The organism is Polyangium sp. 15x6 (assembly GCF_029960785.1).
In the GTDB taxonomy this organism is placed as follows: Bacteria; Myxococcota_A; Polyangia; order Polyangiales; family Polyangiaceae; genus Polyangium.
The window spans coordinates 1-96,036 of sequence record NZ_JASBQE010000045.1; the positions used below are offsets into that span (position 1 = coordinate 1).

Genomic DNA, 96,036 nt, shown 5'->3' on the forward strand with positions numbered 1-96,036 from the left:
CTTCGCTCCGCAGTACGCCGACGTCGACCTCCACATCTCGCCCTGCTTCGGGGTTTGTCCACGGGACATGCCCCCCGCCTTACACCATCGCGCGATGGTTTGGTAGAGAAAAACACCAGCCATCTAGGCGGCCCTCGGGCCTGCTTCCGTTTCTTCGCCAAAGATACGCGGCGCTCGATCCACACGTAGCCGCGCGAGATGTAGCCAGAAGGCCCGGATCCGCGCGCCGTTCTCCGGTGCGGAAAACGAGGGGACGGCGTGGCCCTCGGCGCGTGCTCGACGCTCGGCGCGCGTGCTCGGCGCGGCGCAGCCCTCGGGGCGCGCTCGACGTTCGGCGCACGCGTTCCGCCTTCCATTACCGAACAAATCGCGCCCGAGCAGTTCCACGCCCGCGATTTTGAGTTTTCCCCGCGCGCGCTCGGCACGATTTCGCGAGGTTTACACGTGCTCGGCGCGTAGCCGAGGGACGGCGCAGCCCTCGCCACGAACGGCGCAGCCCTCGGGGCGTGCTCGACGCTCGGTGCGGTCGTGCTCGATGGCGCAGCCCTCGGGGCGCTCGGCGCGGCCGTGCTCGACGGCGCACGCTTGGCACGCTCCAGGGCCAGCGCGAACGCCGGATCACTCTCGACCTCGCGCGGAAGGGATGGAGCGCGCTCGGCCTTTAGCGCAGCAATCGCCGATCGAAGCGCGCCCTTTGCAACGTCCTTCACGGCGTCTCGCCTGCTTCGGTCCTTCAGGAGGAGCCCGGCCACGATTGCGCCGCCCGCTAGAACCAGGCTCGGAACGATGCGCGCGCCCCGCTGCTTCGATTTCAGATCAAGCGCCATCGAGACAGCCTATCGGCCCATTTCCAGGGGGCGCAAGGCGCAAGGGGGCGCGGCGCGATGAAATGTACTCCGCGCGGAGTACATCCCCCGGCGCAGCCCTCGGGCGCCTCGGGGGACGTATACGGCGCAGCCCTCGCGGGGGGGCGCGTCATAGCGTCCGGAGAGGGGCGAAAAGGTACTCTACGCGCGAGCGGTACTCTACGTAGAGTACCTGAAGCGCGAATCGCCCTACTCTGCAATGATTCCGGAAGGTTCCCGTCACTTCGGCGAGAGTCAAGGGCTCCCCCTCAATTGGTACTCTACGGACACCGGACGGGCGGCCGTACCGTGAGTTATTACACCCCTCCGGAGCGAGTTATTACAGTAAGAGCGCTCGTCACTGACGCGGCGCAGCGCTACGGATCGCGAGGGCCCTCGGCACGGTCGCATGTGCGGCGCGTTCACGCGCCGCGTGTCAATGGGAGAAAGGGAGTCAAGGGGCGAAAGGGGGCGCTTACGTGTGACGTGTGATCTGTGGTCCGTGTGATCCCCTCACACACCCACGCGATCACACATCACACGGGGTGCCACGCTCGGCGCTGCGGATCGGGCTTGCGCGCTCGGCGCGGTCGACGGCGCAGCCCTCGGGGCGCTCGGCCCGGTCGTGATCGACGGCGCAGCCCTCGAAACACGCCGCGCGAATAGCTCCACGCCTATCGTGTCGAAATCGCGGTACTGAAGCCTAAATCTTCACTCCCTAGAAACGTCACCTTCCCGCCGAGTTCGTGCGCAAGCGTTCCAAGATCAAGCGGTACCAGTGCCAGCGCATAAAGAAGAGCTTGCACTGCGTCGTAGCCCCAAATGGCCCTTGATGCGACGCGTTTCCCTGGTCCCAAAATCTCGACCAGAACAGACCAGTTCTGGTTTTCGCCGATGACCGGAGCGTGGATTCGGACAAGAACCCGGCGCCCCCCACGTTTGCCATGCGGCGTAAACCGCAATGACCGTTCCGCGAACACGCTTGTGTCACTCATATAGATCACTGCACCGTCGATAGCATTTGGAGAGGTTTTCGTTCGCTCTTCTCCAGCAGCGCTCCCGCCGTTGTCCTTGCTTGACAGGGATCTTGTGACACTTGCGGTTCTCTTCGGACCATGCCCTATCACACTCGCGCTTGCATATCGACGATGGGCCCTCATAGGCGATGTTTTTCGGCGCGACTGCGGGACGCGCAATTGTAGGTGATTCTGGCGGAACACTGGCCACCCCTGACGCAATGCCAAGCGAGCCGTATAAAAGCAATGCTCCTAGCCCCAAAATCAACTTTGCCATGATCGGCCTCCATGCCGCACATGCCCTCCCGCGGCATGTGTACGCTACAGGACGGAACTACGACACGTCCAGAAAGTGACAATCGGCGCGGCCCTCGCGCCGCCTGTCTTGGTCGTGACGCTCGGCGCAGCCCTCGGGGCACTCGCGACGCTCGGCGCAACCCTCGGGGCGCTCGGCCCGGTCGTGCTCGACGGCGCAGCCCTCGGGGCGCTCGGCCCGGTCGTGCTCGACGGCGCCCCCTCGGGGTCACGTTCTGGTTTGATGCGGTTGGTAGGCCCATCTCCCACAAATCGACCCGGCCGGCGCTAACAACCACCTCCCGACCGAGCATGTAGAGAGTGGAGACGGCGAACCTCGCCGCTCGCGATGCGCTCGCATGGGGGCCCGTCGTGAGGGGGACGTCGGCCGTCTCTCCCATCCCGGCCGAACGGTGGTCCTCCTGGTCGAAAAGGCGCCTCCGTTTGGCTCGGGTGGGCTTTGTCGCCGATCCGAGGTGGTTGCGCCGCAAATGGTCACCTCTGCTTGCGCGCTGAGTGCGGCGCAATCACCTCGGGCCGGTGACACCACACGACCGATGGAGGGAGCATGGATGCCGCGCTCGATGGCGATCAAGAGGACGTTCCGACGACGCATGTGAAGGAGCGGGCGAGCCCGGACCAAGAAGAGGATCCGGTGAGTGTTCCCGCCGTGCTGACCGACGAGCAGCGCGATCGGACGCTCGTGTGTCTGGACGCCTATCTCCGCCAGCGCACGCCGCAAAAGGCGGCGGATCTGCTTGGATTCCCGATGAAATACATCATGGGCGTCTGCCGTCGGGAAATAAGGCCGTCTGTCGAGTTTGCCGCCCGCGTGGCGAAATGCAGCGGCATCGAGCTGGCGGCCATCCTCACGGGCCGATGACGTTACGAAACGTGTAAGCGTGCGTTCGTGTTGCCGATGCGCACCTACTCGTCCGATCAGGTATTATGTGAGGAACCATCCACAATCAGCAAAATCGACCGGCCCCGTCGGTACGTTCTCCCTCGTGGTAGACATATAGCCAGCGTGACCAGTCTCGCGCACGTCTCCCCCGATCCCCCCTCCGGTTCCCGTCCGCGCCTCGCCGCGCTCGCGGCGCTCCGTCCCGTCATCTTCGCATGGACGGGCCGCTGGGTGAGCTCCCCGGCCGATCGCGACGACATCACGCAGGACGTCTTGTGGGAGGCCGCGACATGCCGCACGGGCGCGGACATCCCGGACGACGAGCTGCGCCCCTGGCTGTTCGTCATCACGGCGCGGCTGGCCTGCAAGTACCTACGTCGCGAGAAGCGCCACGCCTCGGGCGGGGACGTCTCCCCCGAGGAGATCGTGTCCCCCAACGTCTCGCCCGAAATTGCGGCCGAGCGCGCGGAGTTCCTTCGGTTCCTACAGGACGCGCTTGCCAAGCTGACCCCGCGGCAACGCGCCGCCTTTATTGGTTACGACATCGAAGAAAAGTCACACGAGACAATCGCTCGATCGCTCGGCATTTCGGTGACCTCGGCGCGGAATGCTGCCTGCGAAGCGCGGATGCGGCTCTACGCGGCGCTGTGCGAGCGCGACCGCGACAGGCGCGGTGTCCTTCCGCTGCTGCTTCTCTTCCTTTCCGACCGTTGGTGGCGCGGATCGTCGGGCGGGGAATCGTCCGAGGGGTCGTCCGGGCGGCGGCTGTTCCCTTGGCTCCCGTGGTCGCCGGACAAGATTGTCGGGACGGTTTGGGCGCCATTGGTGGGCGTGCTCGTCGGAGGGGCGGCCGTTGCGGCGTGGTTGCTCCCGTCGGACGATGCGCCGCGCGTTCGCCACCTTCACCTCGCGCCGTACGTGCTGGTCATCTTCCGCGATCACACACAAGAGCCCGTCGCCTCCATCGAGCCCCCTCCGCCGGCCCCCGCTCCGGACCCGGATCCGGCTCCCGTCCGCCGTGCTCCTCCGGCCCCCGCACCTTCGCCGACCTTGACGCCCGAGGCAGAAGAGGCGCTCGACAGGCTTTTCCGCGGGGTGAAGACCTACGACCCCAAAGAGGGGCAATAGCCGAGAGTTCCGCGCGTTATCGTCCCGGGGTTCGTCCTTCACGAACCCCTTGCTGCTTTTGCTCGGTTTGTCTAGAGTTTCGTCATGCGGACGGGCTGCGTCGCGATCGTCGCGTTCCTCGGGGTCCTCGGGCTTGCTGCGCCCTCGTCGGCGGACGACGCGCCCCCGGTTCACGAACTGGATCCCGAGGCGATCCGAGCCGCCGCGGAGGAAGCCCGGTTCGGAGAGTACGTGCAGCGAGGCGACCGGGCGCGGGCCTCCGGACGGATGGCGGATGCGGTGCTCGCCTATTCGGAAGCATTGAACATCCGGCCGGATCCGTTGATCGCCGGCCGGCTCGGGATCGTGCTCGTCGAGCTGGGAAAGCCTGCACGGGCGGCCCATCTGCTCCATGATGCCGTCAACCGTGATTGGCGTGCGAGGCCGGTAGAGCGCGAGCAGTTCAAGACCGCTTACGACGCGGCGCGGGCTGTGGTCTGCATGCTGGACGTCACGATCTCGCATGTGCCGGAACGGACTACGCTCGATGGCGACCCGATCAATCCGAAGCATCGCACGGGATTTTTTATATTCGCCATGCCCGGCGAGCACGAGATCCGCGCGAGCCTGACAGGGTACCGGGACGGGCGCGCCGTTTTCACGGCGTGCAAGGGCGGGAGCATGGACGTCCCTGTCATGCTTTCGCCGCTCCCCTCGGATACATCGATCGAGCCCACGCCAGCGCCCAAGCCTCCCCCCGAGCCGGCCGCCATTCCAGCACCCCCCGGTCTCCCCGAGATACGCCTAGAGCCGCTCGGGGATCCACGTCTAGGCATTGCAGGGGCGGTAGGGGTCGTGGATGGGAAGCCCTTGTCGAAGCAGGAGGATCCGTATGCGTACGACGATCCTTCGGGGGGCGATGGGAAGAAATCGGGCGTGAGAGGATCGATCGGTGCGGGGCCGGTGATGGTGCTGGGGGTGGCGTCATGGGCCCCCGCATTTGGTGTCGCTCTGTCGGGGGGGCTCCGTTTCGGCTCCTTTTCCTTGGGCGTGGAGGTCCGTGGCGCATGGCTACCGTTCCAAGTGGGGGACGGCCCGATCAGTGCAATGACAGCGGGCGGCACCGTTGCCATTTGTGGGCATTGGCGCTGGTTTCTCGGGTGTGGCATCGGGCATCTCGGGGTTATGCGGCTGGATACCACGGCGGACAGTTTTGTGAATTCAGATTTTGTACGTGCGAAGCTCGGGGGCGGTGTGCGATTGGGGGCGGAGATCCCCTTGTCGGGACCGTTTGCCGTGATCGTTGCAGGCGATGCTCTCGCTCTCACGAGTGGCACGCGCGCTGCAATTGGATCGCAATTGATCGTGGATCAACCTCCGGTCATGTTAGCTGGCAACCTACTTGGAACCTATCGATTTTGAGTGTATACTATGAACTATAGTGCAAACATTCGGAGTAAGGCGCTGGTTGCTGGTGGATTGCTCCTGTCAGCGCTCCCGGTGTGGCTGCTCGTCCAGGGCTGCGGCGCGCCTGGGGAAATCGACATTTTTGAATGCAATCCAGACGCCTACTTTCCGGACCCTCGATGCCTCCCGGACGCGGGCATTGACGCATCCGATGCGCATGACGCCGATCCACAAGCCGCATGCGAGGCACAAGGCGGGGAATGCGTCGAGATCCCCGACGATTCCGAGACCCCGGCAGGTTTCTGGAGCCACGTTCCGTGGCCCATCTGGATCGGTCCGGCTGTGGACATGCCGAAGGGGTGCCCCTTCGTGGGGGGCGAGCAGTTCAAGCTCTACGCCGGCCTCACGGCTCCCCCCATGCAGTGCGACCCCTGCGAGTGCCAGAAAGCCACGGGGCAATGCAGCGGGGTTCCGGGGGAGATCACGATCGGGGCTGGTATGTGCGGCGCAGTGGGGGTGCCGTCGCTCCCTTTTGACGGTCCGGGGGGGTGGGATGGGACCTGCACGGGCGCGAACGCGTTGCCCGCGGGTGCGCAATGTCCCCCGGGGAGCGGCGTCCCGTGCGCGCAGTCGATCACGTTCTCGGCGCTTCCGCCTCCGGTCAACGAGAAGTGCGACGTCAAGCCGTCGCCCATCATCAAGGCGGGTGGGGCCAAGAGCACGGAATGGGAGACGGGCGCCCTCGCCTGCCGGTCGAGCCTCGACACGTCGCTCTGTGGCTCGGGGGATAAGCTCTGCGTTCCGAAGGTGCTCTACCCCTACCGTCAATGCATCTGGCAGAAGGGGAAGCATACGAAATGCCCCAAGCCCTACAATTGGGAGCTTCCCCGGACCATGTACCCGGTTCAGCCGAAGGATTCGCGCGAATGCACGGCATGCACGTGCGGCGCGCCGCAAGGTGGCGCATGTGTTGCCACGTTGCGGCTGTTCGATGATGGGGCGTGCGCTTCGGAGTTCCTGAAGCAGCCGATTTCCTCGCTCGGTGGAGACTGCGATCCGATCTTCCCCGCGGGCCGCGCGATGGGCGGGAAGGCGGTCACGGATCACGCGTACATCGCGGGGGTGTGCGAGGCGGGCGGGGGCGAACCCATCGGCGAGGCGGTCGAAGACGACGAGAACGCAGTGACGGTTTGTTGTCGACAATCGTACATCTTTGATGAGTAGGCACGTAGATGGCGGCAGGTGGTACCGCGGCGATTCTTGGGCGCGCCGGTGGGCTGCGCCGTCGAGCATGATCATGCCGAGGGTCGAGAGCACCCCGAGGGCTACGCCGTCGAGCGCGACCACCCCGAGCGCCCCGAGCGCTGCGCCGAGCGCCCGGTAAGGCTTCCACCCGCGATCGGAGGGACCATGCAAATCCTGTTGAAGATCGCAATCTTAGTCCTCTCCCTGGCCTCACAAACGGTACACAAACAGATTTCGCTTGCCGCCTCCGCTCCCGCTCCCGCTCCCGCCTCCGCGCCCGCTCCCACGCTCGCTCCCGCTCGAACGCTCGGAGACCCTCCGGCGCCAGAAACGTGCTCGTCCTGAAGGGCTGAAGCCGCGGCCCACAGCCTTCGCCCGCGCTTCCGCGATGCGCGTGTACGGATTTCGATGACGTGATCACGCTGCGCCTCGTCTACGGACCAGTGCCCGTCGTGCCTGGCGCATGGCGCGTAGAAAAATAAAGGCTTACGACAATGAACTTTGAACGACAGAGCTTCTGGCCGCTGCAGGGACGCATTCTAGGTCCGGTCATGATCGCAATGCTTGCCGCTTGCAGCGCCAATACTGCGCCCAGCGAGGGCGTGTCCGCGAGTGCCCCTGCGCAGGCGGCGCGGGGAGACTCGGCGCGGATGCCGAAAGATCTGCGCGCGGCCTATATCGCGTCCGTGCAGCAGGAGGCCTCGGAGAGGTATGCCGCCGTGGCGCTCTCGCCGGGGCTCTTGCGCGCAGAAAACAAGGCGCAGCGGTGGGTGACGACGCTCGACGACGCGGGCGTATCGCTTTCGCCGGACGACGGTGCGTGGACGTTCGGAATGCGCGCGACGGGGCTCGGGTGCGAGAGCCAGGTGACGGAGCTCGGCGCGACGGAGCCCGCGGCGGAGGGCAATCGGGTTCGTTATGCGCGCGACGGGCTGGAAGAATGGTACGTGAATGGCCCGCTCGGGCTCGAGCAGGGATTCGTGCTTCGGGCGGCTCCCGCGTGCGCCGGGACGAAGGTCGTGGCGATCGAGCTCGGTGGGGATTTGCAGGCGGAGCTCGTGGACGAGGATGGCGATGGCCTTGGGGAGGCGCTTTCGCTGCGGGATGCGGAGGGGCGTGCGGCGCTCGGGTATACCGATCTGTACGTGAAGGACGCGGCGGGCAAAGTGTTGCCCGCGTGGTTGTCGCTCGATCGGGGGCGGGTCGTGATCCACGTGGATGACGCGGAGGCCGTGTATCCGGTGGAGATCGATCCGCTGGTCGCGGTGCAGCAGGCACAGCTGCTCGCAAGCGACGGGGCGGCGCTCGATTATTTCGGGTATTCGGTCGCGCTCTCGGGGGACATGGCGCTCGTGGGCGCGTATGGGCACGACGAGAGCGGCGGTGCCTCCGGCGCTGCCTATGTGTTCGTGCGGAGCTCTGGGGCCTGGACCCAGCAGGCAAAGCTTCTGGCGAATGACGGGGCGGCGGGCGATTCTTTCGGCTATTCGGTCGCGCTCTCGGGGGACACGGCGATCGTCGGGGCGCGGGATGACGACGACAAGGGCGATCACGCCGGCGCTGCCTACGTGTTCGTGCAGAGCGGCGGAGTCTGGACCCAGCAAGCGAAGCTCTTGGCGAACGACGGGGAGACGGGGGATGGGTTCGGCTATTCGGTGTCGCTCTCGGGGGACACGGCGCTCGTCGGGGCGATCTTCGGCGGCGAGAGCGGCGTGGATTCCGGCTCGGCCTATGTATTCGTGCGGAGCTCTGGGGTTTGGACCCAGCAGGCAGAGTTCGTCGCAAACGACGGCGCGGCGGACGATCTCTTCGGCTGGGCGACGACGCTCTCGGGGGACATGGCGCTCGTGGGGGCGGTCTGGGACGACGACAAAGGCAGCGACTCCGGCTCGGCTTATGTGTTCGTGCGGAGCTCGGGAGCCTGGACCCAGCAGGCAAAGCTTTTGGCGAACGACGGAGCGACGGGCGACAGTTTTGGCGTGTCGATCGCGCTCTCGGAGGACACGGCGCTCGTGGGGGCGTACCATGACGATGCCGAGGACCCGAATTCCGGCTCGGCTTATGTGTTCGTGCGGAGCGGCGGGGATTGGACCCAGCAGGCAAAGCTCGTCGCAAATGACGGCGCGGCGAGCGACCTTTTCGGCTGGTCGGTCGCGCTCTCGGGGGACACGGCGCTCGTGGGGGCACAAGGCGACGACATGAATTCCGGCTCGGCTCATGTGTTCGTGCGGAGCGGCGGGGATTGGACCCAGCAGCCCAAGCTGTTCGGGTCGAACGACCCCTCGTCGGGGATCCGGTTCGGCAGTTCGATTGCGCTCTCGGGGGACACGGTGCTCGTGGGGGCGGACCTCGGCCAAAACATGACCGGCTCTGCTCACGTCTTCATCCTTTCGGCGAGCCAGCGTGGCGCTTGCATGACCAGCGCAGAATGCGAGAGCGGGTTCTGCGTGGACGGCGTCTGCTGCGACACGGCGTGCGGCGGAGGCATAATGGGCGACTGCCAGGCGTGCAGCGTGGCGGCGGGCGCGGCGATGGACGGGACGTGCGCGCCGCTTTCGGCGGGCACGGTTTGTCGCGCTTCGGTGGGTGTGTGCGACGTGGCCGAGGCCTGCGACGGGGCGGCGAACGATTGCCCGGCGGACGCGAAGGCTGCGGCAGGCACCGAATGCCGCGCTTCGGCGGGCGCGTGCGACGTGGCAGAGACCTGCGATGGGCAAACCCTGGATTGCCCTGCGGATGGATTCGCAATCGATGGAACACCCTGCGCGGCGGGCGCCTGCGAAGGCGGCGTGTGCATGGTCGGCGAGGGGGGCGCAGGTGGCGCAGGTGGCGCGGGTGGTATGGCCGGCGCAGGCGGCGCGGGCGGCGCTGGTGGTGGTATGGGCGGCGCGGGCGGCGCAGGCGGCGGAGAACCCGCCGACGACAGCGGCTGCGGATGCCGGACGGTATCGCAGACAGGGAACTCGCCCGCGCTTCCCACGCTGGCGCTCGGGATCCTTCTCGCATGGCGGAGGCGCGCGCGGCGCGCGTGATGTGCGTTCGGCCCAAGACACTCAACGAAAGGCTTACGACAATGAAGGATGAACGACAGAGCTTCTTGCCGAGGCATGGTCGTATTCTCGGCCTGGTCATGATCGCAATGCTTGCAGCTTGCAGCGCCGATACTACGCCCGCAGAGGGCGTGTCCGCGCCCGCGAGCGCTCCTGCGCAGGCGGCGCGGCGAGGTTCGGCGCCGATGCCGAAGGACCTGCGCGCGGCCTACATCGCGTCGGTGCAGCAGGAAGCCTCGGAGAGGTATGCCGCCGTGTCGCTCTCGCCGGGGATCTTGCGCGCGGAGAACCACGCGCAGCGGTTCGCGGCGACGCTCGACGGCGCGGGCATTTCGCTTTCACCGGACGACGGGGCGTGGAAGTTCGGAATGCGCGCGGCGGGGCTCGGATGCGAGGGCCAGGTGACGGAGCTCGGCGCGGCGGAGCCCGCGGCGGAGGGCAATCGAATTCGTTATGAGCGCGACGAGCTGGAAGAATGGTACGTGAACGGGCCGCTGGGGCTCGAGCAGGGGTTCGTCCTTCGGGCGGCGCCCGCGTGCGCCGGGACGAAGGTCGTGGCCATCGAGCTCGGCGGGGATTTGCAAGCGGAGCTCGTGGACGAGGACGGCGATGGCCTTGGCGAGGCGCTTTCGCTGCGGGACAGCGAGGGTCGCGTGGCGCTCGGGTATACCGATCTGTACGTGAAGGATGCGGCGGGCAAGATGCTGCCCGCGTGGTTGTCGCTCGATCGGGGGCGGGTCGTGATTCACGTGGACGACGCGGGGGCGGCGTATCCGGTGGAGATCGACCCGCTCGTCGCGGTGCAGCAGGCGAAGCTCGTCGCAAACGACGGGGCGGCGAGCGACTATTTGGGCTATTCGGCCGCGCTCTCGGGAGACACGGCGCTCGTGGGGGCGCCTGACGACGACGACAACGGCACGGACTCCGGTTCAGCCTACGTCTTCGTGCGGAGCAATGGCGTCTGGACCCAGCAGGCGAAGCTCCTGGCAAACGACGGGGCGGTGAGCGACAATTTCGGCTTTTCGGTCGCGCTCTCGGGGGAGACGGCGCTCGTGGGGGCATTCCGGGACGACGACAAGGGCGGGCTATCCGGCTCGGCCTACGTCTTCGTGCGGAGCAATGGTGTCTGGACCCAGCAGGCGAAGCTCCTGGCAAACGACGGGGCGGTGAACGACGAGTTCGGCTATTCGGTCGCGCTCTCGGAGGAAATGGCGCTCGTGGGGGCTTTCGGGGACGACAACAAGGGCTCGGCCTACGTCTTCGTGCGGAACGGCGGAGCCTGGACCCAGCAGGCCAAGCTCGTCGCGAGCGACGGAGCGGTAGAAGACTATTTCGGCCATTCGGTCGCGCTCTCGGGCGACACGGCGCTCGTAGGGGCGTACTGGGACGACGACAAGGGCAATAACGCCGGCTCGGCCTACGTCTTCGTGCGGAGCAATGGTGTCTGGGCCCAGCAGGCGAAGCTCGTCGCGAACGACGGAGCGGTAGAAGACAATTTCGGTTTTTCGGTCGCGGTCTCGGGGGAGACGGCGCTCGTGGGTGCGTATGGGGATGACGACAAGGGCACGGAATCCGGCTCGGCCTACGTCTTCGTGCGGAGCGACGGCGCGTGGACCCAGCAGGCGAAGCTCGTGGCGAACGACGGGCAGGAGGCAGACCTCCTCGGCGTTTCGGTCGCGGTCTCGGGGGAGACGGCGCTCGTGGGGGCGTACAGGGACGATGACAAGGGCGCGTATTCCGGCTCGGCCTACGTCTTCGTGCGGAGCAATGGTGTCTGGGCCCAGCAGGCGAAGCTCCTGGCAAACGACGGGGCTCTGAACAACGAGTTCGGCCGGTCGGTCGCGCTCTCCGGGGCCACGGCGCTCGTGGGGGCGTATGGAAACAGCGAGAAGGCCTCGTACGCCGGCGCGGCCTACGTCTTCGTCCTTTCGGCGAGCCAGGGGAGTTCCTGCATGGCCGACGCAGAATGCGCGGGCGGGTTCTGCGTGGACGGCGTCTGCTGCGATACGGCTTGCGGCGGAGGCGCCACGGGAGACTGCCAGGCGTGCAGCGTGGCGGCGGGCGCGGTGGTGGACGGGACGTGCGCGCCGATCTCCGCCGGCACGACGTGCCGCGCCTCGGCAGGCGCGTGCGACGTGGCCGAGACTTGCGACGGGCAAACCCAGCAATGCCCTGCGGATGAATTTGCAGCCGATGGAACACCCTGCGCGGCGGGCGTCTGCGAAGGCGGCGCTTGCATCGACGGCGCGGGCGGTGCGGGCGGCGCAGGCGGTATGGGCGGCGCAGGCGGTGGTATGGGCGGCGCGGGCGGCGAAGCGCCCTCCGACGATAGCGGCTGCGGGTGCCGGACGGCGTCGCAGACAGGGAGCTCGCCTGTGCTTCCCACGCTGGCGCTCGGGCTCCTTCTCGCATGGCGGAGGCGCGTGCGGCGCGCGTGATGCCCTTTCCTCGCGGGTGAGGCAGCGGCCGGCAGCTGCTGCCTCTGCCGTTAGAATCGACCGACGAGGCCGAAGGTCCACGCGGAGCCAAATTCGCCTTTGCGGGCTCCCGGCAGGAGCTGGGGCGCGAGGTACGGCGCAAATGAAACCTCCGTTCCCTTGGGTGGCTCGGGCTTCACGGGCTCGTTCGCGAGCCACGCCGCGTCGACGATCGTGCCTGCCACCCCGAAGAGAGGCACCATGACGGCAACGGCGGCGTCGCTCAGATAGCAATCGGAGCCCTCGTCCGCACACTTGATGGCATGGTAGCCGAACAGGGTCCCCATCCCGAGCAGCGGTGATAGCGACTCCAGGGCGAGGCTCACGAGCGCCGGCCGGCTCTGCCGCCTGTGCGCGAAATGGACGATGGGCCCGGAGATCGAGCGGCCGGCATAACCGATGAACATCACTGGATGTTTCGTGCTGAGGCCCACGATGCCCAGGACATCGAAGGCGAGCGTCGGCAGGACGACCTGCCAGGCGTACGAGCGGCGCACCACAGGCGGCTCCGGCTCGGGAAGCCTGTAACCAGCCATGACCTGGGGCGCCGGCGCTGGCTCGGCCCGTGCGCCCGAGCTCGAAACAAGAATCGCCAGGGGAAGCCCGAGCCCGACAAGGAAGCTGGATTTGTTCATGGACGCTTCCTGAACCACGCCTCGACCCGCACATCAAGCTGGAACACACCCTCGGTATCCGGCAACGGCAGCGGTAACGCAAACTTTTAATGGCAATGCCAGGCGCGTCACGTACCTGGGGGTTCCTACAGATTCCTTCGCGTGCGTAAGAATTCGCTGGCCATTTCGACCCCGGTTCGTGTAAGGATATTTCGAGATGACGAGCGATGCGCGTGGGGACGCGCAGGGGCGGATCTTTCTGCCATTTCACGGGCTCGTGCCGAGGGAGCAGGAAATGAAAAAGTTCACTACGCTGGCGCTCGGCGCCTTCGCTGGGCTGGTTTGTTCGCAAAGCGCGCTGGCTGCCGAGAGCGTCACATTCGACGACCAGATCGTCATCACGTCGGCGGACGGAACCGAAATCGCCGCCAATCTCTTCACCCCTGCCGCGACGAGCTCGAATGCGTCGCTCCCGGTGATCATCTTCATCAATAGCTGGGCGCTCGAGGAGCACGAGTACCTCGCCCAGGCCTTCGAGTTCGCGCAGGACGGCTACATCGTCCTGAGCTACAGCGCGCGCGGCTGGGGGCAGTCGACCGCGTTTGCGACCGTAGGCGGGCCCGAGGACATGGAGGACCTGTCGGCGATCATCGACTGGCTCGACGCGAACACGCAGGCCGACATCTCGAACATCGGCCTTTCCGGGATCTCGTATGGCGCGGGCCTGTCGCTGCTCGGGATCGCGAACGAGCCGCGCATCAAGACCGCGGCCGCGCTGAGCGGCTGGGGCAGCCTGTCGGACGCCCTCTACGGCGCAGATACGACGAGCCTCGCGTGGGGCACGATCCTCATCGGCTCGGGCTACCTGCTCGGAGAGATCTCGAGCGACATCCCGGCCTACTTCGCCGATCTGATCGCGGGTTCCGACGTCTCCGAGGCGATCGCCTGGGCCAACGAGCGCTCCCCCCTCACGCACGTGGACAAGATCAACGCCCGCAATGCCCCCGTCTACATCAGCAACAACTTCGGCGACGAGCTGTTCAAGCCGAACTCCTCGCTGAAGCTCTATTCGCTCCTCACCGGCCCCAAGCGGATCGACGTCAACCAGGGCATCCACGCCAGCGCCGAGGCCACGGGCTTGCTCGGGCTGCCGAATTACGTGTGGGACAACGTCCACGACTGGTTCGATTTCTGGCTCAAGGGCGTCGACAACGGCATCACGGAGAAGCCGCCGGTCACGATGGAGCTCCAGTCCTCGAACCAGCGCGTCGCATTCGAAGGCTGGCCGAGCGGAAGCGTCAGCACGAAGACCCTCTACCTGGGGCCACGCGGCTTGATCGGGGACGGCTCCTTGCGGAACTCTCCCAACACGTCGACGTACACGAATTCGATCTGGTCGGGCGCCGACTCGATCGCCACGACGGGCATCCCCATCCTCTCGGCCGCGCTCGACGCGCACATCGATCTCGGGGTTTCGGCCTGGTTGCCCGCGGCCTCCGACATCAACTCGATCGTCTATGAGACCTCGTCCCTGAGCTCCTCGCTCAAGCTCCGCGGCGTCTCGACGCTCGACGTCTGGGTCTCTCCCTCGCATTCGAAGACCCAGGTCGTCGCCTACCTCTACGACGAAGATGCCTTGGGCAACGGGAAGCTGATCTCGCACGGCGTGAGGACCCTGCACAACGCGAAGCCCGGGCAGGACGTGAAGCTGTCCATCGAGTTCGTCGCGGCGGGCTACGACGTGCCGGCCGGGCACCGCCTGGCGCTCGTGCTCGACACCGCCGACCCGCTCTATCAGCCGGCGACGCTGGGCGTGGAGCAGATCAACATCCGCTACAGCTCGTCGAAGCAGTCCGTGCTGACGCTCTCGTACGACCCCTGAAACGGCAGAGGCCCGCGGCCGCGGGGAAGCGAGCCTCTCGTCATTGGCTCCGGCTCGCCTTGCCGGCCGCGCGTGCAAGCTCGTCGACGATGGAGAACCCCTCCACGCGCAATGCGGCGCAGGCCGGATCGGTGGCCAGGCGAGCCACGTTCCCGACCACGCACCGAAATTCGTCGCATGCTTTGCCCGTGCAGGCGAAACGACCGTCTCCCGCCTGGGCGAAGGCGCCATCGCCGCGAACGCCCATCGTGAGCACGAGGACGCCATTGGGGGCAAAAACGTCGATGGTATCGAGGTCTCGCCCGAAAACGAAGAAGCGACCCTCCGGATCCGCGCCGAAATTATCCTGCCGCGACAGGGTGGTGAATGACTCGTAATGCGGTTCGGCGCCGTCCGTGGCGGGAAGGGTCACGATCGTGACGGAGGCGCCGGATTGCTTGGGTAGAAAATCGTTTCCCACGATCCAGAACCGGCGCTCTTTCTCCAACCAGCCCATGGGCAAGTCCAGAGGATAATTCGTAGCCCAATCCGGCGCCGGGAAGCTCCTCCACACGTTCCCGGTGGACAGATCGATCTCTTCGAACGAATGGTTGTACCTGATGCTCGAATCCTTCAGGTGCATCGTGAAGGCCGTCCGGCGCGCGCTCGACAAGACCAATCCGCGATAATCATTCTGGGCGCGCGGGTCGTTGCAGCGATTCGGCGATGGTGCACCGGGCGCGCAGCTCCGCAGGAACACTTGCCCCGTCCGCGTGTCGACCCACTGGAGCCCTTGCTTCCCGCCGGCGATCAGCATCTGGGGACGCCCGGCATTCTCGAATGTGACGAAATCGGGCCTGAACTGCGAGACCGCAGAGATCTTTTGCCAGGTGAAGCCCGGTTTGTCCGGCCGGCGCTTGCCGAGCGAAAGGACGTACTTGCTGGCGTCGAGCCCCGCGTACGTCGCCATGAGCGCCTCGTTGTCGCGGCTGAAAATGACACCCTGCCCGGTCTTCGCCGAATCGAACACGAAGCCGGTGTCCTCCAGATGAAAAATCTTCTCCTTCGTGTACGCATACAGATCCGAGCCCGAGCCGGCGAAGAGCACGTGAGTATCCGCCGCGCCGGGCGGCGGGGGCAGCGGCGCGGGGAGGCTCGATCGGCCCACATCCATGGAGTAAGCCTTGGGAAGCTCTACCTGGGCGCCGACACGCTGGGTTTCTGAGCTCCATACGATCCGGTGGCCCCCGCCGATCCAGTTGAATTGGCTCGTCACCGGATAGAAGTCATTCGTTCTCTTGTACTTGCGCGCGTCCGTCAGATGCTGCTGCAACTGGCAGGCGCTCGCGTCCTTGATCAGGCGAAAGCGCTGGGAGACGGCGACGTCTGCGCTGAGCTGGCTCTGCTCGTCGATCAGGATCGAAGGCCTCTCTTCCGAGCCGCCTTCCGCAAAACGAGCGCACGACGCTACCACTCGCCCGACGATGCGCCCCACGTCGTCGAACACCAGGAAGTGGTGGGACCCCGAGTGCGGATACTGACCGACGAGCGTATAACGCCGTCCTGGCGACACCTCTTGATAGCCATGGTTGTACCACGAGAAACCGAAGTCCGTGAACGACCATGCTTCCGCAGTGCCAAGCGCTCCCGTACGCTCGTCGAGCGCGACGACATGGCAGTTGGTCTGGGAGCGCGCGTTCGTCGGCATGCAGCGGGTCGCGAAGAGGCCGCGCGGGCTCAGCGTCAGGAGGTCGTCATTTTGGGTCGACCCCGCGCCGGTTTGCACGTTCGGCATGGGAGGCAGGGTGCGCGACCAGATCCGTGCGCGCGTGGCGAGGTTCCACCGTTCCACCACCCGCACCGATGGTGGCAGGATCATGTGTCCCTCCCAGGCGGTTGCGGCGACCGAAGAGAGAACAATGGCATCGGCGCCATTCGAGGTGAGCACGATGCTCCGCGGGTCGAGGCTGTTCACGGGAAGCGATGCGACGGCGACGAAACGCCCCGGATCGACGGCCTCGCTGGAGCTCTGCCTGTCGAGGAACGTCAGATAGTTTTCCCTTGCCCAGACCACCTTCCGCCCTGGTAATGCCAGGAGGTGTGCTCCCTCCATGCTCCACGGCTGAAATACCGCGCTCACCGGAGGCGCGGCCGGTGGGATCGGCGGTGTGACGAGAGCGTTTTGCGCGATCGGTGGCGTGGTGCTGGTGCTGCTGCCGCAGCCGATTGTGACCAAGCCGGCAAAGAAACCAAGCCATCGTCGAGAGGTGAGGCCAAGGAAAGAGCTCACCCGGGCCGTAAACCACGGACCGTCGTGCCCGTCAAGGCAGCGGCAGCGGCAGTGGTAACGGAATCCCTCCGCCGTCCCTTCCCTCCGGCCCGATCTGCGTGTAGAACTCCCGCGTGTCCGCCCGCTCCCCGCGCCCCGACGACCGAAGGCTGAAGCGCGTCTCGCGCCTGCTTTTCGCGGCCGCCCTCGGCCTCGTCTGCGCCGCGCCCTTCGTCACGGGCGAGCTGCCCATCGCGGAGGCCAAGGAGGCGAAGGGCAAGGCCAAGCCCAAAGCCGAGAAGAAGGCCCCCGCCGGCAAGGGTGTGTTCGAGCACGGGTGCCGCGTGCAGAGCCCGCAAAAATTCCTCGAGCGCCGCACGTTCGTCTCGAAGGGCGTGCTCGACGGCGGGAAACATACGAAGGCGGTGCAGTACCTCGCCACCCATTATGGCAATGTCGGTGACGATCTCACGCGCAAGCTGAACCCGAAAGGCGCGCTCGCCCAGGCCGTGACCGTGCAGTTCATGGGCCTCCCCGTCTCGGTGCACACGAAGGTCGCGCCCGCGCTCGCCTGCGTCGAGAAGAAGATCAAGAAGTCCTGCACCGGCGCCTCGAAGTACACCCCGCGCGCCCTCGGAGGATTCCGCGGGGCGAACACCTACCGCGGCATCGAGATTTCGAACCATCTCTTCGGCATCGCGCTCGACATCGACCCCGACAGAAACCCCTGCTGCGGCTGCGTCGACCCCTGGCCGAGCCACCCGAAATGCAAGCAGAAGTCGCGCTCGGCGTACGACCGCGCGGCGATGCCGAAATGCTGGATCAAGGCATTCGAACGGTTCGGGTTCGACTGGCTCGGGCACGACGCGCTCGAGGATACGATGCATTTCGAGTTTCTCGGGGATCCGGACAGGATCAAGAAATAGGCGGGATCAGAGGGTGTTTCATAGGCGCGCAGCTGCCTGTGAAATACCTTCTCAGAGCCCCTCGCAGGGATCCTCCCCTGCCGGCGCATGCGGATCCGGCGCGCCCGTCCGGCACGCCTCGGCCTGATCGATGCACGCTTGCAGGATTTTCGACCATCCCGTGCGTTTTTCGAAGGCCGTCGCGCGGTACGCATCCATCAGCGATCGCCCGTTCTCCCGGAGCAAGAGCTCGAACGGATTGCCCCAGAGCACGCTCAGGCCGCCGAGCCGCGTGCCCGTGCTCGGCTCGACGCGCTGGGCCTCGACCACGAACGGGCTCAGCGCGTGGAAGCCGGAGAGGCGACGGTACTGGCCGCCGTATTGCAATTGCTCGCCCCAGGGCTCTTCTCGCGTCCAGAGGTGCGGCCGGCCGATGACCGAAAGCACCTCACGCGCCGCCGCCGCCACGTCCGTCCCGACGATCACCGAGCCCGAGCCGCCGGGGCCGCAAAACGCGGGATCCGCGAGCCGTTCGAGCAAGGCTACGAGGTCGACCGACGCGTCGGACGCGGTCGTGCGTGACCGCGTCGCCCGCCGCGACCGTCCCCCGTGCGACGCCGACGCCGCCGATGCGACGATGCCCGCGCCGCCGCAGGCCTCGGCGAAGATCGACGTGACGTCCGCGCAGGAAAACCCGCGAGGTCGCTCGCGACGCACGGCCGTGACGAGTCCGGCGAGCGCCTCTTCCAGCTTGCCGACGCGGCGCAGATCGAGCCCGACGCTCGTGACCGAGGTGCCGACGTACGCGCGCCCCGCGGTCGAGACGCCCTCGATGTAGGCGCGCACGTAATCGGTGACGACCGCCTCCACGAGCATGCGTGGGCTCGCCGCGGGGCGATCCTGCGCGATGTAGCGGAGCGCGCTGTACGGGTGGCCGGCATCCGGGACCGTCTCGCGCGAGGCGATCAGGTAATCGGCCGTGCCCGAGAGCGACGAGGCCACCTCGACGGCGCCCATGCGGCACGTATCGAACGCGACCACGTCGATGCGGTTCGAGGTGCCGAGCCCGCCGAGCCCGGGTTTCGTGCGGATCTCCGTCTCGATCACCTTCGACGCCTCGCCGAGCGCGGCCGAGAGTCCCTCCAGGGACAATCGTTTTCCTTCGCCCGAGGTCGCGTCGTCGGCGATGCCCGTGAATCCGTCGCCGTGGCCCGTGAACGTGACCCAGTAATGGCGCGCCGGGTACATCCGCACGCCCTCGACCAGGAAGTCACGCAGCGTCGCCATGTCGCTCGTATCGGTCTCGCCGAGGACCATGACGCCCGGCGCTTCGTTCTCCCGGCCCGGCGGCCTGATTTCCTCGCGGTAAATCGAGTACCGCTCGGAGGGGCGGGGTTTGCCGTCGTCGCCCACCTGGAACGGCGCATAATCGCGCTGCACCAGGATGCGGAAAAGGGCGCTGCCGCCGAGGCCGTGCTGCCATTCGAGCGCGTCCTGATCGAACGCGGCGACGAGGTTCTGGTCGTGATCGTCGTTCGCCGCGAAGACGAGCCACGTCCACTCCGCGGTCCAGAGCGAGGGCGGTCCACGACGGAGCTCCGCGCTGCTCTGATCGACCGCCGGCGCCGTCTCCATGGCGCCCGCCGAGGGGCCCTCGGGGGCGCACGCCGCGAGAGCCGCGGCGAGCGCCCCGAGGGCGATCAGGTGCATTTTACTCACGGTCGCGGTGGTCCTACCGGCCATTGCGCGAGATGCGCAGGATCTGCTGGAGCGCCACGTACGAGATGTGGGGATTGTCGCCGCGCCCGCCGGTGTCGTCCCCCGCTTCATCGCTCGCGTCCGGGAATGCGGACATGTAGATGAAGTCGGGGTGCAGCTCCTTGCTGTTCGGACCGACGCCCGTCGGCGAGTCGATCCACTCGCCGCCGAGGATCGTGCCGCGCCCGTCGAGCTCGAGCACGTAATGGAACGTGACCTCGGCCGTGGGGCGACGGCGCTGGAGCGGCGGCACGAGGAGCTGCTCGATGCTCGCCGCGTAATTGACGAGGTAGACGCTCGTGCGGATCCGCGCGAACCGGATGGCGTTCTCGTTCCACCGGTATGTGCGGCAGCTGCCCGCGGGGCCATTGCCGTTGCAGACGAGCTGCGAGGCGCGACGCTCGTCGATCTCCTCGTTCTCCTGGACGCGATAGCGCACGATCGGGAAGGTCCAGACCTCGTCGCCGTATGCGTAATCGAGGACGAACGGGAGTTTTTCGCGCGGGCCGCCGAGGTTCGCGAGCGCGGGCGCGCCGCGGCCCATGAGGCCCGTCAAGGCGATGTGCAGCGCGCCGGGGTTCAGGTCGCGGCACGCGGGGTTCGTCGGCCGTCCGGCGCTGTCCGTCGTGATTTCGTCCTCGGGGACGTTGCAGCGGTTGCCGGCCATCGTCGAGGAGTCGTGGAAATAGACCTCCGAGAAGAGAGCCTCGATGTCGGCCATGCGGAAGAGCACGCAGGAGCGATCGCGCCCGCCGTTGCACTCCACGATGCGGCCATTCTCGCGCCGGACGCGCACGTCGCGCATGGGCGCGCCGTCCTTCTCGGCCGTGGAGTAGGACGACCAGCCATTGCAATGGCCCCACCAGTCCTCGGGGACCGTGCTCTGGTAGGTGCCGTGGTTCAGGAGCTCCCACGCGGTGGCGGGGCCCACGACGACGATCGAGGGACGAACCCTGCCCGAGCTGCGCTCGCGCTCCGGCCGGCGCATCTCCTCGTTCGTGAATGCGCGGACCTGCGGGAGGCGCTGCGCCTCGCCCGGATTCATGAGCAGATCGTACTTTTCGACGGGCGAGAGGTTGTCCGGATCCGAGCGGAAATCGCTGTAGTCCTTGTTTCGCGAATTCCAGCGGTCGGCGATGCCGTTGTCGCTCATCGGCCACCAGCTCGACGGGAAGATGGGCCGCGAGCTCTCGCCGACATCCGGTCCGGATTGCAGGCGCAGGAGCGCGCCGCGGAGCTCGGGGTGCAGGCGCGCCGCCCGGTTCGTGTCGTTCATGGGCTCCCGTCCGGGCGCCCGTGGGATCAGGATTTCGTGGGTTCGGTAATACCCATTCGACGCGAAGTCTTGCCGGAGCCGCGGCTCTTGCGCCGAAGTCACGCGTTGCGCGCCCAGGAGCGCGAGTACGGACGCAGCCAGAATGATAGTTCGAGATTTGTTCATGGTGCTCATCGTCCTGCCGAGAGTGGCGGCCGTCCGAACACCACTGCAGAGCCCGGGCCAGCGGACTCGGCTGAGAGCGTAACGTTTACGCTCGCGTCGGCGGCGCGCTGTGCAGGCGGAGAGCGGTCGTGTGGGGGCAGAAGAATAACGGAGAAACCCGGAAACTTGCTGGCCCGGGTCGCGGACGCCCGCCCGTCGAGGGCCCCGAGGGCGTCGAAATCCTGCTCTCACGTCACGGAGCGCTCGCGGCGTCGTCACCTGAACGGCGGACGATCGTAGAAGCGAACGGAGAAGGAGTTTTTCGAATGCGAAGGATGACGGGGCTCGGGATCTCTTCACTTCTGTTCGTCGTCGCCTGCGGGGGCGCGGCCGCGCCGGCTGCCCGCGAGCCGATCCTGGCGAGCCCGTCGCCGCAGATGGCCGTGGAGGAGGGGCCCGAGGCCGGCCGCGGCCCGGACGGGCCAGTGACGCCGGAGGAACGTAACGCGGCGATCGAGGCGCTCCTCGAGAACCTGGATGCGCGGTACGTGTTCCCCGAGAAAGCCAAGCAGGTGCGCGCCGCAGTGGAGGCTCGACGCAAGCGCGGCGAATACGACAAGCTGACCACGGGGCAGGCGCTGGCAAGCACGCTCACGAAGCACGTGAACGACGTCCTGAAAGACGCGCATTTCCGCGTGCGATACCACGACCAGAAGATCCCCGAGGCCGAGCTGCAAACGGAGCCGACGGCGGCGGAGCGCGAACGATTCGCGGCGGAGGGGCAGCGGCTGAACGGCGGTTTCGAGCGGATCGAGCGTTTGCCCGGGAACATCGGTTATGTCGAGGTGCGCTCCTTCGCCTTCCTCGGGCGCGGGGTCGAGGCCGCGGCGGCCGCGATGAATTTCCTCGCCGAGACGGACGCGCTGATCGTCGACGTCCGTCGCAATGGCGGAGGCGATCCGGAGCTCGTGGCCGCGCTGTGCAGCTATTTCTTCGACAGCGCCGTGCACCTCAACGACATCTACGACCGCCCGAAGAACGAGACGCGGCAGTTCTGGACGAGCCCGACCGTGCCGGGCAAACGCTATCTGGGCAAGGACGTCTACGTGCTCACGAGCAAACGGACGGGATCCGGCGCCGAGGAGTTCGCCTACGACCTCCAGACCCAGAAGCGCGCGGTCATCATCGGCGAAAAGACGTGGGGCGGGGCGAACCCCGGGGACGTGTTGCGCCTCGGGGACCACCTCGCCGCGTTCGTCCCCTCGGGCCGCGCCATCAATCCGATCACGAAGACGAACTGGGAAGGGGTCGGCGTCCTGCCCGATATCGCCGTGCCCGCGGAGGACGCGCTGCGGGTGGCGCAGGTGCGCGCATTGCAGAAGCGAATCGCGGCCGCCACCGAGCCCGAGCTGAAGAAGGCCCTCGAAGAGCGATTGCACGAGCTCGAGCGCGGCGAGCCTGAAAAGCCGGCGCGGTGAGGCGGATCAGGGCGCGCCGCAGGCGAGCCAGTCGGCGAGCTTCATGCGGTCGTCGAGGGTCGGATCGTCGGGGCCGGGCGGCATCGAGTCGTTCTCCGCGGCGCTCCGCGCGAAGATGCGCGCCCTGTGCCGCTGAATTTGTGAATGCGTGTCGAAGATGAACTCCCCCGGCGCCCCCGCGCGGTCCGTGGCCGTCGAGCCATGGCAGCTCTGGCAATGGGCGTTCATGAACGCGGCGCCGAAGTTCTCATAGGTGAGCTGTGTCCCCTCGGGAGGGCAGGCCCAGTCCTCCATGTCCGTATAGAAGAGGCCACACGCGGCGAGGAGGAGGGGAGCCGTGGCGAGCGCGAGGCGGAGCAGAGGGCGCATCGAATCCTCAGAACAAGGCGAAATGGGCGCCGAGGTTCGCTCCGACGAACCCATACCAGTTCGGGCCGCTCGAATAGCCGAGGTAAGCGCCCACGACCTCGGGGCCGAGGGCCAGCATGAATTTCGATCGGCGAAGCAAGGTGAAATCACAGCCGAGGCCGAACTGCACGCCGGCCCGGTGGCGAATGCCGGGGCCGATGCCGAGCACGGCGCCGGCCGGCTCCTCCGCGACCGAGGCCATCGACTCCTCGTGCTGGTGGACGAACCCCACGTGGGCCCGCGGATACACGCGCGGCGTCGCTTGCCACCCCGCCCGGACGCCCAGCGATAAAAACGTGAGCAGGCGCTGATCGACCGTGCCATACCCGAGGCGGCCCTCGGCGAACGGGGTCACGATGCCGAAGAGCCGCAGGCCGACCGCGAAACCGCCATATCCCGTGACGTCGGTGCGCCAGTCGGTCGTGCCGAGGGCCGAGGAGACGGCGACGAAGAGCTCTCCGCGCGGAGCGGGCTCCGGCGCGGGCGCGGGCGCGGGCTCGTCGGCGCGCGCGAGGGAAGGGGAGCCGAGGAGGCAAACGAGGGCTCCGGCGATGCGCCACCGCGCTCTCGTTCGCTGCACCTCCAGGACCATGCGGCGACCCTATCACGATCTCGCCGGCCGCAGGAGCTTCAAACCGTGGCGCTTCGAGTCTTCTTCTCCAGGCGCCGCATGCAGAACGCGAGGCCGTGCCGCAAGGTCCCGTGCGTGGGGATGCCGGAGAGATCGACGCCGAGCGAGACGAGGGTCTGGGCCACGGTCGGCCGGATGCCCGTGAGAATGCCCTCGGCGCCGAGCAGACGAATGGCGCGGATCATCTGCACGAGGTGGGACGCCGTGGCCGTGTCCACGACCTCCACGCCGGTCAAATCGAGAATGGCGAAGCGGGCGGAGGTGCGGGTGACCGCGCCGAGGAGGTCGTCCATGACCCGCGCCGCGCGCCGGCTGTCGACGACGCCGATCATGGGCAACGTGAGCACGTGCTCCCAGACCTGGATGATCGGCGTCTCCAGGTCGCGGATCACCGCCTGCTGCCGCTCGATGAGGGCGAGCCGCGCTTCGAGCTCCTCCCGGATGCGCTGCCCCTCGTTCGTGTTCTGCGAGATGCCGATCACGCCCGCGTGCCGCTGGCCTCCGTCGGGGATGGGCAAGTAGACATTGTCCCAGTGGGAGCCGACGATGTGGATGGATTCGCGTCCCGGCGTGCCGTCGAGCGCGGCCTGCATGGCCGGGCTGATGTGATCGCCGAATACGTCGAACACGCTTTTCCCGAGGAGCTGCCCCGGCGACGCGCCGAACGCCGCGAGCGCCTTGCCGTCGTAGAACGTGTAAATGCCTTGCGCGTCCGTGGCCCACGCGATGATGTCGAGGTGGTCGAGGATCGCGCGCAGCACGAGCTCGGAGACGGGTTTTGCCGTGTCCTTCTCCGGCTCGCGCGCGTGCGCGGGCGGCGCCTCGGCCAGCGACAGCGTGGCGAAGATCTCCGGGCGTCCGGGCGCGCGCCAGGCATGCCACGTGAGCGTCAACATGCCACCGTTCGGTTGACGCGCGCGGCATGTGGAGCGTGATGGTGCGCCGTCGTCCGTGACACGTCCGAGGGCCTGGGTGAGGGTGGACGCGTCATCCGGGTGCGCGTGCTCCTCGACGCGTGTCCCCGGCGCGAGATGCTCCCCGGCGAGGGCGCGGGCGGCCGCGTTCGTCGCAATGACCTGGCCTCCCGGGCTCACGATGACGAATGCGCCTGGATATGTACGAAAGAACGCTTCGAAGGGATGCTCCGCTTGCTCCGTCGCCACGATCCCCACCTCCGCCAACAATCGAACATATCAGCACGTGGGCACCAGGTAAACGCGCTAGATGCCCGGAATCGCGTCGGAATCGTGTTTCATGCCATCCGGCGGGGCATCAAGCTTCCGACGCGCGCGCCTTCGTGGTAGCGACCCTCCCGAGGAGACCATGAGCAACGACGAAATCAGCGAGCAGGCCGCGGCCTTCGACGCCATCGGCGAGAAATACGACGAGGTTTTCGCGGACAAGCGCGCGCAGGTGGAGGCGACGCGGTGGCTCGCCGAGCGCCTCACGGCGGGCGATCGGGTGCTCGACGTGGGCTGTGGCAGCGGCGTCCCCACGGCGAAGATGCTCACGGAGGCGGGGTTCTCGGTGCACGGCATCGACATCTCGACCGAGATGCTCAGGCTCGCGCGGCGTAATGCCCCCGGCGCGCATTTCGAGCAGGTGGACGTGATGAGCTTCTCGCTCGAGCCCAGCTCGTTCGGCGGGGTCGCGGCCTTTTTTTCGCTCCTGATGCTCCGGAAATCGGAGATCCCCGCCGCGCTCCGGAAGATCGTGCATGCTCTGCAGCCGGGCGGGTATCTCGCGCTCGCGATGGTGGAGGGGGATTTCGATTATGTCGAGCTGCCTTTCCTCGGTCACGCCATCCACGTGAGCGCGTATCCGCAGGCGGAGCTCGAGGCCGTCCTCCGCGACGCGGGGCTCGAGATCCTCGAATCGGAGGCGGTGACCTTCCCGGCGGGGGACCACGTCGAGCGGCAGCTTTATTATCGGTGTCGCGTCGCGGTGAGAGCGTGATCAGGCGCGGCCGAGCCGCGTAAGGCAAATGCGCAGGCCGTCCCGCAGGCTCCGCGCGGTGGTCAGGCCGCCCAGATCGACCCCCATGAGCGTCAGCGTCTGCGCGACCTGGGGCCCGATGCCCGTGAGCACGCAAAAGGAGCCGAGGAGCGAGGCCGCTTGGCTGAGCTTGACGAGGTGCGCTGCGGTCATGGTGTCGACGACCTCGACGCCCGTCAAATCGATGATGACCCCGCGTGTGCGCCGCTCGCCGATACGACCGAGCAGCCGCTCCGTCATGTCCGCCGCCCGCTGGCTATCGATGATCCCCACAATGGGCAGCGTGAGGACGTCGTCCCACAGCTCGAGGATGGGCACGCTCATCTCGCGCAGGGCGCTGCGCTGCCGCTCGATGGTCGCGATCTTCTCCATGAGCTCGCGTTGCGTGGCCTCCAGCGCTCGAATGGCGCCTTCGCGCTCCTCGTTCGTGCGTATCTGATCTTCCAGGGTGCGGCGAAGGATCTGCTCGGTCTGCTTGCGCGCGACGATGTCACGGCATGTGCAAATCAGACCCCCGCTCGGCATGAGCGGGTTCGCAGGCAGTCTCGTGAGCGAGATCTCCAGGTCCACGGAATGGCCGGCGCGATGTCGCCCCCGGACCTCGCCCGACCATTTTCCGTGTTCTCCCAAGATGGGGAAGAGATCTCGTTCGATACGTGTCCTTTCGGCGTCGTCGTAGAGCAAACGCCATGTTTTGCCGATCAGCTCCTCGGGCTCGTAGCCCAATACCATGCCATGGGCGCGGTTCATGTACCAGTAGGTGTCACCTGCGAGGATGGACAGCCCCTCCATGGACACGTCCATGGCCAGCTTTTGCAGGTCGAATTCGTTCGTGATGGGGACCTCTTCGAGAGGGACGGGTCGAGTGGGGGCCATCAAACATTCCTCCAGGGGCTCGTCCGGGCGCCAAGGTGTCCCGGTCGAAGCGCCGGATGATACTTGCGAGCCACGCGGAAAACATGATTTTTGCGCTCTGCGCGCGCAGCCGTGGGGGGCGTGTTTCACGGCGTGAAACATGCCCCGCTGGCCCGCGGCTTCCAGGCCGGACTCCCGCGCTGCATGTGTTGGCCCGATCTTTGCTTTACAGCGTGGGGCCATGTTTCACGTCGAGTCCTTCTTCGATCCCGCCACCTTCACGTTGACCTACGTGGTGTACGATCCGAACTCGAAGGACGCGGTGGTCATCGACTCGGTGCTCGATTACGAGCCCATGTCCTCCACGGTGAGCACGGCCTCGGTCGAAACGATCGCGGCGTTCCTCGAAAAGGCAGGCTTGACGCTGCACTGGACGCTCGAGACGCACGCCCACGCCGATCACCTGACGGCCATGCCCTGGCTCAAGAAGCGCTTCGGCGGCCGCAGCGCCACCGGCGTGGGGATTCGCGAGGTGCAGAAGGTCTTCAAAACCGTGTTCGACATGCCCCCGACGTTCCGCACCGACGGCAGCCAGTTCGACCTGCTCCTCGAAGACGGCCAGATCCTCGAAGCCGGCACCCTGCGCATCGAGGCGATCTCGACGCCTGGCCACACGCCCGGCTGCGTGTCCTACCGCATCGGCGACGCGGTCTTCACCGGGGATGCCCTGTTCATCGAGGATTACGGCACGGGGCGCTGCGATTTTCCCAAGGGCTCGGCCGACGTGCTTTATACGTCCATTCACGACAAGCTGTATGCCCTGCCCGACGAGACGCGTGTCTTCGTGGGCCACGATTACCAGCCCGGCGGCCGCCCGATGCGCGCCGAGACCACGATCGGGAGGTCCAAGCGGGAAAACGTGCACCTTCGCGCCGAGACCACGCGTCACGATTTCGTGGAGCTCCGCAATGCGCGGGACGCGACGCTCGCGGCGCCGCGTTTGCTCTGGCAGAGCGTGCAGGTGAACATCGACGCCGGGCGCCTGCCCGCCGAGCACGAGAACGGCGTCCGGTACCTCCGCATCCCCCTGAACCTGCGCAAACCCGTGGACGACGACGGCGCGCGGCGGGACGTACGCGCGAGCTGAAACACGCGTTGCAACATGTTACGTTGCGGGCGTGCCCCGCAAACCTCCCGCCACATCGACCGAGGACGTGATCGCCCGTGCCCTCGAGGCTGCCTCGGGGGCGGCCCTCGTGCTCGACGAGGAGCTCCGGGTCGTCCTCGCCACGCCCGCGGCGTCGGAGCTGCTCGGCGTCGACATCCCGCCCTTCGTCTCGGCGCCCAAGCTCCTGTGCGGTGAGTGCGAGAAACGCCCCGTGGCCGAGGCGCTCGTGGAGGGGCGGCCCGTGCAGGCCATTCTCCCGCCGCGCGGGCCAGGCAAGCGCCTCGTGCGTTTGCGCTCGCTCCCCGTGACGCAGGGGCGCGCGCGGGTGGGCACGCTGCTCTTGCTCGAAGACGCCGGTGAGTCCTTCGAGGAGGGCGAGGTCCTGTTTCACGGCATGTGGACGCAGGATCCGGCCATGAAGGCGATGTTTCGCGTGATCGAGCGCGTCGCGGGCGACGACGTGACGGTGCTCGTGCGCGGCGAGACGGGCGCGGGCAAGGAGCTCGTGGCGAGCGCCATTCACGCGCTCTCGGGCAGGCGCAAGGGTCCGTTCCGGGCCATCAATTGCGCGGCATTGCCTTCCCATTTGCTCGAGAGCGAGCTCTTCGGGCACGCGCGCGGGGCGTTCACCGGCGCCGTCCGCGACACGCCCGGGCACGTGCAGCTCGCGCATCGCGGCACGTTGTTCCTCGACGAGATCGCGGAGATGCCGCTCGAGCTCCAGGCGAAGCTGCTCCGCGTGGTCGAGACGCGCACGGTCATTCCCGTGGGCGCGCGCGAGCCGATCCCCGTCGACGTGCGGTTCGTCTCGGCCACGCACCGCGCTTTGCGCAAAGAGGTCGAGGCGGGCCGCTTCCGCGCCGATCTCATGTACCGGCTCCGGGTCATCCCGGTGTTCATTCCGTCGCTGCGCGAGAGGCCCGACGACATCCCGCTCCTCGTCGAGAAATTCATGGCTCTCCGCAATGAGACCAGCCGGCGGCGAATCGATCGGGTCGCCCCTGCGGCCATGACCATTCTCCGGCGATACTCGTGGCCCGGGAACGTGCGCGAGCTGAAGAACGTGCTCGCGTATGCCTATGCGATGGGGGACGGATCGACGCTCGTGCCGGCGGATTTGCCGCCCGAGCTGGTCGACCCGAACATCTTCGGCGCCGAGCAGGTCGCGCCGTCCGGGGCGCCCGCGGCGAGCGCCGAGCACCCGAATCCCGAGGCGCGAAGGATTCTGGAGGTGCTCGGCCGCACCGGGGGCAATCGCCAGCGCGCGGCGCAGATTCTCGGCATGAGCCGCGTGACCTTGTGGCGAAGGATGCGAGAGCTCGGCATCGCCGGGCCGACTTGAACGACGTTGCAACATGCGTCGCAGCGTGTTTCACGACGTTTCAGAGAGCCCACGCGTATCCTGAACAATCGAGGCTCTTGCGCGGTGTGCGCGTGAAACGGTGGGTGGCACCCCCCTTGCAGTGCGTCCCGCGAGGAGAGAGCCCATGCCCACGCTGTTCGAGAGGTCCACCCCGAACCCTGCTGGTTATCGTGAGGTCGCGCCGAGGGACGTCGCCGCGGCGATCCCCGGCGCGCGGCTGATCGACGTCCGCGATCCGGACGAGCTCCGCGGCGAGCTCGGTCACGTGGCCGGCGTCGAAAACGTCCCGCTCGCTCGATTGAACGTGGCCGCGCTCTCCAAAGACGAGCCGCTCGTGCTCGTATGTCGATCCGGCCGCCGCTCGGCGCAGGCCGCCGCGGCCCTCTCGGCGGCGGGGTGTCGCTGTATCATGAACATGACCGGAGGCATGATCGCCTGGAACGAGGCGGGCCTGCCGGTCCAGCGCTGAGGGAAAAGCCATGCTCGCCCTCGGCGCTGCGCTCGCGCTCGTGATTGGTGTCGTCCTCGGGATGCTCGGCGGCGGAGGCGCCATTCTCATGCTGCCCATGCTCGTGTATCTGCTCCACGTCGAGCCGCGGGCCGCCATTGCCACGTCGCTCTTCGTGGTGGGCGTGACCGCGCTCGTGAGCCTCTTCTTCCACGCGCGGCGTGGCCACGTTCGTTATCGGGTCGGCGCGCTGTTCGGCGCCGCGGCGATGGCCGGCGCTTTCGTGGGCGGGCGGCTCGCGCATTTCGTCCCCGAGACGATCCTCCTCGTCGCGTTCGGCGCGACGATGGTGGGGTCGGCCGTCGTGATGCTGCGCGGGCGCGGCGAGGGCTCGGCGGAGCGGCGCGAACTCCGCGTCGAGCGCGCGCTCTTGCTGGGTGGCGCCGTGGGATGTTTTTCGGGCCTCGTCGGCGCGGGCGGCGGCTTTCTCATCGTGCCTGCGCTCGTGCTGTTCGGCGGGCTCGCCATGCGCGAGGCCGTCGCGACCTCGCTGTTCGTCATCACGCTCCAATCATTTGCCGGATTCGCGGGGCACGTGGCGCACGCCCATCTCGATCCGGTCCTCGTCGCTACGGTCACCTCGTTCGCCGCCTTCGGCAGCGTGACGGGCGCGCTCCTTTGCAAGCGTGTATCCCCGGACGTCCTGCGCCGCGTGTTCGCGTGGCTCGTCGTCGCAATGGGGCTCTTCATGCTCGGAAAGCAGCTCCCGCTGCCGCTCCTCCTCGTCGTGGCCGCGCTCGCCCTCGGCGTGATCACGCGCCCGTTTGCCGGGGCATTGCCCGGTCGTCCCGCCGCAAGGTAACATCCCAGGCCGCCGCGCTCCTCGGGGTCTCCCGGGTTTTGCGTGTCCGCAGAGCGTGTTCCGGTGAAACACCGTGAAACGCCCGTGAAACGGGTCTGGAACGTGCCAGGACGCGTGTTCGCGGGGCGCGCGTGTTCCAAGGCGCTGGCGCGTGGAGCGCGTGGTGGCATCTTGCTTGCTTCGCGCCGCGACGAACCGAACCCCTTGGAAGAGAAAACGAGATGGCCACGACCACGCCCGCACCGACCTCCCCGAAAGCAAGCCACCCGCGATCCGAGGCCGCGGCGATCCCGGAGCTCGGGCGCGCGCGCGTCGTCATCATCGGCGGCGGCACCGCCGGTATCTCCGTGGCCGCGCGGCTCGCGCGCGCCGGCGTGGAGGACATGGCGATCGTCGAGCCCTCCGAAAAACACTACTACCAGCCGCTCTGGACGCTGGTCGGCGCCGGCATCGTGAGCGCGGAGCAAACGGAGCGCGACGAGGCGGCCTACATCCCCGCGGGCGTCCGCTGGATCAAGGACTTCGCGGAGGAGATCGATCCGGTCGCGCAAACCGTGCGCGTCCGCGGCGGCGGGCGGGTCGGCTACGATTTCCTGGTCGTCGCCCCGGGCATCCAGCTCGACTGGGACGCGGTCCCCGGGCTCAGGGAAGCGCTGAAGACCGACAGCGTGTCGAGCAATTACGATTTCCGCCTCGCGCCGAAGACCTGGCGCCTCATCGAGGCCTTCCGCAGCGGGACGGCGCTGTTCACGCACCCGGCGGGGCCGATCAAATGCGCGGGCGCGCCGCAGAAGATCGCGTATCTCGCCTGTGATCACTGGCGCAAGACGGGCGTGCTCGATCGATCGAAGGTGATGCTCGGCTCGGGGCAGAAGGCGATCTTCGGGGTCGCGGAGTACCGCGCGCTGCTCGAGAAGGTCGTCGAGCGCTACGGCATCCAGACGAAATTCGAGCGCAACCTGGTCGAGGTGCATCCGGACCGAAAGGAGGCGGTCTTCGCCGTCATGGGAGATCCGGCGGGCGCGCGGGAGACGATTCGCTACGACATGATGCACGTGGTGCCGCCGCAGAGCGCGCCCGATTTCATCAAGCGGAGCCCGATCGCGCACAAGGAGGGCCCGAACAAGGGCTGGGCCAAGGCCGACAAGCACACGATGCAGAACCCCGAGTACCCGAACGTCTTCGCGCTCGGCGACGCCTCGGAGCTGCCGACCTCGCGCACGGGCGCGGCCATCCGCAAAGAGGCGCCGGTCCTCGTGGAGAACCTGCTCGCCGTCATGAATGGCAAGGAGCCCACAGCGAAATACGACGGTTATGCCTCGTGCCCACTCGTGACCTCGTACGATACGATGCTCCTCGCCGAGTTCGATTACAGCGGCAAACCCACGCCGTCGATCCCGATCATCGATACGATGCAGGAGCGGCACGACATGTACCTGCTCAAGCGGTACGGGCTGCCCTGGATGTACTGGAACCTGATGCTGCGCGGTCTGTCCTGAACCGTAGCGCCGGGGTTTCACCCCGGGCCCGACCAGGGGCTGTCCGCCCCTGGACCCGGACCAGCGCAAGCGCTGGACCCGGGGTCGATGAACTGCGCGATGCGCAGTTCATCGAACAGGTCGAGGAACGACCCCTGCCAACCAAGACCGCCGCGCTGACCGTTCGACGGGCGACGCGGTCCAACGGGCCCGTTGGAAGAACTGCGCGGAGCGCAGTTCTTCCACCCTCGGTCCAGGCCGTGCCTGGTCCGGGTCGAGGGGCGGACAGCCCCCGCGGGGTCCGGGGCAGCGCCCCGGCGAGGCGGCTCCGGCTCACGCCGCCTTCTTGATGCGCGCGAGCGTCCCCCGGGCGAGGGCGTCCCGATCCACCTCGTCGAGCGACGTCACCACGAGGTCCGCGCCCGCCGCCCGCAAGAGCTCCTCGTCGCCGAGCCGCGCCACGCCGATCGCGCGCATCCCGCCAGCCTTCGCTGCCTGAACCCCCGACGTCGCGTCTTCCACCACGAGCGCCGCCTCGGGCCGCACGCCGAGCTCCTCCGCGGCCCCGAGGAAGATGTCCGGGTACGGTTTGCCCCTCGGGAACGTCCGACCACAGACGTTCGCGTCGAAGAGGTCGACGAGCGTCGTGCCCGGCTCTTTCCCGAGCGGATCCGGACGGATGCCCGGCATGGGCTCGGGCACGACGATCCGCGCGAGCAGCTCGTTCGCGTTCTTCGACGACGACGCGACCGCCATCGGCAAGCCCATGTCGCGCGCGGCGAGCACGAACCGCAGCGCGTCCGGGAAGGCCTGGAACGCGCCTTCCCGGATGAGGCCCAGGATCTTCGCTTGTTTCGCCGCGCCGTACTCCGCGGCGCGGGCCGCGGCGTCGGGGACGTCGAAGTACTCGAGCGCCGCGCGCGCCCCGTCCTCGCGAGGTTTGCCGGCGACGATCTCCTGGTAGACCGCGGTGTCGAAGCGGGCCGGCGTGTAGCGCGACCGCGCCGCGAGGTCCTTCCACGGGCCCCGCATGAGCTCCTCCAAGGTCTCCCGCCAGGCTCGCTCGTGTGGCGAATCGACGAGCACGCCATCCACGTCGAAGAGGATCCCCTCGAACGCCATGCATGGGCAGATGGAGCCCCGAGGGGCCCACGGGAAGCCCCGCGGCGAGCTCGTGCCGAGGAGGCGATCAGCCGAAGAGGAGCATCGTCGCCGTCTGGTTCACGTGGCCGAGGAACTGCTCGCCGTACGTGCTGAACCCGACCGTCGGGATGCCCTCGAAGATCTCGCCGTACGGCTCGATGAGGCCGCGGGTCTCGATCTCGAGCGTGCGCAAGACGCAGTCGAAACCGACGAGCGCGGAGGCGCCGCCGAGTTCGTCGCGCGCCGTCGCGAGCGCGCGGCGCGTGTCCTCGACGATGTCGGTCGCTTCGAGCACCGTGAGGACCGTGCCCTCGGGGACGTTGCAGTAAAAGACGACGCTCTCGCCGCGGATCTGCTGCGGGCTGCGCACGAAGGGTTCGTCGCCGACCATCAAGCCGAGCGGGTGGTTCTGGAAGTAGTTCGCGAGCTCGTCCGCCGGGATCCCGAGCACCTCGGCATACCGAGCCGCCGCGGGTTTGCCGTCGAACGCATGCACGACGCGCGCGGCCTCGTCGCAGGCGGTGACGCGGAGCGCGCGATCGAGCGGGCGGAAGCTCTGCGTCTTCCACGCGCGAAACGGTACGGCAGGCTCGAGCAGGAGGAGGACCGCGGCGTTCGTGAAGGCCATGCCGTCTTTCGCGACCCACGTCGACGTGAAGGTGAGATCGTCGCCCGCGGAGCCGCCGAGGATCGGGATGTCGGTGAGGTCGCCGAGGCGATCCATGAGGCGCTCCTCGGCGCTGCTGAGGCCGTCGACGAGCAGGAGGCCCACGTGCCGCGAGGGATCGAGGCTCGAGAGCGGCCTTCCAAAGTGCGCTTCGAGCGGAGCGAGCGCGTTCTTCACGTCGGCGCGATCGCGGAGGTCCTCGATGACGGCGACGGCCGCGTCCCGCACGATCTCGCTGCCGAGCGCCATCGCGACGACCGTGCCCTTGCGCCACGCGCGGCCCTCACGCTCGCCGGCCGTCGTGCAACCGACCACGAGCGCACCCGGAAACGCGCGTTGCATCGCCTCGGCGAGCGCGCGGGGATCCCGGCGGCCACCGGCGAAATAAAGGACCACGACGGGCTCGACCGAGGCGAGCTCCGCGCGCATGACGCGCGCGACGTCGTCTGCGCCGATCACGGTCGCATGGGCAGTTCGAACGGGCACGGTGAAAGTCCTCCTGCGTGCTCTCGAAGAAGATGGCTAGCGTTGCGGGCCCGAGGAAGGCGGAGGGCGCCACGACACGCCCGCAGGCTGCGCGGACAGGTCGACGCCGAGCTCGCGCGCGAGGGCCTCGAGCTTGCGAAGGACCTCGGGATCGTCGGAGGTGGTGTCCGTGTGCTTGGAAGGGTCGATGCCCTTCAGCATGAGCTTCGCGCGGACGAACCCCGCCATCGTCGGGTTGCCCCGCGACCGATGGGCGACGATGGCGTCGATGATCTGCTTGACCTTCCCCGACATGCTTTCGCGAGCTCTCGTACCCCGAAACGCGGCGCGATCTCTCGCCCCAGAGTCATCATCGCACAAACGTCACGTCACGCGCGAGGGCTGATCTTTTCTCGGGTCGCCGCGCCGGGGCGCTGCCCCGGGCCCCGCGGGGGCTGTTCGCCCCTCGACCCGAACCAGCGCAAGCGCTGGACTCGTGATGGAAGAACTGCGCGATGCGCAGTTCTTCCACCAGCCGGTGGCAAGACTGGCGAAGTCCGTCTCACGCACGGACCGCGATGTCAGCGTCGCCGGTCTTGCCTCGGCCCGTTCGATGAACTGCGCATCGCGCAGTTCATCGACCCCGGGTCCAGCGCTTGCGCTGGTCCGGGTCCAGGGGCGGATAGCCCCTGGTGGGGCCTGGGGCAAAGCCCCAGCGCAGCGGCCAACATGAGATCGAGGCGAGGGCTCTACGCCGGCGCCGGCGCGGCTGCCGCGCTGCCTGCGAGCTCTGCGAAGAAGGGGGCCAGATCTGCCCGGCCCCGGAGCGGCGCGCAGATCCGACCCGACGAGCGCAAGAGCTCCATCTCGAGCTTCTCGGCGCGCCGGCCGACGTCTGCGAGCGCGAGGAAGTGCTTCGCTTTGCGATCTTCCATCGCCCGATCTGCGATCACGAGGCTGTGCCGGAGCTCTCGGATCTGTTGATCCACCTCGGCCACTGCGCGCTCTTTCTCGACTGCGGCTGCTTCGACCTCGAGTTCGGCGTGGCGCGCGTCTGCCCAGAGGTCGACGAGATCGGCGAGCGCACGGTACGCGTCTGCGAGCTCGCGGTAAGGCTCGCGGAAGCCGCTCCGGCCCTCCCAGAACACCACCTCTCGGTGCGCCTCGCGCACGCGCGGCGGGAACGACCTCGCGGCTCCGGCGAGCGGCGCGATGCCGGCCCGCGTCGCGCGTGCTTCCTCGCGCGTCCGCGAGATGTCCACCGTGAGCCGATCCATCGCCTTGCCCTGGCGGAAGCGGCCCTCCTTCCACTCGCGGTGGATCGTGTCGAGCGCGCGTTGCTCCTCGACGCCGCGGGTTCGCAGCTCCGCGAGCTCCTTCACGTGCGCCTTCATCTGCTCCAGCGTCCGCGCAACCTCGACGGGCAGCGCACCGCCGTACGTCTTGCCGACGAGGCGCTCCACGATCTCCACGCGCGTGCTCCAGCGCTGCGCTGCGGCCGCGGACGAAGGGCGCGGCGGCGCGATCGGCACCGCGTCGAGATCGGGCGGCGCGGGGACCCGCGCGGCTTCGCTGACCTCCTTCAGCGCTGCGAGGACCCGGTGCGCGTCGACGGGCCGGCCGTCGGGGACCTTCGCCATGAGGTCGTAGACGAGCTGATCGAGCGCGGGCGGCACGTCCGGCAGGTGCTCGCCGAGGCGCGGCGGCGGCTCCAGCATGTGCTTGTTCAGGATCTGCGCGGGGCTCGGCGCGTCGAAGGGCAAACGCTGCGTCAGCATCTCGAAGAGGATCACGCCGAGCGCGTACAGATCGGCCGGCGGACCCGCGTCCGACGACGTCGCGCGCTCGGGGGCCATGTACTCGGGCGTGCCGAAGACCTCGCCCGCGTTCGTCAGGCGCACGTCCTGCGCGCAGCGCGCGATGCCGAAATCGAGGAGTTTGACCCGGTCACCGCGGAGCAAAAAAACGTTCTCCGGCTTGAGATCGCGGTGGATGACCTCGAAGTCGTGCGCGCGGGCGAGCGCGCGGGTCATCTGGATGACGATGGGCAGCGCGCGCGCGATCGACACCGGGCCGTTCGCGATGACCTCCGAGAGGCTCTCGCCTTCGAGCAGCTCCATCACGAGGAACGGCGTGCCGTCCTCCGCGTCGCCGTGATCGAAGATCTCGATGATGTTCGGATGCGCGAGCCTTTGCGCGAGCTTCGCCTCGCGGTTGAAGCGCTCGCGCGTGGTGTGATCCGAGGCGAGCTGCGGGTTCAGGAGCTTCACCGCGCAGGGTCTGTCCGTGAGCAGGAAGCGGGCGCGGTACACGGAGGCCATGCCGCCGATGCCGATGAGCTCGTCGAGCACGTACCTGCCCGCGACGGTGGTGCCGAGCCACGGATCCCGGAGCACGACGAGCGTGGAGCCGTCAGCGAAGCAAGTGTTGCTCTCGCTCGGATAGCGGAGGCTGCACGTGGGACAGGACTTCATGCGCGGCGCAGGGGAGGGCAGGGGGCGGTGGCGTGGGCGGCCGGTCCCATCCACCTCCCCCGAGTGCCACCTGATTACAGGATCTCGCCAATGCGCTGCAAGAGTCCGCCGCCGGAGAAGAGCGCCCGGAGCCCTTTGCGGAACCAGCCATAACTCTGGGCGGTGTACGGGAACCAGAGCGGGTCCTTGCTGCCCATGCCGACACGCTCGACGCTGACGTGCTTGATGTTGCACATCTCCCGCAAGCCCTCTTCGCCCATCGCACGGCCGAAGCCGCTCGCCTTGATGCCGCCGAAGGGCGTGTCAGGCGTGCCGCCGTTCGTCAGCACGTCGTTCACGAGCACGCTGCCCGCCTCGACGCGCTCGGCAAGACGCGTCGCGTGATCGCGGTCGCGGGAGAAGACGTACGCGTTCAAACCGAGGTGCGAGTCGTTCGCGAGGCGAAGCGCCTCCTCCTCGGTCGAGACGCGCATGAACGGCACGATCGGCCCGAAGATCTCCTCGGTCATCACGGTCATCTGGTGGTTGCAGCCGTCGATCACGGTCGGCTCGAAGAACTGCCCCGGCCCCTCGCGCCGCTTGCCGCCCGCGCGCACCGTGGCGCCCTTCTGCAGCGCGTCAGCGATGTGCTTCTCGGCGACGTCGATCTGGTGCGGGAAGATGATCGCGCCGACGTCGACGAACTCCGCGCTCGGATCCCCCTGCCTGAGGTCCCTCGTCAGCTCGACGACGCGATCGACGAGCTTGTCGTGCACCTCGCGGTGCGCGTAGACGCGCTCGACGGAGACGCAGATCTGGCCCGAGTTCGAGAAGCCGCCGAACACGATGGCGCGCGCGGTGCGCTCGACGTCGGCGTCGGCGCAGGCGATGAGCGGCGCCTTGCCGCCGAGCTCCATCACGCACGGGATGAGCCGCTCGCCGCACGCAGCCGCGACCCTGCGGCCCGTGGCGACGCTGCCCGTGAGGATCACGAAGTCCGGCTGCGCCTCGATGAGCGCCGCGCCGGTGGGCCCGAAGCCGGGGACGACCTGGAGCAGATCCTCGGGCAGGCCCGCGCTGTCCCAGACCTCCTTGGCCTTCTGCGCGATGAGAGGCGTGACCTCGCTCGGCTTGATGACGACGGCGTTGCCCGCGAGCAGCGCGAGGATCGCATCGCGCAAGGGGAGCTGGAACGGGTAGTTCCAGGGCGAGATCACGGCCACGACGCCGCGAGGTTTGTAGTGGATGAAGCTTCGGCGATGCTTCATCAGGTGGAGCTTGATCTCGTGCGGCGCGAGGACGCGCGGAGCCGCCTTGGCGAAGAAGGTCGCGATGTCGGCGGCGACCATGACCTCGTGGAGCAGGGCCTCGTGGCGCGGTTTTCCGCACTCACGCACGAGCAGGTCGACGATCTCGTCGACGCGATCGACGATGGCGTCGCGGAAGCGGAGCACGCGCTCGCAGCGCTCCTCGACAGGCAGCGCGCCCCAGGCTTCCTGCGCGCGCCGCGCCCGCTCGACGGCGCGCTTGACCTCGTCGGCGGAGGTGACCTTCACCTCGCCGAGGAGCTCGCCCGTGGCAGGCGCGTAGCTCCGGATCTTCGTCGCCGCGTGCCCATTGGCGCCCGGACCGCTCCCCGCAACGCTCCCCGCCCCTCGGTCCATCACCACCTGGCCCATTTCATCCTCCCTTGCAGGAAAGCCGAGCGACCGGCCCGGCGCGTCATGCGCATCCGCGCATCCGCGCGGGCTCCTCGCCGGCACGGTCGTCGGAGAACGTAGCCAAAGGGACGGCATGCTTCAATACGGAGAGCTCGCACCTCGGACGGCGCCCACGCAAGCTGCTGTCCAGAACGAAGGCATCCCACGACCGAGGGCGTCCCCGACCCCAAGGGCATGCCTCCGATTGCCCTGCCACAGCGCAGCGCCGGGGTTTCACCCCGGACCCCGACCAGGGGCTGTCCGCCCCTGGACCCGGACCAGCGCAAGCGCTGGACCCGGGGTCGATGAACTGCGCGATGCGCAGTTCATCGAACAGGCCGAGTCAAGACCCGTAACGACCCTGCCAACCAAGACCGCCGCGACCGGCAACGCCGTCCCTGGTCTTGCCACCGGCCTGTGGAAGAACCGCGCATCGCGCGGTTCTTCCAACTTGAGTCCAGCGCTTGCGCTGGTCCGGGTCGAGGGGCGGATAGCCCCCGCGGGGTCCGGGGCGGCGCCCCGGCGCGGCGGCTCACGGTGGAACGAATCCTTCGTCCGGAACGAAGGTGCTCCTCCTGGGCTTCGGGTGTCCTGCTCGATTTTGCGACGGGCTCTTGCGTTCGTGGGGGCTGGTCCGAATAGCCATGTCGGGGGAATGGACATGAAACAGACGCTTGGCTCGCTCGGGGCGGTTCTTTGGCTCGCGGGGACGGTGCTGCCGCTCGTGCCGGGGACGGCGCATGCGGTGGAGGGGCTCTCGATCGAGATGGGGGCGAAGGCGCAATTCCTGAATGGCGCGCTCATCGGCATTCCGGTCGTGTACACGTGCCCGACGGGGAGCACCTCTCCGAGCGTGTCCGTGCAGCTCTACCAGGCGTCTGGGCGCGAGGTCGTGAACGGGGTCGCCTTCGAGGAGGGCCTCGCTTGCGACGGCGAACCGAAGGAGACGTTGATCTTCGTGGTGCCGAGTGGCTCGTCCCCGTTCCGCCGGAGCAAGGACGTCGTGGTCGACGTCAACATCTCGGTCTGCGACGCGCTCGCGGCCACCTGCGGAAATGCGTCTGCTGGGCCTGTGCTCCTGTCGCTGCGGCGGTGAGGCTCAGCCCTCTGCTTTGCTCACGAGCGCTGCCAGCCATGCCTCTTCTTCTGCGACGAGCCGCAGCGTTTTTTCGCGCGTGGAGGCACGAACTTCCTCGACCGGGGGGTCTTCGTCCGGGTTGTGGTAGGCGCTGAGGAGACCGATCGACGTGAGCCACTCGAGATCGTCGAAGCCGGCGCCGATCTTGCGCAAGAAGTCTGCAATGACCAGCGTCAAGAGCTTGAAGTGGCCCTTGTATGGCAGACCGAGCGGACGTATCGGCGCCTCCTCGCTGATCCAGAGCGACGCGGTCGTCGCGAGCGCTCGCGCGGCGACGGCTGGCTCGTCCGCGAGGATCTCGACGACGTCGGCGATCATGGTGAGCGCCTCTGGATTGCCGAGGGCCCTCATGCCTTTGCCCTCGAAGTGCCGCGCTTCGATCTCGGCCGGCACGACCGTCGCGCGGAGTGCGGCTTGTCCGTCGTGGGGTTCCCATACGGGCGAGATCTGGATTCCGGTCGCGCGCGTTTCGGTCCGGAGGTTCACCGTGTGGAGCAGGATCGCTCGCGCGTCGTGCATCAGGTGGTCGATGTCCGGGAGCGCGTAGCCCTCCGGAAGCTCGAGGAAGGCGCGGCCGGAGGCGGGATCGAATTCCATGCGCCCTTCTACCACGGATCGGGGACGCCGATCGCGGCCTAACGTTTGACCAGATCCCCGAGGGCCGGTGACGCGCCCACCGTCCAGGCGGTCCCGGGACGCACGAAGCCCCACTCGCCGTCGGCGAATACCCACACCTCGCGCAGCTGCGTATCGCCCCGATAGAACGCGATCTGCGCGACCTGCTTGCCGCCGCCCGGCTGCTGCTCGGTCACGCGCAGGGCGTCCACGAGCGCTGAAAGCTCCTGCCCGCGCTTCTCCGCCGTGCCGCCGGCAGACCAGGTTATGACCGCGCGATCGGCGGTCCGCACCAGCGGCAGATCCGTCGCGGTCGCCGCGGTACGCGCGTCTGCTTGCGTGCTGGCGGCTGCGATCGGTCGCGCCTCGGTGGCTGCGCTGGGAGCGCCGGGACTCGGAGCCGACTGCTGGGGAGAGTTGGTGCTGCAGGCGAGTGCGCAGGTGGCGAACACGCACCCGAGGAGGAACGATCTCATGAGGGCCTCGATACCGGTCGGCGGTGGAGACAGGAAATCCCAGCCGGCCGTGGCTCGTCAAGCCCCGAGCGCGCAGAGCACGAACGAAGTCGGCTTCAGGCGGAACGGATAGAAGCCGGTTCCGTAGCAGCGGAGGAGGGGGAAAAACGGGTTCGTCTCGATGATGGTGTTCTTTTGCGCGAACTGCCATTCGAGGCACTCCACCATGTCGGTCAATGCGTATCCGAAATACCAGGACGCAGCGTCCGCCTGGTCTTTGGGAAGGCCACTCGTGTCCAGCTTGCAGGGCAAGTACCAGAGCGCGCTGTCACCAATGCTCATGAAGAGATCGCCGGGGCGCGGCTCGCCAGGGGTGAGCGGCTGGAGCGCCCGTGCTTGCTCCAGGCGACTCCAGCCGTTCCTGTGGCGCACCAGGAGCTTCTTGAGCGCGCCGTACCTCCAATCCCACTCCCCAGGCACCCCCTTGGCGAGCTCACACAGCTCGATGAACCTCGATCCGTCGGCGATCTCCGCGCGGATCGTGATGTCCTCCGGCGCCGGGAAGAGCCCCGGCTCGTAGCTCCTCGCGAGCTCGTTGTGCTCGCCGAGCAGCGCCACGGCGCGCTCTCGATTGGAGGCGCAGCTCGGAGGGACGAACCAATCGATGGCCGAGAATTCGTTCAAGACGCGCCGTACGTACGGCGTCGCCGGGCCATACTCGTAGTCCGCCGGGTCGAATGCGAAGGACGTCTTCATGGCACGAGCCTTCCGAGCGTCGTCCGAAGGCCCTCACGATCCACACGTACGACGAGGATGCCCGTCTCTCCGGGGACGATGCCGACGCCAGAAAGGAGCGAGCCGATGATCGGACCCGACGCGCCCTGGCCGAGCATGTACGTGCGCCCCGCGGGAATGACTTCTTCGACCGCATCTTCGAGCGCACGCACGGCTTCGCCGAAATCGACCGGAGCATGCGCCAGCTTGCCGCGCGTCAGCTCGAGGATCTTTCGATCGCGCTCGCTGAGCCCGAGACCATCGAGGCGCAACGGCGTTTGCAGCGCAGTGAGATCGGTGGGCAGGCGCATGCCTGCGTTTTACCGCTTTCCAGGAAGAGCGTCAAAACTGCTCGGCGTGGTCGCGCACGAACTGGGCTTCGTAGCGCGTGACCTAGTCACAGACGCCCTTGCTCTCCGGCACCGGCTCCTCCGCGGGGTGCATGCATTTTTTGCTGATGCATGCATCGGAGCCCATACACGCCGCGCCGGGGCCGCCCTTCGGCTTGCAGGTGCCGACCACGTGGCTCTTGTCGCGGGTCAGCCCGTAGGTGTGTCTTCGCGGGTACCTGCCGTTCACGCGGTCCCCGGGATCGCAGTACGACGCCGGGCCGCATGCGGTCTCGTCCTTGAGGACGTTACAATCGCTCCCGTCCGCTTGATTCGGACCGATCTCCGAGCCCACAGCCGCAAAGGAGGGTCAGCGCCGCGAGCAGCCAGCCGATGTGTTTCATGGCCCGATGGATGCCTTCGGGCCATCTTCGCGGCAACTTCCGGGGCCTCGTGTGGTACGGCGGATTCATCCCATGCCCCCTTCCAGATCCCAGCGCCAGGTCTCCCGTCGGCAACTGCTCGCCGGCGCCGCCGTCGTGGGAGCATCGACCCTCGCGTACGTCGTGTGGTCGCCCGGCGCGACGGTCGGCGACGGCCGCCACGATCTCGGCACGAACGGCATCTGGATGCAGCACGGCTGGCTCGGCGCCGATGCCTGGTTCACGCGGTATGGCAAGGAGGCGAAGAAGCCGCTCTTCCGGGATCCGCGAAAGCTCGCCGAGGCCGCGGATCGGCTCCGCCGCCACCGTATCCGCGACGTCTTCCCGCACCTCTGCCCCGCCGAGCCCGGGGGGGCCATCGCGCCCCACGACCCGACCCAGACCGAGCGATTCCTCGACGCATTCGAGCGATTTCGCGTCATGCCCTGGGTGGGCGGCGTGCTCGGCGAATCCGCCCGGCCGGACGACCCCGCGTGGCGTGATGGCTTCACGCGCTCCCTTCGCGCGCTCCTCGACGCCCACCCTCGAATCGCCGGGATCCACGTCAACATCGAGCCTTGCCCGAGTGGCCATGCGTCGTTCTTGACGTTGCTCGAGGAGCTCCGCGCGGGCTTGCCGAAGGGAAAGCTGCTGTCGATCGCGGCTTATCCGCCGCCGACCGTCTTGCACCCCTTCAAGGAAATACACTGGGAGGAATCGTATTTCCGCGAAGTCGCGCAGCGCGCGGATCAGCTCGCGGTGATGATGTACGACACGGCGCTGACGAACGTGAAGCTCTACAAGAGCCTCATGACGCATTGGACGCGCGAAGTGCTCGATTGGGCGGGGACGACGCCCGTCCTGCTCGGGCTGCCGGCCTATGACGATCCGGGCGTCGGCTACCACGACGCGAGCGTCGAAAACGTTCCGATTGCGCTCGCCGGGGTCCACGCGGCCTTGCGGACGTATCCCGTTCTCCCGGCGAGCTACCAGGGCATCGCGCTTTACTCGGACTGGGAGATGACGGACGACGAATGGGAGACCCTTCGGAAAGGGTTCCTCCGGCCCGAGGGGCCGTTCCCTTGAACGTTCTCCCGGGAGGACAACGGGGCCACGTGGCGGCAACTTCCGGATCCGTCGTCCTCGATGCGAACGAGTATCCAATCGAACCCGGTGACGCCTGCGTCCAGGAAGATGCGCCGGACCTTGGGGGTGACGAGGAAGGCTGGGTGGGGGAAGAGGGCGTCGCTCACGTCGCCCTCGAACCCTACAGGGTAGCTGGATCGCCCAGCAAATCCGTTCCGTCAAACGCGATTTTGACGTCCGTCTTCATGCTCTTTCGTGCTGCGGCCGGGGCTTGCTACTTGCCGAAGTATGGCTTGATTGCCTCCAGCCACGACAGGGCCCACGGGGCCATCTTCGGGTGCCCCGGGAGCCGCACACAGACGCGGATCTCCGCGCGGGCGAGCGACGGCACGCACAGGACGAGGAGGAGCGCGAGCAAGAAGTGGGCCCCAGGGCGACACATGCGAGCCTGGTCACCGAAAACGTGTTCGCGGGGCAACTTTCCACCGAAACCACACCCCGACCCGTCTCGCGCCGATCCTGAAAGGCTGAACCGCCCGCCGACCCTTCCTCGCCGGAACAACGGTTCCGTTTTTTGTCGCCCGACCCTTCCTTTACAAAAAACGGAAGGCTCGGCGGCGCCACGACCCTTCCTTCCCCGACCGAGCTTCTCCTCGACGCGCCGCGGACCCGTCGGGCGCCCGTTCGGCCTCCCCTTTTTTCGCAGACGACCCTTCCGCGGCGAATTTGGGAGAGGCCTTCCGCGCGAAAGACGCGTCGCGAGGCGATTCAGGGAACCGTTTTTTCGTCGAGGAAGGGTCGAACGCCGGTTCGGGAAACCGATATCGCGCGAAGACGGGTCGAAACGCTTATTTTTCCCAGGTTTCGCCGCCGCCCGGGCTTCTTGGCGGCGCTCGCGTCGGGGATGATCTGCGCCTCGGTGAGGCCGAGGTTCTTCAGGTCGCGCTTGAAGTTCCTGAGGCGCGTGTGCGCGCCCCGCACGGCGGCGCGCCTCGATGGCAAGGACACTTGTCGAGCATCGAGCAGGGTCTCGCTGCGATTACCCTCGAGACCATCGAACGCATTGCACGCGCCCACGAGCGTACCCATGTCACCAACGGCCATGGCGGCGGGACGGTGCAGAAGATTCCCAAGTGAGGTGTGACCGCAGAGCTGGTTGGCAGGATCGGGCGCACGCCCGAGCCCAACGAGCGATGTCGTCTACTTGATGCCGAGCGCGACACCCTCGGGGTGGATGGCGATCAGGCGTCCCGTCTCGGCGTCGAATTCGAGGCCCACGTTCTCCGGGTTGCCCTTACGTTTGGCGTCCGGAGACGGAAGCAAGAGGCCCACGAAGATTCGACCGTCCCGATGGTGCTCTCGTACGCCGATGAACGGCTGCTGTCGAAGCTCATCTGGCAGGAGAGGGACGAGGCTTTCGAGGTCGAAGCGGCGTGAATGCTTTGCCATGTTCGCTCCCATTCGCCGTTGGTAGCGGAGAATCATCACGACATTGGCAACGCCTAAGCCGAGGAGGAGGAGGACCGCGCTCAGCATGTTCCTCCTGTCCCTAGCATGGGACGTTGGCGGGCGGCTACGAGGTGGACCGAGAAAGACGACGCGGAGCGGCGGTCCGATGACGAGCCGGGCCCCGGGCGGAGGGGAGCTGGCCGGACAGCGGCTCGACGCGCTCGGCGGTCGTTGGTGTTCTTGGCGAGTGATGCAGGGGGCGTGGCGGGTGGGGGCGTACCCCGAAGAGGTCTGGATCGTGCGGAGCTACGGCGCGGCGATTCCCGAGGGCGCCCGCGTCTTCGCGCCCGAGGACGCGGCGTGGGCCGCGGTGCGGCGCGGCCTCCAACTCATACTACGTCTACGTCGGGGGTTCGTGCGTCGTGAGCGCTTCGAGTTCTTTCCGGAGCTTTCGGCGTTCGCCCTTCGGCAGCTTACGAGCGAGTTCCACGATATGATTCAGCTCGTCGTCTGCTGGAAAGGTGATGATGCACAACGAAGGCACACCGAGCGCGAGTGCAATGCGTTCGATGGTCTCGATGGTGATCGCAGCGAGACCTTGCTCGATGCTCGCCAACTGTCCTTTCGACATCGCGCCGGCCGAGGCGAGATCCTGCAAGGACATGCCGCGCTCTTGGCGCAGCTCGCGGACACGATTGCCAACTTTCAGACAGAGTGGCTTGGCTTCGGTTCGTCGGGGCAACGGTTCCTCCCTACTCGCGCATGAGGGTCCGAGGTCCCTACCACAGACTCCGCACCGAGACAAACCCCGCGGACAAACATTCGTGCGAGCCCCCTCGGAGAGAGATACGAGGGGGCCCGCGGTTCGTTGGATCACCGCCGTTTCATGGTCCTGAGCAGCTTGGCGACGGCCGTGTGCGCAGCCCGCGCGGCCTCCGTGTCGTCATCGGTGTCCGCGATCATCCCCAGGAGCCGGTCGGCAGCGTCATGCGCCACCACCGCGGCGTCGATGTCGCTTGTGCCTAAGCTCCCGCGCCCGCTTCCGCGCCCGCGCCCGCGCCCGCTCCCGCCCCCTCGCCCCGCCCCCGCACGATCCTCGCGATCGCCGCCACCAGATGCGCCGGATGAATCGGCTTCGCCACGTACCCGCGAAACCCTGCGGCCAGCGCTTGCCACGTCTGATCCGCTTCCCCCGCCTCCAGCACCGCGATCGATGGCAGCGCCCTTCCGTCTCGCGCTCGCAACCGCTCCACGAACGTCACGCTGGTTCCCCCGGGCAGCCCCATGTCGCTCACCACCACGTCCAGCGCAGACTCCGCCACGAAGGCCACCGCCTCCTCCGCCGACGACACCGAAAGCACCACCGCGCCTCGCCTTTGCAGCACGTCCGCGACGAGCCCCTTCGTTTCCGCGTCCGGCAGGACCAGGAGCACCCGGATCCCCTCCAGGATCCGCCGCTCGTAATTCGTCACGTCCGGCAGCCCCGCGCCCTCCGGCACCTCCCGCGACGGGATCGACACCGTGAACGTCGCGCCCGCTCCCTTGCCCGCGCTCGTCACGCTCACCGACCCGCCGTGCAGCTCCACGAGCTTGCGCACGATCGCCAGGCCCAGCCCGAGCCCGCCGTGCTTGCGCTTCGTCGAGCCGTCCTCCTGGCTGAAATACCCGAACACCTGCGGAAGCAGACCCGGCGCGATTCCCTCGCCCGTGTCCGACACCGTCAGCAAGAATCGCTTGCCGAGGTGCTCGAACCGCACGTCGACCCGCCCTTCCGCCGGCGTGAATTTGATCGCATTGAAGACGAGCTTCCACGTCACCTGCCACAGGCGATCGGGATCCGCCATCATCACCGCGCCGTGGGATTCCACCTCGCATTCGAACGTGATGTGCTTCGCGCGCGCGAGCGGGCGCAGCGCGTCCACCGCTTCGTCGATGATCGCCCTCGGGTCGATCGGCGCGAGGTGGACCTGCAGACGGCCCGTCGCGATACGCGAGGCGTCGAGGATGTCCTCGACGACCCGCCGCTCCGCCTCGGCGCTCCGGGCGATCGTGGCGAGTCCGCGCTCCGCGCTCGGGCCGTCGAGCGCGCCCGCGCGGAGCAGGCTCGACCAGCCCACGATCGCCGTGAGCGGCGTGTTGAGCTCGTGCGAGACCGTGGCGAGGAACTCGTCTTTCATGATCTCGCAGTTCGCCGCCTCCGCCTCCTTGCGCGCCCGGTGCTCCGCTTCCTCGGCGCGCTTTTGCTCGTCGATGTCGGTCGCCGTGATGATCCACCCCGTCACCCGGCCTGCGTCCCGCTGCGGCACCGCGCGCGCGATGTGCCAGCGGTACGCCCCATCCGATCGCCTGAGGCGCGCCTGCACGTCCACGCCAAGCCTCCGCCCGAGCGCCTTGCGCCAGAGGGAAATCGCGTGCGCCCGATCGTCCGGGTGCAGCGCCTCGAGCAGCCCGCGCCCCACGTCCCTTCGGCTGCCGAGCCCTGCGTAGCGGGACCAGGCGGCATTGGCATAATCGAATTTCCCGTTGCCGTTCGCGGTCCACACGCAGATGGGCATGGCCTCGATCACGCCCTGGTAGCGCTGCGCGTGCATCCGCTCCATCGCCTCGCGCTCGCGCTCGCGCAGGAGCGCGGCTTGCCGCTTGACGATCTCCTTTTGCCGGAAGAGCTCGACGAGCACCATCACCTTCGAGCGGAGGATGCTCGGCTGGCAAGGCTTCAGGACGTAATCGACGGCGCCGGTCTCGTATCCCTCGAGGATGAAGGACATGCTGCGCTGCACGGCGGTGATGAAGAGAATCGGGATGTAACGGTGCCGCCGGCTCTGCTTGATGAGCTTGACGGTCTCGATGCCGTTCATGACCGGCATCTGCACGTCCATGAGGACCAGCGAGAAATCCATCGCGAGCAGGCATCGCAGGGCCTCCCGGCCGGACGCCGCTTTCACGAGCTCGTAGCCGAGCGGCTCCAGCGCGACCTCGAAGGCGAGCAGGTTCGCGGGCGTGTCGTCCACGATCAGCACCTTCGGCGTCGGGAGCTTGATCTTCGCGCCGTCCTCCTCCCGCGCCCCGAGGCCCGGTGCGCCTGCTCCACCCTCGCCCATCGCCGCTCCTTCCCCCAACTCCCGAAAAAAGCAGGCTATCGTGGCCGACCGCCGCCTCGGGCGAACTCGGACCGTCCCGGCTTTCCGTGTCGGGAGCCGCCGCCCTTCGTCCGTCCGGCCCGGACCTTACGTGGTCTACCCAGTGACGAACAGCCCCGCGTGGTGGACTGGATTTCGTTTTTCGCTTCCGCGTAGCGAATCCAGGGGATAACAAAACCACCCACCATGACGCGCTCCTCCCCCGGACCACGTGATTCGTCCTCGCCCGGCTACCCCCTGTTCGTCGGCGTCGGCGCTTCCGCGGGCGGGCTTTCGGCCGTGCAGGAGTTCCTGCGTGGCATTCCGGAGGGCGCGGGGCTCTCGATCGTGGTCCTCCTTCACCTCGAACCCTCCACGGGCGGCACGCTCTCCGAGCTCGTGGCCAAGGCCACGACGCTGCCCGTCCTCGAGGCGCAGGATGGGATGCCGCTCGAGCCGGATCACGTCTACGCCGCGCCGAGTCGTTGCCTGCTCACCATCCGCGACGATGTCCTGCACATCGTGCCCGCAGAGAGCCCCGAGGAGCGGCACGCGCCGATGGATCATCTCCTCCACGGCCTTGCCCGCGAGTACGGCGAATCCGCGGTCGCGGTCATCCTGTCGGGCGACGGCAGCGACGGCGCGCTCGGGCTCCGGGCCGTGGGCGAGGGCGGAGGCTTCACGATGGTCCAGGATCCGGCCTCCGCGCGCCACGACAGCATGCCGCAGAGCGCGCTCATGACCGGCGTCGTCGATTGCGTGCGCCCGCCCGCCGAGCTCGCCGCCGAGCTCGTGGCCTACGCCGAGCACCGCAAAGAGACCTCCGGCGACGAGGACACGCTCCGCCGGGACATCGCCGACGCCTTGCCCGCGATCTGCGAGATCCTCGCCCAAAGCACCGGGCACAATTTCAAGCACTACAAGACGAGCACCCTCATCCGACGCACCCTGCGCAGGCTGCAGGTGCTCCGGATCGACTCGGCCCACGGCTATTTGCTGCGGCTCCGGTCCGATCGGTCCGAGGTCGACGAGCTCTTCAAGGATCTCTTGATCGGGGTCACCGCCTTTTTTCGGGATCCGGAGGCGTTCGAGGTCCTCGCCAAGGAGGTCCTCGCCCGGCTCGTCCGGGAGCGTTCGCCCGATCAAACCTTGCGTATCTGGGTCCCCGGCTGCGCGACGGGCGAGGAGGCGTACTCGATCGCCATGCTCGCGCGCGAGGCGCTCGATACCGTGGGCGCCGCGCCCGTGGTGCAGATCTTCGCCACGGACATCGACGAGCAGGCCCTCGCGACGGCGCGGCTCGGCGCCTATCCGCTCGGCATCGCGGACGAGGTGCTGCCCGAGCGGCTGCGGCGTTTCTTCGTCCGCAAAGGGCAGCATTACCACATTACCAAGGAGATCCGGGAGCTCGTCCTTTTTTCGGTCCACAACCTCATCAACGACCCGCCATTCTCGAAGCTCGACCTCGTCTCCTGCCGCAACCTGCTCATCTACCTCGGCCCGCACCTCCAGAAGAAGCTCATCCCGCTCTTTCATTACGCGCTCCGGCCCGGCGGGTATCTCTTCCTCGGGCCCTCGGAGAGCCTCTCGGCGCACCGCGAGCTCTTCCGGCCCATCGACGCGCGGCACCGGATCTCGCAGCGATTGCCGACCGCCGTGCACGTCCCGGGGCTCGTGTCGGGGCGCGACGGGCCGCCGGCCACGGTGCGCCCGCCGAACGTGCCCTCCGCCGGCGAGACCGACATCTACCTGCTCATGCAGCGGATCGTCCTCGACGAGTTCGCGCCGAAATCGGTCGTCGTCGACGAGGATGGGCAGATCGTCTCGGCGTCGGGCAACCTCGAAAAGTATCTCACGATCACGGCCGGCGCGTTCCACAACAACCTCGTGCGCCTCGTCCGCGAGGGGCTCGCCGTGGGCCTGCGGGCCTCGCTCTCGCTCGCCATCAAGGAGCGGCGCAAGGTGGTCCACGAGGGGCTCTCGGTGCGGACCACGAGCGGCACGCAGCGCGTGATGCTCACCGTGCAGCCGATGCCCCAGATGGGCGAGCAATCGGGCCTGTTCCTCGTGGTCTTCCAGGACGTCGGCCTGCCCGTCGCGCGGGAAGAGGCGCGGACGAAGGCGGCCGAGGACGCCGCCGTGCTCCTCGAGCAGCTCGAGCAGGAGCTCACGACGACCCGCGCGGACCTCGAAAAGACGGTCCAGGAGCTCGAGATCGCCAACGAGGAGCTCAAGTCGAGCAACGAGGAGCTGCTCTCGATGAACGAGGAGCTCCAGTCGGCGAACGAGGAGCTCGAGACCTCGAAGGAGGAGGTGCAGCACGCGAACGAGGCGTTGACGCGCGCCCACACCGACCTCGAGAACCTCCTCACGAGCACGCGGATCGCCACGCTCTTCCTCGACGACGACGGGCGCGTCCAGCGCATCACCCCCGCGATCGCGGAGATCTACAACGTGACGCAGGCCGACGTGGGGCGGCCGCTCGCGCACTTCACGCACCGCATGAAGCAGATGCCGGTCTTGCCGGAGATCGACGACGTGCGGCGCGCGGAGAGACCGATCGAGGACGAGATCGAGGCGGCGAGCGGCGCGACGTTCCTCCGGCGCGTGCTGCCGTACCGCAATCAGGTGGGCTGGACCGACGGCGTGGTCGTGACGTTCACGGACGTGACGGCGCGCATCAGGGCCGAGGCGGCCGTGCGCGAGAGCGAGCAGCGCCTGCGCCGGATCATCGACAACATGCTCGGGTTCGTCGCGGTGCTCGATCTCGACGGCACGCTGATGGAGGTGAACCAGGCCGCGGTGAACGTGGGCGGTTTTTCGCGGGAGGAGGTCATCGGGCGCAAGTTCTGGGAGTGCCCGTGGTGGACGCACGACGAGGCCGAGGTCGCGCGGCTCGAGGACGCGGTCAAGCGCGCCGCGGACGGCGAGACGCTCCGGTACGACGCCGTCGTGCGCGTCGCGGGGGACGGGCGGATCGACATCGATTTCATGGTCGCGCCGATGCGCGACGAAAAGGGGTGCGTGACGCACCTCATCCCCTCGGGGATGGACATCACCGATCGCAAGCGCGCCGAGGAGGCCTTGCGCGAGGCGGATCGTCGCAAGGACGAGTTCCTCGCCACGCTGGCCCACGAGCTCCGAAACCCGCTCGCGCCCATCTCGAACGCCGTCGAGATCTTCAAGCGGCTCGGGCCGCAGGAGCCCACGCTGCAGACCGCGCGCGAGATGATCGAGCGGCAGGTCTCGCACATGGTCCGGCTCGTCGACGATCTGCTCGACGTCTCCCGCATCACGCTCGGCAAGGTCCAGCTCCAGAAGCAGCCGATCGACGTGGCGGACGTGGTGCGGCAGGCGCTCGACACGAGCGGGCCGATCATCGAATCGCGACGGCACGACATGCAGGTGATCCTGCCCCTCGTGCCGACCCGCGTGGAGGGCGACCTGACCCGGCTCGGCCAGGTGGTGGGCAACCTGCTCAACAACGCGGCGAAGTACACGGACGCGGCGGGCACGATCCGCCTCGTCGTGGAGCGGGATTCGAGCGATCCGAAATTCGTCCTGCTCCGCGTCCGCGACACGGGCCGCGGCATCGATCCGGCGGCGCTCCCGCACGTCTTCGACCTGTTTTACCAGGTGGATCGGAACCTCGACCGGTCGGAGGGCGGGCTCGGCATTGGTTTGTCCCTGGTCCGCACGCTCGTCCACATGCACGGCGGCACCGTGCGGGCGTACAGCCTGGGGCGGGGGACGGGGAGCGAGTTCGTGGTGCGTCTGCCGGTCCTGCCGGACGAGCCGAGGGTGCAGCCGGAGGCGGGGACGGCCGTGGCCGAGAGCGCGGCGCCGGGCGTGCGGGTGCTCGTGGTGGACGACAACCTCGACGCGGCCGAGAGCATGGCGATGTTGCTCGAGTTCGACGGCCACGAGGTGCTGATGGCCCACGACGGCGTCGCGGCGGTGGAGATCGCCCTGCGCGAGCGGCCGTCGGTGGTGCTGCTCGATATTGGCTTGCCGGGGCAAAACGGGTACGACGCTTGCCGGGTGATGCGCGAGCAAGGACTCTCGGAGACGCTCATCGTGGCGATGACGGGATACGGGCAGGACGAGGATCGACGACTCTCGCAGGTGGCGGGCTTCGACGCGCACGAGGTGAAGCCCCTGAACCTGAAGGCCATCCGGCGGCTCGTCTCGGAGCGGGCCGGGCGGCGGTGAGCGGTCGATCGATGGACGCTACCGATTTTGATCGCATCGCGGCGGGGGAGTCCACGGATCCGCACCGGTCGCTCGGCCCGCATCGCGAGGACGGGCGGCTCGTCGTGCGTGCTTTCCGGCCGGAGGCGCTCTCGATCGTCGTGCGTCCCGACGATCCGAACCTCAAGCCGCGCGTGATGACGCGGGTGCACCCGGGCGGCATCTTCCAGGTCGCGTTCGAGGGCGTCGAGGGGCCGTTCCCGTACCGGCTCGAGGTGCGCTCGTCGCGCGGGGCGACGAGCGGGCGGGACGCGTATGCCTTTCCGGCGTCGCTCGAGGAAGGCGAATTCGATCCGGCGGGGGAGGGGGCGGAGCGCGAGCTCTGGCGGCGGCTCGGGGCGCACGTGGGCGAGGTGCAGGGCGTCCTCGGGACGGCGTTCGCCGTGTGGGCGCCCGCGGCGCGCCGGGTGAGCGTGGTCGGCGATTTCAATCGCTGGGATGGAAAGCGCCACGCCATGCGCCGCACGAAGGCCGGCGTCTGGGAGATCTTCGTGCCCGACGTGCGCGCGGGGGCGACGTACAAGTACGAGATCAAGACGGCGAGCGGGCTCGTTCTCATGAAGAGTGATCCCCTGGCGTTCTCGGCGGAGCTCCGGCCGAGCCACGCGTCGAAGGTCGCGGCGCGGTCGTTCGTCTTCACCGACGGGGACTGGCTCGCGGCGCGGCGGGAGGCGGATCCGCACGTGCGGCCGATGAGCATTTACGAGGTCCACCTCGGCTCGTGGCGGCGCAAGCGCGCGCCGGGGAAGGGGGACGGGCCGGGGACGTGGCTCTCGTATCGCGAGCTCGCGGACGAGCTCGTCGAGTACGTGGTTTCGCTCGGCTTCACGCACGTCGAGCTCTTGCCCGTGATGGAGCACCCGTTCGACGGCTCGTGGGGCTACCAGGTGACGGGGTATTTCGCGGCGACCTCGCGCTTCGGCGATCCGGACGATTTTCGTTATCTCGTCGACCGCTGCCACGCGCGCGGGCTCGGCGTCTTGCTCGACTGGCCGCCCGCGCATTTCCCCAAGGACGCCTTCGCGCTCGGCCGCTTCGACGGCGAGCCGCTCTACGAGCACGCAGATCCGCGCCGGGGCGAGCACCGCGAGTGGAGGACGTTCGTCTTCGATTACGGCAAAAAAGAGGTGCGCAATTTCCTGATCGCGAGCGCGCTCTACTGGCTCGAGGAGTTCCACGTGGACGGGCTGCGCGTCGACGCGGTCGCCTCGATGCTGTACCTCGATTACGGCGCAAAACACCCGGACGAATGGGAGCCGAACGAGTTCGGCGGCCGGGAGAACCTCGACGCGGTGACGTTCTTGCGCGAGCTCTCGGACGCCGTGCACCGGGATTTTCCGGGGGCGGTGCTCTGCGCGGAGGAATCGACGACGTGGCCGGGCGTCACGCGGCCGACGTACGTGGGGGGCCTCGGCTTCGATTTCAAGTGGAACATGGGGTGGATGCACGACACGCTCGATTACTTCGCGCTCGACCCGATCTTCCGCGCCTTCCACCACACGAAGATCACGTTTGGCCTGATGTACGCGTTCTCGGAGCGATTCCTCCTGCCGCTCTCGCACGACGAGGTCGTGCACCTGAAGCGCGCGCTGCTCTCGAAGATGCCGGGCGATCGCTGGAAGCAACACGCGAACCTGCGAGCGCTCTACGCGATGATGTGGGCGCACCCGGGCAAGAAGCTCGTGTTCATGGGCGGCGAATTCGGGCAATGGGGAGAGTGGAACCACGATCGGGCGCTCGACTGGGAGCTCCTCGGCGAGGAGGACCACGCGGGCCTGTCGCGGCTCTTGCGGGATCTGAACGGGGTTTACCGGAAGTACGAGGCGCTCTGGGAGCTCGACGAGAGCCCGGCGGGGTTCACGTGGATCGACGCGAACGACGCGATCCAGAGCGTGGCCTCGTTCGTGCGATTTCCGCGGCAACCGGACGGATCGGAGGAGCCGTGCCCGAAGCGGATCCAGAAAGGGATCTTCGTGGTGTTCATCGGCAATTTCACGCCGCTGCCGCGTCATGGCCATCGCGTGGGCGTGCCGCGGCGGTGCCGATACCTCGAGGTGCTGAACACGGATGCGCGGGTGTACGGCGGGAGCGGGGTGGGGAATCTGGGGAGCGTGGACTGCGAGGACGTGCCTTCGCACGGGTTCGAGCAGTCGATCGTGCTGACGTTGCCGCCGCTCTCCGGGTTGTTTCTGGTGCCGGAGCTCGAGGAGGATCCGGTGGAGGTGGGAGCGTAGGCGGCAAGCGCTCCTGCGCGTCTTTCGGCGCGCCGCGCGCGAAGCACGCGACGCACCGATTCTCCTGCCGAGACCGCGCTGAAATCAGGGCACACCGCCCCATCGCGCCCGCTTGCGCGGTAGCGCGGACACCTACTCAGAGTCCGTTGGGGACCACGGTGACGGTGCCGGATCCCCTGTTGGTCAGGATGAGATCGTCGTACCCATCCGCGTCCATGTCCGCGGTGGCGATGGCGTTGAGGCCGGGCGAGGCGCCGGTCGAGACGACGGCGCCCGAGGTGAAGGCTCCGGTGCCGTTGCCGGTCATCGGGCGGACGCCGCCCGAGGATGTCGTGACGAGGATGTAGGCGTCGAGCTTGCCGTCGCCGTTGAAGTCACTGGCCACGACCCCCAGCGCCGAGTTGGCGATCGCAGCGGGCGCGGCGGCGGACGGAGCGCCGCTCGCGAAGGTGCCGTTGCCGTTCCCTTTGAAGAAGAAGAGGTACCGGCCGGCCGCGCCGTTCGCGAGGATGTCGAGCGTGCCGTCGCCGTTGGCGTCGCCAAAGGCGATGCCCGCCGTCTGGCCGTTGACGGCGTTGGTGTAGGCGACGGGTGCGGCGAACGAGCCATTGCCCTGGTTGATGAGGATCGACAGGCGTGCGCTGGCGGGGCTCGTCACCACGATATCGGAGAAGCCATCGGCGTTCAGATCACGGCAGGCGATGGTCGACTGCACGCCGCCGGTGGCCGGGATGGTGATGAACGTGGGCGCGCCGAAGCTGCCCGCGCCGGTGCCGAAGATCACGCTCACCTGGCTCAGGGTCACGCTGGTGGTGGCGATGTCGACCCGCCCATCGTGATCGAAGTCGCCGGCGCAGAGGTGGACGGAGCCCGGGGTGCCGGTGGTGAAGTTCGTCGGCGCGTCGAAGGTTCCGGGCGCGCTCGGGCCCAGGTTTCGGTAGACGCTGATGCTCCCGTTGCTGAGGAGCAGGTTGGTCTGGCCGTTGACGGTGACGGCGTCGAGCCACCCGTCACCGTCCACGTCCGCGGCCACGACCGCGTTGCTGGAGAGCGGGGCGCCCGTGTAGTTGACCTCCGCCTGAACGGTTGCGTCGCCATTGCCGAGGAAAGCGGAGAACGAGCCGGAGGGGGTCACGATCGATCCGGATTCGGCGTTGGCCACCAGGATGTCGAGCTTCCCGTCGCCATTCACATCGGCGACCGCCGGGGCCAGCGGGTTGTGGTTCGCGGGGGAGCTGACCGGCGTGCCGGGGACCTGGCCGGAGGGCGCGGCCTGGCAGGTACCGTTCGAGCAGATTTCGCCCGTCGCGCACGCGATGTTGCATCCGTTGCAGTTGCCGGCGTCGCTCTGGAGGTTCACCTCGCAGCCGTCGGACGAGTTCCCGTTGCAGTCCGCGAGGGTGCCGGAGCAAGCCTCGCAGTGGGTCCCCTCGTAGGTGGGCGCGCACTCGCAGGTGTAGCTATTGATGCCGTCGGTGCAGGTGCCACCGTTCAGGCACGGGCTTGCGGCGCACGCGTCGATGTTGGTCTCGCAGTTGGTGCCGGTGAAGTCGGGAGCGCACTCGCAGGTGTAGCTATGGATGCCGTCGGTGCAGGTGCCACCGTTCAGGCACGGGCTTGCGGCGCACTCGTCGATGTTGGTCTCGCAGTTGGTGCCGGTGAAGCCAGGCGCGCACTCGCAGGTGTAGCTATGGATGCCGTCGGTGCAGGTGCCGCCGTTCAGGCACGGGCTTGCGGCGCATTCGTCGATGTTGGTACAGCTCACGCCGTCGCCCTCGTACCCCGCATTGCAGGCGCAGGTAAAGGAGCCCGCGGTGTTGGTGCAGGTGGCGTTTTCGTCGCAGTTGTCGGTGCCGGCGGAGCACTCGTCGACGTCGACGCAGGTGCCGCTCTGGCACGTGAGGCCGTCGCAGCAGGGCACCGTGGCGTCGCACGGCGCGTTCACGGGCAGGCAGCCCAGGCCGCTGCACGTCGGGTCGAAGAGCGGCGAGGACGGGTCGAGGCTGGTGACGTAGTCGCCGTTGTGAGCGCTGTGCGCGTTGATGCACGCCTGCTCGCTGACACGGATGATCGTGTAGGGATGAGTCTTCGAGCTGGTCTTGTGGCAGATCTGGACCGTACCGTTGATATCGAAGTAATTGCACTGCTCGGCGGTGAGCGCGTCATGGGCCTCGCCCACGGCTTCGTCGCCTTCGTGGCTGTCGGCCTCGGAGGGGCCGGCGCTGGCGCAGCCCGCGAGGAGCAGGGCGGAGAGAGCCGGGATCGTCAGATAGGAGAGAGAGCTCTTGAGATAACGCATGTCTCGTTTTCTGTTCTTGCAAAAGCGTGGGGGGGCCACGCGACGCCGAGCCGGCGCCGACGGCGATGCGTCAGGTCGTCAATTCAAGATCGATGCCACCGTGGAATACGGCTTCGGGAGGTGATGTCGAGGCAGGCCCCTACTCGTCTTTCGGCGCGCCGGCCCGGTATCGCGGACACCGCGACACCGAGTACGACGGACCTCGGACCCAGTCTCCATCTGCCGCTGCTGCTGCCTGAGCGCCTCAGCTGCGGAGACTGAGCATCACCAGCTCGAATCGATCTGTCTTGGAGACGGTTCCAGGTCGACCAGGTTTCGGCTCCCGCGGCTGCCGGCGACCGCGAGCCGGCGGCCCCGGCCCTTGCCCGGCCCGTGCTTTTCTCGTAAAATATAACGCCGTTACAGCTTCTCCTTGACGGATATATAACGGTGTTATATATCCCGATCATGCCCGCGCCATCCCATGCCACCGAGGCCACGCGTCGTGCCATCCTCGACGCGACAGCGGAGCTCCTTGCCGAAGCGGGGGCGGAGCGCCTCTCGATACGCGAGGTCTGTGCGCGCGCAGGCGTGACAGCCCCGACGGTCTATCACCATTTCGGCGACAAGGATGGGCTCGTCCTGAAGGTGCTCGAGGACAGCTTCACGGCGTTCGTGCAGACGGTCGACGCGCTCGATAAACCGCGGGATCCCATCGAGGCGCTCGCGCGGGCCTGGGATGGCTACGTGGCCTACGGCGTCGCGCACCCCATGCATTACCGCATCATGTTCCTGCTCCGCCTCGCCCGCGCGACGCCCATCCCCGCCGCGACGGCCGCGTTCCAGCGGCTCGTGGACGTCCTGTCCGCCGCGGAGGCAGAGGGCCTGCTCGTGCCCCCGCTGGAGGACGCGTGCAAGGCGTTCTGGTCCGCGATGCACGGCGTCACCTCGCTCATCGCCGCCGGTCACCTGACGCCCGATACCCCGGCCAGCGCGCTCGTGCGCGACGCCGTCATCGCCCACATCACCCGCCCACGCGGCGGCGCGCGCCGCCCGGCAAAGAAGAAGAGGAGTAAACCATGACCCAGCGTGAATCCGACGTGAACCCCTACCTGCAAGGCAATTTTGCTCCCTGGCGGATGGAGGGCGATGTCTGGGATCTCGACATCGAAGGCGAGCTGCCTGCCGCGCTGCGCGGCACCTTCTACCGCAACGGCCCAAACCCCGCCTACGAGCCGACCGGGCTCTACCACTGGTTCAGCGGCGATGGGATGATCCACGCCATCACGCTGCAGGACGGCCGCGCCTCGTACCGCAATCGCTACGTGAAGAGCCAGGGCCTCGTCGAGGAGCGCGCCGCGGGCAGGTCGCTCTCCGGCAGCATGTTCCGTCCGAACCCCGAGCGACCGCGCAAGAACACGGCCAACACCAACATTGTCGCCCACGCGGGCCGGCTGCTCGCGCTCGTCGAGGCCTGCCTGCCCACCGAGCTCACCCCGGGCAGCCTGGAGACCCTGGGCGAATACGATTTCGGTGGCCGGCTGCGCGGCCCCATGACTGCCCACCCGAAGATCGATCCCGAGACCGGCGAGCTCGTGTTCTTCGGCAACTCGATCGCCGACGCCGCGGCCTTCGGCTACCACGTGGCCGACCGCGCGGGCGCGCTCGTGCATTCCACGCCCATCACGCTGCCCTGGGCCTCCATGGTGCACGATTTCGCGATCACCGAGGCCCACGCCGTCTTCCTCCTCGGCTCGCTGGTCTTCCGGCCGGAGCGCCTGGCGGAGGGCAAGAACCCGTTTTGCTGGGAGCCCGAGCGCGGGATGCGCATCGGCGTGCTCCCGCGGCGAGGCGAGGGCGCGGCAGTGCGCTGGTTCGAGGTCGAGGGGGGCTACGTGTTCCATCCGATGAACGCGTACGACGACGGCGATTCCATCGTGCTCGACGTGGCCCGCTATGGTCGAGTGGATCTCATGACCCCGGCAGCCATGCGCGATCCGGCCCCGGACGCCGACGAGGCGGCCCGGCTGCATCGCTATCGTATCGACCTCCAGGGCGGCGCTGTGCGATCACAACCCCTCGACGACGTGTCGATCGAGTTCCCGCGCGTGGACGAGCGCCGCGTCGGCCGCAAGCACCGCTTCGGATACGCCGCGGCCGCGGGACCCGAGGGGAGCTCGCACAGGTCCCTCTGGACCGCGGTGCGGCGGTACGATCTGGAGCGCGGCACCTTCGAATCCCGCGCATTCGGCGAGGGCAACGGGGCAGGGGAGCCGCTCTTCGTGCCGAGGACCCCGGAGAGCGACGAGGGCGACGGGTACGTGCTGGTGCTGGTCTACGATCGGGCACGCAATGCGAGCGATCTCTGGGTGCTCGACGCAGAGGACATTCAGGGCGAGCCCGTGGCCCGTGTGCGGCTGCCGCACCGCGTTCCCTATGGCTTTCACGGCAACTGGGTGCCCGCCGCCTGAGTCGCGGAGGGATATCGTCCGCTCGAACGGGGCGCGCGCCGCTCCCGCCCTCATCCTTCTGCCCGCGCGTGTCGCGGCGCGGAGCGGGGCTTTGCCCATGCAAGGAAGCTCCAGGGTAAACGTGGATCCGGCCCCCGGGTGACTCGGTGCTCGATAGTCGATCATGCTGCTGTTTCGCAACGAAGCGCAGGTGGACGAGGGGTGCGCTGCGAGAGGCATTCCGAAGGGCGACGTGCGGCCGATCGAGCAGGTTTGGACGTTCGCCGCAGAGTGGTACGCACGCCACACCGATGCGAGCTGGACCAAGTGGTCCACGCGGGAGGCTGCGGAGATCTTCCGTCGTCACAACTTGACCGGTCCGATCTGGGCGCTCTCGAACGAGACGGCGCGCTTCTGATGACGACCGCGCCCGCCGTGACACCGGCGGGCGGGCTCAGCGCTCCGCGCCCAGGAGGACGACGTCGTTCGGCTCGTAACGAACGGTCCCCGGATTGGAATCGAACGCCACGGCCATGGCAGCCCGGGCGACGGTGAGCCCATGGTACTGCGCCGCCTGGGAGCCGGCCGCCTTGATGGTGGTGCCGAGCGCGCTGAACAGCACGTCTCCCGTCACGAGCGACTGCCAGCTCTCCGGGGAATCGAAGTTGATGACGTGCTCGACGAGCCAGCGAGGAGATCCTCGGCCGCGCGATCCGCGATTTCGCGCGCCGCGAGGAAGTGGCGAAGTCCTCAGGCTGGTAATAGAGGGTCGCCCTGAACTTGTCGCCCTTGGCACGCGCCGTCTCGCCGTCGTTCTTGGTGCGGTTGCCGGCGAGGAAGCCGCGGGCCAGCGGCGACCAGGGAATGACGCCGATGCCCTGGTCTTGGCACAGGGGCAGCATCTCGCGCTCTTCCTCTCGATAAACGAGGTTGTACTGGGACTGCATCGAAATGAAACGGGTCCAGCCGTGCAGGTCGGCCGTGTAGAGCATCTTGGTGAATTGCCAGGCCGCCATCGACGACGCGCCGATATAGCGGGCCTTACCCGCGCGCACCACGTCGTTCAGTGCCTCCAGCGTCTCCTCGAGCGGCGTGGTCGGATCGAAGCGGTGGATCTGGTAGAGGTCGATGTAGTCGGTACCGAGCCTTTTCAGGCTGTTGTCGATCTCGGTGAAGATCGCCTTGCGCGACAGCCCGAAGCTGTTGGGATCTTTCGGACGCATCGGGCCGTACACCTTGGTGGCGATCACCTACAATCGTCAGCTCCGGGGCGGGGCAGCGCAGGGAGCCTTTCACGTGGGCGAGGACGGGCAACTCCACATGATCCACGTCCTCGCTCCCCACGAGCCGCACTGGCCACGGCATTTCATCGAGGCGGGCACCGCCGCGGTCGTCGTGCTCCTGCGCCGCCTCACGGACGCCCCGATCGAGGCCCTGCGGGTGAGCTTCCCGCACCGAGCCCCCGAGGATACCAGCGCGCACGTGTCGCTCTTCAGGACGACCGACATTCGCTTCGAGGCGCCGTCCACCGAGCTCGTGCTGCCGGCATTCGTGCTCGAACTCCGCCACCGGACCGCCGATGCGGGCCTGGCGGACTTCCTGCGCCAGAGGGCCGATGCGCTGATCGAGGCGATCGGCGAACAAGATATCGCGGGTGCCGTCCGGCAAAGCTTGCGTGATGCGCTCGAGCGGGGCGCGGAGGCGTCGCTCGGCAGCGTGGCGCAAAGCCTCGGGATGACAGCCGCACCTTGCAGCGACGCCTCGCCGGGGCCGGCGTCCAGTTCTCGGTCCTGCTCGAGCAGATCCGATGCGACAAGGCCCTCGAGCTCTTGCAGCGCTCGCGCGCCGATTACGAGGAGATCGCCGAGCGCGTCGGTTTCTCGGACGCGCGCTCGCTGCGCCGCGCCTTGAAGCGCCGCACCGGCCGGACCCCCTCGGAGCTGCGGCGCTCGTGAGTCGCACGTTCGATCGCCCTCTACCATCCGAACAGGTGCGCGGCGCGTGCTCCCGGCCACGGCTCCTGCCCCTGGAGGCTGCCCATGCCTTCGGCAATGGTAACCTTTCACCAAACGGTGGCACCGCCTCTGGTGCTGGAAGGAACGGTGAAGTTGCCTACGCGGCCAATGCGTGGCATTATGACCGCACTCGCCGTTCGCGGAAGTGACGACGAGGGGGCACCCGGCACCGGCGAGGGATGCCGGGCGCGCTACTCGGCCGCGTCGCTCGGGTCGCGCACAGCAACAATGAAGGTGGGCGCCGCGTTTCGGCGCGCTGTGCCCACGCAGGAGCCGCTCGCGACTGAAGACGGACGCGCCGAAGCCCTGTTCGCCGCCGCGCGTTGCGAACTCGACGCCCAGCTCGCGCGGGTCCCCGCCGAACTTGTCGCGCGCGGCGAGGTGCGCGCGGGCGAGCCGGTCGACGTGCTCTGCGATCTCGCGGCCGAGACACACGCGCGCTTCGTCGTCATCGGCGCACACGGCCATAGCGCCTGGCGCGCGCGGGCTGCATCGAGGCGGGCGTCGAAATCGTTCCCCTCGAGCGAAAGCTCGCCGGCCTCGCGATACCATACAACCGCCCGCTCGCGTGCGTCTCAATGCGCGAAATGTCGGGCCAACACCAGAGCGCCCGTATCTCTTGATATTCGTGCACGCCCTTTTCCGAGCGAGGCGAGCACGTGTCAACGTGTCGACGCATCCTGCGTGCTCGCGCCTGCACGTTCGCCGCAATGATTGACGCGGATCCACGTGGCGTATAGCCTGGGCGTTCGGCGACAAACGGGGGGCACATGTGAGGCATCGACATGACCCGGCTGGAAGAAGTGACGATCACAGAAGAGCTCGCAGGGACCGCGATGTCACGGCTGTTTCGTGGTCGCAGGGAGAGCGACGGCCTTCCGGTGCGCGTGAAGGTCCTCCGCGCCGAGTCCAATCGCGTCGCTGACGTCGCCAGCTTCAAGCACGACTATCAACGCCTGTCGCGCCTGCGCGCCCCTGGCGTGGTGCGCGTGCACGGCTTCGAGCCGACCGGCGAGGGCATGGCCATGGTCCTCGCCGAAGTCGAGGGCGAGCCCCTGTCAGCCCGCCTGAAGTCGCCCGCTGGCGCGCGCGCGCTCCTGGACCTCGCCATCCCGCTCACCACGGCGCTCGGCGCGATACACGCGGCCGGCGTCGTGCACCGGGGGCTGACGGCGGCGAGCATCATCGTCGACGCGAGCGGCCGCCCCACCATCGCGAGCTTCGGCACGGATGCGGCGCTGAGCCGCGAAAATGACGCACTTTACGAACCGCATTTCGTCGCCGAGACCCTGCCCTTCTTCGCCCCCGAGCAGACCGGGCGCATGAACCGCGGCGTCGACGAGCGCTCCGACCTCTATTCGCTGGGCGTCATCTTCTATGCGCTCCTCACCGGGCAATTGCCATTTCGATCCCGGGACCCGCTGGAGCTCATCCACGCGCACCTCGCCCTCGCGCCCGAGTGGCCTTCCAAGATCGCTTTCGACGTGCCGCCGCCGCTCGAGGCGATCGTGCTGAGGCTGCTCGAAAAGAACCCCGAGGATCGCTACCAGAGCACGAAGAGCCTCCTCGCCGACCTCGAGGCGTGCCGGCAGCGGCTCCGCCCCGATGGCGGTATCGACGAATTCCCCCTCGGAGTGCTGCACGAAAACGCCCGCCTGCTGCTCCGGAACAAGCTCTACGGGCGCGAGAACGACGTCGCGGAGCTCGTCGCGTCCTTCGAGCGGGTGCTCGGCCGGGCGCGCGAGATCACGCTCGTCTCGGGCTACTCGGGCGTCGGGAAGTCCTCGCTGGTCGCGGAGATCTTGAAGCCGCTCGCGCGGGCCAGGGGCTATTACATCACGGGCAAGTACGACCAGTTGAACCGCGAGGCGCCCTATAGCGCCATCCTCCAGGCCTTCGACGGGCTCGTCCGGACAATCCTATGCGAGAGCGAGGGACGCGTGCGCGCGTGGAAAGAGGCGCTCCTCGCCGCGCTCGGCCCGAACGCGTCCGTCGTCTGCGAGGTGCTCCCCTCGCTCGCGCACGTCCTCGGCGATCTGCCGCCCGCGCCGGCACTCGGGCCCCTCGAGGCCCAGAATCGATTCACCCTCGCGATGCGGAGGTTCGTCTCGGTATTCGCCCGGCGCGCCCATCCGCTGGTGCTCTTCCTCGACGACCTGCAATGGGCCGACGCGGCGAGCCTACGCCTGCTCACCACGCTCCTGCTCGACGACGGCATCGAGGCTCTGTTCTTCACGGGCGCTTACCGCGACAACGAGGTGAATGTCGCGCACCCGCTCCGCACGACACTCGCGGAGCTGCGAAAGGGCGGCCTCGGCCTGCGGGAGATCGTGCTCGGCCCGCTCCGGCTCGAGCACGTGAAAGAGCTGCTCGCGGACAGCCTGCGCGCGCCGAGCCCCGAGGGCGCGGCCGAGCTCGTGCTGCAAAAGACGGGAGGCAATCCATTTTTCGTGCGGCAGCTCTTGCGGTCGCTCCACGAAAAGGGGGCCCTGCAGCCCGGACCGGACGGATCGCTTGGCTGGAGCTCGCTCGAGGCGATCGCCGCGATGCCACACATGGCCAACGTGGTGGACTTGATGCTCGACGCGATCCGGCACCTGCCCCGGGTCACGCAGGAGGCGCTAGAGATCGGCGCCGCCATTGGCAGCCCGTTCGAGCTGAGCACGCTCAGCATCGTCACTGCGTGCGCGCCGGAGGAGGCGTACGGCCGCCTCGCCCCGGCCCTCGAGGCAGGGCTCGTGGCGCGCGCCGGCGATTCATACCGTTTCACCCACGACAAGATCCAGGAGGCCGCCTATGCGATGCTCGCCGAGGACGAGCGGGCCGCACTCCACCTGCACATCGGGCGCCTCTTTTCGAAGAAGAGCGACGCGCAAAGCCTGTTCGACGCCACGGGCCACCTGAACAGCGCGCGCGCGCTGGTGCTGGAGGCCGAGGAGCTCCTCGCGCTCTGCAAAATGAACCTCGCCGCCGCCGAGCGCGCCGGAGGGGCAGCCGCATTCCCAGCCGCTCTCCGCTACCTCGAGCACGGCATCGTCCTGCTCCCCGCGGACGCCTGGGATGCCCACTACGATCTCGCGCTCCGCTATTTCATGAAGAAGGGCGAGATGGAGGCCCTGTGCGAGCGTCACGCGCAGGCGCGGGAGACGCTCGGCCAGGCCTTCACGCACGCCCGGAGCCGCCTCGAGCGCACCCAGGTCCGGCGGCTCGTGATGAACGCCCACATTTTGACGAACGATCTCCTCGCCGCCCTCGATGAGGGCCTCGCCGCGCTCGAGCCCTTCGGCATCCATCTGCCGCGCTTTCCGAGCGATGAGGCGAGCAGCGCCGAGCTCGACGCGACCCTCGCCGCGCTCGAGGGCCGCCCCATCGATTCGCTGGTCGAGCTGCCGCTCCTCGCGGATCCCGAGATCATGGCCCTCCAGGACGTGCTCGAGGACATGCTCTCGCCCTGCTACTTCGTCTCGCCGAACAACCACGCGATCACGGTGGCGAAGATGGTGCAGCAGGCGCTCGCGCACGGGCTGTCGAAGCACACGATCTATGCGTTCGTGAATTTCGGGATGTTCCTCTGCGTGCGGGGGGACATCGAGCTCGGCTACCAGTTCGGAAACCTCGCGGTGCGGGTGAGCGAGCGTTATCCGGAGAAGAAATCCGAATCGATGCTCTGCAACATGTGGGGCGCGTTCGTGCAGCACTGGAAGGAGCCCTATTCGAAGTACAAGGAGAACTTCCCGCGGGGCGTGCACGTGGGCCTCGAGACGGGCCAGTACGTCTGGGCCTTTTACAATGCGACGAACATCCCCACGAACAGCCTGCTGCGGGGCGCGCGCCTCGCGGAGGTCCTCGAGGAGGCGGCGGCGCTCGCGCCGGTGTGCAAGCTCGACGTCTCCGGCGGCTTCACCTGGATCGTGAACGCCGCCGCCCAGATCGCGCAGAACCTTTCCACCCCGTCCGCGCGCAGCGACAGGCTTTTGGGGGATTGGCTCGACATCGACGCCGTCCGGAGCACGGCGACCGCGATGGGCAACCGCGCCGTGCTGTTCTTCGCGGATAACTTCACCATCATGCACGACGTCTTCCAGGGCCGTTACGCCGAGGCGGCGGAGGTGGCCCTCGGGGCCGAGCCCGACATCCCCTCGGTCGTGAGCTGGCACGTGAGCGTCGTCTATCACTTCTATGCCTCCCTGGCGCTGCTGCTGGCCGCGGAAGAGGCCGCACCCGAGGTGCGCGCGAGAAACCTGACCCGCGCCGAGGCCTCCGCCGCCAAGCTCTCTTGCTGGGCCGATCTGTGCCCGGACAACCACCGGCACCGCGCGCTCCTCTTGCGCGCCGAGATTGCCCGGGCCCGCGGCGAGCGCCTTTCGGCCGTCGATCTCTACGATGAGGGCATTGCGGCGGCGGCCGCGGGAGGTTTCGTGCAGGACGAGGCGCTCGGCAACGAGCTGTGCGCGCGTTATCACCTGCGCCTTGGAAAGCCGAAGGTCGCGCGTACGTACCTACACGAGGCGCACGCGCTCTACGGTCAATGGGGGGCGGTCGTGGTGACGGAGCGCCTCGAAAAGAGCTTCTTCGCGCTCATGCCGCGCGCCGCCCGCAGGCCGCAAGTGGGCACCGACGCAGGGGCGGAGGACGGCAGCGCGCGGGCGCTCGACGTGCACGCGGCCATCAAGGCCATGCAAGCCATCTCCAGCGAGGTGGTGCTTTCGCGCCTGCTCGAGAGGCTCTTGCGGATCGCCCTCGAGAGCGCCGGGGCGACGCGGGGCATTTTGATCCTCAAAGAGAATGACGATCTCTTGATCCAGGCCGAGGAGGAGCTCCAGCGCGGAAAGGTCACCCTACTCGCGGGCGTGCCCCTGGAGACGCGCGAGGATCTGCCCACGGGAATCGTGCATTACGTGGCGCGGACGGGCGAAAGCGTGGTCCTCGGGGACGCGGCGAGCGCGGAGCAGTTCTCCGGCGATCGCTGGCTCGCGCAGGGCAAGGCGCGGTCGCTCCTGGCGGCGCCGGTGGGCAAGCGCGGGCGGATCGTGGGGGTGCTCTATCTCGAGAACGAGCTCGCCGCCTTCGCATTCACGCCCGATCGCGTGGAGCTCTTGCGGATGCTCTCCACGCAGATGGCGATATCCATCGAGAATGCGCTGCTCTACGCGAGCCTGGAGCGCAAGGTGGAGGACCGGACCCGGGCGCTCGAGGAGGCGCATGCGGAGATCGTGACCTTGAGCGGCGAGCGCGAGCGCAGCCAGGCGGAGATGCTCGCGCACAGCCATGCCCTCATCGAGCGCCAGAAAGAGCTCATCCAGGCACTCTCGACGCCCATCCTCCAGGTCTGGGACGGGGTCCTGGCATTGCCCCTCATCGGCGCGCTCGACGGCCCGCGGGCCGCGGAGATCACCGAGCGGCTGCTGGCGCGAGTGGCGAGCTCGGCGACGCACTTCGCGATCATCGACGTGACCGGCGTGGACACGCTGGACGGGCAGGCGGCCGAATTGCTGGTGCGCATCGGGCGCGCCGTGGAGCTACTCGGCGCGCGGGCGCTCATCACCGGGCTGCACGCGAGCGCCGCCCGCACGCTGGTCTCCTACTGCGTCGATCTGCGCGGGATCGAGACGCGCGCCAACCTGCGCGACGGGTTGCGGCTCTGCCTCCGGCGCCTCGCCTGAGCTGCCTTCGAGCGAATATACATCGACCGCTTCTTCACGCTCGCTAACAGCCCGTGGACCTATCCCGAAGGACGATCGACAGGGACGGGAGGGGAGGGGAGGTTTGTCCGCGTCATGTCGGCGTGTCGACGGCAGGCTCCTGGGCCGTGGGCACCTTGCTCGATGCGCGTCTTGATGGCCGACTTGTCGGTGCACGCTCGCATGCTACCCGGCGCGGCGGGCGGGTAGCCGAAGCAAGCAAGATTGCCCCGCCGTCAGCGTTGACGTAACATCCGAACTACGAGATTTAGCCGCAGATGGTAGTTTCATGCAGAATGGAACTCCCGCGCCTGGGGCGCGGAACGAGCCGTTCGTGAGCGAGTCGACGAGAGGGCCGATGGATTCAACCAACGAGACGCCACACACGCCGCTCGAGTGCATCGACGGCGAACCCTTCGTGTTTGCGGCCGTTTCGCCCATCCCCGGCCGCTCGCCGCGTCTCGATCTCCCGCTGGCGAGCCAGGGCCCCGCGATCGATCACTACTCGTCGCAGCACGCGCCGCAGGGGCTCGTCGCGTATCGTCTGCGTCGGGGGGACGTGGCGGTCCTCGATGACGTGACGCGCGCCCTCTCGCGTGCGACGCCTGCGGAAGGCAGCGATGCCGGCACGGCCTACGGGTATCGCGTGCGCGCTTTGCTTTGCGACGATTCGATCGGGCCGAAGGTCGTCTCTTGGCTAGAGAGCTGCCTTGCCGACGAGTCCATTCCCCGCGAGGCGCGCGCGGCGCTGGCTCGAACGATCGCCTTCGATCCGCGATGCGCTTCGCTCACGCTCGACGCTCTCTTCGCGTCGGCCGTCGTCGACGACGAAGCACGAGAGACGTATGCTGCGCTGCGCAGTGCGGGGCAAGGCGCACGCACCGAGCCCTCCGCGCCGGAGCCCGACGATGCGCGGCGCGCGCTGCTCGCGAATCCGTTCCTCGCAGTGCGTGAGCTGAGGGATGGCGCGCGTGAGGTGCTCGCGGCTCACCCCGAGCTTCGCGGGGACGTGCTCGCCGCTCTCACGGTCGTGGTCACGGACGAGACCGAGCAGTACTACGTCCGCTTTCACGCGCTCGAGCAGCTCGCGGAGCTCGATCGCGCGTACGCGGTCGCCATCGCCGAGATGGTGGAGGACCCCGGGATGGCCCCGCTGGTCGCGCCGCTCGTGAAGTTTCCAGAGCCCGGCGCGCTTGCGCGCTACGCGCACGACGTCGGGCTTGTCCCCGAGCTCATCGACGGGGAGCTTCGTGCGGTCACGATCGAAAGCGTCCTCGGGTCGCGTACGGCCCTCTTCGCGAAGGAGACCGACGCGTACCCGAATCACTACGACGACGTGCTCGCTCGCCTGGCGCGACTCGTGTCGCCGGTGCTCGACGACGTCCTCTTCGAGGAGGTGCCACACCATGAGTTCTTCGATGACGTGCCCGACGAGGGCGAGGATGAGGACGAGGACGAGGACGCGTATCGGCCGGTGAACGACCCCGATCAGTTGCGCGACGCGTACAGGCTGCGCGCGTTCTTGCCGGATTGCACCTACGAGATCGTCGCCGGCGACACCACGGATTGGATCGCGGTGGAGCCGGTGCTGGCGCTCCTGAACACGCTGTGCGAGGCGCGCGGGTCGGACCTCCGCTTCGTCGAGCTTCCGACGGGCTCGCAAGACGGGTGCGTACTCGCGGCGCCAGCGCGGGCCATTCGGACCGCCGTCGACGACGGCGTCCTCGTAGTGATTTGGCCGAACTGAGAGGTGAGACGGTGACGAAGGACGTGACGGGATGCTCATGCAAAGCCTTTGCCGACGCACGCAACCTCAGTTTCGTGCGCGAAGATGCAAAGGGGTTCTGGCTCGCCGATCTCGAGCAGGGCTCGTCCGGCACGGCGGGTTATCAGCGGACGTATGGCCCCGCGATCGCGTTCTGCCCGTTCTGCGGCACGAAGCTCGTGACGGCGCCGCGCGACGCAAGCGGTCCGCGCGACTGAGACCGGCCTGCCGCCGGGCGTCGAGCACCGTGCTGGAGAGGTCGCCCGCGGGCGCGGGATGTGATCGTGGATGACCTCGCGCACGGGGGTCATCGAGTCCGGATCGGTTTCACGGCGTGCTCGCGCCGCATGCGGCATTGCGACAAGCAGTCGTGGGCGACGAGGGCGCGGTGGATGCCTGTGACATGCTACGCTCCGCCTGTGCGCCAAGCGGCCCCCCTCCTCGCCCCGCTCCTCGCGCTCGCGTGCGCGAGCGCCAATCCGCCCTCCAGCGCGAAGCCCACGGAAAACCCCCCCACGCCCGCCCGGGCCGACAAACCCGCGCCCGCGCCTGCGCCCAGGCCCCCCGCTTTCACGATGACGAAGGCGATGGTCCCCATGCGTGACGGGGTGAAGCTCGAGACGGTGATCTTCTCGCCCGTCGACGCGAAGAAGCCATTGCCCGTGCTCTTCCTGCGCTCGCCTTATGGCATCCCCGAGGACGCCTCTGCCCTGGAAAACCCCGGGGCAGACGCACTCCGCGCGGACGGCTACATCTACGCGGTCCAGAACTGCCGCGGGCGCTTCGGCTCCGAGGGGACGTTCGTCATCAGCCCGCCGCCACACGACCCGGCCGACCCGCGCGGCGTGGACGACGCCACCGACGCGCACGACTCCATCGAATGGTTCGTGAAGAACGTGCCCGGCAACAATGGCCGCGTGGGGATGATGGGCACCTCGTACGGCGCCTGGACGGCCACCATGGCCCTGCTCGAGCCGCACCCCGCATTGCGAGTGATCGTCGAGGAGGCCTCTCCCGCCGACGAGTTCACCGGCGACGACTTCCGCCACAACGGCGCATTCCGGCTGGCCTACGGCTTCGAGTACGTCGCCAGGATGGAGACGAGCAAGGAGGCGAACACGGTCTTCTCGTACGGCCGCTCCGATCTGTACGATTTTTTCCTCGACCTCGGGCCGCTCGCCAACGCCGACGCGCGCCATTTCCACGGCAAGATGCCGACCTGGAACGATTTCGTCGCGCACCCGAACCTGGACGCGTTCCTCGAGCGGCGCGCGATCGTGTCGCACCTGCGCAAGGCGACGATCCCCATCCTCAACGTCGCGGGCTGGTGGGATCAGGAGGATTTTTACGGGCCCTTCGGCATCTACGCGACGCTGGAGAAGAGCGACGCCGCGCGCAAGAACCACCTCGTCGTGGGCCCCTGGAACCACGGCGGATGGGGCAGCCCCGGGCGCAAGCTCGGACCCGTGGATTTCGGCAGCGACACCGGCGTGCATTACCGGGACAAAATCGTGGTCCCCTGGCTCGCCCACTGGCTCCACGACAAACCCACCGAGGACCAGCCCGAGGCGACGATCTTCGAGACCGGCACGAACCGCTGGCGCACCTTCGATCGCTGGCCGCCCGAGGCCGGCGTCACCAAGAAAAAGCTCTACCTGCGCGCGGGCCGGGCCTTGTCGTTCGAGCCGCCCACGGAGACGGGCCGGGGCGCCGTCGACAGCTACGTCTCCGATCCGCAGAACCCGGTGCCCTTTGTCCCTCGCCCGATCCAGCCGCTCTTGACGGGCAGCCAGTGGGGGACGTGGATGGTGCAGGATCAGCGCTTCGTCGATCACCGGCCCGATGTGCTGAGCTTCTCGACGGGCCCGCTCGACGCGGATCTCACGGTGGCCGGCGATATCGTCGCCGAGCTCTTCGCGTCGACGTCGGGCACGGACAGCGACTGGATCGTGAAGCTCATCGACGTCTACCCGGAGGGCGATCCGAAGCCGCCGCCCGAGGCGCAGGCGGACGGTGAAAAACCCGCCGAGCCGGCCGCCGACATGCGCGGCTATCAGCTCATGGTCGCGAGCAGGGTCCTGCGCGGGCGCTTCCGCGACAGCTTCGCCAAGCCCGCGCCCATCCCGTCCGGCAAGGTGCTGCGTTATGCCATCGACCTCGAGACCCGCGCCCACACGTTCCTCAAAGGGCACCGGATCATGGTGCAGGTGCAGAGCACCTGGTTTCCGGTCATCGATCGCAATCCGCAGCGCTACGTGGACAGCATCTTTGCGGCGAAGGAGTCCGATTACGTGGCCGCCACCCAGACGATCGCGCGCTCGCGCGAGGCGCCCTCGGCGATCGTCCTGCCGGTCCTTTCGCCGTGACGCTTCAGAGCCGGCGCGTCCGGCGCCGCTCTCCGGGCTGGCCCGCCGCTTGCGATACTTGGATGTCCCATCCCCCTACAACGATGCCAATCTAGAGAGCCCAAGCTGGCAGTACAATCGAAGGAGCGTGCCCCATGACCACTTTGCCCAAAGGCCCCACGAGCAACATCCTGGCGAACATTCAGGGGATCATGGATCCGATCGGCTACACGCTGCGCTTGCGGGAGCGCTACGGCGATCCGATGTCGCTCCCGAAGATGAACGGCAAACCGGGGCTGGCCACCGGCACCGCGGAGGGTCTGCGCTCCGTGTTCGCGGTGCCGCCGGAGGCCCTCGACCAGATGCTGGCCGAGAGCTTCGCCGCGGCGATGGGAGAGTCGTCGCTGTTCGTGCTCTCGGGCGCGCGGCACACGGCCATGCGCAAGCTGCTCATGCCGCCATTTCACGGGCAGCGCATGCGCCTGTATGGGAAGCAGATCTGCGACCTGGCCCTGCAGCACTCCCGGGACCTCAGGCCGGGCCAAGAGCTGGTGGCGCAGGACCTCATGCACAAGATCTCGCTGCAGACGATCATCCACATCGTGTTCGGAGTCACTGCGCCGGCGGAAGTGGCGCGCCTCGAGGAGCTGCTCGAGGCGCTACGCAAGAGCTTCTCCTTGGGCCTGAACATCACCCTCGTGATTCCCTGGCTGCGCCGGGAGTTCGGGGGCTTCGGCCCGTGGGCGCGCAGGCAGCGCGCGACCCAGGACCTGCGCAGCTTCCTCGATCCGGAGCTCGCCCGCCGCCGCGCCGAGCCCGCCGAGCGCACCGATATCCTGAGTCTGCTCCTGGAAGCCCGCCAGGAAGACGGGACGGCGCTCAATGACCTGCAGATCTTCGAGCAGCTCCACACCCTGCTCTTCGCGGGGTACACCACGACCGCGGGCGCGCTCACCTGGGTGCTCTATTTTCTCGGAAACGCGCCAGCCGTGCTGCGCCGGCTGCAGGACGAGCTGACGGCGCTGGGCGAGGATCCGGAGCCCGAGGCGCTGGCCAAGGCGCCGTATCTGGAAGCGGTGTGTAACGAGACGCTGCGCCTGCGCCCGCCGAGCCCGGGGGTGGGACGCAAGCTGAATGTGCCGATGCAGATCGCGGGCTACGAGTTGCCGGCCGGAGCAGGCGTGTTCGCGCAAATCATCTGGGCCCACCACGATCCCGCGGTATTTCCGGAGCCGGAGGTATTTCGTCCCGAGCGATTCCTGGAGCGAACCTATTCCCCCTTCGAATTCCTGCCATTTGGCGGCGGGAATCGGCGCTGCATCGGGGCCGCCTTTGCGCTGTACGAGATGAAGCTGGTCCTGGGCACGCTGCTGCGGCGCTACAGCTTCGAACTCGTGTCCAAGAAGCCGGTGCGGGTGGGGCTGCAGGGTTTGCCCGGCTCTCCGGTGCGCGTGATCGTCCGTTGATTCCTGCCGCAGTTTGCCGCGATTCGTCGTGCGCGAGGTCGAGGCGTATCTGCGCTGCGGGATCCTCGAATACGGCTTCATCCGCGTGGAATGCGAATCGTGCGGCTTGACCCGACGAGCCTGGCGGGAGGCGGCGGGCGGCTTTGCAAAAGATCTTCGCGTTAGCTACCCTCCCGAGCCTATGCCGTCCTTCGCCTCCGTCCAGTTCGCTCGCTCCTGTACGGCCGTCGCTTTCGTTCTCATGGAGTCCGCCGGATGCGGGGGCGCGCCCGAGCATCCGGCGACTCCTGCGCCCTCGCTGCCGCCGCCTCCGGCGCTCGCCGGCGTGCCGCCGCTTGGCTGCGCGGCGCCGCTCGCCGATCGGTCGGCGAAGGCCACGGCTCTCGTCGCGAGCGAGCTCCACACGTGCGCGCTCCTCGACGGCGGTCGCGTGGCGTGTTGGGGGCGCGACGAGAAGCGCGGTCGGATGAATCTTTGCGAGAGCAAGCACGCGGCTCTGGCCGTTGAGCTGCCATTCGAACCCGGGGACCAGGTCGCGACTTCGATGGAAGGTACGTGCACGCTCTCGCGAGGCACCGTCCGCTGCACGGAAGGAATCTTCACCGCGCTGTGCGATCAAGCCTGCGGGAGCGGAGAGGTTCGGGCGCTCGCGGGCGCCTCACGAATCGCGGTCGGCGACCATCACGTCTGCGCCATCGTTCGTGGTGAGGTCGTTTGCGTGGCCCCCGTATTCGTGACCGGCGTGCCGCCGGTGCTCGGGAATCTCGGCGATCGCGAGGCAAAGCGGGCGCCGGCGGGCGCGGGCGGCGAATACGCGCGGAGCAAGGTGCCGATTCGCGGAGCCACGCTCCTGACGGCCGGCTCCGGGTTCTCGTGCGCGACCGATGCAGCAGGTGCGGTGTGGTGTTGGGGCCAAAATTATTTTGGCGTGCTCGGCGTGGCACACGGCAAAGAGCAGGACGACGGCGTTCTGCACCGCGTGGCGGCCTTCGACGGCGTCGTCCACCTCGAGTCGAACCGCGTGACGACGTGCGCGATCACGCGCGCAGGCGACACGTATTGCTGGGGCGCCGGTTTCGATGACGGTGCTGTCAAGATGCCGTTCGAGCGCGCGCGCGACGTCGCGATCGGAGACGGATTCGTCTGCGCGGTCGACGGCGCGAACCGCGTGACTTGCGCGGGAAAGTTCAGTGATGTGCTCGGCGGCGAGCCGCTGTCGTTCGCCGGCAAGCCGATCGAGATCGCGAGCGGCGGCGGGCGCCTGTGCGCGCGGCTCGAGAGCGGCGCGATCGCGTGTGCCGGAATCTCCGGGTACCTCGGCGACGGCGGCGGTTTGCCGACTCCCGTCAACGACGGCTCCGGCGCGATGGACGTCAAGCTCGTACACGAGCCGCGCTACGTCCTCGGCCCGCACGCCGAATAACGCGCGCCGTCGCGCGGTCACGGCGACGAGACCTCGGGGAAGATTTCGCCGCTCGCCGAACGGTTGCTTCTCGCATCGCTGGAAGTCGGCTAGGGTCCGCTCGTGAACGCAGCGGACCTCGCCACCGAGCGCCAGCTGATTGCCGATCGGCTGCCGTCCTTCGTCGAAGTCTTCGCGCGTGCGGAGGGCGGGTCGATGCCGCGCTTGGCGCCGGCTCTCGAAAGAGCCTTTCCGATCCTCGGGCCCGCAGGCGAGCGGATCACCGTCGGCAACTACGGCATCGTCGAGGACGACGAGAGCGTCGACTTCGTCCTCGGCTGCTACCTCGAGACGCCTTCCGCACCCCGGAGCGGGATGTGGCTCTGGGTGTACACGTTCCCAGACGACCTCGGCGACGGCGTCCTCCAGTTCGACGGCATTCGTATGGTGGTGCCGGTCGAGAACGTCGTTCGCCGGCTCTCCCACCGCATCGAAGCGTATGGCGTGCGTGGTCGCTTTCGCTTCGCGACGCTCCCTCCCGAGAAGCGCGCGACGCTCGAGGACCTCCTGATCGGCAAATACCATGGGCTATGACCTCTATCGCGCGGACCATCCCATCCTTCGGCGGGAGGGCGCGGTCGCGACGGAAGCACCGGACGACGCGCGATACCTTCGCCTCGACGTTGGCGCCATGGAGCGGGTGCGCGAGGCGCTCGCGAACGTCGGCGTACTCAACGAGTCGTACCTACGCCCCTTGGTCCCGGCAGAAGGAGCCGAGCGGGACAGGGCCTTGCGCATCCAGGCTCCGGAGGGCGAAGGGGTTCCGCTCTTCAAGCTCTGTTTCAACGACGGCGCGTGGCTGAGCGAGCGAGAGTGTGCGCTCACGGCCGCCGGACTTCGGGCGATGCTCGGAGCTACGCGCGCGAAGCTCGAACCGCTCGAGCACGAACGCGAGCTCTTCGCGCTCCTGGAGTCGTTCGCGGTGTTCTGCGAAGGCTGCGCCGCCGCTGGCGGCTTCTTCGTTCACTGAGCAACGGAGTTCTCTACCGAGGATTCGTCCCGGAACTCGTCACGCAGAAGCTTCATGAAGGAATCGCCGACCCTCTCGAACAGTTCGGTCGAGACGTCCTCGGTGAACATGTTTTGCGGGCCGCCCATGAGAATCGCGTTGAGCTCGGCTTTGGGAACGACCGGACCGTAGTCGTGTAGCCGCTTCATGGCCTTCGAACAAAGATCGAGGATGACCTCGCGTCGCTCCGAGCTGGTCACGATCGCGTCCAGGCCTGGCATCACGCCAAAGCCGAACCCGGCGGTGGCTTGCGTGTGCCACTCCTGGCGCGCTTCCTCGAGCCAGTCGGGAATGCTCGGCAATGGGTCGATTGCCTCCACGAGGAGGAGGAGCCAGATCTCGAGCGTCGAATCACTCGCCTCGAAGCCTCGGCCGCGAAACTCCACGAATGTCGATCCCATCGGAACGGCTCCGGATGCATGGGGAGATCACCGGCTCCGCCGGGAGGCGTCATAAGCAGCCGATCGTGGCAGCCTTGATCTCCGTGCCGGTGAAGGCCTTGTACTTGCGCGGGTAGGTCATGCTGTCGGGGTCGACCTTCCAGGTGTCGATGCGGTCCACCGTCCTCGGCACGAGCCTCGCCGCCCAGTTTTGGCCGGCCTGGCACGCCGAGACCGTGCTGCCGATCAGGACGCCGGTGAGCTTGTATTCGAGCGAGATCGTGCCATCCCCCGAGACGTTCATGTAATCGTAGAACACGGGTGATCCGCTCTGCCCTCCCTCGCCGTCGTTGTCGACGTAGAGCACGCCGCTCAGGTTCAGGTCGGTCGGGTTCAGCCAGCGCCCGAGGAAGCTCTTGCGGCCGGTGTCCCAGAGGGTCCCGAGGATCTTGTCGATGCTTGGATAGCCGATGGACTGCGACTCCTCGGTCTGGAGGTAGCTCCAGTCGGTGTACCCGTATGGCATCGGCTCAGCGTCCGCAGGCGCGTCGTTCAGGATCACCACCGCATAATCCCAGGACTTGTTGGCGACGGTGGTGTCCGTATTGTCGTACTCGTCCGGGACCGTCACGCTTTTTATGTACTGCGTTCCATAAGGTCTCGTGCACGGGCTCCCTGGCGCCCCCGTCCAGGGCCCGGGAATGCTGGTCTGCCCGAGCGAGAACGAGATGGGGCCCTGCGTGAAGTTGTTGGTCCCTCCGGTGACGAAGCAATGCGCCGCCGAGAGCACCACGTTGCTGCCGATGAGCGTCCCGGTGCAACCATTGCCGAACCAGCCCACGTACGACCAGGGCTTGATGCCCTCCGTCGGCGCCGTGCGGTCGGTGCGATCGTCGCACCCGATGATCTTGTGCTCGGAGTCGCAGTAGCTCAGGCAGAGCGTGGCATCGAGGGACGAGGACTCGGGGGGCGTCTCGAGCGTGGTCTCGTCCTCGCTCATCGCGACGTCCTGATCGTCGTCATCGAGCGCGCCAGGAGCTCCGCAGGCGGCGAGAAGGGCGGGCAGCAGGAGCGAGAAGAGTTGCATTTTCGAAGCCATCGTGTCCTCCAGGGCGGTGCCGGCCCCCCAGAGCATCCAGTATGCCACAGCGTCCCTGTTGCGGATTTGGCCTGGTTCGCGGGGCGGCGTACGCCCCGGCGCGCCTCCCGCTGTGACGCGCGCATGACGGGTGTCATGCGCGTGTGACACGCGCGTGTAACGCACGCGATCCGGGACCGGTCGCCGGGTGGGGTGAGACCGTCTCCGGGACGGGTGAGACCGTCTCCGGGACGGGTGAGACTGTCTCTCGAGACAGGTGAGACTGTCTCGAGGGACAGACGAGACCGTCTCCCGGAGGGACGAGACCATCCTGCAAGAGGGTCGAGCGTGTCCTCGAGGTGTGATGAGAACCCTCTCCGAAAGGGACGAGGGTGTCTCCGAGGGCGGACGAGATGGTCCCGGAGAGCATCGACAGCAGGGAAGGGGAGGGACGAGAGCGCCCTCCGAGAGAGGCGAGAGCCTCTGGAAGAGGGATGACGCTGTCCTCGAACCGAGTGGACAGGCGGGTCAACGCGGCACGAGCCAGGCGTCGAACGGCTCGTAATACGAGCCGCCGGGGACCTGGTTGTCGGCGCGATGGAGGTCGAAGTCCGCGGGGAGCATGGCGTGGTCGGGGCTCGAGAAGCCGCGGATCTCCCAGACCGAGTGCTTGTTCGGGGCCTTTCCGAAATCGAACGGCTTCATGCCCGCCGCGAAGGAGACGTTCTCGAAGCGCAGCCAGTCACGGATGCAGTCGGGATCGTTCGGATCATCATCCTTGACCGCGTCGGGGCACGCCTCCTGGAACGTGCGGCTGATGCCGACCGGGCGCGTCCCCGTGAAGGTCAAGTTGCGGAAGGTCGCCGGGATCGTCTGCACGAAGACGTAGGACAGGATGGTGACGCTCTCGAGCGTGACGTCGACCATGCGCGGGCGATCGCTCATGGGGATGGCTTTGATCGCGATGCTGTCGAACCCGTTGTCGACGATCGTGACGTCGTCGAACTCGAACTGGTTGCCATAGGCGCCCCAGTGGATGCCGTAGCCCGCGTTCGACCAGAACTCGTTGTTCGTGTACGGGGCCTGGAGGCGCTCGTCGTCGTTGTGCCACACCATCGCGCCGTGCGCGCCGCTGTTATGGGTCACGTTGCCGGTGAAGGTAAAATCCTCCGGGCGCCCCGATCCCCCCTCGACCCAGCCGAACCCGGCGACGTCCGACCCACCGCTGTCCCAGCCGATACCGACGGCGACGCAGTCGCGGGCGCCCGATCCCTCGCCGCCGCTGTGCTCGAACCCGGCCAGGCGATGATCGATGCGCAGGCAGCCCCCTTCCTCGTCGCGCTTCGACGCGCCCACCCTCGCCGCGAGGACGTGATCGAAGACGATGCCGCGGGGCGCGTTCTCCGCCCGGTCCTCGCAGCGCGTCCCGCAGCCGTTCGTGTCGTAGAACATCGCGAACCCGGGGCCATACGTGTCGTAGCCGGCGACGTCCGAGACCTCGATGCCGTGGGACTTCTCGATCACGACGAAGCTCCGCTGCCCGCCCCAGATCGCGGCGTGGCGCACGAAGGACGGGTCGGACGCTTCCTTCTGCGCGCCAAAATAGAGGGCAGCCCGGCGCGGGGGTCCGCCGCATTTCTCAGGCCCGAGCCACCGGAGCTCGACGCTGTCGAGCTGCGCGATCCCCTGCTCGAGGACCATGATGTGCGCGTGGTTCGTGTCGTCCGCCGACCGGATGACGACATTTCGGGTCAGGTTCGCGGCCTCTCCCCGCCGCATGCAATCGCCACAGCCGTCGTGCGTGAAGCTCGGATCGGCCTCGAGGGTGACCTTGTTGCCCTCCACGGCCGCGACCTTCGCCTCATCGAATTGGCTCACCCAGGTCTCGCCCGCGCTGCGCGGCACCGTCGGCGTGAGCGTGACGTGGTCGCCCACCTGCCACCCCGACGCGTCGTCGACGGTGAAGGTCAGGTCCGCCGGGCCTGCTCCGTCGGTCAGCCGGCCCCAGGCGCGCTTTTCCTGCCCCGCGGCCAGCAGGCGACCGCTCCCCGCCACCCAGAGCCCGATGTCGCCGTCGATGATCTCGATCGGGGTCTCGACCGAGGTCCACCCGTCGTCGCCCGCCTCGACGGACGGCGTGCCCTGGTAGGCCTCGTCTTTCATGCCGGTGAAGATGATCTCGGCGGTGACGCCGGCCGGGATCCGCCCCTCCGGTGTCCCGTAGTCCACGGTCCCGGCGACGACGAGGTTACCGTGCAGGGTGAGGGTCGACGAGACCTCGCGCGAGGCCGAGAGCGTCCCTCCGGCCTCGACGCGGAGCGTGCGCGCTTCGGCCGCGCAATCGACGACGACCGTCATCCCGTCGGGGATGACGAGATCGGTCGTGGCATCCGGTGTCACGCCCCCCCACACCTTCGGGTCACAGAAGGAGCACGCGTCCCCCTCGCAGGCCGCCGAGACGCCCGGCGGATCCTGCTTCACGCCGGGGTCGTCGCCTCCACAGGAGGCGAGGGCGAACGGCACGACGAGCAGCGCGAGGGTGAGCCCTGTCCAAGCAAGACGACGTCCTCTCATGGCGAGTTCTCCTGGCAGGCGGTGAGGTCCGGCTCGATCTCGGCCGGCGCGACGGCGCGCAGGTCCTGACGCTGCGCGGCCGAGAACTCCCCGCAGACGCTCTGCCAGGCGTTCGCAAGGAGGGTGTGATGGTTGGGCGCGAGCGTGCCGCCCTCGGCGAGGAACGCGGCCTCACGCCGGAAGAAGCGGCGGAAGAGCGCCTCGCGCGTCGCCACGTCCACGTGGAGGAGGGGCACGGCGAGCAGGCGCACGGGCCCCTGCGCGGTGCCGAAGTCGTCCGCGAGGGCCCCGCGTGACTCTTCCCAGCTCCCGAGGAGGTGGAAGAAGGTCATGGTGGACGGCCCTTGCCCGGCGTCCTCCGCCGCCAGGAGGACGTCGCGCCAGTTGAGTGGTCGCTCGCCATTCGAAAAACCTCGCCCCGGGTTGACCGCGATCTGCGCGACCCACCACGAAAGCGCCTGCGCCATCGCATTCGGCACCGCTTCGGCGAGCGCGGCCTCGAAGAAGGCGAAGCCCACCTCGTAGGGGAAGGCTGGGCCGCCGTCGGGGAAGCCGTGGTCCGGGCCCTCGTAGCCGCCGTGCGCACGCTGCCAGGCCCACAGCTTCACCGCGGCGTAGCGGAGAAGCTCGATTCGCCCCTGATGGTCCCCCTCCTGGATGAGGAGCTCTTTGCCGATCTGGATCGCCGCCGACTGGAAGGCGAGCGCGTCGGCGAGTGTCCCCGGATCGGCGAGCGCGGCCTCGGTGCTGGCGAGGAGCCCGCCTCCGCGCGTGAACCAATCCGGATCGATCTTGCGCGGGAGCCAGCGCAGCCAGGACGGCACTTCGACCGGGCTCGGGAGCTCGGAGGTATCGAGCGAGGCGAGCGCATCCCAGGCAGGCTCGGCGGGGAGGCCGTCCGGGAAGAGGGCCGCGCCGAGCGCAGCGTCGTCGGCGAGGACCGCGCCATACCCGGCCCCCGCTTCGCCATGCATGCCGGGCCCGGGCTGAAACGGCGGATCATGGACGCGCCCCACGGGAGCGACCGGCAAGGAGCGGATATAACTCGCGATCGCTTTGGCCTCCTCGGGGGAGAACAGGTGGTGCTCGGCGCGCGCCTCGATGCTGTGGTTCGAGAAGGCGAAGACGGCGAGATCCGCGCCGTCGTCGGCGTGGCAGCGGGCGCAGGTCGGGCCGCCGTCGCGTGAGATGGTCGTGAAGTAGCTGCGCCCCCGCTCCACCGCCGCGGGATCGGCGAGGGGAGCGGTCCACGTGGCCGGGTCCTCCCACGGGAGATCGAGTTCGATCTGGTTCACCGGGTCGTCGGACGCACGGATTGCCAAGCCGAGGACGCGGAAGCCCGAGACGTCGGGGACCTGGCGGGCGTACCTGAAGGCAATTCGGTTTTCGCCCGTCTTCACCACGCCGGCGTCGAGGGGGATCGTGCCGCGCCCCGTACCGCCGAAGGGGCGGCGGATCCCCAGGCCCGACGCGCCGAGGTCGATCGGCGCCCCGCCGTTCACCACAACGAACGCCGCTTCACCTGCCACGACGTTGTCCGCGGTCACCTCGAGCGAAAGGGTTGGGCGCGCCGCCAGCGCGGCCGGCACGTCGAGGGTGACCGTGACCTCGGTCCCCGGCGGGCCGAGGATCTCGAGCGGGAATGCACGCGCTTCGGCCACGGGATCACCTTCGCCGGAGGGTTCGCCGCACCCGGCGCTCGCCATTGCGAGGCCTCCGAGCAGCGCGGTGCTCAGGGTGATCCTGGGGATCGAACGCATTGATGGATCTAATACGCTGCCGGTCGGGGCGTCAATCGTCATCCGTGCGCGATGCGCGCAAGATGCTCGGGCGGATGCAATAAAACTTCAATCCGCCGAGAATTCGGTTTCGACGCGTGGTATTACCGTCGCTCGCGAAAGCGGGAGCGGGGGCGGAAGTGGGCGGGACGCACGAGGGGCCCGGCGAAAGTCCGAATCCCCCTTTGAGGAGTACGACAAAGCATGACAACCGAGCCGCCGACCCTGGAAACCGAGCTCGTACTCGCGAGCGACGGTGGGATCTATGTTCAATTCGAGGAGGAGCCGCCCCTGGGCCGGCGCCTGTTCACCGGATACACGCTCACCGCCGACGAATGCGCGCAGCACGGCACGAAGGGCTTGCTCCGCTGGGCCTGCCTCCAGCTCCTCGCGCTCGGGAGCGATGGGTGCGTGTACGTCCAAGAGGGGGTGATCGACCCCCGAGGGAGCAAAGAGTTCAGGGGTTACGCCTTGACCTCCGAGCAAGCCGAACGCGTGGTCCAGGAGATCCACCGAACGGCGTTCAACGCCACCACGGCGGCATTAGCGAAGAGAAGGTCGACCCCGAGAAGGACGCGGCTGGAGCAGCCGTGATCGGCACTGGCTCCAAATGCGCGCCCCGATCACACGGCGCGACGTGAGCCAGGCAGAGGCTACCTCGGGGGCTCGTGCGTCGCGCGTGCTTCGAGTTCCTTACGAAGCTTGCGGCGTTCGCCCTTCGGCAGCTTGCGAGCCAGATCCGCGATACGATCCAGCTCATCATCTGCCGGGAAGGTGACGACGCACAGCGACGGCGCGCCGAGCGCGCGTGTGATGCGCTCGACGGTCTCGATGGTGATCGCCGCGAGACCTTGTTCGATACTCGACAAGTGTCCCTTGGACATCGCGCCAGCTTCGGCGAGATCCTGCAAGGACATCCCGCGCTCTTCGCGTAGTTCGCGAATACGAGCGCCAACTTTCAGGCAGAGTGGCTTGGGTTCAGTTCGTCGGGGCACAGCTCCTCCCTACTCGCGCATGCGGGTGTTCGAGGTCCGTACCCGGACTCCATGCCGAGACAAACTCTGTGGACAAACGGGGGCTCGAGGAGCGCGACGAATGCGGCATCGTGCCTGGAGGCAGAATCGGGTCGCCGCGCCGCAGTTCGCTGCGGATCGCGTCGTGCCAGTATCCTCGCAGCGCTCGCCAGGTGGCGGCGTCGATGTCACGCGCGGCGAGCGCGGCAAACACGTCGAGGAAAATCTGTCAAGAGGGAATCTTGCGGAGCTGGTGGCGTCGGCCATCGGGCGAGACGGGGGCCGGCGCGTGGCCATCGAGCCGAGCGAGCGTCGAGCGAGCGATGACGGGTCGGAGGGCACCTCGGAGACCACCGACATCACCCATCGTGTCGACGAAGGCCGGGGTCGCGGCAGCGTGCGAGGCGGTTCCGGTGGCTATGGAAATCTTGCAGGGACGATTGGTTGGCATACGACGGCGGAATGCAGATACGAGGCGCGGGTCGAGCGGCGAGCCGCTCGTGGGCGAGTTTGGCGAGCGTGTTGTTGGAGTGCAGGGGCCAAACCGAAGGACATCGCGGTCGCCGATGCTCTTGAGCCGTGTGGTCGTCTCTGTCACTGCCCCGACTGTTGTGGACATCGAACGCTCGACAGTCAACTGCCGGTGCATTTGGTGTTAGCATCCGGCCGGCATGGATGAGCACGAGCTAGAGCGCAGAGTCGGCACGGTCCTGTGCGGAAAGTGGACGCTCGAACGGCTGCTGGGTTCCGGCGGCATGGCGGCTGTTTACGTCGCCGTGCACAAGATCGGGCGGCGAGACGCCATTAAGATTCTCCACCCCGAGATCGCTCGCGTACCCGAGCTGCGCGCGCGGTTCGATCAGGAAGCGCGTGCCGTCAATCAATTCGTGCATCCTGGAGCTGTCGAGATCCGCGATGTCGACACGACCGAGGACGGTTGCCCGTTCCTCGTCATGGAGCTGCTCGAGGGTGAGTCGCTCGCCACGCGTGCCCGTCGCGGCCGGATGGATATATCCGAGATCCTGCGAATCATCGACGAGCTTTTGGACGTCCTCGCAGCGGCGCACGCGCATGGCATCGTCCACCGCGACATCAAACCGGACAACTTGTTCTGCCTGCGCGACGGGCGCCTGAAGGTGCTCGACTTCGGTGTTGCCCGCGTGCGACAGGCGGCCAACTCCGTTCACACGCGCACCGGAACGACGCTCGGCACGATCGCGTACATGCCCCCGGAGCAAATCGCAGGCAAAGACGTCGATGCGCGCGCCGATGTGTTCGCGGTCGGAGCGACGATGTTTCGGCTGATCACGAGGAGGCGCATCCACGAGGCGCACTCCGATTCCGAGCTTCTCATCAAGATGTCTTCGCTGCCGGCGCCGTCACTCGCGAGCGTCGCTCCGGAGACGCCCCAGGCCGTGTGCGCCATCGTCGATCGAGCGCTCGCGTTCGAGCGCGATAAGCGCTACCCGAGCGCGAGGGCGATGCTGCAGGACATACGCGCAGTCCGAGCCGGCCAACCGCTCGCCATCCCCCAGCAGGTCGTCATAGCCGCGGCCTCCAGCCATCCAGATGAGGCGATCGGCACTGACAAGACGGTGGCCGCTCCGCACGCAGCGGCGGCGGGGGCAGGACAGGGGCTCGTTCCTTCATCGGCCGCATCGGCGCGCGCTGGATCGGCGGTCGCTCCAGCGCGTGCGCCGTCCTCCACCGCGTCGGTCTTCACCCAGGCGACGCAGTGGACGGTGACCACGGTACGCGGACGAAGACTGCGATGGGCCGCGCTGGCGTTCCCGTTGCTCGGCGCAGGCGTGCTCGCCCTCGTGTATTACCGCGCGGTGCACGTCGATTCCGACGCGAGGCCTCCCGCGTCGAGCCGGGCGCTCGGGCCACTGGCCTCGTCGCCCACACGGAGCCCCGCGGGAACTCGCAGCACGGCTGCGGTTGTAGATCCCAGCCTCGCGAAGACGGGCGGCGACAAGCCTCGACTGCCGAGCCAGGCGCCCCGCGGCAGCGGGCAAGGGGCTGGCGCCCTGCCGCATACCAACTGCATGACGACCAACGCCTGTGACTACGTGTGCGACGACGCGTGCGAGGTCTCATGTAAAGACCCGCGCGGCTGCGAGATAGGAGCGCGCCGTGATGCGCTGGTAGACTGCACGGGATCGTTGACGTGCAAGGTCTCGTGCGAAGGGAATTGCGTGATCAACTGCATCGAGGGCACCCCATGCCTGGTGCACTGCACGCCGGGATCCCGATGCGTGTTCGGCGCGTGTCCGCAGCAAATCGAGACCTGTGCGGGCGATATCACCGTGTGCGGAGCCGAATGCCCTGAATGACCGTTCTGTCACGCTCGCGTGGTACTCTCACGATCTCCTGCGAGAGGGCAATTCGAGCGCGCACGATCGGCTCACGAACATGCGGGGAGTGTAAATGGCCACGAATCGGTTTGACAACCCTGACAAGGTCGCGTCGGGCGCGCGCTCGCCGCACGCCGTCCCTCCGACGATCCCCGACTGGTCGCCACCGCCCGCAGGAAATGCCGCAGGATCGTCGCCGGCCTCGCCCCCTGCGCAGCCGCCCGCACCTGTCGAGCGGCCAGCTCGAGCGCGATTGTTCGCGCGGCTCGGTGATCGAATCGCCTCCGCGCTACGGATTTCCGCGAGGGCGCTTGGCCAAGCGAGCACGGCTCGCCGAGCGCCGGATCAAGCCCACGAGCGCAGGCGAAAGGTGCCTTGGAAACGACGCTTGCGGCGGTGGATGTGGCGCATCGCTACGGCCGCTTCGATATTGCTGGGCCTCGGTTTTCTTTCGTTTGCGGCCCTCATTTGGTACTACGGCCAAGGCCTGCCAGAGACCTCGGAGCTCAAGAACTACCGTCCGCCGCAGGTCACGCGCATCCTCGCGCGTGACGGGACACCGCTCGCGGAGCTCTTCACCGTGCGACGCACGGTCGTCCCGATCTCGGTGGTGCCAAAGAGCATGAAGTCCGCTGTCTTGGCTGCGGAAGACGCAAGCTTCTACTCGCACGAGGGGCTGAACTACTTCGGCATCCTGCGGGCACTTTTGGTGAACGTGTGGTCCGGGCGAACGCGCCAGGGCGGCAGCACGATCACCCAGCAAGTCGTCAAGAATGTGCTCCTCACGAACGAGCGCACCTTCGCGCGCAAGATCCGTGAGCTCATCCTCGCGCGCCGAATCGAACAGGAGCTCACGAAGGATGAGATCCTCGAGCTTTACCTCAATCACATCTATTTCGGGCACGGTCGCTACGGCATTGAAGAAGCAGCGCGGTACTACTTCGGCAAGAGCGTTCGAGACGTGCAGCTCGCCGAAGCCGCCACGCTCGCGGGCCTGGTCAAGGGGCCAAGCGTCTACTCTCCGCGCGTCGACCTTGCCAAGGCCGAGGAGCGGCAGCGCTACGTACTCCGGCAGATGGGCGACAAAGGATTCGCGCCGCTCGCCGACGTGGAAGCCGCCGCTCGCCAGAAAATCACCCTCGCCCCCCTGCCGGAAAACAATGCGGAGCTGGCGCCCGAGGTCGTGGCCGAGGTCGAGCGCGAGCTCGGCGCCGTGGTCGGCCCGCAGGCCGACGTCGGTGGCTACACGGTGACGACCACGATCGATCCAAAGCTGCAGACAGCGGCGAGGGCGGCGGTGCGCAATAACCTCGACGCGTACGCCGCACGCCGCGGGCTCGTCGCTCCGCTCAAGCGTCGCAAGGACGATCCGGCTCCCTTCAAGGGAACCCCCACGCCGGGCAGTAGTCGCGTCTACAACGGCGTGGTCACGAAGGCCGACGACGGACGCGGCACGCTCACCGTGAGCGTCGGTACGGCCGAAGGCATCGTGAAGTTGGACAAAGCGACGCGCTATCATCCTCGCAACCTGCCCCCTAGCCAGTTTGCCGAGGTCGGCAAGGTCGTGCGCGTCACCTTTGCCAACGGCGACCCGCAGAGCGGACGGCTGGAGCTCGCGCTTGGGCCCCAGGCTGCGCTCGTCGCCCTCGACGTCCGTACGGCCGAAGTGCTCGCCGTCGTCGGCGGCTATGACGCCGTGCGCGGCGCCCTCGATCGGACGAGGTCGGCGCATCGGCAGCCTGCCTCGACGTTCAAGCCGATCGTTTACAGCTACGGGATCCACACGCGCGCATTCACCGCGGCGTCGATTCTCGAGACCGATCCGGCCGCTCTCGGAGGGAAATACCGACCCGCCAACTACGACGAGAGCGACGGACAGTCTCCGCGTCGGCTGCGCGAGGCGCTTGCCACGAGCGTCAACGTCGCCGCGGTGTGGACGCTCGACAAGCTCGGGCCGGCCAAGGTCGCGGCGTGGGCGCAATCCCTGGGCATCACCTCGAAGCTCGGCGCGGATCTGTCGCTGGCGCTCGGAGCTTACGAGGTTACGCCGTTCGAGATGGTCGCCGCGTACAATACGTTCGCCGCTGGCGGTACGTACCGTGAGCCGGTGCTCATTCGGAGCATCACCGGCCCGGACGGCAAGCCGCTGCCGCTGCCCGACGCAACGCCTCCACGCCGCGTGATGGATGAAGCCGAGGCCTACATCATGACGAGCCTCTTGCGTTCGGTCGTCGAGTCGGGGACAGCCAAGCGCGCGCGCACCATGACGATACCCGTCGCGGGCAAGACGGGCACCTCGAATGCCGCGAAAGACACCTGGTTCGTGGGTTACTCGCCGGCTATCGCGTGCGCCGTCTGGACGGGTTACGACGACGCCTCTCCGCTCGGCGCCGGCGAGACGGGCGGCACGACGTCGCTGCCGGCCTTCATCGCGTTCATGCAGGAGGCACACAAGACGACACCGCGTACCGACTTCGCCGCGCCGCCGGTCGGGCTCGTGCGCGTGCCCATCGATCCGCAGACCGGTCAACTCGCGGGTGTCGGGGGCATCGAGGAGGTGTTCCTTGCGGGCACCGAACCGACGGAGCCCACGGAGCTGCCGTCGAGCAACGAGCCTGCTCCCTCGCTGTGGCCTTTTTGAGTCTCGGTCAGCTTTGCAGGATGGCGATCAAGAGCGCGATGCTGAGCAAGAGCAATACGACGATGGTCGCAATGAGCCACGGCCGCATTGCCGGCGAGGTCCACCGGGACGCGAGCGATGTCGCGCTCGTCTGGTGCCCCGGAGCACCGAGGTGCATCGAAACGGTCGGCTCGATCTGCCTCGGCGCGCCCTCCATCGCCGCAATGGCCCCGTCGATGGCCGCGATCACGTTGGTCGCTGTCGGATAGCGTTGGGTTGGGTCTCGCTGGACGAGCCGCATCACGATCGCCTCTACTTCGGGGCGGATACCTGCTCCCGGAGCACGCTGGCGGAGCGGGGGCGCATCCTCGAGGAGCCGCTGCCGGAAGGAAGATTGGCCGTCGCTCGCGTCGAACGGACTTCGCCCGGACAGCATTTCGTACAAAATGATTCCAAGCGCATACAGATCTGCGCGAGCATCGACGGCCTCCATGCCGCGCACGGCCTCCGGCGCGAGATAACTGAGCGTGCCGAGGACTTGGTCGGCAGCGGTGAGGTCCTGGCCTTTGCGCGCGGCCTCGCGGCTTTCGGTGGAAAGGAGCTCGACGTTCACCTTGGCGAGGCCGAAATCGATGAGCTTGACCTGATCACGGGCGTCGAGAAGGATGTTCTGCGGCTTCACATCGCGGTGCACGATCGCCTTCGCGTGCACCGCCTCCAGAGCAGACGCGATCTGCCTCGCGATGTGGAGCGCGCGTCGCGCGGGGAGCGGCGCCGAGGCGATCACGTCCTGGAGCGGGGTGCCCTCGACATACTCGAGGACGAGAAAATGCGACCGATCCGGGAGCTGACCGAAGTCGCTCGCCGAGACCACGTTCGGATGCTGGATATGCGCCCCCGCGATCGCCTCGCGCTCGAACCGCGCCACGATCTGGGGAAGGTTCCGGGCGCTCGGCTGGAGGACTTTGATCGCGACCTGCTTGCGGAGGTGCACCTGCTCGCCGCGGTACACGGCTCCCATGCCGCCCTCCCCGAGAAGCTCGTGGACGCGGTACCTCTCCGAGATCAAGCTCCCGATCAGCGCTGGCGCTTTGTTGTCCGAGCGCACCAACGTGGGTGCGTCATTGTCCGAACGCACCAACGTGGGTGCGTCGTCCGTCCACCGTGCCGTCGTCTTTTCTTCCCCAAGCGCCGAGCTCGAGAGCTCAACGACGGATGCGTCGCGTCGGTTCCCGAGCATCGGCACCGTGACGTCATCGTCGGTGCTCGAGCGCCCCTTGGGTGGGGTTATCCCTGCCATGCCGAGGAGTGTACACGGACAAAGGTGCGGAGAGCGGAGGAACCGCACCGTCGTCCGAGTGGACATCCTGCTCGATCCACCCACGACACGGAAAGCCCTGTAGTTCCGTGATGTTCGTGGAGTTGGTCCCGTACACCGACATCAGCCTACAAGGATGACCCCAGTGCATCGGGCCGTAGGCTCGCTGGGCGCCGCCCGCCTCGCCGGAGCCCAAAGCCCCGCCCCGAAGGTCGACACGAAGCTATTCCCATTGAAACTCGGAGGGGTGGTAGGCTTTGAGGCCGTCAACCGGGATGGGCCCTTCGGGAGTGCCGCTGCACACTTTGACGCCCTCGTCATTCGTGCGCACTGGATATGCATTCTTCAATTTCGACGTGACGCAAAACGGATATTTGCCGTCTTTGAGGAGGAGGCGATACTTGCCATTTGGGGCGGGCCGGCGCGTCGATGAGGGCCCAGCGGTCGAGGATGGCGTGCTGGTATTGGAAGACGCGGCCATCGTGCCGCTCGCCTTGTCCTCTCGAGACGTGTCATCGTCCGCGCTCTCACGAGTGTCTTCGGCGGAGTCCCCCGAACGAACAACGAAGAAGACAGCGGCGAGGCATACAACGAGGACGACAGAGCCAATCACTGCAATCATCAAGAACCGAGAATTCGAGCCTGCTTCTGCGCTGGTTGCAGCAGATTGAGGCCGTCCGGACGTGGCCATGGGTGCCTGCATCGCTTGGTCGGGAGCAGGAGTGACCATGGGTGCCTGCATCGCTTCGTCGGGAGCAGGAGCAGCCATCGTCGGCCCATCGACACTGATTGCGGACGACACGTCGGCTCGGATCGACACCGGGACTGGCGCGTGAGGGGTAGCCTTGGCGCCCAGAACTCGCTCGATGTCTTCACGCATGGCGCGGGCCGTTGGATAGCGGCGCGATAGATCGAAAGCGAGCGCGCGATCGACGATGGCGCAAACCTCTGGGCTGACAGAGGGGGCAACGGTGCGCAGGGCCGGCGCAGGCAGCGTCGCCATTTTGATGAGGAGCTCGCTTTCCATGGAGCCCTCGTGCACATGGCGTTTTGCTAGGATTCGAAACATCGTTGCGCCAACGGCGAAGACATCGGCCCGACCATCGATTTCGCGACCAGCGATTTGTTCGGGCGACATGTAAGGTATCGTCCCGAGCATCGAACCGACGCGTGTACGAACGGAGCCGCCCTGTTTCATTCGAGCAATCCCGAAGTCGAGGACTTTGACGCCGCCCGAAGAGGTCAAAAACAGATTATCAGGTTTGATGTCTCGATGAACGATGCCGAGCCCGTGCGCGACATCGAGCACTTCGAGCACGGTCGAGACGATGCGGAGCAGCTCGCGCTCCTCGATGCCGCCGGAGCGCTGAGCGCGCTTGCCGAGCGATTCACCATCGAGCAACTCCATCACCAAGAACGGCGAGCCATCTTCGCTCGTGTCAATGTCGAGGACATTGACGGCTGCGGGGTGACCGAGCTGGTTTACTGCAAGCGCCTCTTGCTCGAACCTGGCTCGATGCTCCTTGGAGACCGCGATTTCCGGATGGAGGATTTTGATTGCGCAGCGCCGGCCGATCCTGTGCGTCGCCTCGTAAACCGCAGCCATCCCGCCGACGCCGATGAGCGAATCGATGCGCCATTTGCCCCGGAGGACCGTTCCGATTCGTGCTGTATACTGTTTCAGCGCGGGATCATCACTCATTGAGGTTCAGTCTCTCCAATGTATACCGGATGCGAGGACAGGTGAAACATCCCCCGAGCCGCGCGGCGCGGCTCGACGGTACCATGAGACGTTCTGCACCGCAATGGAACTTGCCCGCGGCGAGTAGCCCTGTCTTCGGATCGTGGACGAGCGGCATCGTGCCGCTCACGGCGCCGGCCTTGACGGGCTTCCATGTAGGGGGAAGGCCGGATGCTTGGCCCCCTTGGCGTTCTCCGCCTCCGCCCCACGCCTTCGCTTCCCCTCGCCTGGTCGCCCGCAGCGTGGCGCGGAAGGCAAAGCGCCGCGCCGTTGCCCTGAAGCCGGAAAGCGTTCCTCGGCAAATTCTGGTTTGCGTCGAGGCAACGAACGGCTGCATCGTTGACCTTTCGCCAAACGCATCGGCCCAACTCAATCCCGCACCTCGCCGACGAGGTAGGTCTCGAGGAGCTGCCAGGCCTGCGGGGAATGGGATCGCCCGCGTTCCTTGGTCTCGAAGGCCATCGTGCTCTCCTTGCCGCAATGGTCGGTGATCGTCCGTGGGGGCGCGGGATGCGCGGAGATGTAATCGGACACGTCGTACACCTTGCCGCGGATCACGAGCCAGCAATCTTCGGGTCGGTCGTGGTGTGCGACCTCGGCGCGGCTCAGGAGCCGCGCTTCTCGGGGCGCAGCGGGGTTACGGAATCTCTGTACGGCGAGGCTCACGAGCGTGCCCCACGCGAGTACGAAGGCGAGCACGGCGACGACGACGACGCGCCGGGAGTTCATCGCGCCATGCCCTCCTCGGCATGGATGCGGGACGCTGGCACCCCGTGCGCGCGTAGAGCTCGACGGAGAGCATCGATCATGGCCGGCGGACCGGCGAGCATGAACTCTTTCCCTTCGAGCGAGCCCACGCGTGATTCGATGGCGGAGATCGTCGGCAGTCCGTCGGTGTCCTCGTAGATCGTGTGAATACGCATGTTGGAACGATCCCGGGCGAACGCCCGCAGATCCTCCAGGTAGAGCGCCGCGCCTTCGTTCGCGGCGCAGTACACGATGTCGATCGACGGCTCGTCGGCGGCGATGATCGAGGCACGGCCCAGGAACGGCGTCACGCCGATACCTCCGCCGATCCAGACCTGCGGGCGACTCTGCGTTTTCGGGGGAAACAGCCCGCCGAAGGGCCCCTGGACGACGGCCTCCGTGCCGACCGTGACATCCTGGACGTGCCGCGTACAGAAGCCCAGCGCTTTGACGGAGACGCGGAGACGTGGATCGTCGGGATGACCAGTCAGGGTATAAGGATGGGACTCACCGCACGCTCGATAGTCGGGAGAGTCACGCATAGCGAGGTACACGAACTGACCCGCCTCGAAGCGAAGCGCCTTGTCGAGGGGTTCGAGCACGAGATCCACGACCTTCGGTCCTCGGCGCCGCACGCTCGTGATCCGGTAGCGGAGGCCTCGCCAGGGCGGATCTTCCGCGAGGAGGCGATGCGCGAAGCCGAGGACCCCCAGAGTGACGAGCCCGAGCGCGAGCCCGGCAGCCACCGAGCCGCGGTAGGCCGTGACCAGGTGCCAGACCATGGCGCCGTACGAAAGCCCCATGGCCCGGTGCCATCGACGCCAGCGACGAAACGGCATGCGTTGCGCGACGGTCACGACGAAAAAGAAGAGGAACAGGAGCAACGCAAGCCAGCCCGAAAACACGACCTTGGACGACGGATCGGGCCAGAGGAGGCGGAGCGCCGCGGCCGGCTCGACTCGAAGGGCGCCGAGCGCAAGCGCGAGCGGGTGGACGAGGAGCAGCAAAAACCCCGCGACCCCGAGCGCGTGATGGGCCTGGTAGACGTGCCCGAGCCCTCGGAATGCCCGATCGAGCCAGGTCAGGCGCAGCATGAGCAGCATCGAGACCGCGAACAGGCCGGCAGCGGCAAACCCCGTGAACCGAGCAAATCCGTGCCAGGTGAGCGCGTCCGCGCCCGCGGAACACGCCCACGTGAGCGTGGGCGTCACCGCGAGGGCGGTGGCGACGAGCAGGGGGAGGCGGGCCGGAAGTGTCAGCACGAGCTCGTCTTTTGCCTTTTGCAAGCATGGGACCACACTGGATACGACGTGTTTGCGAGCAGGAATGGGAGGCGACCGACCAGAATCAGGGAAGCGCGGCATGTGGACTGCATGAGAGCCTATTCGCGGCGCATCCCCATCGAGCGCCGCTCGCACAGGAGGTCACCGTGGTAGGCATTCGCCCGACCCCGATCAGGGACGTCGCGCCCTCTGCCCCCGCGGCGAGGGGGAGCAAGCTCCTCTGGTTCGCTTTTGTCGTCCTCGGCCTTCCGGCATGCGCGGATGCCTCGTCCGCGCCGGTGCCGGCGACGTTCCAGGAAGGTATTGGTCCCCTCGCCAAGGAGCGCTGCGACGGGTGCCACGAGCGAATGCCGGGCGGAGCGATGAGCGTCTATCGCAACGCAAGAGCCCACGTCACGCCCGGCGATCCCGACGCCAGCCCCTATTACACCGTCCCGATGGGCCGGGGCCACCCGGTCTCGTGGGGCGACTCCGCGTCGGTGGTGCGTGCGTGGATCGAAGCGGGAGCGCCCGAATGATCGAGCGGTACCGCCACCACCGCTGCTACCGCCGCCTTTGTTCCCGACATCCACGATGAGCGTGACGGGCTCGAAATCCCGAGCAGTCTGGTCCGGCGCGGCTGCGTCATCCGAACGGCACACGCGCCTCGGCTCGGCAGTGACGAGGAACCAGGGGTGGGGAAACGGGGCGCTGCCGGCACTTTCGTCAGATAAATGCCAGCAAACCCCTCGTCCTCGGCCCTGTCGACGACCGCGGGGATGTGGAGTTCGTAGATCCCGCCGCCAAGGAAGCTCAGGTGGCTCCGGGTCGATGCGTTCCTTCCCGCGAGCTCCCGGAGGTCCTTGCCGAGCGCCCATTCGTTGTGGGGAGCAGGCAGGCGAAGCTCCCTGTCGAGGCGCACTTCCTGGGGAATGGAGGAGAAGAGGTCCGCGATGCTCGTGAGCCCGAGGGCCTCCAGCATGGCCTTCCGGTCGGCCTCCCGGTGGACGTTGTAGCCACAGACGAGCGGCTCGGGATGTCTCTCCATCGTGACGAGCTCCAGAGGGTGACGCGCCCCCGCGCGAAGCTTGGGTGGGCCTTCCGTGAACCGCAAGATCGGCAGCGGGGGGCCCTTGCCGGGCTCGCTTTTCACGGCGGGAGCGAACGTTCGACGGCGACGGTGACGAGGCGAGCGCGCCGCGCAGGCCATGGGCGGGGTGCCGTTCGCCGGCGCGGCGATTATGAGAATGGCATCGATGAGGAGGTGGCATCGATGCCATCGCAACCGTCCCTCCGCAGGGCCCTCGGCCTCGCCGAAGTCACGTTCGCCGGCGTGGGCATCATCCTGGGAGCAGGCATTTATGCGCTGCTCGGGGACGCCGCGGGCCTCGCCGGCAACGCGGTCTGGATGGCCTTCGTGATCTCCGCGCTCATGGCGGCCTTCACGGGCTTTTCCTATGCGGAGCTCTCATCCATGTTCCCCTCCGCGGGCGCCGAGCATGAATACGTCTCCCACGCCATGGGCAGGCGGATCGCGTTCGTGATCGGCTGGCTGAGCATCATCTCGGCGATCCTCGCGGCGACCACCGTGTCGCTCGGCTTCGCTGGTTACTTGTCGGTGCTCACCGGCGTCGCCGTCACTCCAGCCGCGCTCGGCCTCCTCGTGCTCCTCGGTCTCCTGCTCTTTTGCGGGATCAAAGAGACGTCGTGGTTCAACATCGTGGCCACCTTCATCGAGACCGGGGGCGTCGTTCTTCTCCTCGCCCTCGGCCTGCCCCACCTCGGGGAGGTGGACTACCTCGAGGCGCCGAAAGGCCTGGCGGGCGTCTTCCAGGCATCTTCCCTCGTCTTCTTCGCGTACGTCGGCTTCGAAGGGCTGGTGAAGCTCGCCGAGGAGACCAGGAGGCCGGAGAAGACGATACCGAGGGGGCTCATGCTCTCTCTCGGGATCACCATCGTCCTTTACGTGCTCGTCTCCATCAGCGCGGTGTCCGTGGTGGGATGGCGAGCGCTCTCCGCATCGCAGGCGCCCTTCGCGGACGTCGCCCGCCACGCGCTCGGGCGCGACGTGTTCATCGTGGTCTCGGTGATTGCCCTCTTCGCGACCACGAATACCGCGCTGATGTTCCTGCTCGCCGCCTCGCGGATCATCTATGGAATGGCGGCCGCGGGGGCCCTCCCTGCCGTCCTCTCGGGCGTTCACCGCCGGAAGCAGACCCCCTGGGCCGCCATCGCCCTGGTGACGGCGGCGTCCGCTCTGTTCCTCTCGGTCGGGGATATCGCCTTCATAGCCAATGCCACCAATTTCACCGTTTTTCTGATCTTCATCGCCGTCAACGCCACCGTCATCATCCTGAGATTCAAGGACCCTGCCAGGAGGAGGCCTTTCCGCATCCGGCTCTCGGTCGGGCGGATACCGCTCCTGCCCATCGCGGGGATCCTCTTCTGCGTGTTCTTGAGCGCTCAGATCCCGCCGGGCGTCCTGCTGCTCGGACTCGTGCTCACCGCGATCGGAGCGCTCTCGAGCCTGGGGATGAATGTCCGAAGGGCGGGGACATGACGCGCAACGGGACACGCATGCGTTCGATTTCGCTCGTCCTTACCGGCCGCTGATGCCGTCGCTCGGGCCACCCGACAACGCCTGCGGAGTAGGTCGTCGATGAAGCCAGTCTGCCGGCTCGATGCATCAGGCGCATGACGCAGCAATGTGTCGTGCAGGGTCGCAGACAAGGGAAGCCCTAACGGCGACGCCGGTCATAGTGCCCTCGCAGATACCGCGGGATCCCGGTGGTGTGGTGCCGCGGCAGAATCCGGAGCCGCTTCCCGCATCCGCAAGCGCACACGTGCCGCCCCATCGCGTTCTCCGCTTCCGCCCACGCTGAACACACGTCCGGCTGATGCCACCGGATGAACCGCGGGATCCCGACACAGTGATGCCACGGCTTGACCTTGATTCGGCCGCCGCACCCGCAAGCACACACGTGCACCTTCGCGTTCTCGGCCTTCGCCCACGCCTTCGCCGCCCCGGCCGGCGTCGGTCGCGTAGGCAGCCGCACGGTTCTTTCCAACACGAGGGGCGGTGTCGCCGTTTGGTGAAAGGTTAACATTGCCGAAGCGATGGGAAGCTTTCGCCTGAAGAACAATGCGTAGGCATGAATGAGGTGGCCGACATCGGCGGCGGCCAGACCGTGACGGTGTGCGGGGATCAGACGCTCGCTGTCGGCGGCCATCGATATCGCGGTCCATCACCCACGAAGCCGCTCGAGGCAAAGCGCTACGACGACAAATCCCCCGCGTGCTCGGTCGAGAGCGGCAGCTCGACGCAGAAGGTCGAGCCCCGGCCGACCTCGCTCGACAAGCGAATTCGGCCGCCGTGCGCCTCGACGATGGTGCGGGTGATGTAGAGACCGAGCCCGAGCCCCCCGTAATGCTTCGACGAAACGCCGCGGCGAAATCGTTCGAAGAGCTGCGCCTGCACTTCGGCCGGGATCCCGATCCCGCGGTCCGTCACCGCGAGCCGCGCGATCCGATCTTCCCGGGTGATGGCGATATCGATCGGCTGGCGCTCCCCGAACTTGATCGCATTGGTGAGGAGGTTGGTCACGACCTGCTCCAGGCGGTGCGGGTCCCACTGGCCGATGACCGGCTGCTCCGCGCGCACGGCGAGCGCGCTGCCTGATTGCGCGATCTGATCGCCGAGATGGGCGACGACCTCGTCGACGAGCGCGCGCAGCTCGACGGGCGCAGTGTGCAGCTCGAGCCTCCCCGCCTGGATCCGGGAGACGTCGAGGAGCATATCGACGAGGTCGCCGAGGCGCTTGACCTGGCGGCCAGAAAGGGCGACCGCGGATCGCACGCGCTCGACATCCATGCCCCGCGCGAGCCTTTGCCCCAGCGATTGAATGGCGAGCTGCAGGCTGGTGAGCGGGGTGCGGAGCTCGTGCGAGGCGATGGAAAGGAAATCGTCCCGCAGGTGCACGGCCTCCTCCGCTGCCGTGCGCGCGCGCCGCTCGTCCAGGAGCAGCTGATCGCGCTGCTGCTCGGCGCGCACGCGCGCGGTGATGTCCCGGAAGCTCCAGACCCGCCCGACCACGCGCCCGCCGAGCCGCTGGGGCTGCGAATAACGCTCGAAGATGCGCCCATCCGCGAACGGGATGACATCGAAGCTCGACTGCTCGGGCGAGGCATAGAGAGCGCGGATCCTTTGCAGGAACGCCTCGGGATCGAGGAGCTGGTCGCAGACGAACCTACGGAACGTGTCGTCCGACCCGGTGGAGAGGATCTCGTCCGGGATGCGCCACATCGCCGCGAACCTGTGATTCTGACGCAGGACGCGCTGCTCGGCGTCGACGACGAGGATGCCGTCCGTCGTCGATTCGAGCGTGGCCTCGAGGAGCGAGTAGGAATGGCGCAGCACCTCCTCGGCGCGCCGTCGCTCCGCGTTCTCCTGCTGCAGATCCGCATAGAGGCGCGCATTCTCGATGGAGTTGGCCGCCTGGGCCGAAAGGAGCCGGATCACCTCGACGCGATCGGGGGTGA

At 67.6% G+C, this 96,036-nt stretch carries 72 protein-coding genes and 2 pseudogenes; 37 read left to right on the forward strand and 37 right to left on the reverse strand.

Annotated elements, in window-relative coordinates:
- Positions 1-258 precede the first annotated feature (258 nt).
- The 7 genes from QHF83_RS28830 to QHF83_RS28860 all read left to right on the forward strand — a co-directional run bounded on the left by QHF83_RS28830 (position 259) and on the right by QHF83_RS28860 (position 12,306).
- Positions 259-459 carry a hypothetical protein gene (locus QHF83_RS28830; protein WP_282421183.1) on the forward strand — a complete coding sequence of 67 codons (201 nt, stop codon included), beginning with the start codon at positions 259-261 and terminating at the stop codon, positions 457-459.
- 2,264 nt (positions 460-2,723) lie between these two features.
- Entirely contained in the window at positions 2,724-3,038 is a 315-nt protein-coding gene (locus QHF83_RS28835; protein WP_282421184.1) for a hypothetical protein, read from the forward strand.
- Positions 3,039-3,182: 144 nt separating this feature from the next.
- Entirely contained in the window at positions 3,183-4,187 is a 1,005-nt protein-coding gene (locus tag QHF83_RS28840) for a sigma-70 family RNA polymerase sigma factor (RefSeq protein WP_282421185.1), read from the forward strand.
- A gap of 84 nt (positions 4,188-4,271) precedes the next feature.
- On the forward strand, positions 4,272-5,588 hold the full coding sequence (locus QHF83_RS28845) for a hypothetical protein (RefSeq protein WP_282421186.1): 1,317 nt from the start codon (positions 4,272-4,274) through the stop codon (positions 5,586-5,588).
- Positions 5,589-5,921: 333 nt separating this feature from the next.
- Positions 5,922-6,797, forward strand: a complete 876-nt coding sequence (locus QHF83_RS28850; RefSeq protein ID WP_282421187.1) for a hypothetical protein — start codon at positions 5,922-5,924, stop codon at positions 6,795-6,797.
- A gap of 671 nt (positions 6,798-7,468) precedes the next feature.
- The gene (locus tag QHF83_RS28855) at positions 7,469-9,850 is read left to right on the forward strand and encodes an MYXO-CTERM sorting domain-containing protein (protein ID WP_282421188.1); all 2,382 of its coding nucleotides are present in this window, start codon (positions 7,469-7,471) and stop codon (positions 9,848-9,850) included.
- Between the two features lie 41 nt (positions 9,851-9,891).
- A complete protein-coding gene (locus QHF83_RS28860) occupies positions 9,892-12,306 on the forward strand; it encodes an MYXO-CTERM sorting domain-containing protein (RefSeq protein WP_282421189.1) in 2,415 nt (804 codons plus the stop codon).
- A 50-nt stretch (positions 12,307-12,356) separates the two neighbouring features.
- Here QHF83_RS28860 and QHF83_RS28865 read toward each other — a convergent pair whose 3' ends face one another.
- Positions 12,357-12,980, reverse strand: coding sequence for a hypothetical protein (locus QHF83_RS28865; protein WP_282421190.1), 624 nt, complete (start codon positions 12,978-12,980; stop codon positions 12,357-12,359).
- Positions 12,981-13,254: 274 nt separating this feature from the next.
- Between QHF83_RS28865 and QHF83_RS28870 the strand changes: the two genes are divergently transcribed.
- The gene (locus tag QHF83_RS28870; RefSeq protein WP_282421191.1) at positions 13,255-14,841 is read left to right on the forward strand and encodes a CocE/NonD family hydrolase; all 1,587 of its coding nucleotides are present in this window, start codon (positions 13,255-13,257) and stop codon (positions 14,839-14,841) included.
- A gap of 40 nt (positions 14,842-14,881) precedes the next feature.
- On the opposite strand, the gene QHF83_RS28875 is transcribed toward QHF83_RS28870, so the two are convergent.
- The gene (locus QHF83_RS28875; RefSeq protein WP_282421192.1) at positions 14,882-16,894 is read right to left on the reverse strand and encodes a hypothetical protein; all 2,013 of its coding nucleotides are present in this window, start codon (positions 16,892-16,894) and stop codon (positions 14,882-14,884) included.
- Between the two features lie 329 nt (positions 16,895-17,223).
- Here QHF83_RS28875 and QHF83_RS28880 point away from each other — a divergent pair, with 329 nt between their 5' ends.
- The gene (locus QHF83_RS28880; RefSeq protein ID WP_282421193.1) at positions 17,224-18,015 is read left to right on the forward strand and encodes a M15 family metallopeptidase; all 792 of its coding nucleotides are present in this window, start codon (positions 17,224-17,226) and stop codon (positions 18,013-18,015) included.
- Positions 18,016-18,066: 51 nt separating this feature from the next.
- On the opposite strand, the gene QHF83_RS28885 is transcribed toward QHF83_RS28880, so the two are convergent.
- Entirely contained in the window at positions 18,067-19,704 is a 1,638-nt protein-coding gene (locus QHF83_RS28885) for a clostripain-related cysteine peptidase (RefSeq protein WP_282421251.1), read from the reverse strand.
- Positions 19,705-19,726: 22 nt separating this feature from the next.
- On the reverse strand, positions 19,727-21,193 hold the full coding sequence (locus QHF83_RS28890; protein ID WP_282421194.1) for a hypothetical protein: 1,467 nt from the start codon (positions 21,191-21,193) through the stop codon (positions 19,727-19,729).
- Between the two features lie 305 nt (positions 21,194-21,498).
- Between QHF83_RS28890 and QHF83_RS28895 the strand changes: the two genes are divergently transcribed.
- Positions 21,499-22,650 carry a S41 family peptidase gene (locus tag QHF83_RS28895; RefSeq protein WP_282421195.1) on the forward strand — a complete coding sequence of 384 codons (1,152 nt, stop codon included), beginning with the start codon at positions 21,499-21,501 and terminating at the stop codon, positions 22,648-22,650.
- A 6-nt stretch (positions 22,651-22,656) separates the two neighbouring features.
- Here QHF83_RS28895 and QHF83_RS28900 read toward each other — a convergent pair whose 3' ends face one another.
- The 3 genes from QHF83_RS28900 to QHF83_RS28910 are packed head-to-tail and all read right to left on the reverse strand — an operon-like array spanning position 22,657 to position 24,852.
- Positions 22,657-23,019, reverse strand: a complete 363-nt coding sequence (locus QHF83_RS28900) for a hypothetical protein (protein ID WP_282421196.1) — start codon at positions 23,017-23,019, stop codon at positions 22,657-22,659.
- Between the two features lie 7 nt (positions 23,020-23,026).
- Complete coding sequence (locus QHF83_RS28905) at positions 23,027-23,650, reverse strand: hypothetical protein (RefSeq protein ID WP_282421197.1); 624 nt, start codon at positions 23,648-23,650, stop codon at positions 23,027-23,029.
- 38 nt (positions 23,651-23,688) lie between these two features.
- The gene (locus QHF83_RS28910) at positions 23,689-24,852 is read right to left on the reverse strand and encodes an STAS domain-containing protein (protein ID WP_282421198.1); all 1,164 of its coding nucleotides are present in this window, start codon (positions 24,850-24,852) and stop codon (positions 23,689-23,691) included.
- 160 nt (positions 24,853-25,012) lie between these two features.
- On the opposite strand from QHF83_RS28910, the gene QHF83_RS28915 reads away from it, so the two are divergent.
- The gene (locus QHF83_RS28915; protein WP_282421199.1) at positions 25,013-25,645 is read left to right on the forward strand and encodes a class I SAM-dependent methyltransferase; all 633 of its coding nucleotides are present in this window, start codon (positions 25,013-25,015) and stop codon (positions 25,643-25,645) included.
- Here the strand turns inward: QHF83_RS28915 and QHF83_RS28920 are convergent, their stop codons facing one another.
- Positions 25,646-26,560 (reverse strand): STAS domain-containing protein, encoded by a 915-nt coding sequence (locus tag QHF83_RS28920; protein ID WP_282421200.1) that lies wholly within the window; start codon positions 26,558-26,560, stop codon positions 25,646-25,648. It lies immediately after the preceding gene.
- A 220-nt stretch (positions 26,561-26,780) separates the two neighbouring features.
- Here QHF83_RS28920 and QHF83_RS28925 point away from each other — a divergent pair, with 220 nt between their 5' ends.
- From QHF83_RS28925 to QHF83_RS28945, 5 genes are all read left to right on the forward strand, one after another.
- Entirely contained in the window at positions 26,781-27,686 is a 906-nt protein-coding gene (locus tag QHF83_RS28925) for an MBL fold metallo-hydrolase (protein ID WP_282421201.1), read from the forward strand.
- 31 nt (positions 27,687-27,717) lie between these two features.
- A complete protein-coding gene (locus tag QHF83_RS28930) occupies positions 27,718-29,049 on the forward strand; it encodes a sigma 54-interacting transcriptional regulator (RefSeq protein WP_282421202.1) in 1,332 nt (443 codons plus the stop codon).
- 145 nt (positions 29,050-29,194) lie between these two features.
- Entirely contained in the window at positions 29,195-29,539 is a 345-nt protein-coding gene (locus tag QHF83_RS28935; protein ID WP_282421203.1) for a rhodanese-like domain-containing protein, read from the forward strand.
- Between the two features lie 10 nt (positions 29,540-29,549).
- Complete coding sequence (locus QHF83_RS28940; protein ID WP_282421204.1) at positions 29,550-30,380, forward strand: sulfite exporter TauE/SafE family protein; 831 nt, start codon at positions 29,550-29,552, stop codon at positions 30,378-30,380.
- Between the two features lie 221 nt (positions 30,381-30,601).
- On the forward strand, positions 30,602-31,879 hold the full coding sequence (locus QHF83_RS28945) for an FAD/NAD(P)-binding oxidoreductase (protein ID WP_282421205.1): 1,278 nt from the start codon (positions 30,602-30,604) through the stop codon (positions 31,877-31,879).
- 312 nt (positions 31,880-32,191) lie between these two features.
- Here QHF83_RS28945 and QHF83_RS28950 read toward each other — a convergent pair whose 3' ends face one another.
- The 5 genes from QHF83_RS28950 to QHF83_RS28970 all read right to left on the reverse strand — a co-directional run bounded on the left by QHF83_RS28950 (position 32,192) and on the right by QHF83_RS28970 (position 38,265).
- Positions 32,192-32,980 (reverse strand): HAD-IA family hydrolase, encoded by a 789-nt coding sequence (locus tag QHF83_RS28950; protein ID WP_282421206.1) that lies wholly within the window; start codon positions 32,978-32,980, stop codon positions 32,192-32,194.
- 67 nt (positions 32,981-33,047) lie between these two features.
- Positions 33,048-34,154 carry an FIST N-terminal domain-containing protein gene (locus QHF83_RS28955; protein ID WP_282421207.1) on the reverse strand — a complete coding sequence of 369 codons (1,107 nt, stop codon included), beginning with the start codon at positions 34,152-34,154 and terminating at the stop codon, positions 33,048-33,050.
- A gap of 36 nt (positions 34,155-34,190) precedes the next feature.
- The gene (locus tag QHF83_RS28960; protein ID WP_281312007.1) at positions 34,191-34,448 is read right to left on the reverse strand and encodes a hypothetical protein; all 258 of its coding nucleotides are present in this window, start codon (positions 34,446-34,448) and stop codon (positions 34,191-34,193) included.
- 434 nt (positions 34,449-34,882) lie between these two features.
- Complete coding sequence (locus QHF83_RS28965; protein ID WP_282421208.1) at positions 34,883-36,607, reverse strand: serine/threonine-protein kinase; 1,725 nt, start codon at positions 36,605-36,607, stop codon at positions 34,883-34,885.
- Positions 36,608-36,681: 74 nt separating this feature from the next.
- A complete protein-coding gene (locus QHF83_RS28970; RefSeq protein ID WP_282421209.1) occupies positions 36,682-38,265 on the reverse strand; it encodes an aldehyde dehydrogenase family protein in 1,584 nt (527 codons plus the stop codon).
- 682 nt (positions 38,266-38,947) lie between these two features.
- On the opposite strand from QHF83_RS28970, the gene QHF83_RS28975 reads away from it, so the two are divergent.
- A complete protein-coding gene (locus tag QHF83_RS28975; protein ID WP_282421210.1) occupies positions 38,948-39,382 on the forward strand; it encodes a hypothetical protein in 435 nt (144 codons plus the stop codon).
- A gap of 3 nt (positions 39,383-39,385) precedes the next feature.
- Here QHF83_RS28975 and QHF83_RS28980 read toward each other — a convergent pair whose 3' ends face one another.
- The 5 genes from QHF83_RS28980 to QHF83_RS29000 all read right to left on the reverse strand — a co-directional run bounded on the left by QHF83_RS28980 (position 39,386) and on the right by QHF83_RS29000 (position 41,847).
- Complete coding sequence (locus QHF83_RS28980; RefSeq protein ID WP_282421211.1) at positions 39,386-40,021, reverse strand: hypothetical protein; 636 nt, start codon at positions 40,019-40,021, stop codon at positions 39,386-39,388.
- A gap of 38 nt (positions 40,022-40,059) precedes the next feature.
- The gene (locus QHF83_RS28985; protein WP_282421212.1) at positions 40,060-40,515 is read right to left on the reverse strand and encodes a hypothetical protein; all 456 of its coding nucleotides are present in this window, start codon (positions 40,513-40,515) and stop codon (positions 40,060-40,062) included.
- A gap of 57 nt (positions 40,516-40,572) precedes the next feature.
- Positions 40,573-41,250, reverse strand: coding sequence for a hypothetical protein (locus QHF83_RS28990; RefSeq protein WP_282421213.1), 678 nt, complete (start codon positions 41,248-41,250; stop codon positions 40,573-40,575).
- Positions 41,247-41,579, reverse strand: a complete 333-nt coding sequence (locus tag QHF83_RS28995; protein WP_282421214.1) for a hypothetical protein — start codon at positions 41,577-41,579, stop codon at positions 41,247-41,249. The genes QHF83_RS28990 and QHF83_RS28995 overlap by 4 nt, the downstream gene beginning before the upstream one ends.
- An 82-nt stretch (positions 41,580-41,661) precedes the next feature.
- On the reverse strand, positions 41,662-41,847 hold the full coding sequence (locus QHF83_RS29000) for a hypothetical protein (protein ID WP_282421215.1): 186 nt from the start codon (positions 41,845-41,847) through the stop codon (positions 41,662-41,664).
- A gap of 226 nt (positions 41,848-42,073) precedes the next feature.
- Between QHF83_RS29000 and QHF83_RS29005 the strand changes: the two genes are divergently transcribed.
- On the forward strand, positions 42,074-43,105 hold the full coding sequence (locus tag QHF83_RS29005; protein WP_282421216.1) for a glycoside hydrolase family 18 protein: 1,032 nt from the start codon (positions 42,074-42,076) through the stop codon (positions 43,103-43,105).
- Between the two features lie 274 nt (positions 43,106-43,379).
- On the opposite strand, the gene QHF83_RS29010 is transcribed toward QHF83_RS29005, so the two are convergent.
- From QHF83_RS29010 to QHF83_RS29030, 5 genes are all read right to left on the reverse strand, one after another.
- Positions 43,380-43,547 (reverse strand): hypothetical protein, encoded by a 168-nt coding sequence (locus tag QHF83_RS29010; RefSeq protein WP_282421217.1) that lies wholly within the window; start codon positions 43,545-43,547, stop codon positions 43,380-43,382.
- A gap of 326 nt (positions 43,548-43,873) precedes the next feature.
- Positions 43,874-44,182 (reverse strand): hypothetical protein, encoded by a 309-nt coding sequence (locus QHF83_RS29015; protein ID WP_282421218.1) that lies wholly within the window; start codon positions 44,180-44,182, stop codon positions 43,874-43,876.
- Between the two features lie 123 nt (positions 44,183-44,305).
- Entirely contained in the window at positions 44,306-44,641 is a 336-nt protein-coding gene (locus tag QHF83_RS29020) for a hypothetical protein (RefSeq protein ID WP_282421219.1), read from the reverse strand.
- A gap of 313 nt (positions 44,642-44,954) precedes the next feature.
- Positions 44,955-45,296, reverse strand: a complete 342-nt coding sequence (locus tag QHF83_RS29025) for a helix-turn-helix domain-containing protein (RefSeq protein WP_282421220.1) — start codon at positions 45,294-45,296, stop codon at positions 44,955-44,957.
- A gap of 280 nt (positions 45,297-45,576) precedes the next feature.
- Entirely contained in the window at positions 45,577-47,655 is a 2,079-nt protein-coding gene (locus QHF83_RS29030; RefSeq protein ID WP_282421221.1) for a response regulator, read from the reverse strand.
- Between the two features lie 225 nt (positions 47,656-47,880).
- Between QHF83_RS29030 and QHF83_RS29035 the strand changes: the two genes are divergently transcribed.
- Together QHF83_RS29035 and glgB are read left to right on the forward strand one after the other, a co-directional pair.
- On the forward strand, positions 47,881-51,885 hold the full coding sequence (locus tag QHF83_RS29035) for a CheR family methyltransferase (protein ID WP_282421222.1): 4,005 nt from the start codon (positions 47,881-47,883) through the stop codon (positions 51,883-51,885).
- 11 nt (positions 51,886-51,896) lie between these two features.
- Positions 51,897-54,158 carry a 1,4-alpha-glucan branching protein GlgB gene (gene glgB / locus QHF83_RS29040; protein WP_282421223.1) on the forward strand — a complete coding sequence of 754 codons (2,262 nt, stop codon included), beginning with the start codon at positions 51,897-51,899 and terminating at the stop codon, positions 54,156-54,158.
- 136 nt (positions 54,159-54,294) lie between these two features.
- Here the strand turns inward: glgB and QHF83_RS29045 are convergent, their stop codons facing one another.
- Positions 54,295-56,457: an FG-GAP-like repeat-containing protein gene (locus QHF83_RS29045; protein ID WP_282421224.1), complete on the reverse strand. Its 2,163-nt coding sequence runs from the start codon at positions 56,455-56,457 to the stop codon at positions 54,295-54,297.
- Between the two features lie 447 nt (positions 56,458-56,904).
- Between QHF83_RS29045 and QHF83_RS29050 the strand changes: the two genes are divergently transcribed.
- Complete coding sequence (locus QHF83_RS29050) at positions 56,905-57,519, forward strand: TetR/AcrR family transcriptional regulator (RefSeq protein ID WP_282421225.1); 615 nt, start codon at positions 56,905-56,907, stop codon at positions 57,517-57,519.
- Entirely contained in the window at positions 57,516-58,907 is a 1,392-nt protein-coding gene (locus QHF83_RS29055; RefSeq protein ID WP_282421226.1) for a carotenoid oxygenase family protein, read from the forward strand. Before QHF83_RS29050 ends, QHF83_RS29055 begins: the two co-directional genes overlap by 4 nt.
- Before the next feature lie 541 nt (positions 58,908-59,448).
- On the opposite strand, the pseudogene QHF83_RS53515 reads toward QHF83_RS29055, so the two are convergent.
- Together QHF83_RS53515 and QHF83_RS53520 are read right to left on the reverse strand one after the other, a co-directional pair.
- Positions 59,449-59,640 (reverse strand): annotated as a pseudogene (locus tag QHF83_RS53515) (hypothetical protein); the annotation flags it as partial.
- Positions 59,636-60,136, reverse strand: a pseudogene (locus QHF83_RS53520) (aldo/keto reductase); the annotation flags it as partial. The pseudogenes QHF83_RS53515 and QHF83_RS53520, both read right to left, overlap by 5 nt.
- A gap of 498 nt (positions 60,137-60,634) precedes the next feature.
- On the opposite strand from QHF83_RS53520, the gene QHF83_RS29065 reads away from it, so the two are divergent.
- The 10 genes from QHF83_RS29065 (at position 60,635) to QHF83_RS29110 (ending at position 74,590) form a co-directional block, all read left to right on the forward strand.
- Positions 60,635-60,841, forward strand: a complete 207-nt coding sequence (locus tag QHF83_RS29065) for a helix-turn-helix domain-containing protein (protein ID WP_282421228.1) — start codon at positions 60,635-60,637, stop codon at positions 60,839-60,841.
- 180 nt (positions 60,842-61,021) lie between these two features.
- On the forward strand, positions 61,022-61,615 hold the full coding sequence (locus QHF83_RS29070; RefSeq protein WP_282421229.1) for a universal stress protein: 594 nt from the start codon (positions 61,022-61,024) through the stop codon (positions 61,613-61,615).
- Between the two features lie 71 nt (positions 61,616-61,686).
- Positions 61,687-66,564: an AAA family ATPase gene (locus tag QHF83_RS29075; RefSeq protein WP_282421230.1), complete on the forward strand. Its 4,878-nt coding sequence runs from the start codon at positions 61,687-61,689 to the stop codon at positions 66,562-66,564.
- Between the two features lie 376 nt (positions 66,565-66,940).
- The gene (locus tag QHF83_RS29080; RefSeq protein ID WP_282421231.1) at positions 66,941-68,329 is read left to right on the forward strand and encodes a hypothetical protein; all 1,389 of its coding nucleotides are present in this window, start codon (positions 66,941-66,943) and stop codon (positions 68,327-68,329) included.
- 74 nt (positions 68,330-68,403) lie between these two features.
- Positions 68,404-68,565, forward strand: a complete 162-nt coding sequence (locus tag QHF83_RS29085) for a hypothetical protein (RefSeq protein ID WP_282421232.1) — start codon at positions 68,404-68,406, stop codon at positions 68,563-68,565.
- 201 nt (positions 68,566-68,766) lie between these two features.
- Positions 68,767-70,713 (forward strand): CocE/NonD family hydrolase, encoded by a 1,947-nt coding sequence (locus QHF83_RS29090; protein ID WP_282421233.1) that lies wholly within the window; start codon positions 68,767-68,769, stop codon positions 70,711-70,713.
- A gap of 134 nt (positions 70,714-70,847) precedes the next feature.
- Entirely contained in the window at positions 70,848-72,158 is a 1,311-nt protein-coding gene (locus QHF83_RS29095) for a cytochrome P450 (protein WP_282421234.1), read from the forward strand.
- 241 nt (positions 72,159-72,399) lie between these two features.
- A complete protein-coding gene (locus tag QHF83_RS29100; protein WP_282421235.1) occupies positions 72,400-73,581 on the forward strand; it encodes a hypothetical protein in 1,182 nt (393 codons plus the stop codon).
- Positions 73,582-73,683: 102 nt separating this feature from the next.
- Entirely contained in the window at positions 73,684-74,154 is a 471-nt protein-coding gene (locus QHF83_RS29105) for a hypothetical protein (protein WP_282421236.1), read from the forward strand.
- Between the two features lie 97 nt (positions 74,155-74,251).
- Positions 74,252-74,590 carry a hypothetical protein gene (locus QHF83_RS29110; protein WP_282421237.1) on the forward strand — a complete coding sequence of 113 codons (339 nt, stop codon included), beginning with the start codon at positions 74,252-74,254 and terminating at the stop codon, positions 74,588-74,590.
- Here QHF83_RS29110 and QHF83_RS29115 read toward each other — a convergent pair.
- The 4 genes from QHF83_RS29115 to QHF83_RS29130 all read right to left on the reverse strand — a co-directional run bounded on the left by QHF83_RS29115 (position 74,584) and on the right by QHF83_RS29130 (position 80,421).
- Positions 74,584-74,949, reverse strand: a complete 366-nt coding sequence (locus QHF83_RS29115; RefSeq protein ID WP_282421238.1) for a hypothetical protein — start codon at positions 74,947-74,949, stop codon at positions 74,584-74,586. The genes QHF83_RS29110 and QHF83_RS29115 overlap by 7 nt on opposite strands.
- A 130-nt stretch (positions 74,950-75,079) precedes the next feature.
- The gene (locus tag QHF83_RS29120) at positions 75,080-76,108 is read right to left on the reverse strand and encodes a trypsin-like peptidase domain-containing protein (RefSeq protein ID WP_282421239.1); all 1,029 of its coding nucleotides are present in this window, start codon (positions 76,106-76,108) and stop codon (positions 75,080-75,082) included.
- A 507-nt stretch (positions 76,109-76,615) separates the two neighbouring features.
- Positions 76,616-78,661: a G8 domain-containing protein gene (locus QHF83_RS29125; protein ID WP_282421240.1), complete on the reverse strand. Its 2,046-nt coding sequence runs from the start codon at positions 78,659-78,661 to the stop codon at positions 76,616-76,618.
- Entirely contained in the window at positions 78,658-80,421 is a 1,764-nt protein-coding gene (locus QHF83_RS29130; RefSeq protein ID WP_282421241.1) for a hypothetical protein, read from the reverse strand. Before QHF83_RS29130 ends, QHF83_RS29125 begins: the two co-directional genes overlap by 4 nt.
- Positions 80,422-80,643: 222 nt before the next feature.
- Here QHF83_RS29130 and QHF83_RS29135 point away from each other — a divergent pair, with 222 nt between their 5' ends.
- Complete coding sequence (locus QHF83_RS29135; protein WP_282421242.1) at positions 80,644-81,033, forward strand: hypothetical protein; 390 nt, start codon at positions 80,644-80,646, stop codon at positions 81,031-81,033.
- 59 nt (positions 81,034-81,092) lie between these two features.
- Here QHF83_RS29135 and QHF83_RS29140 read toward each other — a convergent pair whose 3' ends face one another.
- Positions 81,093-81,434 carry a helix-turn-helix domain-containing protein gene (locus tag QHF83_RS29140; protein ID WP_282421243.1) on the reverse strand — a complete coding sequence of 114 codons (342 nt, stop codon included), beginning with the start codon at positions 81,432-81,434 and terminating at the stop codon, positions 81,093-81,095.
- A 689-nt stretch (positions 81,435-82,123) separates the two neighbouring features.
- On the opposite strand from QHF83_RS29140, the gene QHF83_RS29145 reads away from it, so the two are divergent.
- Positions 82,124-83,788, forward strand: a complete 1,665-nt coding sequence (locus tag QHF83_RS29145) for a serine/threonine-protein kinase (RefSeq protein WP_282421244.1) — start codon at positions 82,124-82,126, stop codon at positions 83,786-83,788.
- Positions 83,789-84,209: 421 nt separating this feature from the next.
- The gene (locus QHF83_RS29150; protein WP_282421245.1) at positions 84,210-86,450 is read left to right on the forward strand and encodes a PBP1A family penicillin-binding protein; all 2,241 of its coding nucleotides are present in this window, start codon (positions 84,210-84,212) and stop codon (positions 86,448-86,450) included.
- 7 nt (positions 86,451-86,457) lie between these two features.
- On the opposite strand, the gene QHF83_RS29155 is transcribed toward QHF83_RS29150, so the two are convergent.
- From QHF83_RS29155 to QHF83_RS29170, 4 genes are all read right to left on the reverse strand, one after another.
- A complete protein-coding gene (locus tag QHF83_RS29155) occupies positions 86,458-87,567 on the reverse strand; it encodes a serine/threonine-protein kinase (protein ID WP_282421252.1) in 1,110 nt (369 codons plus the stop codon).
- Positions 87,568-87,970: 403 nt separating this feature from the next.
- Positions 87,971-89,449 (reverse strand): serine/threonine-protein kinase, encoded by a 1,479-nt coding sequence (locus tag QHF83_RS29160; RefSeq protein WP_282421246.1) that lies wholly within the window; start codon positions 89,447-89,449, stop codon positions 87,971-87,973.
- Between the two features lie 408 nt (positions 89,450-89,857).
- Positions 89,858-90,217: a cytochrome b5-like heme/steroid binding domain-containing protein gene (locus tag QHF83_RS29165; RefSeq protein ID WP_282421247.1), complete on the reverse strand. Its 360-nt coding sequence runs from the start codon at positions 90,215-90,217 to the stop codon at positions 89,858-89,860.
- Positions 90,214-91,497 carry a ferric reductase-like transmembrane domain-containing protein gene (locus QHF83_RS29170; RefSeq protein WP_282421248.1) on the reverse strand — a complete coding sequence of 428 codons (1,284 nt, stop codon included), beginning with the start codon at positions 91,495-91,497 and terminating at the stop codon, positions 90,214-90,216. Before QHF83_RS29170 ends, QHF83_RS29165 begins: the two co-directional genes overlap by 4 nt.
- Positions 91,498-91,664: 167 nt before the next feature.
- Between QHF83_RS29170 and QHF83_RS29175 the strand changes: the two genes are divergently transcribed.
- Complete coding sequence (locus QHF83_RS29175; protein ID WP_282421254.1) at positions 91,665-92,036, forward strand: hypothetical protein; 372 nt, start codon at positions 91,665-91,667, stop codon at positions 92,034-92,036.
- Here the strand turns inward: QHF83_RS29175 and QHF83_RS29180 are convergent.
- On the reverse strand, positions 91,943-92,707 hold the full coding sequence (locus tag QHF83_RS29180) for a hypothetical protein (protein WP_348980477.1): 765 nt from the start codon (positions 92,705-92,707) through the stop codon (positions 91,943-91,945). The two genes, QHF83_RS29175 and QHF83_RS29180, sit on opposite strands and share 94 nt — an antisense overlap.
- Positions 92,708-92,770: 63 nt before the next feature.
- Between QHF83_RS29180 and QHF83_RS29185 the strand changes: the two genes are divergently transcribed.
- Positions 92,771-94,057: an amino acid permease gene (locus QHF83_RS29185; RefSeq protein WP_282421249.1), complete on the forward strand. Its 1,287-nt coding sequence runs from the start codon at positions 92,771-92,773 to the stop codon at positions 94,055-94,057.
- 714 nt (positions 94,058-94,771) lie between these two features.
- Here the strand turns inward: QHF83_RS29185 and QHF83_RS29190 are convergent.
- A partial coding sequence (locus tag QHF83_RS29190; RefSeq protein WP_282421250.1) for a PAS domain-containing sensor histidine kinase occupies positions 94,772-96,036 on the reverse strand: 1,265 nt, incomplete at its 5' end.

Bases quoted from the DNA above. Each gene is read 5' to 3' on its own strand.
- QHF83_RS28835 (WP_282421184.1), top strand. From the start codon at position 2,724: ATGGATGCCGCGCTCGATGGCGATCAAGAGGACGTTCCGACGACGCAT.
- QHF83_RS28845 (WP_282421186.1), top strand. From the start codon at position 4,272: ATGCGGACGGGCTGCGTCGCGATCGTCGCGTTCCTCGGGGTCCTCGGG.
- QHF83_RS28850 (WP_282421187.1), top strand. From the start codon at position 5,922: ATGCCGAAGGGGTGCCCCTTCGTGGGGGGCGAGCAGTTCAAGCTCTAC.
- QHF83_RS28855 (WP_282421188.1), top strand. From the start codon at position 7,469: ATGCCGAAAGATCTGCGCGCGGCCTATATCGCGTCCGTGCAGCAGGAG.
- QHF83_RS28860 (WP_282421189.1), top strand. From the start codon at position 9,892: ATGAAGGATGAACGACAGAGCTTCTTGCCGAGGCATGGTCGTATTCTC.
- QHF83_RS28865 (WP_282421190.1), bottom strand. From the start codon at position 12,980: ATGAACAAATCCAGCTTCCTTGTCGGGCTCGGGCTTCCCCTGGCGATT.
- QHF83_RS28870 (WP_282421191.1), top strand. From the start codon at position 13,255: ATGAAAAAGTTCACTACGCTGGCGCTCGGCGCCTTCGCTGGGCTGGTT.
- QHF83_RS28885 (WP_282421251.1), bottom strand. From the start codon at position 19,704: ATGCACCTGATCGCCCTCGGGGCGCTCGCCGCGGCTCTCGCGGCGTGC.
- QHF83_RS28890 (WP_282421194.1), bottom strand. From the start codon at position 21,193: ATGAACAAATCTCGAACTATCATTCTGGCTGCGTCCGTACTCGCGCTC.
- QHF83_RS28895 (WP_282421195.1), top strand. From the start codon at position 21,499: ATGCGAAGGATGACGGGGCTCGGGATCTCTTCACTTCTGTTCGTCGTC.
- QHF83_RS28900 (WP_282421196.1), bottom strand. From the start codon at position 23,019: ATGCGCCCTCTGCTCCGCCTCGCGCTCGCCACGGCTCCCCTCCTCCTC.
- QHF83_RS28905 (WP_282421197.1), bottom strand. From the start codon at position 23,650: ATGGTCCTGGAGGTGCAGCGAACGAGAGCGCGGTGGCGCATCGCCGGA.
- QHF83_RS28915 (WP_282421199.1), top strand. From the start codon at position 25,013: ATGAGCAACGACGAAATCAGCGAGCAGGCCGCGGCCTTCGACGCCATC.
- QHF83_RS28920 (WP_282421200.1), bottom strand. From the start codon at position 26,560: ATGGCCCCCACTCGACCCGTCCCTCTCGAAGAGGTCCCCATCACGAAC.
- QHF83_RS28925 (WP_282421201.1), top strand. From the start codon at position 26,781: ATGTTTCACGTCGAGTCCTTCTTCGATCCCGCCACCTTCACGTTGACC.
- QHF83_RS28935 (WP_282421203.1), top strand. From the start codon at position 29,195: ATGCCCACGCTGTTCGAGAGGTCCACCCCGAACCCTGCTGGTTATCGT.
- QHF83_RS28940 (WP_282421204.1), top strand. From the start codon at position 29,550: ATGCTCGCCCTCGGCGCTGCGCTCGCGCTCGTGATTGGTGTCGTCCTC.
- QHF83_RS28945 (WP_282421205.1), top strand. From the start codon at position 30,602: ATGGCCACGACCACGCCCGCACCGACCTCCCCGAAAGCAAGCCACCCG.
- QHF83_RS28950 (WP_282421206.1), bottom strand. From the start codon at position 32,980: ATGGCGTTCGAGGGGATCCTCTTCGACGTGGATGGCGTGCTCGTCGAT.
- QHF83_RS28960 (WP_281312007.1), bottom strand. From the start codon at position 34,448: ATGTCGGGGAAGGTCAAGCAGATCATCGACGCCATCGTCGCCCATCGG.
- QHF83_RS28965 (WP_282421208.1), bottom strand. From the start codon at position 36,607: ATGAAGTCCTGTCCCACGTGCAGCCTCCGCTATCCGAGCGAGAGCAAC.
- QHF83_RS28970 (WP_282421209.1), bottom strand. From the start codon at position 38,265: ATGGGCCAGGTGGTGATGGACCGAGGGGCGGGGAGCGTTGCGGGGAGC.
- QHF83_RS28975 (WP_282421210.1), top strand. From the start codon at position 38,948: ATGAAACAGACGCTTGGCTCGCTCGGGGCGGTTCTTTGGCTCGCGGGG.
- QHF83_RS28980 (WP_282421211.1), bottom strand. From the start codon at position 40,021: ATGGAATTCGATCCCGCCTCCGGCCGCGCCTTCCTCGAGCTTCCGGAG.
- QHF83_RS28985 (WP_282421212.1), bottom strand. From the start codon at position 40,515: ATGAGATCGTTCCTCCTCGGGTGCGTGTTCGCCACCTGCGCACTCGCC.
- QHF83_RS28990 (WP_282421213.1), bottom strand. From the start codon at position 41,250: ATGAAGACGTCCTTCGCATTCGACCCGGCGGACTACGAGTATGGCCCG.
- QHF83_RS28995 (WP_282421214.1), bottom strand. From the start codon at position 41,579: ATGCGCCTGCCCACCGATCTCACTGCGCTGCAAACGCCGTTGCGCCTC.
- QHF83_RS29005 (WP_282421216.1), top strand. From the start codon at position 42,074: ATGCCCCCTTCCAGATCCCAGCGCCAGGTCTCCCGTCGGCAACTGCTC.
- QHF83_RS29010 (WP_282421217.1), bottom strand. From the start codon at position 43,547: ATGTGTCGCCCTGGGGCCCACTTCTTGCTCGCGCTCCTCCTCGTCCTG.
- QHF83_RS29020 (WP_282421219.1), bottom strand. From the start codon at position 44,641: ATGCTGAGCGCGGTCCTCCTCCTCCTCGGCTTAGGCGTTGCCAATGTC.
- QHF83_RS29030 (WP_282421221.1), bottom strand. From the start codon at position 47,655: ATGGGCGAGGGTGGAGCAGGCGCACCGGGCCTCGGGGCGCGGGAGGAG.
- QHF83_RS29035 (WP_282421222.1), top strand. From the start codon at position 47,881: ATGACGCGCTCCTCCCCCGGACCACGTGATTCGTCCTCGCCCGGCTAC.
- glgB (WP_282421223.1), top strand. From the start codon at position 51,897: ATGGACGCTACCGATTTTGATCGCATCGCGGCGGGGGAGTCCACGGAT.
- QHF83_RS29045 (WP_282421224.1), bottom strand. From the start codon at position 56,457: ATGCGTTATCTCAAGAGCTCTCTCTCCTATCTGACGATCCCGGCTCTC.
- QHF83_RS29050 (WP_282421225.1), top strand. From the start codon at position 56,905: ATGCCCGCGCCATCCCATGCCACCGAGGCCACGCGTCGTGCCATCCTC.
- QHF83_RS29055 (WP_282421226.1), top strand. From the start codon at position 57,516: ATGACCCAGCGTGAATCCGACGTGAACCCCTACCTGCAAGGCAATTTT.
- QHF83_RS29070 (WP_282421229.1), top strand. From the start codon at position 61,022: ATGACCGCACTCGCCGTTCGCGGAAGTGACGACGAGGGGGCACCCGGC.
- QHF83_RS29075 (WP_282421230.1), top strand. From the start codon at position 61,687: ATGACCCGGCTGGAAGAAGTGACGATCACAGAAGAGCTCGCAGGGACC.
- QHF83_RS29080 (WP_282421231.1), top strand. From the start codon at position 66,941: ATGGATTCAACCAACGAGACGCCACACACGCCGCTCGAGTGCATCGAC.
- QHF83_RS29095 (WP_282421234.1), top strand. From the start codon at position 70,848: ATGACCACTTTGCCCAAAGGCCCCACGAGCAACATCCTGGCGAACATT.
- QHF83_RS29100 (WP_282421235.1), top strand. From the start codon at position 72,400: ATGGAGTCCGCCGGATGCGGGGGCGCGCCCGAGCATCCGGCGACTCCT.
- QHF83_RS29110 (WP_282421237.1), top strand. From the start codon at position 74,252: ATGGAGCGGGTGCGCGAGGCGCTCGCGAACGTCGGCGTACTCAACGAG.
- QHF83_RS29120 (WP_282421239.1), bottom strand. From the start codon at position 76,108: ATGGCTTCGAAAATGCAACTCTTCTCGCTCCTGCTGCCCGCCCTTCTC.
- QHF83_RS29125 (WP_282421240.1), bottom strand. From the start codon at position 78,661: ATGAGAGGACGTCGTCTTGCTTGGACAGGGCTCACCCTCGCGCTGCTC.
- QHF83_RS29130 (WP_282421241.1), bottom strand. From the start codon at position 80,421: ATGCGTTCGATCCCCAGGATCACCCTGAGCACCGCGCTGCTCGGAGGC.
- QHF83_RS29135 (WP_282421242.1), top strand. From the start codon at position 80,644: ATGACAACCGAGCCGCCGACCCTGGAAACCGAGCTCGTACTCGCGAGC.
- QHF83_RS29145 (WP_282421244.1), top strand. From the start codon at position 82,124: ATGGATGAGCACGAGCTAGAGCGCAGAGTCGGCACGGTCCTGTGCGGA.
- QHF83_RS29150 (WP_282421245.1), top strand. From the start codon at position 84,210: ATGTGGCGCATCGCTACGGCCGCTTCGATATTGCTGGGCCTCGGTTTT.
- QHF83_RS29160 (WP_282421246.1), bottom strand. From the start codon at position 89,449: ATGAGTGATGATCCCGCGCTGAAACAGTATACAGCACGAATCGGAACG.
- QHF83_RS29165 (WP_282421247.1), bottom strand. From the start codon at position 90,217: ATGAACTCCCGGCGCGTCGTCGTCGTCGCCGTGCTCGCCTTCGTACTC.
- QHF83_RS29180 (WP_348980477.1), bottom strand. From the start codon at position 92,707: ATGGCCTGCGCGGCGCGCTCGCCTCGTCACCGTCGCCGTCGAACGTTC.
- QHF83_RS29185 (WP_282421249.1), top strand. From the start codon at position 92,771: ATGCCATCGCAACCGTCCCTCCGCAGGGCCCTCGGCCTCGCCGAAGTC.